This window comes from Candidatus Manganitrophaceae bacterium (assembly GCA_016200325.1).
GTDB lineage: Bacteria > Nitrospirota > Nitrospiria > SBBL01 > Manganitrophaceae > Manganitrophus.
On record JACQEZ010000019.1, the window covers coordinates 1 to 115,343 of the forward strand.

Below are 115,343 nucleotides of genomic sequence, written 5' to 3' on the forward strand. Positions count from 1 at the left end.
CAAATCAGGTCACCTGTCGAAGTACCATCCGCGGTGCTCTTCCGCGCGTGGTACAAGTTGTGACCGTAAGGGGGGAGCGGGGGGGATCTCCCCCCGGCTGCACGGGGAGGCCGGAGGGGGCCGGGCAGTCGGCCCCCACGGCGGGGCGTGGGGTGAAACCCCACAAGCCGATACCAACCCCCGATTTCCCCCTATACAAACCGAACCGATACGAACCGAACCCAACGCAGCCGGCAAGGTTTGACCTTGCCGTTCCATTTTCAACTATGATAATCTTTGATCTCCAATCGGAGCCCGGCAATGCCTCGTCCCAAATCGGTCCTCTACATCTTCCTCCCCTGCAAAAAAGTCTACCCCTTGGGCGTCACCTACCTCGCCCACTTCCTCCACCAGCATCATCCCGAAGCGCCGCAGCGGATTCTTGATCTGTCTCAAATTGCCCGCCCGCACCGCCACGCCGCGCTCCGAGAAACGATCTCCGACTTTAAACCGGACCTGATTGCTTTTTCTTGGAGAGACATCCAATTGTTCGCACCCCACGAAGGGGACGGCTCGCTCAAATATGCTTTCGATTTCTACTACTCGCTGAACCCAATCAAGAAGGCAGCCGCGTCGATCCAGGGGCTGCGGCAGCTCTGGATCTACTACAGCAACCTCCGCGAGCACTTCACCTACTTCGAGCAGGTCCACCGCGAGTTCCCGCGGGTACAGGTCGCCGTCGGCGGCGGCGCTTTCTCGGTCTTCTCCGAGGCGATTATTCGGAGGCTGCCGGAGGGGATCGTCGGGATCATCGGTGAGGGGGAAGATGCGCTGCTGAATCTTTACGAAGACAAGACGATCATGAACGACCGCTGCATCTTCCGGAAGGGGGATCAAGTTTTTACCGGAACCCAGAAAGAGGTCGTCAAGCTCGACAACTCAATCCAAGACCCCGCCTACATCGAATCGATCTTCCCGCAGTACAAAGCCTACGTCGACGAGCCGATCGGAATTCAGACGAAGCGCGGCTGCCCGTACGATTGCCAGTTCTGCCTTTACACTTATATCGAAGGGAAGCGGGTCTATACCCGTCCGGCGGAGAATGTCGTCGCCGAGATGAAAGCGTTCTACGATCGGTGGGGAACGCGGCGGTTCTGGTTCGCCGACGCGCAGTGGATTCCGGGGTCGAAGTATTACCCCCACTGCGCCGAGACGATGGAGCGGATCGTCGCGAGCGGAATGAAGATCGAGTGGGGCGCCTATATCCGGACGAGCCTGATCACAAAAGAGCTGGCGGCGCTGATGGTGAAATCGGGATTGGGCGACACGGAAGTGGCGATCACCTCCGGCTCGCAGAAGGTCTTGGATGAGCTGAAGATGGGATTTCGGTTGGAGAAGCTCTACGAAGGATGCCGCTATCTAAAAGAGGCCGGCTTCGACGGAAAGGTGATCTTAAATTATTCGCTCAACTCCCCCGGCGACACCGAGGAGACGCTGATGGAGAGTGTCGCCTCGTATAAAAAGATCGTCGGAATCATGGGAGAGGGGCAGGTCTATCCGGCGCTCTTCTTCCTCGGGATCCAGCCGCACACCGGGCTCGCCGACCGGCTGGTGGAGGAGGGGTATCTCCCGCGCAACTACAACCCCTTCTCGATGAACCCGCTGATGATCAAAAAACTTCTCTACAATCCGCCGCCGCTCGGGAAGATCATCACCAAAGCGTGTCTCAAAGCGTGGGAGAACCAGAAGCGGATCCCGACCGATCCGTTCGCCAAGCGAAACATCGCCTATGCCGACGACTCCCTCGCCAACATCTTCGAGGGAAACACCGGCCGCGCCGCGCTTTTGAATCTGGAAGCGGAGCTCAAAGCGCGCGGGGTCAAAGCGGCGTCATAAAAAAGGCCGATCCATTGGGACCGGCCCCTTCTGTTTCACCTTCGCTTGAGAATGGAGAGGCGCGCTCGTCCGACTAAACCCCCTCGCCGGAGAGTTTGAGCCCTCCGTCTGCCTCTCGCTCCGAGATTTTCTTCCAGCGGAAGGTCAGACCCCCTCCGAAGCAGTCAAAGTCGACCAGAAAGACCCCGATCCAATGTTCCCGCCGAAACCCGAGCCAGGGAAATTTTTCGGAAGAGCGGCGGGCCCTTTCGGAAAAGGAGAGCTTCAAAGGGAGTGATCGCTGTTGATGAACGCGTTGAAGATTTATTTTGATTCGAGACAAAAGGGCCCTCCTCTTCTCTCATTTATTCTAAAAAAGAGAGAAGGTCTGTTGGTTCTTGTTCTAACGCCGCTCCTTACTCTTTGCCGCCGAGCTTTTTCTTTTTCACATAGGCCCAGAGAACTTTGGTCATCTCCGCCGGGCTGATCGGCTTCTTCCCGAAAATCGTCTCCAACGACTCGGTCGCACCGTTGAAGTTCACTGCATAACCGCCGAACGCCTTTTTCTTCGTCGCTGTCTTTGTTGCCATGCGAGGGGCCTCCTTTGATTGTTAAGAGATCGATCCGTTAGAACTCAGCTCCGCTGGTCGCATCCTCCATTGCAGATCGGTGACTGAGGCTTGCGATGAACCCCCTCAGGTGAACCTTCACCTGAGGGGAAGTTTCAAAAGGTTAATAGCACCGAGAATAGCCGCAGAAGTGGAACTTCTCGCATCCCTCTGCGAACTCGAGCTCGCAGCCGCAATCGGGGCAGGGGAAGGCGACCTTCTTCGATTGCTCGACCTCTTCTAAAACGGCCGCAGCCATCTGGACGGTCGGATCGGGATAACGCTTCTCCGGCACCTTGTGCTCCAGCGCCTGGTTGAAGATCTTCGCCACCGCGTCGGAGCAGGAGAGGACTTTCTCTTTCCCGATGCCGAACGGTTTGTCGCAACGGATGCCGATCAGCTGTTTGACGATATCCCGCGGCGTCACACCGGCCCGGAGACAAAGCGAGATCAGCCGGCCGATCGCTTCATTGAACGACCCCTCGCACCCCCCCGCTTTTCCCATTGTCGCGAACGCCTCGAACGGCAGCGCCTTCTCGTCGGAGTTGACGGTGAGGTAGAGATCGCCGCAAGAGGTCCGCTTGCGGGTGGTGATTCCGGTCATGACCTCGGGACGGGGCCGCGGCGCGACCATTCTCAGCGGCTGATCGGGCTGGAGCATCGCCTCATCGGTCGGGATCGCGGCGGCTTCGGCTTTCGCCTCCCCCTTCTTCGACGAGCCGACATTCATCACCTGATCGGGCCGGGCGCCGTCGCGATAGACGGTGATCCCTTTGCAGCCGAGCTGGTAGGCGAGCAGATAGGCCTCCTTCACCTCTTTGGAGGTGGCGTTGGACGGAAGGTTGATCGTCTTGCTGACGGCCGAGTCGGTATGCTCCTGGAAGGCCGCCTGCATCCGGACATGCCATTCCGGCGAGATCATGTGCGAGGTGGCAAAGACCTGCTGCCAGTGCGGCGGCACCTGGTCGATCCCGTGGACCGACCCTTTGTTCTTGATGATCCGATCGAGCAGATCCTCGCTCCAGAAGCCTTCGCGCTTGGCGACCTCGATGAAGAAGTCGAGAACATAGGGGAGATGGTCTCCCCCCATGACGTTCTTGTACCAGATTAAAGAGAATTCCGGCTCGCATCCCCCGGAGGTATCTGCGATCATCGAGATCGTCCCGGTCGGCGCGACGGTCGTCACGTAGGAGTTGCGGATCCGCTGGCCCCGCTTTTGATGGAGCGAGCCCTCCCAGAATTTGTAGACGCCCCGCTGCTCGGCGAGCCGCGCCGATTCATCATAGCCGATCTCCCGGATGAATCCCATCACCTTGCCGGCCATCTCGATCCCGGCCTCGGAGTTGTAGGGGATCTCGAGCTTGAAGAGCATCCGGGCGAAGCCCATGATGCCGAGGCCGATCTTCCGGTTGGCCCGGGTGATCTCTTCGATCTGCTGAATCGGGTAGCGGTTCTGATCGATGACGTTGTCGAGGAAGTGGATCGAGGTGCGGATGCTCTTCTCGAGATCTTTCCAATCGAGCTGATATTTGTCGCCGACCCTTACCAGATGCCGCTCGACGTTGACGCTTCCGAGGTTGCAGCTCTCATAGGGGAGGAGCGGCTGCTCGCCGCAGGGGTTGGTCGCCTCCATGTCGGCGACCTGCGGGGTCGGGTTGGCGCGGTTGGTGACGTCGATGAAGAAGAGCCCCGGCTCGCCGGTGGCGCACGCCTGCTCGGCGATCTTGTCCATCACCATCCGGGCGCGCAGCTTCTTCACCACCTGGCCGTTGCGGGGGGTGATCAGCTCGTACTCCTCATCCTTCTCGAACGCCTCCATAAACCGGTCGGTGATCGCCACCGAGATGTTGAAATTGATGATCTGGCTGGTGTCGGCCTTGCACTCGATGAATTCGAGAATGTCGGGATGATCGACCCGCAGAATCCCCATGTTGGCGCCGCGGCGCGTTCCCCCCTGCTTCACCGCCTCGGTGGCATGGTTGAAGACTTTCATGAAAGAAACCGGGCCGGAGGCGACGCCGCCGGTGGAGCGGACGACATCGTCTTTGGGGCGAAGACGCGAGAACGAAAAGCCGGTTCCGCCGCCGGTCTTGTGGATGATCGCCGCCTGCTTGACCGTCTCGAAGATCGACTCCATCGAATCCTCGACCGGCAACACGAAGCAGGCCGAGAGCTGCTGCAGGTCGCGGCCGGCGTTCATGAGGGTGGGGGAGTTCGGAAGGAATCGAAGCGATGCCATCAGGTGATAAAATTTGTTTTCGACCGCGTCGATGTCGGCGTTCGGATCGTAGAGGCGGTCTCCCTCTGCGATGTTTCGGGCCACTCGCCGAAAGAGCTGCTCCGGGGTTTCGATCACCTTACCTTCCTGGTTTTTGGCGAGGTATCGCTTTTCCAAAACGCGCAGTGCGTTTGGGGAGATCTCCACATCCGACTGGGAGGCCGCTCCGTTTTGCTTTTCACCTGCCTTTCCGATTTGCTCTGTCATTTCCATCGATCGGTGCCCTCCTACAGCTTAAGGTCTACTGGATATTGAGAATAAATTAGGGAGTTGAATTAGTACGTCTAGATTCTTGAAAAGCGGGCATTGCTATGATAATGAATTACGAATGGAACATCGTTGTGACATGAACCATGGTAGGGAAAACCGGATTTTTTGTCAAGGAGAAAAGTACCACCGGTAGAGGGTATTATTTCATCAACAACAATATATTGTGGATTTACTGAAGATAACCTGTGGATAAGGTGTGGAGGGCGGGGCTATTCCACCTTAAAATAAAGGAGTTGCATCGGGCTGCCCCGCCGGACGACGGCATGGATGATTTTTCGGGTGTTCTGGACCCGCCCCTCGGCCAGGATGGTGAAGTAACTGCTCCGAACGTCGATAAAAGTGTTGGTGTTGGTCTTGAGAAATCGATTCTTCACCTCGGCCGGCAGCGCGTCGATAAATTTCACCGTCGTCGATTCATACGGCCGGCTTTCGATGAGGCGGCGCGCGACACTTTCGTCGATCCCCTCCTCGATATCGAGGCTCTGAAGGACCAACGTGTCGGCGGTGTTGACGTTGATCTTCCCCTCGCCGTAGACGGTGAGATAGGGGGCGATCTTTCGATAGACCTCGTCGGTGATCCCCTTCACCATATGGAGCTCTTCCAGCGTATCGAACCGCGCGTTCTTGCAATGGTAAGAAGGTTCGAGCCGGCTGTAGGTGTCCTCTTCGGCGCCGAAAGGGCGCGGCTCGCTGTCTTTATCAACCCAATCGACGATCGCATCGACCAGATCGGGATTGAGATGAAGGAGCTTGAACAGCCGCTGCAGCTGCTTCTGCCGCGCCTCCACCGCGGTGCCGGTTCCCCTTCCGTTCACATCGACGAGGCTGTTCAGGTTAAATTTCCCCGCCTCGTCGGTAATCACGCCGGAGAGGACCCCGTCCCCCAGCGGATACTCCGGAACCGGAAAGGCCCAGAGCTCGTCGAGGCCGTCATATTTGTTGCTGTGGATTGCATCGTCCTTCAAAATCGCCTGGCCGGCCGACACCGCCGAGCGGGCCAGATAGAACGCTTTCAGGTCGTCGCGGAAATTCCCGGCGGCGCGCAGATCGGCGCGCGCCTGGAAGTCGATCTCCAAGATAATCACGGTCAGGAGAAGAACGACCAAGAGGCTGAGCAGAAGGGCAAATCCCCCCTCGTCTCTTAATTTGTTGTTCCCGGAAATCACTTCTGCTATACTCCGCCCATGCACAAAGGGAAATTATTTTTTTCGTTGCTCATCATACTCTTTCTTGCCGTCGGCTGTGGAAAGGGGAAATCGGGGGTGATCGTCGACGTCACCACCACCACACCCGGCATCACCCCGCTTTCCAAGATTCAAGCCAAAATCCTTCAGGACACCACGGGGGATGGGGGCACCGATGCCTTCCCCGACCGGAACCTGACCCCTCAAAGTTTCACGATTGCTTTTAACAGCTTCAGGCTCTTCCAAGCCCTCGACAACACGCTCGGCACCAACGTCGGCACGGCGCCGAGCTACACCGTCTTCGATGTCGGCACCGGCTCCGGGGTCGCCAACACCCGCCCCCTCGTCGTCTCTTTGACGACCGGACTGACCACACAGCTCACTGAAAATAAAAGCGATCCGGCGCAGGGGACCTACGATCATGTTCAATATGAGATCCGTTATTTCGAGATGACGATTCCGCTCTGCAGTGCGAACGACGTTTGCGAAGATCACCGGCTCCGCTTTTACCTCACCGCCGATCCTGATCCCGACCTCAACAACTTTACCCCGGTTCCCGGCGCGATCTTAATCTCACGAAGCCCGAACGCGACCGACTTCAGCTGGGTCTCCATCACGGCCGGACTTCCCCTTTCGCTCGTCAACTTCCCGATCACCGGCGGAAAGCCGACCGATCCCTACTTAATTCCGATCACCCAGTTTCAGGCGACCAATGGGGCGATCAGCTCCATCTTCAACTTGCCGATCTCTCCGGTGCTGGAGATCAAAAGCAAACCGGAGAAAGAATTCGTTTTCACCCTGGCCTTCGACCTCATCAATCTCTTCTTCTTCGACAACACGGATGAGACGAATAATGTCGATCCCGGACCCGACTTTCACTTCAATGCGCTGATCGACCCGAACTCGACCGTCTCACGGGACGGAAAAATCTTGCAAGGATGCGCCACCACCATCATCGATCCAAGCGTGTCCGCCCTCTGCCAGGCCGACTTCTGGCCGGGGATTCCCCTCCCCACCGTGTCCGTCACCGAGCAAGATCGAAACAACTGAGTCGATTACGAAGCGATCCGCTCGTAGGAAGAAACGAGGAAGGTGATGTCCATCAAAGACGGATCGGAGAAGCGGGTCTTCAACGCGAGCCGCTTGATCCGGACCGGATAGGGGGCATTTTCAACGGCGGAGAGAAAGGGGACGATCCGGGCGAGCGTCACATTCTCCACCTTCACCTCGACCGGAATCTCCCGGTAGGGATCACGGAGCTGCGGCGCCAGCGGACGGATGTAGGCGATGTTCGCGCGGATCTGATTCTTCGTGGCGGTCTCTTCTAAAAAAGAGAGGGGGGAGAACTGATTCGAGTTCGGTAGCCGCCGCTCGATTTCCTGGATCGCTTGCGCGACGCCGAGATATTCCCCTTTGAGATTGTCGAATTCGCGCGCCTCTTTTTCCTTCTGCGGGATCAGCCGGTCGAGCGTCACCATCCGGTCCCAGGCCGGGCCGACGAGGACAAAATAAACGATCAGTACCAAACCGATTCCGATGCCCCCTCCCAAGATCCAACGCTCGCGGGGGGAGAGCCGCATCAAAAATGAATCGACCCCTTTAAGACGACTTCCGATCACCCTTCCCCCTCTCTCCCAGCGTGAGCTGGACCCGAAAACTGACCCGTGCTTGATCGGCCGAGATCTTGGCGTCGCTGACGCTGACCTCCTGATAGCGTCCCGCCTTGAGCAATCCCCCCCGGATCCGGTCGACCGAGTCGTACGAGTCGGTCTGCGCCTCGATCCGAACCTTGTTCCCGTCGATGACGAGCTCGGTCACGTCGATCCGGACCTCCATCGGAATGCCGGCGGTCACCTCCTTCAACACCTCCAGCGGGCTCTGCTCCCCGACCCCGAGAAACTCACCGGTCCGGCGCCGCTCGCCGATCGCAGACCGGATCTGGTCGACCTCGTTTGAGACATTCTTCGATTGGGGAAAGGCCTGCGTGAACGACGCGCGCAGATCCCGCTTCAGCTCCTCAAAACGGGCCTCTTTCTGACGGTAGCGAAAATAGAAATCTCCCCCCATCAGCCCCACCAGGAGGAGGAAGACCAGCCCGATCGAGACCCACCGGTGCCGTCGCTCAATCGACTCCTTCCCGAAGACGAACTCCCCCTGACGAAAGTTGATCGGCGTCCCCTGCGGCGGCAGCGCCAGCCCCAGCGCCGGCGCATAGAGCCGCGGCGCGGTCGCCAGCTGCTCCGCAGCCAGCCCCGCGATCGGCGGCAGCCGCTCGTCGGGCCCCTCCGGCATCATCTGGAGCGCCTGCGCCATCGCGGCCTGGAGCCCCTTCATCTGCCCTCCCCCGCCACAGATATAGAACGGGAGGAGCGCAGGCGCCTCCGTTCCGGCCGGCTGCTCCGCCAAGGCGAAGAGCGACAGCGTTTTTTCAATCTCCATCAGCCAGGCGCCGACCGCTTTTTGAACCGCCTCGGCCAGAGGGGTCTGAGCGGTCAGATCGACCTCCTCTTTCCGCCGCTCGGCCTCTTCCCAGGAGAGATCGAACTCTTTCTGAATCGCCTCGGTGAAAAAATCCGACCCGATCGGGAAGGTGCGGGCCCAGCGGAGGGTCCCCCCCCGGATCGCGCAGAGGACCGTTTTAGAGGCGCCGAGGTCGATCAGAAGATGCTCGCGCAGAAGCGGCTCGCGGAGCGGTTGCTTCCGATGATCGACTGCCGGCGATGCCCCCCAGAAATGCTGATAGAAGGTCTGCAGGGCGACGGCATCGACCCCGACCCAGGCCGGATCGATTCCGACCGACTGGAGGGCGGCGACATACTTTCGGAGCGCGGCCCTCGGGACGGCGGAGACCAAGAGGTGGGATGCAGTCTCGGTTGCGGCGCCACCCCGGAGATCGACCGAGGAGGCTTCCCCTCTTCCTTCCGAGGCCGGCCCTTGGCGAAGAAGCTGATAGTCGATGACGACCTCTTCGAGGTCGAAGGGGAGCTGTCCTTCGATCTCGAAGGGGACCACCTGGCGGAGCCGCTTCGGGTCGGTAAACGGAAGCGAGAGCTCCCGGGTCGAGACGAGGTGGCCCGGCAGCGCCACCGCGGTCATCTCGCCGGCGCGGATCTTCCCCTCGGCGCGGAGCTGCCGGAGGGCGTCGAGCTGCGCCTCGTTCGGAAGCGCTCCGGTCGGTGCTCCCGGCGGGTCGCCGGCCGCAGCCTCGTCGCCGCGGCGCGCCACCTTCTGCTCGAACGCATCGATCAGACGGAGCCCGCGCAGCGTCCGGGCGATCCGAACCCCCTTGATCGCATAGCGGCCGATATCTAAACCGAGAATGATTTGGGCCATAAAAAACCTTCTATAATTTTTATTGCAGCGCCACCGGCTTTCCGTTGAGCGAGATCTGCGGCTGACCGATCGCCCCTTTCAAGCCGACCGTCAACGGCTCCCGCCCCGAATATCCTTGAATGAAAAGAGCGGCCATCTGCTGCAGGCTCCCCTTCGGCGTCGCCTTGACCGTCAGCGAGAGAAGGCTTCCTGTGAGCGGCTGCCGGAGGATGACATTGCCGCCATCGCTCGCCAGATCGACCTCGCTCCCCTGGGCGGTGAGCCGCTCGACGACCAGCATGCCGTTGCGCAGATTGATCTTACCATGAATGGCGGAAAACGACATCTCGCCGATCGGAACGGTCCACTGCCCGACCTGCTTGACCTGCACCCCGCTCGCCGTGAAGGTGAGGTTCCCTTTCCCACGCATCAGGTCGGGACCGATCCAGCTTCCTTCCCCCTCTAAATCGAGCAGGCCGGTCACTCCGACCTGACTCAGGTTGAGCTTGCGTCCTTCCTGTTTGACGGTGAGGGAGAGGCCGTCGGCGGTCCGGAACGCCGTCGCATGCCCCACGATCGACCCGCCGGCGACCCCGATCCGGAAGTCGACCTCCCCCTGTCGTGCGAACAGAAGCGGCAGCGGGGCAACGTCGACGTCGATCGACTGAAAGTTCCACTTCGGAATCGCCTGACCGGGGCAGTCGAGGTGAACATCGCGCCAGACCAGCCGCAACGGGAAATGGATCCCCCGCGTCCCGACCGCCAGCCGGCAGCCGCTCCCCGACTCAATCGCCGCGATCAGCCGCAGTTCCAGAAGGGAGAAGGGGAAGGTCATATAGAAAAATACGAGGAACATCGCCAAGCCGAAGAGTGTATAGCCGAGAAAGACCGCCCATTTTCGCTTCTGATTTTTGATCCAGTTGAACATCGTGATAAAAAGCGCGTCCCCCTTCTCTCACCCGATTCGCCGTCCCTGAGGCAATCATCGGGCAATCATCGGCGATCATTAATGATGTGCCTGTTCAGCGCATACCGGCTTCGCTCTGCACTTCCTACGACAGCTTGCCGCCGAGCGGGATCTCCACCGTCGTTTTGAACCGGCGTCCCTCTCGGGTCGGCCCTTTCAGAATCAATTCAATCTCCACCGCCAGCGGGAGACTCTTCTTCTGATCCGAATCCCACTGGGTGACCCAGGTCCGGTCGGCCGAATCGAGGTAGCGAAAACGGATCCCGAGGACCGCCTCTCCGACCTCATTCCGGACGACCCGCTCGTTCGACAGCGCCTCCTCGTGGATCAGCAGCCCCTCTTCCAGATGGTAGCTGATCACCGCCCAATCCGACTCCGCCGCATCGCGCATCGTCCGCCCGTGCGAGACCGCCGTGAACCGGATCGAATCGTCCGGATAGTCGGTCCCGTCGATCGTCCGGGTCCGATCTTCCCCCTTAAAAAGGGAGGTCGCCGTGATCGTCGCCGGCGGGAGCGGCGCTCCCTGCCCGATCGGCGCGAAGACCGGCTTCGCCTGATAGATCATGCTGAGGTCTTTCGACAGGTAATAAAAACCAAGCCGCGCCAGCCGGTAGGCGTCGGCCTCCTTCTCCAGCTGCTCCGAAGCGCGGTAGGTCGCATTAAACGAGCCGTACACCAGGGTGAAGAGAACCGCCAGGATCGCCAGCGAGATCATAATCTCAAGAAGGGTGAACCCGTGACGATTGCGGATTTCGGAGTGCGGAATTCGGAATAAGCATCGGATCTTCTTTTCTCTTTTAGTCTGCAATCCGCAATTCGCAATCCGCAATGTATTCCGCCCCGTTATCCCTTCGCGTTAAAGAGAAAGGTGGTGAAATGGACCGTCTCGTTGTGTCCCCCTTCTCTCCAGAGGACATCGACGTTCAGCTCGCGCACCACCTCATAGGGGGTCGCTTTGACCTCCTGCTTCCATTTGTATCCGGGATGCTCCTCGCCGAAATCTCCCTCCCGCTCCCCGACGTCCGGAAAGCCGGCGAACGAGATCTCGGAGACCAGCTGGCGCGCCAGCAGTGTCGCCTCCGTGATATGGCCGGTATAAGACGACAGCGCAATGTCGCGGTTCCGAAGCCCCAGGAGCACCGTCAGGGAAATCGCCAAGACCGCCAGGGCGATCATGATCTCGATGAGGGTAAAGCCGCTAGCTTCTCGTGTCGACATCGACATATTCGTCATATACCTTAACCCGGCCGGTCAGTGGATTGACCACCAGCGTCCATTTTCGGTCGCCCTGCTTGAGATGAATCCAGGCCTTTTCCAATCCGACCGGATAGATCTGCATGAACGCCTCCCCCTGATTGACCTTCCCCTGCTGCGGCGTCACAACGTCGACAAACGAGACCTCCCGCGGCAGGATGCGGCGGGAGGTCATCGGATCGGTCGTCTCGACGAACTCCCCATCCCCTTTGAGCGTGCCGACCCAGTAGGCGCCGTTCTCCAGGTTAAAATAGAGGCGATAGGTCTGCTTGGTCGTAGACGATTCCTGAGCCAGATATTGGATCAGCCCGGCGAAATGCCGCGCCGTCCATTTAAGGTCGCCCGCGCCGAACGAGGAGATCCGGGGAAAAACAAAGAGCGCCACCACCGCCATGATCAGAACGACCAACATCAACTCTAGGAGGGTGAAGCCCTTCGATTGCGGAGTGAAGGACAACCTGCTTTTCTTTTCATTCCGCAATCCGCATTCCAAAATCCGCATTGCCACTTCTACTCCATGTTCCAGCTCTCGATGTCGGCGTTTTTCCCCTCCCCGCCCGACTCGCCGTCGGCGCCGCGCGAGACGAGGTCATAGTCGCCATGCGCGCCCGGACTGGAATAAATAAAGGCGTTTCCCCAGGGATCGTTCGGCACCTTCGGCAGATAGCCCCCTTCCCGCCAATTCTTCGGGATCTCGCCGACCGTCGGTTTGTGGACCAACGCGTCGAGCCCCTGCTCCGTGCTCGGATAGTTGCCGCTGTCGAGCTTATACATCTGCAGCGCCTCTTCGACGTTCTTGAGCTGGACCTTTGCCGCCACCCGCCGCGCCTCATCGGTCCGCCCGACCAGCTTGGGGACGACGAGCACCGCGAGGATGGCGAGGATCGTGATGACGACCATGATCTCAATCAGCGTGAATCCGGCTTGGGACGGTCGGAGCCATCGCCCCAATCCGGCCGACCAGGCGGGATGCCTGGGAAAGAGCGGTCTGTTAAAAATAAATCTCTGTAGCGTCATTCGTTGCTTCATATTCCTCCCTGATTCGATTGCGGATTGGCGATTGCGGATTTCGGAGTCAGGTCAGAACCCTCTTTTTCCAACCCGCAATCCGCATTATTTGACGATTTGGCTCACCTCGAAGATCGGCAGGAGAATCGCCAAGACGATAAAGAGAACGACCGCCCCCATGCCGAGAATCATCAACGGCGCAAGGAGCGAGGTCATCCCGGTCACGACCGTTTCAACCTCATTGTCGTATGCCTCCGAGACCTTCTGGAGCATCCCTTCGAGCTCGCCGCTCTTCTCGCCGATCGCGATCATGTGGGTGACGAGCGGCGGGAAGAGGCCGCTCCGCTTGAGCGGATCGGCGATGCTCTGCCCCTCGCGGATGTTTCCCCGCGCCCCTTGGATCGCCTCCTCCAACACCTTGTTGCCGACCACCTGCTGCACGATCTCGAGCGAGATCAGCAGCGGCACCCCGCTGGCCAACAGCGTGGCGAGGGTCCGGGTGAAGCGCGAGATCGCCACCATCCGGGCGACCCTTCCGACGAGTGGAACGCGGAGGATAAACCGGTCGTACTGCTCGCGGCACCCCGCGGTCCGGAGGTGCCGCCGGTACATCATTCCGATGATCACCCCCAGCCCGATCAGCAGCCATCCATAGCTCCGCAGGAAGTTGCTCAGCCCCAAGAGGATCACCGTCGGAAGAGGAAGCGCCTGATTGAGATCGGCAAAGATCGCGGTGACCCGCGGGACGACGAACGAGATCAAGAAGACCAAGATCAGGGCGCTCACCACCAGCATCAGCGCCGGATAGGTCAGGATTGAAAAGAGCTTGTTGCGAAGGCGGACCTGATTCTCTAAATGATCGGCCAGCCGAACCAAGATCCGGTCGAGCGTGCCGCTCGCCTCGCCGGCCCGGACCATCTGCCGGTAGAGGGGAGAGAAAACTTTCGGATGGCGCGCCAGCGCATCGGCGAACGACACCCCCTCCTTCACCCCTTCCCGGACATCGATCCAGATCTTCTTCGCGACCGGCTTCTCCACCTGCTCGGTCAGCGCGCCGAGCGCCTCCATCAACGAGATTCCGGCGCTGAGCAGCGTCGAGAGCTGACGGGTCATCACCGCCGTCTCGGGGAGCGCCACCCGCTCCGAGAAGGTAAAGACCGGTTTCGACAGCCCGGTCGCCGCCTGCTGGGTCTGGGCGATCTCCACCGGGAAGATCCCGCTCTTCCGGAGCTTCGCCCGCGCCATCCGGGGATTGTCGGCATCGACGACGCCGGCCTTGTTCTTCCCCTGCAGATCGAGTCCTTTGTATTCGTAAATCGCCATTCTTATTTAAAACCCTATACTCCTCAGGCTGCTCAAAAAGCTCCAGATGCCCCCTCCGGGACTTCCAGCATTTTATTGCTGGAGGTGGGTCGCGATTTCGCGGGGAGCGAGGGACCCCGCAGCGCACTGTATTGTGCGTGAGGATTCCCGAGCGACCGAGGACGAAGCAGGTCGATTTTTTCAGCAGCCTGCTAAAAGATTTCCTCCTGCGTCACCCGCAACACCTCTTCCGTCGTCGTCTGTCCGGAGGCGACCCGCCTCGCGCCGTCTTCCCGCAGCGACAGCATCCCTTTGGCGATGGCACGCGCCTTGATCTTCGAGGAGTCGACTTTCGATAGGACGAGGTTCCGGACCTCGTCGTCCAAGACCAGAATTTCGTAGATCCCGGCCCGTCCCCGATAGCCGGTGTTGATGCAGTACGGACAGCCCTTTCCTCGATAGAAGAGAAGGTCGGCGGCGGCCGGTTTTTTAAAGCCGAGCTTCGCCAGCTCTTCCGGCGTCGGCCGGTATGAGATCCGGCATTCCGGGCAGATCTGGCGGACGAGCCGCTGGGCGACGATCGCGACGACCGAGGACGAAACGAGAAACGGCTCGATCCCCATGTCGAGCAGCCGGGTGATCGCACCGGCCGAGTCGTTGGTATGGAGGGTCGAGAAGACGAGATGCCCCGTCAGCGAGGCGTGAATCGCGATCTCCGCCGTCTCCGAATCGCGGATCTCCCCGATCATGATGACGTCGGGATCTTGGCGCAGGATCGACCGGAGGCCGCTGGCGAAGGTTAGTTGGATTTTCGGGTTGATCTGAATCTGGCCGATCCCCTTCAGCTGGTATTCGATCGGGTCTTCGATCGTGATGATGTTTTTGTCGGGCGAGTTGATCTTGCTCAACCCGGCGTAGAGGGTCGTCGTCTTCCCGCTCCCGGTCGGCCCGGTCACCAAGATAATCCCGTGGGGGAGTCGGATCAGCTGGTTCATGATCGACAGCCCCTCGGCCGAAAGCCCGACATCTTCCAGGCTGAGCAGGAGGCTCGTCTTGTCGAGCAGCCGGAGGACCAGCCGCTCGCCGTGCGCCGTCGGGACCGCCGAGACCCGGATGTCGATCTCGCGCCCGCCGATTTTCAATCCGATCCGGCCGTCTTGCGGCAGCCGCTTCTCGGCGATGTTCATCCCCGCCATGATCTTGATCCGGGAGGTCAGGGCCGACTGCAGCCGCTTCGGCGGGGCCAAGATATTATAAAGGACCCCGTCGATCCGGTACCGGATCGCGATCTCTTTTTCGAACGGCTCGAAGTGGATGTCGGAAGCCCGCTGCTGAACCGCCTGAAAGAGGACCGAGTTCACCAGCCGGATCATCGGCGCTTCATCGCTCGCGTCGAGGAGATCCTCCGGCTCGGCGAGCTCCTCCGCCAATGCGGTGAGGCTCTCCCCCTCGGCCAGATCGGAGATCGCCTGCTCGGCGCCGGCGGTCGCCCGCTCATAAATCGCGTTGATGCTGCTGATCACCGCCTTGGAGGGAACGGCGACCACCTCGATCGGCTCGCCGAGGAGGAGCCGAAGGTCGTCGAGCGCCGAGAGAAGCAATGGGTTGGAGGCGGCGACCTGAATCGCCTTGCCGTTTCGTCTGAAGGGGAGAAGCTCATACCGCTTGGCAAAGGAGATCGGAACCCGCTCCGTCAGCGTCGGGTCAATCTCTTTGGGATTGAGGGAAGGGGAATAGGGGAGCTGCCATTGCTGAGAGAGCGACTCCAAGACCGCCTCTTCGGTGACATACTTCAACCGGACGAGGATCTCTCCGATTTTCCCCCCCTGCTCTTTCTGGAGGCGAAGCCCCTCTTCGAGCCGCGCGGGGGTCAACGCATGTTTTTCGATGAGAATTTGCCCGATCAGCGGGCGTTTCAACAGGGCCAAAATAAAACCTCATTCCATGATCCGTCATCATTCGGCGTTCGTTGGCCGGCTCGCCGGAAGATTGATCATTTCATTTAAAAAGTCCTCGCGGATCTCCCGCCCTTCCATCCGATTCTCGCTCATGAACGCCTTCGTCCGCTCGATCTTTCGTTCCCGGATCGGGTCGAAGTCTTTCGAGTCCCGAACAAGATGGGGGGTGAGGAAGATCAAGAGGTTTGTCTTCTCCATCCGCCGCGATTTAAATTTGAAAAACCAGCCGAGCAGCGGGATATCCCCCAGCAGCGGAATCTTCCGCTCCGTGATCTGGATGTTGTCCCGGATCAGACCGCCGATGACGACCGTCTGCGCATCGTGAACGATGACGGTGGTGTTCGCCGACCGCTTATTGGTCGTCGGACCGAGGACGACCGTTCCGACCGTCTGGGTCGTGTCGACGACGGAGGAGATCTCCTGATAGACATCGAGCTTCACCAGATCGTTCTCCAGCACCTGCGGGGTGAGGCGCAGGATGATCCCGACATCTTTCCGCTCGATCGTCGTCTGGACGTTCCCGCCGACCGTCTGGCTCTGTGCCCCCGGAAAGGGAACATTCTGGGCGACGACAATCTCCGCCTTTTGGTTGTCGCTCGTCAAGAGCTGCGGCGTCGAGAGGATATTCACGTCGGTCGACGACTGCAACGCGTTGAGCAGCGCCCGGATATTTACCGTCCCGACCTGCACCCCCGGCACCTGCGCGAGCGCGATCAGATCGCTCGGATTTTGATTGAACCCGCCGATCGCCGCCAGATCGCCGTTGCCGGTCGTGTAGCCGAAGACGGCGCCGAGGTCGGTTCCGAGCTGCCGCAGCTTGTCGGCCTCCAGCTCGAGCACCACCGCTTCGACATAGACCTGCCGGCGTTTCATGTCGAGCTTCTGGATCACCTCCTTGATGATCTCAAAATCTTCGTTGGTCGCCGTGATGATCAGGCTGTTGGTGATCTTGTCCGAGAGGATCTGGACCGTCCCGGTCAGCTCCCCCGTCGGCCGCGAGGTCCGCCGGGTCGGCGCCGCCGTCCGCGCGACCAGCCCCAGCAGCACCTTCGCGATCTCTTCCGCCTGGGTATTCTCCAGCGTGTAGACATGGACCGCCCGGTCGGGGGGCACCTCGGTCATCGGAAGGATTTGATAGACCGGCCCGCTCTGGACGACGCCGAATCCCTTCAGCTCCAGCACCGAGAGGAAGAGATCGTAGACCCGGTCGGCCGCCACCTTCGTCGGAGAGAAGATCGTCACCTTCCCCTTCACCCGCTCGTCGATGACGAAGTTCCTCCCGGTCAGCTCACTGACGAATTTGACGAAGACCGGCAGATCGACGTTGTTGAAGTCGAGGGTGATCATCTTTTCTTTCGGGATGGGGTGATCGTCTTTCGAAGCGGGCGAAGCGGGTGAAGCGGGCGGCGCAGGGGCCGCAGGCCGCTCCTCTTTGATGGGAGGAGGGGTCAGCGCTTTTCCCTGCTCTTGGGCGCGAAGGGGGGCAGGTGCCCCGATTCCAGACGCAAACACAACCGAGAGCACGAGACAGGCCGCGAGGCGTCTCTTCATACACTTCCCCTATCGAATATCGTAGCTGAACGTCTCTTTTTGATTGTTTCGAACCAGATCGACGGTGATGGCGCTTTCATCCTTGAGTTGCTCGAAAACCTTGAGGAAGTTCTGCGGGTCTTTCACTTCGATGCCGTTGACGCGATGGAGAATGTCGCCGTTTTGCAGGCCGATCTTCGAATAGAGGGAATCGTCGGCGATGGCGAAGATCCGGAAGCCGTCCGGCTTGCCGTCGGCGAAATTCGGAACGATCCGCGCCTTGGTCAGAAGCGCCGGGAGGTTGTCGACGGCGTTGTCGATCTCGCGCCGGTCCATCACCCAGCGGTTCTTTCCGGATGGACGAATGTTGCTGCCGGGGGTGCCGGCGGGAGCGGCGGAAACCGCCGTCGGGGTCGCGCGCAGCGCGGCTTTGTCTTCCGGATTGAGCGAGACCTCCAAGATCTCTTTGTCGGTGCCGCGGCGAACTTCAACCCGGTTCCGCCCGATCTTGGCGACCGCGCCGTCTTCTCCGATCAGATCGCCGATCCGATAGAGAAGCTGCTCGTGTGTTTTGGCGTCTTCAATGACGGCGTACGACTGCCCGTCGCTTCCGACGACCGTTCCGATCAAATTTTGATTGAGGGGAACGCGCGGCGCCGCCGGGATATCCGCAACCGACTGCGTCGGCCCGCCGGTCGGAGCTTCCGGTTTCTTCCCCCGCATCTTGGAGTTGAAGATGTTCCCTTCGACGATGATGTTGTAATCGCGCCCCGCCCCTTTGGCCGCCACCGGCAGCGCGGCATTCTGCGCCTTCGGGACTTCGATCGACGCTTCAAGGCGCGATCCGATCGCCAGATTCGCCATGTCGGCGATAAAATAGGCGCCGGCGGCAATCATCAATAAGTGGAGGAGCCAAAAATAAGACTTCTTCATCAAACCCTTTATAAGAAATGAGATTTTCGCTCTCTATTATAAAGATTTTGACGCCAATGTCAAATGGGAGGGGAATACGACAGCGGTAAACCTGAGATGATCCAGATCATTTCGGAATGACATCTTCGTTCTCTGATCCGATCTCATGAAAATTTAATATGCACTGTCGTAATTTTTAACAGATGTCCTTACGAGGTTCCGATCTAAGCGCCATTGCGGATACTCATTTATTGTAAGCTCAACAATACGAGGATTTCTCCTTCTCCTTCTTTCAGCGGCTCGAGCGCTTTGCCGATTAAAGTGCCGGGGCGGTGGATCGGCACCCCACCCAAATCAAGCGGCTCCGATTTCATGGCGATTCCTTCTTTGTCGCTGGTGACGAGCAAGTCGCCGACTTGAACTGACTTCTTCGTGGCATCGACTTTAATCTTCACCCTTCCCGTGGTGGCGACCTTGACCTTCCCTTCTCCTCCTTCGCCGAGCAGCAATCCGGGTGTCTCAGAGATGACCCCTGCCACGCGCGTATCATAGGAGCGCACGGAGGGGAGGACTTGATTGGAATGCTCTACATCCAAAATCACGACCGTTCCTGCAGGCATCGATTTGGGAGAGGTCACCCACTCGGCCACGTCTTGGTACTTGGCGGCAATGTTGCCGGTGACCGTCACATCGCCGACCACATGGAGTTTGGTAGAAGGAGAGGATGTCCCGATGCCGACGTTTCCGTTCTGCTTCATTATAAAATCAAATCCTAAACTTGGATTCCCTGAAAAGTAAACGACATTATCAGTAATCGTATTGCCAGCCACGACTCTTAATCCATGGTTTCCAACGCCAATCTGCGGTTGAAGGATATCTAATCTGTACCCTGTAGACGGAGTAGTCCCGATGCCGACATTGCCGGTATTTGTTACTATAAATCGATCTGTGAAGGAAGGCGGAGAAGAGGTTGTAGAAGTATCGGTCAAAACTCTAAAATTGCCATCGGTATCCAACATGGTTTGAACAAGTGGCATTGTATATGTTCTAATCCACGCGTTTGCGTCTCCATTGTAGCGGTGGCCCAAACTCCAATATGAATTTCCTGTAGAGTCAGTGTTGATAAAACCGAAAGTGCCCAAAGAAGCGAGCGTCCCATCAAGCCCTGGCGAAGAAGAACGAAGTAGTAGAAGGCCACTCTGATTGCCATTCCCAACAATATGTAACTTGGCGCCAGGTTCTGTCGTCCCGATACCAACGTTTCCGTTATACTTCATTATAAAATCAAATCCAGCGCTTGGATTCCCTGAAAAGTAAACAACATTATCAGTGATCGTATTGCCAGCCACGACTCTTAATCCGTGTTCTCCTCCTAGACCAACTTGTGGGTGAACGATATCTAATTTGTAGCCTGCGGTCGGACTCGTCGTCCCGATGCCGACGTTCACAGTTGTCGTCAAGCTAAGCCCGCTTTGATCTGTCCACTGGGCCTGGGCATGTGCGATCTTGGGCGTCCAGAAGATCCATATTGAAATGAGAATCGATACGATGAAGAGACCTCTGGATCGATTCTCTTTTGTCTGCTTTCTTTGTATCTTTTGGCTCATGATGATTCGCCCCTTTAGTATGGTTATTCGCTTTTCTCCTGTCTCTCAGATCAATGTCGCCCGCATGAACTTCTTACGAACTGGATCATTCCGTTCATATACCTCGACTTCATAGAACTATTGAATGCTCCCTACTTCACCGCTTGGCGAAGGTCTTGGATATGGGCCTTCTTCACAAAAGTAGAGCCAACGGTTAACGTAGGATCGGTGTAGCTCAGAGCTGTGAGCCCCAGTGCGGTCAAACCCTCGTTAAGCTTATTTCTCAGATCAATGACATGCTGGGCCCGGATAGGGTTCCCTTGCGCGGGCGGTAAGATTGGGTTCCCTTGGCCGTCCGTTGTTGACCAACTAAATGGTGCGAGCCCTGCGGTTTTACGAACGGCATTCACAGCCTTGAATAGTTCAATAAAGTGCACCGCTTTAATTATTGTTGGCGCAGATGGGTTTTCAGAGAAGCTTACGATCGGATCGTTTGTAAAAGGGAGGGTCGTCGCTAAATCGACATTACTGTATCCGGAAGTATTCCCCGCCGAATCGACCGCGCGAACCCGATAGACGTATGTCACACCTCCATTGATATTATTATCTACGTAGGTCGTCGTGGTTGTCGTTGAAAAGGTCGTATATTGAGCATTATTGAACTTCCGCTCTATCTCATAATGGTGTACACCACTCGGACTCGAAATTGTCCAGGTAAGACTGATTTGGGTTAAGCTTGCGGCATTCGCCACCAGGGTAGACGGTGTGGGGAGAGCACTATTTGAACGAGGAACGCCCGATGAAATATTGCTATTTGCACTTTCGTTCTTTCCGTCAAAAAAGCGTACTGCATAATAGTAAGTTGTTCCGTTTACCAATTGAGTATTCGAATAGCTATTTGCAGAATTACCGGTTAGGGTCGCAATCAGAGTATAAGGTCCGCCGAACTGAGTGCTTCGATAGATCCTCTGTTGGGTTATTTTTGGGCTGATATAGGGAATCCATGTCAAATCCAGCACCCCTCCCGCGTCGTCAGGATGGTCAACGACTTTAAGCCCTCCGGGAGCTGGGGGAACCGCATACCGAACCGTGGTAAAGTCGGCGGCCAATCTTCCATCATTCAGAGTAATGGTGACATTTCCATTGCGATCCACTGCCAAACCGGGAGGAGGGATTGAGTCAAACGTTGAAATATTAATACCGCCCAGCTCTGCACTGACGTAACCGCCCAGCACTGCACTGACGTAATTCGCAGCCCAGATCTGTTCTCCAGTAGGACTATACTTCAATGTCGTATATTGGATCTTACATCCCTGGCTGTCACTTCCATAACAAGTCGTCCCTGTGACATAGATATATCCTGCCCCGTCAATTGCAATGGCAGAGGGAATATCGATATAACCGCTATCATATCGGAGCACCCAAAGCTGATTTCCATTCGAATCATACTTAACAGTCAGGTAATCCTCTGTTTGTGCGATCCCACCCGAGAGTCCGATGTTACTTGAACCGGTTACATAAATATTTCCCTCGGTGTCTACTACGATTGCAACGGGTCGATTATACCATCCAATGTCATACCGAGCCCGGTTATTGGGCCATTGTGCAACTCCGTTCGTGTCATATTTCATGGTTGCATAGCCACTTTTCGTTCCGTTCGAACTGACCCCAGTGACATAAACGTTCCCGATGCTATCCACCGCCATGGCAACCGCTTGGTCGGTTCCTCCGTAATCATATCGGGCCGCCTGGGACCAGAGTGCATTTCCGGTTGGGTCATACTTGAGCGTTGCAAAGTCATCGTTCTGGCCATTTGAACTCGTACCGGTGACATAAATATTCCCTGCGCTGTCAGTTTTAATAGCAACCGCCTTGTCGTCTCCCCCATTGTTATATCGAGCTTGATTGGGGGCCCATTGTGGAATTCCATTTGAATCGTATTTCATTGTTGCGTAATCATAATTGTCGGTTTGATTGGAGCTAGTACCCGTCACATAAACATTCCCTAGATCATCTAAGGCAATCCCGGCCGCCAAGTCCTCCAGAAAATCATAACGGGCCCCTGCCGCTCCCCATAGTGGATTTCCATTTGCATCGTACTTTACAGTTGCATAATCATCATTTGTCCCATTAGAGCTAAAACCTGTTACGTGAACATTTCCCGAATTATCCACGGCGATATCCACCGGTTCATCTTGAAATCCATGGTCGTATTGGACACTCCAAAGCTGATTGCCATCTAAATCATATTTGGTCGTCAGATAATTTTGAGCAAAGCTACTCGTGCCAGTGTCATAGAAACTTCCAGATCCGGTTACATAGATATTTCCAGAGGAATCGGTGACCACCTTTGAGTTTTTAGGCACGTCGGGCATGAGGGTGCTCCAAACGCCGGACTGACCTCGCGCCCATGTCTGATCAACGATGGGAAGAACGGTGATGGTCGCTGGAATCATGGAGGATTGGGATGAGGCATTCGTAACGTTATAAATAAAATCATAGGTTCCTGCCGTGGTCGGCAATCCGTTGATTACGCCCGTTACGCTATTGAGGCTCAGCCCCTGAGGCAAACTCCCTGAAAGGATCATCCAAACATAGGGGCCTGTCCCGCCGTTGTTTGGAAGCGCATAATTGAATCCTTGATTGACGATAGAATTTGCCGTAACAATCGACACGGTCACGCCGGAAACGCTCTGTCCATTGCCACGGGCAAGCCAGCGGCTGTCAGGAACATTGGGATTGGTCCCTAAGATCGCTTCCACGCTGTCGGGAATTCCATCTTTATCGGTGTCCGCGAGAACGGTGCTTGGCCAGGTCTTTAGCACCATCGATGTCAGGAATGCACTCCCTTGCCAACTTCCATCCGTGTTCTGCTGCGTAATCAAATAATCGAGTGCTCCCCCCGTGGCGGCATCGTTGGGCCGAAGCGCTGTTAAAACCTGATAGACGATGGCAGTATCGAGCACAGTGCTTGTGCTATTGAATCCGAATCCGCCATCGGCACCATTTCTTTTCGTCAAAAGCCAAGTGATACCATTATCAATGGCTGTTTGAAGATAATAAGTTGAGCCACAGTACCCGCTGGTCCATCCCTTGGCTGTCTTAATTGCATTAATTTCAAGGACATTTAAGGCTGTCGGCAGAATTCCACTTCCGACCGCAGAGGATGGGGGCGAAGCCCCTGCATTGATGTAGGACCAACTTCCGTCGGATTTCTGCGCGAAAAGAATTCCACAGCTAAGGGCGGTGCTCAAATCCGTATCTTGACCGGGATAGGTATAAGCGGCGGCGCGAATGGCGCTCAGTGCCAGGGGGGTATCTGGGAAACTGGTATCGAAGTGATCGTAAGCACCCCATGTGGCTTGTGTATTCTTCCAATTAACCAGAAGATCAAGATAGCTATTAACGTTTAACCCAGCCTTCTGAAGGGCCAGTACCTTTCGAGAGAGCGAATCGGTGCTGCCGACTTTGGTATTGCTCAACCAAGACACCCCCGCTGTATAAGGAAAGCCCTTCATCCCCGCATTCGCCAGCGCCTGCAGAGTCTCCGCGGTTGTGGCAACCTCCAAACCCGAATTAGTCCTCCAACTCCCATCTCCATTTTGGTGATTAATTAACCACGCAATTGCCTTATTCCGGGCCGCATCGATTTGTGCTTGGGTAGCTGCAAGTGCACTTGAACACAGAACTAAAAGCGCACAGATAGAAAAAACAACCCGAGAAAAGAAAGGCATTAGTCCTCCTGCAAAGAGCATTGGCACTTAAAATATTGTATTGAGTGATTACAAATATGTTTCTTTCTACTGCATTAAGACAGATCATTTAGAAAGAGGATGGCCGCAAAAACCTTCTTCAAAATTCCATATTCCATCCGCCTGTCCTTTTTCCAAAAGGTTGTAAACCTTATATACATCTGCCGCAGGAGGCACATCAATAGCCAATAATCGGCTTGTTGCACCTTCATACGTACATCCTAATCCTTCTATAGGCTCCCAATACTCATTAAATTTGGACTTATTCAGATTACCTGCAAGGAAGATCCGATAAGTTGAATGCCCTCCCCTTGCAGCAACTCCAGAAAAACTTATTATGTCTCCAACATACTCTCCGAAAACCACATCATCCTTGCTCACACCATAAACATAAAATGGGCTATTTAGTATGCAATACTGGCCCTTCGAAACCTCTTTAGCCCACATTGTTTCTGTTGCGGGGCTTTTTTCGACACCCTTTTCTAATGCAAACCAAATCTTAATGAGTTTCTGTTTATCGTTTCCGGAAAGATCATGGCTATGAAGTATTGTCATTTTCTTCTCTTAAGATATTCCTCTGTAGTACTTGTGCGTTTATCGAGATTACAAGTCCTGCATGTATTTTGTGCGTTATCTACCGTATTATTGCCACCACGGGAGGCTGGGTCGGCATGATCGATATTAGATTGATTCGGCCCTGGTTCTCGAGTAGTTTCTACACCACAGAAGACACATCTGTTATCACTTTCTTGCCGTGCCTGGTCTTTGATGGATTCAGGGAATCTTTGACTGGAACCAGGTCCCCCGGAACTTCCAGCTTTTGGACCTCCAGTACCTCCCTCCGTAAAATGAGTGGTCGGAATCATATCCTCGCCATTATTTGGCGTGGACGGGTAAAATATACTTCCGCCAACTATCGCAACACCCACAGTCACTGGGGCGGTAATGAACGCTGCAGCTGCCCCTGCAATAGTTTGAATTCCCTCCAAAGCAACTGCGCCGACCTCTACCATGGTTGGTAGTTCTGGTATAGACAGTGATGGGGCCAAATCTGCCAAGCTCTGGGATGCTGAGGTCATACCCATCACGGCAATAGAACTGACAGAACTCTGATAATAACTGGTCTCACTTACCGCAGTCATGGTTTGTGCAGGACTTTGAGGAGAAAGCCCCCAGGGATCAGTAAAGTTAATGGGATTATTTTTCACATAGGTATAAGGGTTCACACCTCCACTCAACCCAATCGGATCCCTCTGAGTGAACCTCCCAATGCTTGGGTCGTAGTACCTGCCCCGGTAATAAATCAGCCCAGTTTCATCCGGCTCTCTCCCCGTATATCCATATTGCGGAATCGCACCCGTGATGGAAAGAGTGTTCCCCCAGGCGTCATATCGGGCTTGCCCCGTGGTTGCACCGGTCGGATCGCTTACCGCAACGACATTTCCTAACCCGTCTTGATGGTAATACTGAGTCGTAGTAGACGTCGCCCGGATAATCGGATCATCCATGTTGGGGCCATGCGCGTAGGTTGCCTGGGCGGAGGTCCAGGTAGCACCATACTCCGCCACAATATCAGGACCATTGTAAAGGTATTGTGTCACACTGCTACCGACCACCTTCTTGATGCGCCTTCCGTTCGCATCATAGGCATAGTTCTGAGTTGCAATTCCCGTTTTATTCACTTGTGTAAGCCGATCGAACACATCATAGGTGAGGCTGGTCGTCGTCGCCCCCTCGGTTTTCGTAACGAGGCTACCGTTGAGATCATAGACCAGACTTGCCAGGAGAGCACCAGTATCGCTTCCCTGATGAATCTCAGTAAGCTGGTTGGCCGCATTATAAATATAGACCTTCGTGTCGGCCCCATCCGTCTTCGTCCTTCGATTTCCAAGCACGTCGTAGGTATAGCCCTCAATCAGGGCATTCGTGCTGTTATTTCGAGTTTCAGTCAGCCGGCTCAGTTCATCATAGACATACTTGTAAGGAGTCGTGGTTGCGCCGATTGTCTCGTTCTGCGTGAGTCGATTGCCGACGGCATCGTACGTGTAGTCATGCTGGCTAATAATCGTGCTGGACTGACTTCGATTTATGAGCTGTTTGAGAGTGTTGTCTGAATTGTAGGTGTAGCGGGTGTTTACTCCATTCGGGAACCACTTTTCGGTCAGCCGTCCTCCGGGATCATACACATAGCTCACCAAATCACCATTTGGCGCCCAAACGCCGCTGAGGCGGCCGATCGGATTATAGAGATAGTCAGTGTAATTCCCATCGCTATCCTTCATCCGGTTGAGAAGCCCTCCGGGACTATATTCGTATCCCAAAGATTTATTACCCCGTCGGTCAATTACTTGACTAAGGCGATGGGCGGAATTAAAAGAGTACGAAAGGTCTCCGTCAGGATGTTCGATCCGGACGATCTGCCCTAATTGATTTCGAATATATCTGATTGCAGGGTCAGAGTAGGGATCCACCGCAACTTCCGACAGCTGATGTCCATAGTCATAGGCATAACGCGTTGTCTGTTGCTTGGCATCGGTGATTGTCTCTGGATTGCCATACATATCGTAGGTGAAGGTTCGGCTTCTACCGAGCGGATCGGTTTCCTTGAGCTTTCTTCCAAAGTCGTCATAGGTATAGCTCATTTGCAAAGTGACAACATCATTATTCGGACTATTTCCTGTGTTATCTGTTCTACCTGCAGAGATGGTAAGCAGATTGCCGAGATTATCATAGGTGTACCGTGTGACCGGACGGATTTGCCCCAACGTGGGGTCAGTGAAAACCGGGCCGACGATTCGGACAGGGCGGTTCAGTTCACCATATGAGGTTGTCGTGGTCCGATTAAGCGGATCCGTTACGACGGTTACATTTCCGTTGGCGTCATAGTCGAACTGGGTGGTGTGGTTTAATGAATCGATCTGTTTTTTTAAGCGTCCGTCCCGCTCCGGCCCGTAGTATTCGTATTTGATGGTGTTTCCATTTGGATCGGTAATGCTTCTTGGTTTTCCATCCAAATCGAGAGTACGAGTCACCGCATGACCCAGCTCGTTGTATGCCTTGATGACACGGTTGTTCGGGTCGTAATCAAATCCGAGGGTATAGCCATCGGGGTTGGTGATTTTAACCAAATTCCCGGCCATGTCATACTGAAAAGCCGAGACCCCTCCTCCGGCTCCGATGCCGATAATCTTCCTGTCCGAGAAATCAAAAATGGCAGCGGCCTGGTCCACACGGGTCGGAACACCGTTCACGTTTACAGTTAGAATTTCTCCCGTGGGATTGCCATTTGCATCATAGGTATAGTCCCGCAGCTGTCCCACCACATCGCTGCCCTGAATCACTCGACCGACTGCGTCATAATTAAACTGCGTCGGATACCAATCTCCTCTTAAACCAAACTTGACGCGTCCAAAGTAATCATAGTTCAGATTATTGGACTCATCGAATTCCCCTGAGCTGATAATTCCATCACCATTTTTGTCGCCGCGTCGAGTAATTTTCAGGACGAGGAAATTCCCCTCATAGTATTGATACTCCTGAGTCGGACCAACCTGTGTAGCAAAATTTCGCACCTGTTTGACGGTTGACGGGTACCCCCATGTGTTATAGGTCGTGATTGTCCAAGCAACAACGTCCGAAGAAACCGGCGTATAGGTGGTTGGATCGATTGACGCGCCGATGCCATTTTTAAGGGCAATCCGTTGGAGCACATTTCCATTGGAATCGTATTTAAGCAGCGTGTAGTTGCCATTGGCATCTTTGATCTTGCCGGGCCGATTAAAGGCATTGAAGTAGCTATATTGGATCGTGCTGCCGGAGGGATTTGTGATCGTTGTGACGTTTCCCGTCGCATCATAAGCATACTGGGTGGTGTTGCCCATGGGATCGCGGGAAGTGATGCGATTCATCGATGAATCATAAGTGTAGATTCGCTCCGCCCCGTTTTCTTCTATAATTTTGACAGGGTTTCCCTTGTCATCGAAGAAGAATCTCCGGGTGAATCCTCGTTCATTAACAGAAACTGTTTCCCGCCGAAACTCGTTATAGGTAAAAGTGGTCGTCTCCCCAAGTGTATTATAGTGTTTAAAGACCTTGCCATTCATGTAGTACTCAAAGGTCATCCCATTTCCCTTGGGAAGGTTGTACGTTTTCAGAGCATGGTTGAGCTGAGAATCGCTGTAGTAAGTATAAGTCAACGGAGATTGCGTTCCAGCCAAAGCGAGGGGATTTTTATAAGTCGCTAAATTACCGGCACCGTCATACTCATATTGATGTGTCGAGCTCCCATACTTGACTTGATAAATCCGGCTCCCCGTATAAAAAAAGATTAAAGATGCTCCCAAGTCATCCGTAACGGAGGAGAGGAGGCCATTGGTATATCCCAATGTCAAAGTGTTTCCATTTTGATCTTTTATGTTAAGTAATTTGGGCTTCTGCCCAATGACCGAGCCATCCAGATTTTCAAATGTATAAGTAAGACCATTTTTCTCTCGGATGGTATAGGTGCCATTGGCCGCTCGCCGAAAATCCACAAAAACCCCCGACGGGTTAGTAAAGATGCTTAAAGTGGGGATGGTACTTCCGGATACCGGTACCTTGAAGAATTTTTCTCCACCGCTCCCATCCGTCCAACTGACTTTGTAGAAACCTCCGGAGTTCTCAATGAATTTTAAGTAGTGGTTGAAGCTGTGAGTCCAACCAAAGCCAAGCGGACCGTCTACCGGATTTCGGCTATTGTAATTGCGCTCAAACACTAAAGGCAGGCCGCGCCTTTTAATAAAAATATCCCGCTCGTTGTGGTACATGTTTCCAGTGACCATATTCACCGGGTCACCCGAAATCGTTGTGTTGGAATTAATACCGTTGGATGCTGTGGTGGAGTTCGTAAAGGTGGTTGAATTATTGCTAACAGTGCTCGGAGCTGTCGAGTCGGAGTTATAAATAGGCGCGGATCCACCTGTAACCGAGACGGGAGGACCGACGGTGTATCCCCCGTTGTAGCTTCCATCAATAGAAAACCCTGCAGCAGACAATGCCTGGTTTTCCCTAATATATACATAACCCGTCCAATTCTGATATTGGAACAACTGACGAGGGATGGTAACCGTATACCCATTATCAATACGGCCTTTAATACTAGAAATCGCCCCTGTACTGTAATTAAGACCCGTTGGGTTTGTATTCAATGCTGTATTACTGCAACTATTATTGAGTTTACAGCTTTGATCACCGGCCCCCCAATTTGCACTGGTCAATGTTAATACCTCTATATTATTCTCCCTGGCAATCTGTATCCCTTTTACGGCGCTGATTGCATCCAGCCGAGCATTCTCCTGCCAAATATAGTGTTCGTAGGCCGAGGCTGCATAACCGCTAAGTAGGAACGTCTTCCAAACCCCACTACCACTAGTAATGTCAACATTACGAGACTGACCTCCTATAACATCCACCACTAATTCTCCTGGATAGATGGCATAAGGGATGTCAAAGAGGTATTGCACCTTGAGGTCGGAGGAAGTCAATCCAATATGATTGCCGCTTTGCCCCGAACCGCCATCTATTTCGGCTACAATATGTATGGCATCAGCAAAGTGACGCATGTACTTCAAACCAGAAAGATGGAGGAACTCTCCGACAGTCGCGTCTTTATCATCGGGGGTGGTTCGCACAGCGTTAAGCAGTTGTGCTGACCGTTCCTTCAACAATCGATCAGAAGCCTGAAAGGCATACCCTTGTAGCGCATGATATCCTCCCGCTCGGATATTGGTATAAGTCACATAATTGACCTGACTCGTGTTACGAAACTCCTCCAGGGTGATGCTCAGTTTTAATTTTGTAAAATCACCCAACTTGACAGAGGTATGGGCGCCCGTGTCTTGATCCACCCCTTCAACTTTAACGACTGAAACAACATCAATATTGGGCATTGCGCCCAGAAAGTCTTTATCCCATGTGTTATCCCAGGCCGCTTGGTCAGCGGAAGTCGCCGGTTTAAATGAAAGGGTAATCCGCTTTAACACCACATCGGGCATTAACAATGTTACAGTGTCCGAGATAGGAGACTCATAGGCGTTCATTGGAATGATATTGAACTTATAGCGATGGCTGTCAGGGACTTTGGCTGTCTCCGATCCACCCCCCTGTGTCCACGTGCTGAAGCTCTGAACCTTATAGGGCAACGAGGCAGGAAGAATATCGATATTGCTGGGATTCTGCGTTCCGATATAGCCGACATCTTGAATTGTATTGTTGCTGAAGTTGGGACCGATCGTTTTGATTTGGGCTTCTACCTGTTCCTGGTATTTTTCATAAGGTAATGTCTGGGTGCGAGAAGCCATATAACTGCTATAATCGAAGCTTACATTCGTGGCAATGCCGGCCTGGTAAGTCTTGTCTTTAAAACTGGGATCAAGCGGAATCCACCGGCTCCCGGTGATATCCGTCCCTGCGCCTCGATAATTGCTGTAAGGAACACAGGCTTCCACCCAAACATGGATAAAGCGAACCTCCGTAGATGTTGCTGAGCTAATGGGAATTCCTCCCACCGCCAGGATTGAATAAGCAGCATCATAGCTCTTTGCGCCCACCCAGCGTAACCCACGATCATCGTTAAGTACAATTTCCCCTTTTACATAGCGTGCCGGAATATTAGAGACCCTCAAAAGAGCAATAAGCAAGGATGCTTGGTCGGTGGAACTCCCTCCTCCGCTGACCAGGGCTCCCATCGCCCCCTTCAAAGAGCCATAGTAAGGTTCAAATTTGATATTGTTGGAGACATACTGGTAAATCTTAACAGGGGAGTACGCTAATGATTCTGCTAGGGCTTGAATCTCCGGGGTCACCTGAACTTCCGATCCCGCCTGCGAGTTTGTAAGAAGATCCTCATTCGTGTAACTGCAGTTGGTGATAGCGTCAGGAGGGGTAGCCGGAGGGTTAGAAACCAAAAGAGTTTTGCCCCAAAAAGCGTATTGGTCTGCGTATATATTTTCCGGAAAACTCATCGACGAAGCATACTGTGGAGGCGGCGCACCGATAGAGGCGGAGGCGGATGGGAGAGGGAGTACTTTCTCTTGGCGAATTGTAGGTTCTAAATTCTCAGGAGGCACCTGCCGCTCTCTCCCTTTTTCATGGATTTCCCTTATTTCTGACTTCGCCCGAGCTAAAGCATTACCACGTTGTCCCTTGTCTTTGGAAATTCGAACACCTTCTAAGGCTCTGTTCATTCGATCAAAGCGATCTTCGATTTGCTTGAGTAATCCGTCCCAACTTCGGGCCTTGTCGCTTAAACCAAGAGAAATTAACTTAGCACGCCTTTCGCTAAACTGATCCCTAACTTCTTTTCTAATCGCATTAAGCTCTTGGACCTTGCTCTGCAATAACACCCGTTTGGATTCATGGGACACTTCCTGTTTATTAGGATCTCCTCCCTCTTGATCAATTTTCTCAATCTGCTTTAAAAGATCAGATGCTTCATCCAGATGATGACGTAAAACTTCAGGAAGCGGGTTAATTCGATGAGTACGTGGTTCGGTAACAATCTTCTGCACGACCTCATCCGGTATGGGAGCGGGGTCGCTTGGTGCGCCAATTACGAATGCGGGAGAAATAGAGATCCAGATCAATCCCAATACTATGAACTGGATGCTTCTATTTAGAAACCGACTTAATTTCATAAAGACTCCAGAAGTGGATAAACAGATCACGGCCGCGCACACTCGAAGTGACAACACTCGCCAAATGAACCGGCTAACCCTTAAAATCTAATAAGAGGAATGAAAGTACTGAGGAAGAATTAAACTTTTAAACTTGCTCGTTGGGATTACTAAATTTGCCAGCCCATTTCTCTATCAATGCTAGGGCCTAGTTACACTTCAATTCAGTAGAGCAACAAGAAATCAAAAGGTGACGCAATAGCTGCAAAGACCTAAAACCGAGGGGGGGACTTTCTTACTTTGTAAAGTATATTCCTTATTGATGTATAGTATTCTGGTATAAAATCAGAAGGGATAATAACAGGCCATAAAAAATAAGTCAAGTAAAAAATACTAGCGGTGAAACGGCGGGGTAGTTTCAGTGCTGGTTATGACGCGGAAGAGTTTACGGGGGAAGGGAATTTACATTTTCTTGAGAACCAATTCACATTATCTTTCAAATAGTGCATAAAACTTTGTAGATTTATTCGAAATATAAACAAAACTATACCCTCTATGAAATACCAAGTGGCCTCTTCATTAGCCTGATAAGAATCTTCCATCTTAATTTGACCTGAAACAAAGCTCAACGCGTCCGGGAAAATCCAACACTCCCGCATATCCTTCTCGCCGGGCCGCGTTTTCAAAACACGTTTCCCCACATCCCCCTCACCCATCGTGTTGAGCCGTGTATACCGAGCCACGCCTTGTCATACGCCTGTCGGACTTCCGGCTGATAAAGGTGGGCCTGCTAAGGGATCTCCCCGTTGAGAAGAATTTCAAGCCAAAGGAGCCGGCGGCCTCTTGGGTTTGCAAGGGCGGCCTGCAGGGTGGCATCACCCGTGTAGGAAGAAATGATCTGGAGCTTTTCGTCGAACATTTTATCCTTTATGCCAAACTAACATAGAGACACTTCATTTTCAAATCAAATACCGACCAGGACGGATGCGTCCACCTCGATCCAAGCCTAACGATACTCCCTGCTGAGGGTTGCAGGCTCAGGTGCGAAGACATTGTGGAGAAGTAGAAAACATTGGCATTTTCCGGAATAAGGAGCAAGACAGCGTTAATACCACCCCTGCCGCTGTCGCTGCTTCTTCTTAAAAGGATAAATCAACACCATCCCCGCAAGAAAACCGCCGATGTGGGCGAACCAGGCGATGCCGCCCGATTGGCTTCCGAAGATCCCGCTGTAGCCGAAGATGCCGCTGACGAACTGGACGAGAAACCAGATCCCGAGAACGAGCACCGCCGGGATGCGGATCAATTGGATGAAGAAGCCGATCGGGACCAGGGTCAGCACCTTGGCATGCGGAAAGAGGACGAGGTAGGCGCCGAGCACCCCGGAGATCGCGCCGCTCGCGCCGACCATCGGGATGCGGGAGCCGGGGTCGGTCAGCGCGTGGGTGTAGGCGGCGATGACTCCGCAGACGAGATAAAAGAGGATAAAGCGGACATGCCCCATTACATCTTCGATGTTGTTCCCGAAGATCCAGAGGTAGAGCATGTTCCCGGCGAGATGCATGAAGCCGCCGTGGAGAAACATCGAGGTGAGGACGCTGGAGACCGCCACCAGCCCCTGCCGGCCCCCGTCCATTCCATGGACCAGGTTTAACGGAATGGCGCCGTATTGGAAGATAAAATTATCGGCCCCCGCGCCGAGCGAGACCTCATAGAAAAAAACAATAATATTAACGGCCACCAGGGCAACCGTGACGACCGGCGTGGTGTGGGTCAGAAGGTCATCTTTCAACGGGATCATGCGTGCGTCCTCTGCGCGTGAAGGGAGATCGAGATAGAAGATGTAGAAGAATAGACGAGAATCGATTTTATTTCAAGGAGGGAGTATTTTCGCCCGACCGCTTGGCGAGGAGGAGATGGGTCTCCGTTCCGAAGAGGCCGTCTTCTTCCAGCCCCTCTTTCTGCTGAAAGAAGCGGAGGGCGCGCGCGGTCTGCGGTCCCCAGAGCCCGTCGGTCGGTCCGACATAAAGCCCTTCTTTCAGCAACACTTCTTGGATCTTCTGAACGGCCGGATCGGGCCCGCTTCGGCGGAAGGGAAGCGCCAGCCCCGCCAGCCCGCGCCAGAGGACGATCCCGCTCCCCTTCCAGGCGGCGGTCAGCTCCCGGAGGGGAACCCGCTTTCTTCCTTCTAATGGATCGAAGATCAGCGCCTCCTCCCCTTCGAGCTTGATGAGGACCTGATAGTGAAGCCCCGCCTCCTCCCGGAAAGAATAGAGAAGCGGCGAGTTAAAAGCGAGGACCTTTCGGAGGTTGAGCGGAAGGGGGGTCGCCTCGATGTTTTTCTCCCGGAGCCACCCCAGCACCTCCCCCATGTTTTTCTCCCGCCATCCCTCCTGCGGGGAGAGGGGGCTCAAGAGGTTCGCCAGGGTCAGATACGCTCCCTTCTCGGTTTGGGCCACAGTGTCGACCCGGAAAATCCCGTCGGGATCGAAGAGCGGTTTCTCGGGCACGCTTCCGACGGGGGAAGCGGCCTGGGAAGAAAGCGCCGGGGCCCCACCGACTCTCTCTTTCAAATCGATCGTCTCGGTCAATGTTTTGGATGCGGCCACCTCGGAGAGAGTCTTCTCCTGAACGGTTCCGATGCGGGCCGGCCCGCGCGGGAAGAGGCCTCCATTCCACAAGAACACCCACAGCAAAACGGGGACGGCGACCGCGAGCCCCCAGGCGAGCGACGCGATCCGGCGCGCCCGCTGTACCGGGAGGCGGGAGCCGTGCGATGCGTCGGCCTTTTTCAGCTCCTCGACCGCTTGCTGGACGACCGACTCGGAAATAGAGGTCGTGTTAGCGACATAGGCCGCGAGAAGCGCTTGGTCGGCGGCGATGTTGATCAGCCGCGGGAAGCCGTTGCTGAAGGCGAAGATCCGGTCGATCGCCTTCGGCGCGAAGGAGATCTTCTCTTTTCCGCCGGCGACCTCGATGCGGGAGTCGATATAAGCGGCGATCTCCTCCCGATCAAGCGGCTCGACCTCATAGAGAATCGAAATCCGCTGGCGGAGCTGACGCAATTCGTGCTTGGCCAACGTCTCTTTTAACTCCGGCTGGCCGATCAATAAAATCTGGATCAACTTCGATTGGTCGGTCTCTAAATTGGAGAGAAGCCGGATCTCCTCCAGACATTCGGTTGTCAACAGTTGCGCCTCGTCGATGATGAGGAGCGCGTTTCCCCCCTGCGCCAAGAGATCGAGGAGAAAGCGGTTGAGCTCATCGAGGAGCGCTTTTTTGGTCTGGCCCTCCCCTTTGAGCCCGAAGTCTTGGTTGATGCTCTGGAGGAGCTCCAGCTGGGTCAATTGGGGGTTGAAGAGCAGGGCCGTGCGGATGGACGGATCGAGCTTGGAGAGGAGGAGCCGGCAGAGGGTTGTCTTCCCGGTGCCGACCTCGCCGGTGATGACGATGAAGCCCTTCCGCTCCTTCAGCCCATAGAGGATGTGGGAGAAAGCCTCCTGGTGTTTTTTGCTGGAGAAAAAAAATCGCGGGTCGGGCGCAAGCTTGAACGGCGGTTCTTTAAACCCAAAAAAGGAGAGATACATCGGCGGCCTTCACATCCTGTTAGGGATACCGGTTTCCATGAAGATCTTGGTATTGCGTCTCGGTCTGCTTTTGAACCACCGTTCCGGCCGAAAGCCCTTTTCGGATCCGGACGCTGACGGCGAAGGTCCGCTTCTGCTGCGGCCCGAGCTCGTTCATCTTCCAGACCCATCGCTTGCCGTCTTTTTCGGTCGGCTCGGGGTCGGCATGAACAAACTCCAGCTCCGGCGGGACGACCTCCGAGATGACGACATTGCGGGCCAGCCCCGATCCGGTGTTGGTCACCGTCGCCTGGTATGAAATCACCCCGCCCGGGATAGAGTCGCGCGACTGCATCTGCGTCTGAACCACCACCATCGGCAGGCTCAACAACAGCGCGCGGGAAGCGGTCACCGTCGCCTTGGCGTCCTGTTTCGACTGCGCCTCCAGCCGGACATCGAGCCGCTCCCCGTCCCGGCCGGCGGGGACCTTCACCCCGACCAAAATCGACACGTTCTCGCGGGTGCCGAGCGGCGGCGTCTCCCCGATCTCCGGCTCGCCCGATTGGTAAAGGCCGTCTTGGTTTTTGTCGAAATAAAGGGTCAACCGATCGGACGGAACCCCGGCCGCCTTCAGCGTAAACTGATCGGGACCGTTCCCCAAATTGGTCAAGGTAAAGGGGAAGAAGATCTGATCCCCCGAGACGACCCGCTGCTCCTCTTTCGCCCCCTCCAGCCGGAGCGAGGCGACCTGCCTCACGGAAGTCGGCGGCGAGAGGAACGGCACCTCTCCGCCGACCGAGGCGATGTAGACGCCGCGGTTGAGAATCTGCTGTCCGGCGGCGGTCTCATCCCCGACCTTGAATGCGACCTCGATCTTCTCGTTTCCTTTCGATTTGATCCCGGAGAGGTTCCAGTAGATCGCCCGGCCGGCCGACTCCACCCGTTCCGGCGCGGGGGAGGCGGAGAGAAACACCAGCGCGGGATGATACGCGTAGCGGACGCGGACGTCGCGCGCCTCGGCGCCGCCGTTATTGAGCAGCGTAATCGTGTAGCGGACCTCCTCGCCCGGCCGCGCATGTTCTTTATCGGTATGATACTCCCCGAGCAGCAGGGGGGCCGAGGCGACGACCGTTTTTCGGATCCATTGGAAACTGTTCCGATCGAACCGGGAAGCGACTTTGATCTCGAACGTCTTGTTCTGATTGTCAGTCATGTTCGGGGGGAGATGCACCTTCAAGCGCGCCCGGAACGATTGATCGGGCTGAAGCGCCGGGGTCGTCTGAATCGGCTCTCGGGTCCCTTCCTCGGCATAAAAGGTCGGGCGATACTCGATCGGAAAGGTCGAGTCGAGGGTGAATGAATCCTCCCCATTTCCCCGGTTGGCGATCACGATCGGAAACTCCACCTCCTCGCCGGGATAACCCCGCTTCTCATCCGCCGCCGGCTCGATTTTCAAATCAGCCACCTGAGGGATCACCAGCATGAACCCCTCCGCTTGTCTCGGCGCGGCCGAGCGGGAGGAAGGGATTCTTTCTTCCGACGGCTCTCCCTTCGCCACAACGGGCGGCTCCTTTTTGGAAGCGATCGCTTTCGAAGCGGCCGCCTTCGCCTCTCTCCTCTCTCTTTCCTTCTCCTTCTCTTTTTCCTTTTTCTCGGCCCGCGCCAGCGCCGCTTCTTTCGAAGCAAGAACCTTCGCGAGCTTCGGCCGGAGCGGACTCTCCGGAAAAGATTTCTCCAACGCGGCCGACATCCCGCGGCCCTTCTCCACCTGACCGGTCTCGGCATAGGCGCGGCCGAGCCAGAAGAGGGTCAAATCGCGCACCTTGCTGTCGGGATATTTTTGAAGGGCCTCCTCGAAGATCGGGATCGCCTTCTGCGGCTGATGCTTTTCCATCCAGTCGTGCCCTTCGAAGAAGCGGGCGCTGTCCTCCGTCTCCGCAGAGAAGACGGCGTGCGGAATCAAAAAGCCGGCGAGCAAAAGGAGAAAAAGGAGGGGGACAATCGACAAAAAGGACCTCGATCTTTTCCAAGGCAATCTGGATAAGAGATGAATGGCCTTCACCCGAGAGGCGCTCCTTATAAAGGATAGTGCAAAAAGGGATACAATGAAGTGACGAAAAACGTATAAAATGTCGCACACATTCCAATTTTTGTCAAATGAACGCGCGGCGCGAAACGCTTACGAAACGCTTAAATGATCGATGATAAATGGATGAAGAACGAACGAGCGCAATCGGTCTGCGCATTGCGGAGGTCGGTCGTCTTTCAGATTGTTGCAGATTGTTGCGTCCTGGAGATGCAACGGCGGCGGCGGAGGGGCCGACCTCCCCACGACCTGAAGCAGGCCACTTCGGGAGACCGGTTCCGAGGTCTTCCCCTCTCCCTTGAACCTTTAAGGCAATCTTGCTAAGATGGGCTGCTTTTCTGTGAGGTCGATGTGACAATCAGAACAGAAACCGATCCGGCCGCCGGTCCGGCGCCTCTGTCGGAGGAGCCGCTCCCTTCCGGTTCCGATCCAGTAAACGTCCCGCCGACGCCGATTGCGGAGGAGCTCTACCTCCGGCGCCGGGCTTTCCGGATTCTCTGGCTCGCCTCCCGAATCTTCTTCAGCTATTTTTTCCACCGGCTCGCCGCCTCATTTGTTCCGCGGACGCAGGCGCTCGCCTGGCAGGAGGATCTCCACCGGAAAAACGCCGTTCGAATCAAAGAGGCGGCCCTCTCGCTGAAGGGGTTGCTGATTAAGGTCGGCCAGTTCATGAGCGCGCGGGTCGACCTTCTCCCCGACGCCTACACCCAGACCCTCTCGCTGCTGCAAGATCAAGTTCCGCCGGCGCCCTATCGGACGATCCGGGAGCGCTTCGTTCAAGAGTTCGGCGCCCCCCCCGAATCGCTCTTCGAGACGTTTAACCCGGTCCCGCTCGCCTCGGCGTCGCTCGGGCAGGTGCATGAGGCGACGCTGCGCGAGGACGGCCGGCGGGTCGCGGTGAAGGTGCAATATCCGGAGATCGAGCAGATCGTCGAGACCGACCTCCGGGCGCTGCAGTGGATCGTCTGGGCGCTGCAGAAAGTGATGACGAACATCCGGTTCGATGTCCTCTACACCGAATTCTCGAAGATCGTCCACAAAGAGCTCGACTACTTCGTCGAGGCCCGGCAGGCGGAGCTCTTTCATAAAAACTTCTCAGCCGACCCGCGGATCATCGTCCCGCCGGTGGTCTGGAAATACACCACCGGACGGATCCTGACGCTGGAGTTTGTCGAGGGGATCAAGATCAGCCGGATCGAAGAGATCCGCCGCGCCGGGATCGACAGCAAAGCGGTCGCGACCCTCCTGGTCGAATCGTACATGAAGCAGATCTTGCAGCACCGCTTCTTTCACGGCGATCCCCATCCGGGAAATCTGTTCGTCCGGCCGGGACCGCAGCTCGTCTTCGTCGATTTCGGACTGATGCAGCAGATCGATGCCGGCGTCCACCGGGGGATGGAGAAGATGATCATCGCGATCATCGACCGGGACATCCCCGGGATCGCGCGGGCGCTGCTCGACCTCGGCTTCATCGCCCGGACCGAGCGGATGGACGACGTCGAAAATGTCGTCCGCTTCTTCATGGACCGCTACCGGGACATCTCCCCGCGCGCCTTTAAGCGCATTACCCTGACACAGGTCGCACGGGACCTCGAGACCCTTTTCCATGTCTATCCGATGCTTCAGGTTCCGAACCACTTTATCCTCGTCGGACGGACCGCCGGCATGCTCAACGGCCTCTGCTCGCAGCTCGATCCCGACCTGAACATCATCGAAATCGCGGAGCCGTATGCGAAGAAGTTCGTCGGCATGCCGAATCTCACCGCCGAGCTCCTCTCGCGGGGGAAGGAGATCCTGATCGCCCTGATCGACCTCCCCGTCGCCCTTCGTGATTTTTTGGAGATGGGGAATACCGGACAGTTCCGGACCCGGATGAATTCGGAAGACCTCACCGGCATTTTGACCAAAATCTACAAGCTTGCTTATCGGACTGTCTTGGCCGGATTTATCGTGACAATGACCCTGCTTTATAGTAACCTGGTCCGCAGTTTTAACACCCCGGCCGGAATCATGTTAAGCACGCTGATCGTCTTCCCGGCGCTCGCCCTGGTCTACTCTTTCCTCCGACGCCGATAGCCGAATGAGAACAGTTTCCTTTCCCGAATTTTCGAAGGAGTTCAATTTAATGAAAAAAAGCACACGGCACCGGCTCGCATGGCTCGCCTCGCTCGCCTGGATCGCATCGACCGTCTGCGGCCTCGCCCTGATTCAGTTCGGCTGCAGCGGCTCGGCCGACCAAGAGATCGCCAAGGCCGAGGCGGCCTATGAGAAGAAAGATTTCAGCCAAGCGGTCGCTTTGAGCGAATCGGTCATTCATAAGCAGCCGACCTCCGTTCCGGCCCATCGTCTCAAAGTGCTCGCCTCGATGGCGCAGGGAGAGGTGGAAGGGGCGTTCAACGATTACGATCAGGTCGAGAAAAAATATCCGAACCTCGCCCCGCCGCTCCTTCGGGAGATCAGCCTCGGAATCATCAAGAGCTCGCTGGCGCACGAGAACTACTTCATCCGGAGCGCCGCGGTCAAAGCGATCGGCGAGATCGGCGACCCGGCCGAAATCCCGATGATCGTGCCGGGGCTGAAAGACGGCGCCCCCTTTGTCCGCTTTTTTACGGTGGAAGCGCTCGGCCAACTCGGCGGGCCGGAGGCGCTCAAGCTCCTCCTGGCGGCCGGAAAAGACCCCGAAGGGATGGTTCGCGTCGCCGCCGTCAAGTCGCTCGACGACATGGCCGAAGGGAAGAAGGTCCCCGCCGGGGTGGACATCAATAACCTTCTGGCCAGCTTCACCTCCGACAGCGAGCCGACCGTGAAGCTCTTCGCGCTCGCCGCCATGGCGAAAAACGGCGATGAGAAAGCCTTCGCGCAGGTGGTGGAGAGTGTCCCCAAGCTCGACGGACCGGCCCGTTCCGCCGGCGCCGCCGCCCTCGGCCGGACCAAGCGAAAAGAGGCGGTCCCGCTTCTGGCCAAGATGCTCGCCGACAAAGATGCCACGTTGCGGATGTATGCGGCCGAGGCGATGGGGGAGATCGTCACCCCCGAAGAATTCGATCCGCTTGCGAAGGCGACCGCGGATGCCGATACCGCCGTCCGCGGCGCCGCCGCCACCTCGCTCGGCAAGCTTGGCGATCCGAGAGCGGCTCCGATGCTGGAAAAGATGTTAAAGGACCCTGATGCGATCGTTCGCGTCTCCGCCGCAGAAGGGCTTCAGCGCCTTGGGAAAAATTCCCTTCCGGTGTATCAAGCCGCCCTCGGCGAGAGCGACTATGCGGTCCGCCATTTTACCGTCGGATCGCTCCGCAAAGTCGGCGGGAAAGAGGCCCTGCCGCTGCTGAAGAAAGCGATGGGAGATGATGCGCAGCGGGTTCGCATCGCGGTCGTCCGGGCGATCGGAGAGATCGGCGGACCGGAGGCCCTTTCGATTCTGAAGGAGGGGTTGAAAGACCCCGATGCGTCGGTTCGAACCTATGCCGCGGGAAGTGTGAACCGCCTTCTCCGGGAAGGGGAAGGAAAATTACCGAAGAAAGCCGGGGTGTAGCCGATGCTCCGAGCGATCTTCACCCTCTTTTTGTTGGCGGTCGCGTTTGGCGCAGGTTATTTTTACGGCACCGCCGGAACCAAAGAGGTCAAGAAGAGCTACTCGACTCTGAGAGAGGAGTTGTTCACAAAGACGCGGGGGCTCGAATCAGAGGTCTATTCGATGCGCGTCCGTCTGAACCTGATTGAGGCGCGCGAATTTTTGATGTCGGCGCGAAACGATCTCAAAGAGAAGAACTTCGGCGAGGCGGTGGCCCAGGCGGGAAAGGCCAAAGAGCGGATCACCAAAGCGATCTCGCTCGCCCCCGAGACGCAGAAGAAAAACCTCGCCCCGCTTCAAACTGAAATCGACTCCCTCCGGGAGTCGATCCAAAAACTCGACCCGAAGGCGGTCGGGCGGATCGACGCGCTGGCGAAAGAGTTGGAAAAGGTCGCGGGGTAGCGATTCACCCGTTCACTCGATTGCCGAACCACTCAAATACCGTTCCTTCGTCTATTTCGGGTTTCCCCTAAAAACCTCCTCCGACCTCCTGAACGCGCTTATCGAAAGATCCGATCTCCTTCCCTCTCATCTCAAAAAGGCGCCCCTTACGGTGTCGCCGCTTTGAAGTCGTTGAAGTAGGTGGTGAAGGGGGCGGCTGCGTAGGAGCGGAATCCGGCATAATGGCCGGCTGCCAATGAACCATCCGTGACGGCGATTGCCGGAGTTGATTGATCGGCAAAGTAAACGTCGAGCGTCGTCCCCCTCACCACCAGACGAAGCCGATAGTAGCTGTTGTACTGCATCGGCTCGTCCGCAACCCCCAATCGACTATAGACGCCATTCACCCTTTTGAAGAGAGCGACATTTCCCAGACCGGGATCCAGCCGCACGTAGTAATAATTGTCGGCGTCCGACCATCGGGCCATCACCCCGCAGCTATTGCCGGCGGCGGTCACCTTGCAATCGGCTGATACGTCCTGGTCGGAACCGAGATCGACATTCCGCAGCGCCGCCTGACTGGCGGTATCCCGGTTTCGAACCTGGCTGCTATTGATCTCAAAGGCGGGGAGATAAACGTTCCACATGCTTCCCAGGCTGCTGCTGTTTTCCCGGTCGAAAGAATCGCTCGAAGAAATCCCGCCGTCTTCCTGATCCGGCTTAGAAACGGGCGACGAGGCGAGGACCTTGGCCAATTCCTCTCTTGCTCTCAGAAGACCGGCCGCAGAGGTGATGCTTCCTGGGTTTTTATTCCAGATGTAGGTGGAGAGCTTCACCTCCCCATCGGCCGGATCGATCGCCGTCAGGTAGGGATTCAGGATGTTCGCCTTGATCCATGCCTTTCCGTCGACCCCCTGCCGGTTCTTCTTCGCCTCGACCTGGGCAAGGTACTCATAGTCTTCAATTCCTTCTCGAAGCATCTTCAGGCGAATGCTGGGGATCGGAATATGGTGGGTGCCGCCGATCTTGTCCGGACGGCCCGGGTAAAAGTAGGTGCCGTCCCCGTTCCCGGTGAAGTAATAGAGGTTCTCCCAGGGATCGTTGCTCGGCCAGGCAAACGCATAAAGAGTCTCGAAATAGAGCTCGGTGGAAGGGCCCTCTGCCGCGGAGCCGATCTGATATTGATAGGTCAGCCATTCATAGACGCGGCTGTAGATCGCCGGCAGATCGACCATCGGAGAGGGATAGCCGGTCTCCGACCCGCCGCAGCCGTGGCTGCCGCAGGCCTGATACCACCAGAGCTCCTTGCCGGGGGTGATGATCGCGTCATAGCTCTTCCGAAGATTCGTGTTGAACGGGAAGGCATTCTTCGGCTTTCCATTCATCCAGGTATTCGGAACGCTCCAGATATCGAGGTATTTTGTATAGTCGGGGACCTTCAGATGATTCGTAAAACAGTCCTCAATCGCCTGCCGGCTGGTGGTAACCATCAGCGGGATGTCGATTTCATGATCTTTAAAAAACTTCGCCTTCTTGTAAATGCCCGGCCAGGCGCTGCTCGCCGCGCCGTTGTACTTTTTATCGCACCGGCGCACCCCGCCGATGGAGGGATAAGGGGGCTCATCCCAGAGGAAATAAAAGAGCTGGGCCTTCCAACCCATATTGTCGATATGCTTGATGTAATCCTGATAATAGGCGGCCGAGTTGACATCGGTCGTGCTCAGCCCCGTTCCATCGCGCAGCCGCGCACGCGCGACCTTCGCATTCGGCAGCTTTCCATTGGGAAGCAGATTGGGGTTTCCTCCGGTCAGAAACTGCGGATAGCGCTGATTGCAGCTGGTTGAGATCGCCGGGAGCGACCAGTTTATTTTACCGAGGCTGCTGTTCCAAGCCGGCGCCGGCCAGATGACGTTGCTGTTTGAGAGACGGTGAAGCAGCATCTCTTTCGTATAGAGGCAGATCAGCTCCCAATATCGGGCGTTGGAGAGATCTCTGGTCCCATAATGGCCCGAAGCGGCCTCTCCCATACCGACCGAATAAGCGGTTTTTAAGGTCGGGACGGAGGGGAGGTCGAAATCGTGAACGGTCAGCCGGATCGGGATCGTCGCGGCGACCTTCCCCCCGACCGTCACCTCCGCGCTCCCGCTGTAGAGACCGGCGGGGGTTCCGGGCGGCACATAGAGATCGACCCACACCCCCTGTTTTCGACCTGCCGCGACCGTGAACGGAAAAGCGGGGGTGCTCTCGCCCGGCATCCGCCGCACCTCGCCGAAATACTCGTCTATTTTCGGAACCAGCCCATCCGGCCAGAGCCCCGGCTTCGCTTCCACCGAGGAGAGCCGTGTCGGAGCGATCGAGAGATAATGTTCGCGATAGGTTACCATATTCTTCGGCCGGCCATTGGCCAGTGCCGCGATATTATTTCCCTTGCCGTCGCTCAGATCGGTCAGGGTGACATCGACCTTGGAGAGCGCCGGACCGGTCGCGGCGATAAAAATTTGAAACGGCTCGAATTCATTCCTCGCCGCGGAGAGGTTCACCCCTCCCCGGCTGCATCCGTCGGCGGTACACCGATCGGCGCCGGCGGGGATCGGATCGCCGGTTGCGCCTCCGTTCTCCTGCCGCAGCTTCACCATCCCGGTATCCCACCAAATCGTCTGGGCGAGGGCCGATCCGCTATAGAGAATGTAGAGAAGTAAAATAACGATTCCGACGAACCATTCCTGCACTCTTTTCATTTCATTTCCTTATAAAGTGAGTTGTCGACGACGCGTCCACATGTTCTGTTGAATTAAGACAAATGAATTAAGAAAAATCCCAAAATTTTAACCTTTTCGGGAGGGCCTAACTGTAAGGCAGCTAACATTAGAAAAGAATATCGAGATCAAATAGCAGAAAACCGGATATTCCGATCTATTATTTTGATAAAATAGAAAACGCGATTTGAATATTATACCCGATCAGGCCGATATGAAGCGCTTCACCGTTATCATGATCCTCGGAATCACGCTCTCTATGAGCCGATCCATTGATCCGGCGTGGGCGATGGATCAGAAAAAGGCCGGTCCGAAGGCCCTCCCCCATCTGTTTGTTATTATGATGGAGAACACCCGCTATGAAACCTTGATCGGCAACCCGAATGCGCCCTGGATTAACGCGGCCGTCTCGTTGTATGGGGTGGCAACCCATTATTATGGTATCTCCCATCCGAGTCAGCCGAACTATATCGCGGCCACCTCGGGATCGACGCACGGTGTGACCGACAACGGGGATGTAACGCTGGATGTCCGGAATCTGGTCGATCAGATGGAAGAGGCGGGGAAGACCTGGCGAGACTATCAACAGTCGCTCTCGTTGTGCGGCGGGAACAAGTTGGCCGGCGCGTGCGGGAACCGGCAGTATGTACGGAAACACAACCCATTCGTCTCCTATCGGGATGTGCAGACGAACCCGGCGCGGATGGCACACATTGTCGACCTCTCTGCCCTCGACGCCGATCTCGCCTCCGGCGACGTAGCCGACTTCTCCTGGATCAGTCCCGATCAATGCAACGACATGCACGGACATCCCGGTCCCAAGAGCGATCGGTGCAGCTATGACAACCGGCCGCAATTAATCTCCTCCGGAGACGCATTTCTGAAGAGCTGGGTCGAGAAGATCATGGCGTCGAAAGCCTGGACGGAGAACTCCGTCATCTTTATTACTTGGGATGAAAGCGAGGCTTCAACCAAAGAATCGACACCCGGATGCTGCAATGGCGACCCGGGGGGCGGACATGTCCTGATGTTGGTCATCTCGCACACCCCCCCTCCCTCACGCAGATCGGACACGGTCTACAACCACTACTCACTGCTGGCAACGATTGAAGAGCGCTGGGGGCTCGGCTGTCTGGCCAATACCTGCGGGCCAGACGTGGCGCGGATGTTTGACCTGATCAACCGATCTCACTGATTCCTGGAGCGCGCAAGGACGGTGTCTGTTTTCATGTCTTAAATCGACCCACTCTCTTATGGAATTTTGGAAAGACATTCTTCCCTCCAAGCCCCCCCCTGAGGACGCTGGAAGGATGCGGGCGGGACAGTCCTAAAATGACAATGGGTCAGACAAATCTTTGGCCTGAGATGGCTCCCCACTTTTTACATCTTCTTGATCTTGGCTTGAGGCATTTGTAACAGCATCCGAGAAAGTATATATCAATTTGATATTAGCAGCATTGTTTGCAAGGATTGAAGCTCAACGCTTTGCAGTAGCGTGTGCTGAAGGTTTCCTTCAAGACATATTTTTAATTGACATCTTTATTCCGGCCGTGTTAATTTCCATGAATGAGTTCCTAAGTGATACCGGGTAGGTTGGCCATGGAGGGCCGTCTACGATGGACACGACGGCAAAGACAATTTCAACTAAGCCTTCTTTTTTCGCCTTCTTAAAAGAGCCCAGGGGATATTTTCAATCCCTGGGCTCTTTCTTTTCTGGAAAGACCTTCGACATCAAACCCGAGAATTCTGCGACGGTCCTCTTCATTACAGGAGAAAAGAAACCGGAGAGTCGACCGTTTGGATGCAAGATCGAACCGTTTTTAAAGTTCTTTAAAGTTCTAATGACCGGCCAAAAACAATAGGAGCTCGACTTCCATGAGACAGACGAAAACCGTGGCGTTCTATCTTGCAATCGCTTTTTTCCTGTTTGCTTGTAGCGGCAGCGGCGGGGTCGGCCAGGGCGGGTCGGCCGCCTCGGGCCAGGGGACGATGAAGGCCCTCTTCGCCCTCGACACCGACACCGGCGTCGCCTCCATTCGCCTCGATGTCTCTCAAGGAACCAATATCATTGCGACGCAGACGATCCATCCGACCGAGATTACCCCGCCCGGCAGTTTGCACACCCAACCGGGCGGGGACGCTTTCTTTGTTCTGGATCCAGGCGCCTATACCATTACCGCCACCCCCTTGGACGATGCAGGTAATCCAACAAAAGCTTGCGCCGTTGCTTCGGCCTCCGCAACGGGGTCGGCCGGAAAGACGACCGAGATCACCCTGGCGCTCCTGTGCAGTGCCGCCAGCGGCGGATTGGATGTCATCGTCACCACGGAGCAACCTCCGGTCATTACAAAACTGACCTTTGATCCATCCAAATTGATCAGGACCTGCGAGTTTCTTACGGTGACCGTCACCGCCGAGGATGCCGACGGCGGACCGCTGACCGAGAGCTGGTCGGTCGCCTCCTCTCCGGCGGGCGCCGACTTCACGTTGACGCCGCACGGCGTCTCCGCCGATTTCTCGGCTCGGACCGCGGGCGACTATACACTGACCGTGACCGTAACCGATTCGGATGGAAACACGGCGAGCTTAACCTTCCCGGTCCATGTCAGCGCCGGAGGACCTTGTAACACGCAGCCCGGGTCAGCCATCGTGAACACCGGTCTCTCTCTCCCGAAGAGCATCAAAGGCGCCCCTTTCCCTCACTTCGACATCCTCTCGGATGAAGGACGGAATGAGCAGTCGGTGCCGCGCATTCCGCGCGGGGAGCTTCGGGGAACGTTGTCGCCGTCGAACAACGGCATCTCCGTCAACCTTCTCTCCACAACGCCTTCACCCGGCGTGGGGAAACCGCTCGGCAAGGTAACCGCCCAAGCGGTGAATGATCCGGTTGTCTTTGCCGTCGATACCCCTTTCGGCAACAAGGTCTCCTTCTCCGGGAGTCCGCCTGACATGAGCGGCGCGAGCGGCCGTGGGAACGTCGTCTTGGCGACCGGCAACACCTTCGCCGCCCTCTCCACCGACGGCGGAGCCACCTTCAAGGCGCTCGACCCGACGACGATTTTCCCGAGCGGGCCGACGACCGACGCCAGCGGCAATCGCATCGACGGCGGGTTGTGTTGCGATCAGGTGATCCAATATGCGCCCCAGATCGACCGGTTTATCTGGTTGATGCAGTTCTGGGGACCGGTCCCAGGCAATCTGAACGGGCCGAACATGCTCCGGATCGCCTCGGCGAGCCCGCAGGACATCATCAACAGCGGCGGGACCGCCTGGACCTATTGGGATCTTCGATCGGCCACGTTCAACATGGGCAATGGATTCATGGACTATCCCGACATGTCGGTCGGTGCCAACAATCTCTATTTGAGCGTCGATCAGGTCGGAACCGGCCTCCTGGTCGTCCGGATTCCGCTCGCCGAGCTGCGCGACGGAGTCACCATCCACTTCGACTATACCAATCCGGCCAACTCCGGGTCGGCCTACGGCGGCCACCTCTCCCAAAATACCGGGGATGAAATCTTCTGGGCCGGCCATCTCAATACGAGCCAAATGCAGATTTTCAATTTACACGAGGGCTCGAATACCTACTTCTGGAGGACGGTCAACATCAATAGCTGGCCGAATAGTGACTACAGCTCGATCACGCCGAGCGGGGTCAACTGGCTCTCGTTCGGCTTCCCAGGCGGCGCCGTCATCGGCGCGGCCCGGCGCGGCACCCTCGCGTTGGATCGCGAGCTCTGGTTCGCCTGGATGGCGGGGCGCGGCGGTGGATTCCCCCATCCTCATATTCAGATCGTGAAGATCAATGGGAACAACTTCTCGGTCATCGAGCAGACGCAGGTCTGGAACCCCGACCACGCCTTTGCCTACCCCTCGCTCGCCACGAACCTCGGTGCCGAGGTCGGCATCGCGCTCGCCTGGGGAGGGGGAAACAAGTTCGAGGCGAGCTCGGCGGTCGGAATTCTCGGCGATTTCGTCGTCTGGGCGCCGCGGATCAGCGATGCCTCGAACAACCGTTGGGGCGACTACCTCACCGTCCGCCAGGCCGGCCCAAACCCGAACCTCTTCTCAGCGCTGGTCTATAACATCGTGAACAACACACCCCCCGCCACCGGAACGCGGTTCGACCCGCGCTACATCCTCTTCGGACGGCAGTCGGTCGTCTTCCCGCCCCCACCGCCGGGGTAAGGGCGAAGCCGACGATCTCCTTTCATCAAAGGGGCGAGTGATGATCCGTTCACTCGCCCCTTCATTCCGTGTTACTCCTCTTTGCCCCGTTTTTATGCGGCCTCTTCATGAAAATTCGCGCCGCCTTAAAGGGAGCGCGCTGAGACCGACCCAGACCCCCTCCTCTGCCGAGGGCCAAAAGGAGACGGAGGAACGCCCCCGCACTGAGGACGAAAAAAAATCGCTGTCTGAAATCTCTTTAAAATGAACGATGCAAAGGTATACAATGGCCTATGTTATTGATCAGCGATAGGATCATTCGCAACACTCGGAGAGGTACGGCCTTATGAAAAACCGGATCACGCGATGGACAATCCTTCTCACCGCCTCGCTCTTCTTTTCCGCCTGCGGAAGCGGGGGCGGCAGTGGCGGTGGTGGCGGGACCTCCGGCCCGGGGACCGTCCTTCCAGGAGGGAATTGGTCGATTCAAAAAGCGACCGTAGTGACCGGCCTCAGAGGGATCGCCTCGTCCGGCGCGATCTTTGTGACGGTCGGAGACAACGGCGCCATCCTGAGCTCTTTGGACGGGGTCTCCTGGACCCCTCGTGCGTCGGGAACACCGCTGAACCTCTATAGCGTTATTTGGGCCGGAAGCCAATTCGTTGCGGTTGGAAATTTGAGCACTATCCTGACCTCTCCGGACGGCATCACCTGGACGAGTCAACTCCCTCACATAGCAGGCCTCTTAAACGATGTCGCCTGGTCCGGCAGCCGGTTTATCGCAGTCGGAACCGACGGCCTCATCGTTGCCTCTCCGGACGGCAAGAAGTGGGATCTTCAAACCTCCGGGACGGCCAACAACCTCAATGGCATCACCTGGTCGGGAGGTCAATTTATTACGGTTGGAGACAAGGGGACCCTCCTGACCTCCCCGGACGGAACGACCTGGACAAACCGAACGTCCGGAATAGATACGTTCCTGGTTGGGGTAACAGGCTCTGGGACCCAGTTCGTGGCGACCGGAAGCGGGGGAACGATTCTCACCTCTTCCGACGGCATCGGCTGGACCCCGCAAGCTTCGGGAACGTCTAATACCCTGGCAAGGGTCATTTGGACCGGAAGCCAATTCATTGCGGTCGGAGATGTCGGCACGGTGCTTACCTCTCCCAACGGCATCACCTGGACGACCCAACCGCCGGTGACCCATGTCCTCCTGATCGCCATCGCCGGGTCGAGCACCCAGTTCATTACAGTCGGGTCCTCGGGCACCATCCTCAGCTCTCCCGATGCTATAACCTGGACAGATCAAACGGCAGGAACCACCTGGAAGCTGACCAATGTCACCTGGTTCGGAAGCGGGTTTGTCGCCGTCGGAGAGGCCGGGACCATCCTCATCTCATCCAACGGCCTCTTTTGGGGACCGGCCGCATCCGGAGACAGCCATTTGCTCAAAGGGGTGACCCGCGCCGGATCGAAGTATGTCGCGGTCGGAGATTCCGGCACCCTCCTCGCCTCCCCCGGCGGGATTACATGGTCCTCCTTCCCATCCAACACCACCCAGGCTCTGAACGCGATTACCTGGACCAACAGCCAGGCGGTGATCGTCGGGGATGGCGGGACCGTTTTGACCTCGCCCGATGCATTTGTCTGGACCGCCCAAGCCTCCGGGACCGCCCGCGCCCTCTATGGGCTCGTCTGGTCCGGCACCCAGTTTGTCGCCGTCGGAGAGGCCGGAACAATTCTCACCTCTCCCGATGGGACGACCTGGACCGCCAGAGCCTCCGGGACCGGTCAGTCGCTCAGAGGTGTGACTTGGTTCGGCGCATTTGTCGCCGTGGGGGATGGAGGCACCCTCCTCACCTCTCCCGACGGGATCGCCTGGAACGCCCAAACTTCCGGAACGACGGTGTCGCTCAAAGCGGTCGCCTCTTCGCAGGCCGGATTTATTGCGGTCGGAGATTCAGGCACCATCCTCGCCTCAGTGGACGGCGCCAACTGGTTCGGGCAGGCGTCCGGGACGACCCGCTCTCTCAATGGCATTGCCTCCTCTGGAGCGCTCTTCGTCGCGGTGGCCGATTCGGGGACGATTCTGGTAACCGGTCAGACAACCGGGCCGCCGGACCTGACCGGATCGGGCGGGACCATTTAAAATCGTGAGGCGTACCGATTCGGGCGGACTTTCCAGGAATAACGCTCGGTGGAAAGTGCTTAAACCTTTGCCTTCAGGCGGGAGAGGCCTTCTTTAACCGCCGGGTGCTCCGGCGCCCGCGTGAACGCCTCTTCGTAGATCTTTACCGCCCGGCGGATCATCCCCTGCCCTTCATAGATCCGGGCGAGCTCGACGGCATCGTCGACCCGGCTCGGATCGATCGTGACCGCCTGCTGAAAAGCCATCTCGGCGCGGCGGAGCCGCTCGGGGAAAAAGAGGAGCGCTTTGCCGAGAGCGCCAAGATAGAGCGGATTGTTCGGCATGATCCGCGCCGCCGCCTCAAAACGCTCCACCGCTTTGAGATAATCTTTCGCCTCGTAGGCCCGCTTCCCGTCGTTGAAGGAGCGCTCCGCCTGCTCGGCGGCGGTCACCGGCCTCGCCGGATTGGGATTCGGCGGATCCAACCGCCGAGCGTTGTAAAGCGCTCGACTTTGATCGCTGATCAACACATCATATGCCTCTTTCAGTTTCTCGAACAACGTCTCGAGCTCCCCCTTTAATTCCCGCATCGATTCTTCGAAGTAGCGGTCGGGATGGTAGACCTTCGCCAGGCGGTAATAAGCGCGCTTCATCTCTTCCCGAGTCGCCTGCTCCCCGACCCCCAAAATTTCATAATAGTTTTGAGATCCGAGCTTTCGGTAGGCATCCCGGATCTGATCGATGCTGGAAGCCGGGTGGCGCTCTTTCTCGTCGATCGTCGCTCGGATCTCTTCGGTAATAATGCGCTGAGTCGTCGAATATCGCTCTTCCCACGAGGAGAACGATTCCGGGGTTGATTCGGTTACCTCCGCGATGCCGACCGAGACGAAGAAGTAGAGAAGCCGCAGCGTTTCAAAAGCGGGGAGCGAAGAGCCGATCAGGAGCTCCCGAATCGTCATCCCGTTTAGACGGCTGAGCAGCGCCGTTTCATCGGGCTCCAGATGGACCATCTGAAAGAGCTCTTTCGGATCTTTCGTCAGCTGCAAGATCCGATCAAACGGGGGAAGGCCGCCGGCCAGCCGGGTCCAGTCGGTGATCCGGCGGATCCCTTGGAGGATTAATGTGGCTGTACTAATGTTGAGGGTGATCAGCTCCCGGGAGGGAAGCAGACATTCCTTGAATTGATAATCGCCGTCGGTCCAGGTAAACAGCCCCAGGATGATCTCTGTCGCCTGCGCCATCACGGCGTCATAGAGTTCTTTCGGGGTGAGGAACCCTTGCTTCAACAGAATGGTCCCCTGACGGAGCCGCGGATTGTCCCGGAGAGAAGCCTCATAAATTTGAACGACCGTTTCATATTGGAGATAGGTCAGCTTTCCACGCTTCAGCAGCAGCAGGCCGAGACGATCGTCGGGATAACGGGAGGTGGCAAAAATAATTTTGCCCTCACTCATATAAACGGTTTTTTCGACGTCGTTCAACCGAACGCGGAGAATACCGGTCGCCTGTTTTTTCTGAAGGCTCGAAAAAATCGACGCCAGGTGACCTTCGCGAAGCGGTCCGGAAAGGGGAACTTCCACAGACATATCGTTCCTCAAGGGAGAGAGCGCTCACCACAGGATTCGATTGAGAGGAGGGTCTCCTCTCCTGCGGCTTCTTAAATTTAGCATGATTGGAGCGACTTTTCGGAAAATCAGGAATTACCTGATGGCAAGGCAGGGGATTTTACTCGACCTCATACATATCTTGCGTCAGCTCTTTGTAGAGGGTGGAGCGGTTTCGGCCGGTTCTCTTGGAGGCATAGAGGGCGCGGTCGGCAGAGGCGATGAGATCTTCGCGCTTGGTGGCGTCTTCCGGGTGGGCGGCAACGCCGATGCTGACGGTGGCGGCGATCTTTTGTCCCTGCCAATCGACCGGGGCCGCCTCGATCGCCTTTCGGATCCGCTCGGCCATCTGGAACGCCTGCTTCGAATCGGACTTGAGCAGGAGCACGACGAATTCCTCACCGCCATATCGCGCCACGACATCGAGCCGCCGGACCAGCTTCATCAGCAGCTTCGCCACCGTTTTTAACACTGCATCGCCGGCCGGATGCCCGAAGGTGTCATTGATCTTTTTGAAATAGTCGATGTCGATCATCAAGACCGAGAACGGATCGGCCGTCCGGCCGCTCCGGATAAACTCTTCTTGCAGCCGCTCCTGGAAACGGCGGTGGTTGAAGATCCCGGTCAACCCGTCGGTGATCGCCAGCTGCTCTACCTTTGCGTGGGCCTGCGCCTCCGCGATGGAGGTCGCCACATGGTTGCAGAGAATCGAGAGGACATGTCGGTCATAGTTGGTAAACGCATTCTCTTTATCCGAGAGAAAAAGAACCAGCCCCATCACCCGATCTTCAATGATCAACGGCAGACCGAGAAAAGATTGACAGGTGACGTCGATCTTGCAGCCGTCGGGGAAAATTTTTTGCTGCTGTTTCGGCTGGGCGGCCAAGTGGGAGAAGAGGAGCACCTGCCGGTTCTTCACGATGAGGCTGATCAACCCGTTCGTCAAGGCGAAGGGGTAACCGACGATCGATGGATCGTATCCCTTGACCGCTTTCACCGTCATCTTCCGCTCCCCCGGCTCGACCAGGAAGATAAAGCAGCGATCGTAGTCGATGATCGTCTTGCACGATTCGGCGGTGATCTCCAAGCGGTGATCGAGGTCGAGCCGGGAGCCGAGGCTTTCGCTGATCTCCAGGAGGGCGGAGTAGACCCGCGTCCGCTGGCTCATCTGCTGCTGTTCTCGAAAGTAACGGAAGACCGTGACGATCTCCTCGACGACCAATCGAATCATCTCTTCGTCCTGAGGAGAGAAGGCATGATCGGCCAGGCTGTCGACGCAGAGGAGCCCTTCGAACAGGTCGTGATCAAGCACCGGCGCCGCCAAGAGGGAATAGGGGGTGACGGAGCCGTCATCATAGTCGAGCGCCCCTTTTTGATTTCTCAGATCGGCGATCGACACGACGCGCCGCTCCCGGGCGACCCAGCCGAGCAGCCCCTCTCCGATCGGAATCATCTTCTGCCGATCCACTCCGAGCGGCGCCTGCTTCCCCTGCGCCGCCCGAATCCAGAGCGACTCCCCTTCGCGGTCATACCAAAGCAGCACCGCGCGATGCGCCTGCGGCCGGCCCGCCAGAAACAGCTGCAGCAGATGCTCCAGATGGGCCTCCATCCGCTGATTCAGCGCCTGCGCCTCATCTTTCTCTTCTTCTTTGGAAAGACGGGCGAGCTCCGCCTTCTGCAGGATCTCCGGAGGGGACGGCTCCGCCTGCCGCCGCTCCCGGTCGATTCTCTTTCGAAAAGCCTCCCGCTCCCGGTAAAAAGAGCGGAGCGCCCCCCGGACAATGATCGGGATGAGGATCAACACCAACGGGAAGAAGGCGGCCTGTCCCGGAAAGCCTTCGATCGGCGGGGCGACCCGGAGGCGGACCCCTTCCAAAAGAAGGATGCCGGAGATCGCCAGCATGCTCTTAAAAAAACTCAAATAAAAAGAAGCAACTAAAATCGGGAGGGGATAGAGGAGATTAAAGTAGGAGGAGAGGTCGCCGGTCTCTTGGGTGACGGCATTGATGAACAGGAGCGAGAGGACCAACGCTTCCCATCGCATCGCCGCGGTTCGCACCGGCGCGCGGACCCATCGGTCGATCAGGGTGGCGGAGAGACAGACGAAGAGGACCAGCCAGGCAATGCGACCGGTCGTAAAAAATCGATCGCCCGGCCAGGCGTTCCAGGCGGAGAAGAAAAAAAGGAGGGAGAGGGCGATGTTCCTCAATCAAAGCCCTCCTCGGAGCGCTTCTTCAGAATGCAGAGGAAGGGATAAGACTCTTCGGGCTGATGGATCACCTGAACCAGTTCCCATCCCTGGGAGCCGAGGAAATTGAGTTGATTGTCTATCTGCACCGCGGCGAGTCGCTCCGTCCGGTACTCCCACTTCGGCATCAATAACGCCCCAAACAGGGTTGAACATCGGCCCCGGTGACGGCGCTCTCTTTTCGGCTTTTATCCCGCACTCCCCGCTCCGCAATCCGCATGGCCCTTCCTCACGCCTTAATCATCAGCAGCTTTTTCATCTTTTTTTTCCAAAGCTGCCTTTTCAGCTCCTCCACCTGCGCCCGCGCCGCCTCTTCTCCCCTTTGGATCACCTCTTCGACCCGCCAGAAATCGGACCAGTGAAGCTTTCCGACATCTGGACGGATCACCAGGTCGGCCTTGGCCAGCTGCGCGGTCGACAATATCTTCCGGGTGATCTCACCGGCGCGGAGGACGATGTCGAGCCCGCTTGCAAGCTCCCGCATCTCGGCGGGGGCCTCGGACGCGTCGACGGCGATCACAAAGTCGGCTCCCCGATGAATCAACGGCTCGACGGGAACCTGATTGACCCACCCTCCATCAATTAATTTGGAATCGCCGATCGTGATCGGCGGAAAAATACCTGGAATGGCGCAGCTGGCGGCGATGGCCCTTCGGATCGGCCCCTCGGAAAGGACCACCTCGTTGCCATAGGCCAAGTCGGCGGCCACCGCAAAAAAAGGAATGACCGTCTCTTCGATTCCCTTTTCTTCGAAGAGACGGCTGATGTGATCGATATAATCTTGCTCGGAGATAAACGAGGAGCGCCGGAGAGAGATCCCCCAGAAGATCCCCTTCTGAAGATAGGACTTGAGGTTCTTAATAAAGCTGGTCCGCTTTTCCTCTTCGTAATGCTTTTTGATGAAGAAAAGCTTGGTTTTCCGGAACGACTCGCTGCGCAGATAGTCGCAAACCCGCCGGCGAACCAGGTCGGCATTCGGATATTGGGCATACATTGCGCCGGCAATCGCACCGAAGCTCGTTCCGGCAATCAGATCAAAGGCGATCCCCTCCGACTCGAGAACCTTCAGCACGCCGAGGTGTGCGATCCCCCGCGCCCCGCCTCCTCCCAGTGCCAAGCCGACTTTAAAGTACTTCGTCATCTTTCAATGTTGCGTGACAGTCAAACGTTAGGACGAAGCCGGCTTATCCCCTTCGGCCCCCTTCACTTTCTTTCGACCCTTCGCCTCGATAAAAGCGGTCCGGACCTGGAGCGTTTTCTTCCGCCGCTGCGCCCGCTTGAGCTTCTTGACCTCCTTGCGGAGCGCAATCCGGTCGCCGCCCGCTTCGCCCTTGGCGGCGGTCCGCTGCTGCGACACTTTCGTCTTCAACTTCTCGATCCGTTTCTCCAACCCTTTTGCTTCCGCCACACGTTCCTCCCGTTAGATAAATTTAGAATCCAGACGTCAGAAACCAGGAGTCAGAATAAAATCCAAAACTGTTCCATTCTGAATTCCGACTTCTCTCTCCTGACTTCTGCTTTTTATACTTCACCACGTTTGATACCTGGTTCCATCCGGCGCCACCTCATTGCTCCGGGTATAGACATCATAGACATCCCGGTCGCACGAGATCGAGGAATCGGGATCGTCTTCATAACATCGAATCCCCCACTCCGCCGAGTGGGTGAAAGGGTCGATCGGAATCCGCCGGAGGTACTTTCGGATTTTCTTCTGATTCGGATCGGCCACCGGCGCCCCCTTCACCAGCACCTCCAGGCGCCGAGGATAACCGGTCTCCTCGTTGGCAATGTCCGAGTCGGAATGCGCAATCCGCTTCGCGTCCCAATCTTCCTTAAATTGATCAACCGCGGTCCGCATCTCCCGGAGCGCCTTTCGCAGCTCCATCTCTTTGGTGCGGCGCTCCCCCATCTTGGCGAGCGGCATGGCGACCGATGCGAGGATAATGATCATCGCCGCCGTCACCATCAACTCCAGGAGGGTCAAACCCGACTGATCACGAATTTTTTCTAAAAACCGCTTCATCGAACATTGACTAGGCCGGGGAAGATATCGACGTTGATCGGACCCCGCGACGGGTTGAGCAATCGGACATTGCGGAAGTCGATCCGGCTGGACGCGCCAGCCCGATCGCCGCTGAAGGTGAGGGTAAAGAGGGTCCCGGAACCGCTGATTCCGGTCTCATCGGCCTCCCGAGTCACCTGAACATCGACCGTCGCTCCCCCCGGCTGCGTGGATGAGACGAGCGAGATGTTCTTTCCATCCCGCTTCAGGAAATCTCCTTCCACCACCCCTTTCAAGCTGACGACCGTCGGGTCAAATGCAATCGACATCGTCGCTCCCGAGAGCGATTTCACATTGTCGACCCGGACCTCCACATTGACCGTGCCGTTTGCGGCGACGGTCGACTCTCTCGGAATGACCGAGAGGATCGGGGCGAGGCGGTTCTCCGGCGCCGGCGCCAAAGGCGCGGGACGGTTCTCCGACGCGGGCGGTACGGGAGCCGCGGGCGCCGTGCTGGCCGCTCCACCGCCGGGCGCCGCCTGCGATTCTCGCCGAACGTCGCCGACGGTCGGAAAGTCGGAGAAGAGCGGCCGGGTCGAATAGGTCTCTTCCGTTCCGGACCAGAACGACTGAAGCGGCTTCTCGGGGGTCTCCAGGTTTCGGAGAATGTGCGGCGTGATCGTCATCACAATGTCGGTTTTCGCCTTGTTCTTCTCTTCGTGGGAGAAGAGACGGCCGATAAACGGAATGTCACCGAGCCCCGGAATCTTATTGATCGTCGTCCGCTCATCATCGCGAATCAGCCCGCTGATCACCACCGTCTCGCTATCTTTGACGCTCAATACAGTCTCGGTGTTCCGGTTGCCGAAGCGGAATTGCTGCTGGCCGTTCCCTAAATTGACCAGGTCGCCGAGGGAGGTCACCTCCAGATTGAGCTTCATCGTCACGTCGTTCGTCAAATGGATGTTCGGCTCGATCGTCAGCTTGATCCCGACATCTTTGAACTCAATCGAGGTGGTGGTCGTCGGTCCGATCGTCGCGCTCGTCGTCGGCGCGGTCGTGGTGGTCGAAAGGAGAATCGGGACCCGGTCGCCGATATTGATCTTGGCGCTTTTGTTGTCGATCACCCGGACCCGGGGATTCGCCAGCGTCTGCGCGTCCGATTCCTGTTTGAAAAAGTCGATCAACAGGGACGGAAGGACGAAGAAAATCGTCGAATCGTTCAGGTTCCTCAAACTTTCAAGGCTGAGCGCGCCGCCGCCGCTGGTGCCGGTGGTGCCGAGGGTGCTGCTCGTGGTATTGTTTCCGAGAAAGGCGGAGACCTGATTTTGGCTGAAGTTCCAGCCGAGCCGCGATCCTTTTGTTTTATCGATCTCCAAGATTTCGACCTCGAACATCACCTCGGCCACTTTCCGGTCATTGGCGTCGATGATCTTCTCCGCCAGCTTGATCTTCTCCGGCGTGTCGCGCAGGACGATCGTATTTAGCTCATCGTTGACGAAGACCCGCCGCGTCTCCAACATCGTCCGAAGGAGGTTGACCATGTCTTTCGCTTTGACATTCGAAAGGTAGAACGTTCGGATGACGAGGTCTTGATATTGATCGACCTTCTGCTTCGTCTTGGGGATGACGAGGATCGTCTCATCGCTGATCTTCTTCATGAAGAGATTGTTCGTGGAGAGAATCAGGTTCAGCGCCTCTTTGAACGACGCATCTTTGACGAAGATGCTCATCGTCTCGTCCCGAACATCTTTGTCGAAGAGGATATTGATGCCGGCCGACTTCGCAAGCAGCTCGAATACTTCTTTAAGCCGCGCGTTCTGGAATTTCAGCGTAATCGGCTGGCTAGACTTGAGGGAGAGCTCATCGACCTCCTCCCCTGCGGTCCGCTGCCGCTTCGTCGCCTGCGCCAGGATCTCCTTTCCCTGCGGAAGGGTCGGATCGCGCTCCAGCGCCCGCTCGAGAAATTCGATCGCTTCGGAGAAACGCTCGGCCTTCAGCAGTTTTTGTCCGAGGAGAAAATCGTCCTGCGCTTCTTTTATCCGGAGCGCCTTCGCAAAGGCATCTTGGTATTCCGTCCGGCTCGGATCGAGGAGCATCGCCCGCTTGTACTCTTCGAGCGCCACCGAAATATTCTTTTGGTCGAGCATCACCTTCGCCCGGTCGGCATGGACCGCCGCCGCCTTCACCTTGGCGTCGTCCATCTTTCGTTTGAGCGGTTGATTTAACGGATCTTTCTTGAGACTCTCCGAATACATCTGATAGGCCTCGTCCCAGCGCTGGTCTTTGGCGAATTCATCGCCGAGCCGGACCTGCTTGGAAGCGAAACAGCCTGAGAGAAGAAAAAGGAGAAGAGTCGCCCCCATACAGAGCGCGGTGTTAAAACGACCCCTCTTTTCTTGCACAATTCCTCCTTTGGAAAAACGCGTGAACCCGACGGCTCACGTATTTCGGATCCATTAAAATTAGATGTTCTTGAAATACTCCACGGTTTTCATCAACCCTTCCGGGAGCGCAACGCGCGGCTCCCATTCGAGCGTCTTGTGGAGCTTTTGGGCATCGAGGCAGCTTCGGATCTGCTCCCCCTTTTTCTCGGGCCCATGAATTTCTTTGGCGTCGGAGCCGGTGACGTCGAGGAGAAACCGAAAGAGCTGATTGACGGAGGTCTCTTTGCCGGTCGCCACATTGAACGCGTCATTGATCTGGCTGTGAAACACCGCCATGTTCGCCTCCACGACATCTTCCACAAAGACATAATCGCGCGTCTGCATGCCGTTTCCGTTGATGACCGGCTGCTCGCCGCGGAGCATCTTCTGCGCAAAAATGGCGACGACCCCCGCCTCCCCGAACGGATCCTGCCGAGGACCGTAGACGTTGCTATATCTCAGTGCGGTATAGTCGAGCCCGCAGACCTTCTGATAATAATAAAGGTAATGCTCGCTCGACAGCTTGCTGACCCCATAGGGGGAGAGCGGACGGGTCGGATGGTTTTCCGGCGCCGGAAAGATCTCCTGCTCGCCGTAAATCGCCCCGCCGGAAGAGGCGAAGATGATCCGCCGCGTTCCGTGCTTCACGGCGCACTCGAGCAGATTGAGCAGGCCGATGATGTTGGTCTGCGCGTCGAAGGAGGGATCGGAGACCGACCGTCGCACATCCATCTGTGCGGCGTGATGACTGACCACCTCGGGCTTTTCTTTTTGAAAGATCCGCTCCAAGCGACTGCTGCAGATATCGGCCTTATAAAAGACCGCCTCTTTGTTGATGTTCTTTTTCTTTCCGGTGGAGAGATTGTCGACGATGACGACCTGATGTCCGTCTTGGATCAACCGATCGACCAGATGAGAGCCGATGAACCCGGCCCCCCCGGTTACCAACACCTTCATCTATTTTCATCCTTTCTGCAAAAAATCTTTTGATGTTGACCCGGCGTTCCGACTTCCGCACGCCGCATTCTATGTTCCGGCACCGGCCCTTTTAAAATGAACGAGGAACTCGGCATTTCCCTTCTGGCCCAAGATCGGTGAAGCGATCGCTTCCGACGCCTCCAATCCCCACGCCGGCGCCTGGGCGCGAATCCGATCGAGCACCCGTTGATGCTTTTCCGCGCTTCGAACGATTCCGCCCCGGCCGACCTCTCCCTTTCCGACCTCGAACTGCGGCTTAACCAACGCGACGATCTCCCCCTCCGATTTAAGAAAGGGAACCGCCGCCGGGATCACCTTCTCCAGCGAGATAAAGGAGACGTCGATCGTCGCCAGGTCGATCGGCTCCGGAATCGCATCGGCCGGGAGGGTCCGGATATTCTGTCGCTCCAGAACCACCACACGCCGATCTTGCCGAAGCCGCCAGGCGAGTTGGCCATAGCCGACATCGACCGCATAGACGCGGGTCGCGCCGCGCTGAAGGAGACAATCGGTAAACCCGCCGGTCGAGGCGCCGATGTCGATCGCGACCTTTCCGGAGGGATCGACCTGGAAGACATCGAGCGCCGCCTCCAGCTTGACGCCCCCCCGGCTGACATAGGGGGAGGGGGAACCAAGGAGGACAATCTCCGCCTCTCTCCCCACCAGTGTCCCCGCCTTTTCAACCTTTTTTCCGTCGACCAGGACGATCCCGCTCAGGATCAAGCCCTTCGCACGCTCGCGGCTCTCGGCCAACCCCCGCTCCTGGAGGAGCAGATCCAGCCGCTCTTTTTTTGAGGCGGGCTGTTTTCCGGCAGGCGCGACAGCGGGGCGCGGCTTGTCCGCGCGCGGCTTGCCGGAGGGCCGCGGCGTCATTTTCCCAACCCGATCGCCCGATCCTCGCTTCCGACCTTCAAAAAATCGAGCACCGTGGCTGCAATCCGCTCGGGATCGAGTCCCAATTTCTCCCGAAGAACTTTCTGCGCCCCATGTTCAATGAATTGATCGGGGAGGCCGATCCGCTTCGTGTCGACCGCCGGAATCCGTCCTGCGCTTCGCTCCTCTTCGAGCAAAGCGAGCACCGATTCGCCGAACCCCCCCGCCAGGGAATGTTCTTCCAGGGTGACGATCCGGCGGCAACGCTGCGCGACGGCAACGAGGAGCTCTCGATCGATCGGTTTGGCGAAGCGCGCATTGACCACGGCGACGCTCACCCCCTCCCGCTCCAGCAGCGTTGCCGCCGACAGAGAGGGATACACCATGCTGCCGAGGGCGATCAGGGCGACATCGATCTCATTATTCGAGTGACCCGAATCCGAATGCCCTGAATTGCTCTGCAGATCGCCCCGCAGGAGCTCTCCCTTACCGATCGGGAGCGGCTGGGCCGGTTCTTCCAGCGGAACCCCGACCGCCTCCCCTCTCGGGTAGCGGATCGCCACCGGTCCGGGATAATTCAGCGCGGTGGTCAACATCTGCTGCAGCTCATTTTCATCTTTCGGCGCCATCAAAATCATGTTCGGAAGGCCCTTCAGGTAAGCGATGTCAAAGACCCCGTTATGCGTCGGGCCATCCTCGCCGACCAACCCGGCCCGATCCAAACAGAAGGTCACCGGCAGGTTTTGGAGGGCGACATCATGGGCGATCTGATCGAACCCCCGTTGCAGGAAGGTCGAATAGATCGCCACCACCGGACGCAACCCGTCGGCCGCCATCCCGGCGGCAAGGGTCACGGCATGCTGCTCTGCAATCCCGACATCGTAGGAGCGCTCCGGGAATTCCTTCGCGAACTTCGCGACCCCCGTTCCCTCCGGCATCGCCGCGGTGATGGCGACGATCCGTCGGTCTTTCTTCGCCAGCGCGATCAGCTGTTTTGCGAAGATGCCGGTGTAGTTCGGGGCCGACGACTTTTTCTTGGCCAGCCCGGTATCGAGGTTAAAGGCCGAGGTGCCATGAAAGCCGGCCGGATCTCCCTCCGCCGGGGCATATCCCTTCCCCTTCTTCGTAATCAAGTGGACCAGGAGCGGTCCCTCGAGCTGCTTAATATTCTCGAAGGTCGTCAGGAGATGGTCGAGGCGATGGCCGTCGATCGGGCCGATATACCGAAATCCCATCTCTTCAAACAGAAGGCCGGGGGTGATCAATCCCTTGACCGACTCCTCCGCCCGCCGGGCCACCTTCAACATCGGCTGGCCGATCTTTGGGATGTTCTTGAGCAACGTTGCCGTCTCGCTGCGAACTTTGGTGTAAAGGGGGCCGGTGATGATCCGGGCGAGATAGGCGGAGATGGCGCCGACGTTCTTTGAAATCGACATCTCATTGTCGTTGAGGATCACGATCATGTCGCGGTGCAGCGCCCCCGCATGATTGAGCGCCTCGTACGCCATGCCGGCGGTAATGGCGCCGTCGCCGGTGATCGCAATGACGTGATACTTTCCGCCGAGCTGCTCCCGCGCTTCGGCCATGCCGAGCGCGGCGGAGATCGCCGTGCCGGCATGCCCGGCGCCGAAGGTGTCATAGGGGCTTTCGGCGCGGGAGAGAAACCCGCTGATCCCTTGATACTGCCGGAGGGTGTGGAACTGATCGCGCCGGCCGGTCAGGAGCTTGTGCGGATAGGCCTGGTGCCCCGTATCCCAAACAAACCGATCCTGCGGGGGATCGAAAACGGTATGGAGCGCAATCGTCAGCTCCACCGCGCCGAGGCTCGCTCCCAGATGTCCCCCTTTGTCGGCGACCACCTCTAGGATCTTCTCGCGGACCTCTTGCGCCAGCTGCGGGAGCGATTCTCTCGGGATCTTTTTTAAATCGGCCGGACTATTGATCTGATCTAACAAACGCATGCTCGCCTCACCCCTCCAAACCACTTCTTACTTCTTCCGTTCAACCATGTAGCGCGCCAACTCCCGGAGCGGATCGGCTTCCGGACCGAATCCGTCTAATTCCGCGAAAGCCTCATCCACCAAGACCTGCGCTTCCTTTTTTGCCCGTTCTACGCCGACCAGCCGGGGATACGTCCACTTCTCTTTCGCCTCATCCTGCCCGACCGATTTCCCAAGCTCTTCCTCTTTTCCTTCTACGTCGAGAATGTCGTCGGCGATTTGAAACGCCAATCCGATCTTCTCGCCGTAGCGGGTCAGATGAGAGAGCTTCTTGGGGCCGGCGCCCCCGACGATTCCCCCGATCCGAACCGACGCCCGGATCAACGCCCCGGTCTTATGGCCGTGAATGTAGTTGAGCTGCGATAGATCAATCGACTTTTTCCCTTCCGATTGAATATCGACCAGCTGGCCGCCGACCATCCCGGTGCTGCCGGAGGCCGATCCCAACTCCAGAATGACCGAAAGAGTTTTCTTGGGAGAGAGGGTCCCGACGAGCCCCTTCTCCGCAATCAACGTAAACGCCGCGGTCAGCAGGGCGTCTCCCGCCAAAATCGCCGTCGCCTCCCCGAACATTTTATGATTGGTTAATTTTCCCCGCCGGTAGGAGTCATTATCCATGGCGGGAAGATCATCGTGGACGAGAGAGTAAGTGTGGATCAATTCGATGGCCGCGGCATAGGGAAGAACCTCCTCCCGTCGACCGCCGACCGACTCCGCCGCCGCAAGACAGAGGATCGGACGAAGCCGCTTGCCCCCGGCGAAGAGGGAGTAGCGAATCGCCTCATGGATCAACGCCGGCTCGCACTTCGCCCCCGGCAGATAAGAATGAAGGAGCCGATCGACCTCCGTTCGGCGCTCGGACAGGTAAACCTTCAAAGCCTCTTTCGTCATGAGAGGGGGGTTCCTCCGGTCTCTGGTGAAGACTCCCCGGAAGAGGGATCTCCCTTCAACTCGAACGGTCGCCTCTCTCTTTTTCCACCTTTTTCCTGGACCAGGATCTCGACCTTCTTTTCAGCTTCCTCTAACATCTTCAGACAGTTCTTTGAAAGACGGATCCCTTCTTCAAAGGCCTTCAGCGATTCCTCTAAGGGAAGATCGCCCTTTTCAAGCGATTTTACCGCCTCTTCCAACCGGGAGAGAGCTTCCTCAAATTTCAAATTGGCCACGCCGGCTCCGAGATGGGGCATCCGGAGGCCACGGGAATTCCCGCAGCCTCACGAACCCATTCCATTATACAAGAGACCGCCGGAAGGTCAAGAAAAAACAACGTCAACCGCCCTCTCCGCGCCGTGGCCGGAGGAGGGGGGAAATCGATGCGGCGGCGACCCGTCGCGCATCTATTCTCCCGCAAGATGAATCAAAATTGTCCGCCGATGCCCGGCGCTTCGATGCTCATAGAGGAAAAGCCCCTGCCAGGTGCCGAGGGCAAGCCGCCCCTGCCGGACCGGGATGGAGAGGGAGACGGCGGTGAGGGCCGACCGGACGTGCGCCGGCATGTCGTCGGGCCCTTCGGTCGTATGCCGGAAAAGGGGATCTCCCTGCGGGACAAGCCGGTTAAAAAAACGTTCCAGATCGCGCAGCACCTCCGGATCGGCATTCTCCTGGATCAACAGCGAGGCGGAGGTGTGTTGAAGATAGAGGGTCAGCAACCCGGTTTCGATCGGGTGCGCTTGCAGCCAGCCGGCCACCGCGTCGGTCACCTCATAGAGCGCTCTGCCGGAGGTCTTGAGGGTGATCTCACCGATCTGCTGGATCATGGTCGACCTTCTTCTCGTCAATCTGATTATCCTGATTATCCATTTTTACGTCGACCTTCTTCTTAACGGAGCAGATCAACCGGCCCCGATGCAGGATCATCTCAATCGTCTCGCCGATCTCCACCGCACCGGCTTCCCGGATCACCTCCCCGGCCGGCGCCCGCCGGGCGATGCCATATCCCCGCTCGAGGATATTCAAAGGGCTAAGGATATTCAACTGCGCCATTTGAGATTGGAGCAGACGGCGCCGCCGGAGGACAAGGTCATTTCCTGTTTGGATCAGGTCGGATGCGGCCGCCGCAAGGCGACGGCGCACCTCACTCAACCGCTCCACCGGATTGAGATGGACCAACCCCTGGCGGAGACGGGAGAGGCGCGCCCGCCGCTCCCAGAGGGTCCGCTCCCACGCCTGCCGGAGCCGGACGGTGAGGTGATCGACCTCAGCACGGTAATGGCCAAGCTGCCGGGCCGGTGCGGCGAGAAGGCGCCGCTCCGATGCGATATGGCGATGCGCTGCTTCGAGCTGATCTTTCATCGCTGCAATTAACGCGGCATTTAAGGAAGCGAAACGCTCCAGCAGCGCCGCGGCGTTTCGGACGACGATCTCCGCCGCGACCGATGGGGTCGGCGCCCGAAGGTCGGAAACAAAATCGGCGATCGTCGTGTCGGTTTCATGTCCGACCGCCGAGATCACCGGGATATCGGACCGGGCGATCGCCCGCGCAACGATCTCCTCGTTAAAAGCCCAGAGGTCTTCGAGCGATCCTCCGCCGCGGGCCACGATCAGCAGGTCGATTCGCTCGGACGGACCCCGCGCGCTCAGCCGGTTGACCGACTCAATTCCCCGGGCGATCTCGTCGGCCGCCCCTTCTCCCTGGACGGCGACCGGATAAATGAGGTATGAGAGCGGAAGCGGTCTCCCGAGCAGCACTTTCAAAAGATCGCGGAGCACCGCACCGGTCGGAGAGGTCAGAAGGGCCACCCGCCCCGGTAGTTTCGGGATCGGCCGCTTCCGGCTCGGATCGAAGAGCCCCTCTGCGCGAAGCTTCTCCTTGAGCGCCTCGAAGGCGGCTTGGAGCGCGCCGGCCCCTTGCGGCTCGATGTAATCGACGATCAGCTGATACTCTCCCTTCGCCTCATAGAGAGAGAGATGCCCCCGGATCAGAACCGACTGACCCTCTTTCGGGGTAAATCGGAGAAAGCGGCCGTGGGAGCGGAAGATGATCGCTTTGATCTGCGAGGCGGCATCTTTCAGGGTGAAGTAGAGATGGCCGGAAGAGGGGATCTTCAGATTGGCCACCTCGCCGGCGACCCAGACATCGGAGAAGGTCCGCTCGACCTCGCCGCGGATGCGCGCGCTCAGCGCTTGAACCGTCCAGATCTTCCGCTCGGGGGGAAAAGCCGGAACGCTCATTTTTCCCCTCCCTCCCCGGCCGGCTTTTTCCGGAGGGCCCGCTGCTGCTCCCGCCAGATGCGCAGCCGCTCAGCGATTTTTTTCTCCTCCCCCTGATCCGACGGATGGTAGAAGACCTTCTCCTCCGGAAGATAGAGCTGCGGGATAAAGTGGCCGGGGGAGTCGTGCGGATAGCGATACCCCTTTCCCCGGCCGAGCCGTTTGGCCCCGGCGTAGTGGGTGTCTTTCAGCAGATCGGGAACCTCCATCAGGCGACCCGACTCGATCTCTTCCAATGCGGCGCCGATCGCGAGGTAAGCGGCATTGCTCTTCGGCGCCGAGGCAAGGTAGGTCGTCGCCTGGGCGAGCGGGATCTTCCCCTCCGGCATTCCGATCGCCTCAAGCGCGTGCAGCGCCGCCACCGCGATGATGAGGGCGCGCGGATCGGCATTCCCGATATCCTCGGAGGCGAGGATGATCAGACGGCGGGCGATGAAGAGCGGCTCTTCCCCCGCATAGATCATCTTCGCCAGCCAGTAGACGGCGGCGTCGGGGTCGGAGCCCCGGACGCTTTTGATAAAGGCCGAGATCGTATCGTAGTGGCTGTCGCCGCTCTCATAAACCAGCCCCTTTTTTTGAACCGATTCTTCGGCAACGGCGAGATCGAAATGGATGACCCCTTCGGCATCAGGGGGCGTCGTCACGACCCCGATCTCCAATGCATTGAGGAGCCGCCGGGCATCTCCCTCGGTCGTCTCGATGAGATGGCGCTCCGCCTCGTCGGTCAGGACCACCTTCCACTTTCCAAAGCCGCGCTCCGGGTCGGAGAGGGCCCGCCGGACGAGCGCGCGCAATCCCTCCACCGGAAGGGGCTTTAACTCCACGATCTGAGAGCGGGAGGCGAGCGCCGGGATAATCGAGAAGAAGGGGTTTTGCGTTGAGGCGCCGACCAGGGTGAGCGTCCCCTTTTCGACATCGGGAAGGAGCGCCGACTGTTGGACTTTGTTGAATCGGTGGATCTCATCGACCAAAAGAAGGGTCTTTTTGCCCGAGCGGGATTTCTCTTCCTGCGCCGCGGCGATCACCTTGCGAATCTCCGCCACCCCGGCGGTCACGGCGTTGATATCGACGAATTGCGATTGGCTGTAGGTGGCGATCAGATGGGCGAGCGCCGTTTTACCGCAGCCGGGGGGACCATACAGGATCAGCGAAGAGACCCGATCGGCCTCGATCGCGCGCCGAAGAAATTTTCCCGGCCCGACGAGGTGAGCCTGTCCAACGAACTCGGAGAAATCTCTCGGACGCATCCGCCAAGCAAGCGGAGGGGATTTTTCAAAAGCGGGATCCATCTGACCTCAGCTGTCTCGTCGGCACGGAATCGAAAATTCGGTGGGAGGGGGAGCGGAAAGAAAAGCCCCCACGTTTGCCGTGACAGGGTTTACTCAAAACCTGGTCAAACCAGGTGGGTACCGAGATGGGGACTTTAGGCTTTTCCGCCGGAGGCGGAACGTGCACACCGTCCTCTTGGACTCAGCTCCCAAAAATGGATTGTTCGGCTTGGAGAGAACCCCGCCACGCGCAACGTAGGGGCCACTTTTAAAACTCTATTTCTAAAATTAGATTATCAAACTCATTTTAAAATTGCAAGGGATCTATTCCAGTTTAAACTCTTCGAACTGCTCCTCGATGCTTTCGATAATGTCGCGCGTCTTGCCGCCGATGATCGCATCTCGCTCCTTCTGACGGCTTCGCGCTTCAAAGAGCTCGTGCGCGATGTTGATCGCCGCGAGAATCGCCAGCTTCGCCGGGGTGATCCCCCGCGTGTGGCCCGCCATCTCGGTCATCTTCTGATCGACGTAGGCGGCAAGCTCCTTGGCGTAGGCCTCATCGGCATCTCCGCGGAGCGTATATCGATGGCCGAAGATTTCGACCTGCAGCTTCGTCTTCAATGCGTCACCTTCCCGGGATCTGTGCATCCTCCTCGATTGCCTCTTGCACCTCGAGGTGATTCAACGTTCCCAAAATCCGCTCGATTCGAAGACGGACCTCCCCGCGCTCTTCCTGGAGCTGCCGGAATTCCCGCTCTTGCTGATTAATCTTCACTTCCAGCCCTTCTTTTTCTCTTTTCAGCTTTTTAATCAGGTCGATCATCGTCTGGACACGCGATTCCAATACCTCAAGTTGTTCTTGCACCATACGCTCCTCAATACGACGGCTCAGATCCGTCTGAACCCAAATTTGATTCAATCTACCTTTTCAGTTTTTATTTGTCAATCAAATTTGGCAGGCAACCGGAGCGGGATATTCGAAGCGGTCCGAAGCGCTTAACGCAGATAGGTGTAGCGATTGGAATAGAGGAAATGGCCGGTGATGGTGAGCTGATCCTGATGCCAGGAGTCGGGCAGCGGGGCAAAGGGGGCGGCTGCTTTGATCGCCCGCACCGCCTCTTCGTCGAGGAGGTCATAGCCGGAGGTGGAGACGACCCGCACATCGGTGACCTGGCCGTCTTTCAGGATGGTAAAGTTCAGCAGGAGGTCTCCTTGGATGCCCCGTTCGGAGGCCTGGGCCGGATATCTCCAGACATATTCGATCTTGCTCTTCAGCTTGAGCGCATATGAAAAATATTTTAGGTCATCGGTATTGAGGGAGATCGTATCTTTCGGGGGTACTTTTTCTTGGTCGGTGAAAACCTTTGCCAGCTGATCGAGGCTCTTCGCATCGGCAAAGGGAAGCCCCGGCAGACCGTTCGGCCGGATCGGGGCCGTTTGTACCCCTGGGTCCGCCGGAAGGGAGGGGAGCGGCGCGGGCCGCCTTGCCTCGCCCGGCTCCAGTGGAGCAGGCGTGCTCGGCGGAACCGATGGAATGGCGTCGGACCGATTCAGCTCCCGCGGCAGGGAGGGGGGCGCGGGCGGACGGAGCGGCGTCGGCGCCGCCGGCCTGGAGGGCGCCACCTTCGGGGCCGGCAGCCCCGGCCGCTCCGATTTCGGAATCGGCGGCAGACGGGTCTCCTTCCCCTTTGGAATTGCTTTTAAATCTTTCTCCTGGTCGGTTCCGAACAACAACTCACGCGGTTTCGGCACCGGCGGGGCGAGCGTCTCCGGACGGATCAGCTGTACTTCCGTTTCCGAGGGCGCAACGGCCGGTCGCTCCCATTTTCCCCATTGCTGGAGGAGAAGGAGGAGGGTGAGATGGGAGAGGAAGGAGACGAGGAAAAAGAGCATCCAGGGAAACCGTGACGCCGGTCCCCCTTCAGGGCTCAATTCCTCCGCAATGTCGTCATAAAGATGCATGGGGGGGATTATAACATAACGCAAAGGGGCATCAAAGACGTGCAAGCGGTAAATTCGGAGTGCGGAGTGAAAGATCGCTTTCAGAAGACAGGGGTGGAAAGGGGCTACGGGTGGTCGGCATCCGGGCCCCTTTCCGCTGCCGATGCGGCTGACTATGCGCTGCCGATGATTGACAGACCGATTTTTTTTTCATAAGATAAAATTCATGCGAAAATCACTCTTTTTCCTCCTTCTCCTCTTTACCCTTCTCCCCTTTGGAAGGGTCTCCTATTCCGAAACAGCCGTTGCCCACCGTACAGTCATCTTTCCGAGCGGAACCAAAATCGACGCCGAGTTGGCCGACAACGATGAGAGCCGAAGTAAAGGGCTGATGTTTCGCGACCGGCTCGCCCCCACCGCCGGAATGCTCTTTATTTTTCAAGAAGCCCACCCCTATCTCTTCTGGATGAAGAACTGCAAATTTCCGATCGATATCATCTGGCTCGACGCGCAGAAAGAGATCGTCTTCATCTCGGAGAAAACACCCCCCTGTACCGCCGATCCCTGCCCCAACTACGGGCCGATCGACAAGAACGCCCTTTATGTCGTCGAAGTCGTCTCCGGATTCGCGGAAAAGGAAAAGTTAAAACCGGGGATGAAGATCCGATTTTAATCGCCGCCGATCTTCCGTTGCCTTGACCGCACGACCTGTACATTCCATTTCGAATTGTCTTTTATCCTATGGGCAGGAGGCGATGCACGCTCAGGAAACGGCGACCGATGCCGATGCCGCCGTCGAACAGAGCAAAGCAGGTCATAAACCAAAGAGGAAATGAAAGCGTTTCGGAGAAGAATCGGTTTTAAAGGAGATGTAGAGGGATGGCGCCGAAGCGGCTCATCTCTTTTTTCTTGCCGTCACGACGAAGTTGAAGCCGAAGCGGGAGAACGGATAGGTTCCGGAGAGGGCGAGGTCGATCCGGCCGAGTGCCAGGGCCAAGCGTCCGACCAGGCTTCGCTTTCCCTTTTCCAGCAGAAAAGGATCGGGGATCAATGAAGAGAGAATATTATGTCCCCGGCAGTAGAGAATCTCCAGCCCATTCTTCTCCAGAATCGACCGCAGCTCCCGCCAGGTAAAGGTCTTAAACCGCATCCCCTCCCACACCCGGGTTGCATGCCCCTTTCCGGGAACGCGGAGGGCGTCGACCAGCTCGGAAGGATGATAAAAGATACCGAAATTCCACTTCGTGTCGCACTCCAGCGTCACGATCGCGCCCGGCTTGGCGACGCGCGCCATCTCGGCGACCGCCTCTTCATAGCCCTCGACAATATGGCTGAGAACGTCTCCGTAAGAGATCAGAAAATCGAAGCTCCTGTCCGGGAAGGGAAGCTGACAGGCATTCGCCACCTGGAACGTCACATTGTCGTGTGTTTTGCACCGCTCTTTGGCGATCTCGATCAGCTCTTTGGAAAGATCGATCCCGACCACCTCCTCCGCGTAGGGGGCGAGACGGACCGCCTGTAGACCGCTCCCGCAGCCGACATCAAGGATTCGGCCATATCGCTTTCCGCGGGTCAACTCCTCCAGGCAAAGATCATAGAGAAGATAACTGTTCATCAAGAAAGGGGTCTCATTGACGAGCTCGTCAAATCCCTTTCCCCAATCGTTATACACTTTTGCGACGGTATCTGTGGTTGTCTTCGACATGGCTTTTTCTTATATCATGATCGAGGAGGGGGCACAAGAAAAATTTGATTGCGTTTTGATTGGGAGCAAGAGCGATGGAATTGTCTAGAGTCGTGGGGTTTCACCCCACCCCCCACCGCGGGGGTTGCTTGCCCAACCCCCTTCGGCTTCCCAAGGGACACCGGGGTGAAACCCCGGACCCCACGGTCACAACTTGCACCACGCGCGGGAGTGCACCGCGGATGGTGCTTCGACAATGGTGACCTGAAGAGGTAGATGGAACGTCTGATTTGGAACGCTTAAGATAGCGGGCACAGCACGCCCTGGACGCGCACTGTCTTACGTTCTTCTTTATAAAGATAGAAAGAGATGGAGCGTGATGAGGCCTGCGGCCTCGAGGCCCCTGCGTACTCTCATCAAACGTTCTACCTACCTCATCAGGTCGAGCCGCAGCAGTCCGCGGTTCTCTCCCGCGGTCGCGTGGCATTCGACCGTGGGGGCGCAGGGGGTGTAAACCCCCGCTGCACGGGGAAGCCGAAGGGGGCTGGGCACGCAGCCCCCGCGGTGGGGGGTGGGGTAAAACCCCACGACTCTAAGCAGCGCGCCGCAAAATTCAATCCCTTATGCTTCCCGCGCCCTCATCTCCCCCGCCTCACTCTTCTTAATTCCATCGAGCAACGCCTCGCGATAGGTCGGAAACCGAAGTGAGAGATTGAACTCTTTTAAAAGTTTTTGGTTTTGATAGCGGATCGGGGGGGCTGGGACGGAGGGCGGGAGCGCCGGCGAAGCCGCGCCGAGGAGGGTCGCCATCTCCTGAAAGTAGGCGGCCGGCGTATGCGGCTCGTGATCGACGACGTTATAAAATTGGCCGGGGCGTCCCCGCTCCATCGCCGCGATCAAGATGTCGAGATAATCTTCGAAATAGATTCGGTGAAAGAGCGGCGGCAGATCGGGAGGAAGCGGATAGGTCCCTTTTCGGACCTGGTCGAAGATTCCGGGAAGGGATTGGTAGAGGGCTCCCGCCCGCAGGATCATCCCCGGAAAGCCGTCTTCCGAAAAGCGGGCAAGAATCTCGCGCTCGGCCTCTGCATGAATCCGTCCAGTTACGCTTTTCGGCCGGCAAAAAACCTTCTCGCTGATCCCTTCTTCGACAGAAGCCTCACTTCCAGGCGCCGCCGTCGCCCCCTCATAGACGGCGAGGCTACTCTCGTAGATGTACCGCTGGACGGCACCGCGGGGAAGGGCGGAGAGGATATTCCGCAGCCCTTTTAAATCGGTCGGCTCGGGCATCGGCTGTCCATGCTGCCGGCGCTGGGCGAGGTGGTAGATCACGTCGGCATTGGCGACCGCCATCTTTGCCAAAAACGGCTCGGAGAGATCAGCGGCGACCGGATTGATCCCGAGCCGCGCGAATCCAGGGGCGAGTCCATCGGAGGAGATCAGCGCCCAGACGCTCCGATCCTCCCGGAGAAGACGGACCCCGAGCTGCTTAATAAAATTTCCCTCTCCGATCAGCAAGATGGTCGTAAATGATTTAGGCAACGGTGACGTCCTTTTCTATTATTTTCTATCCCCCTACTGCCGATCCGGCAGAGGTTCGTAAAAGAGGACTTTATGAGGCGGGGTTCGTTTGGGTCATCGCCTCATATTCGAGCGAGAGCTTCTCCCATTGGGCGGTCTCTTGATCGATTTCGGCTTTCAGCCGATTGTGGCGCTCCATCAACTCGTAAAAACGCTCCTTCTGCTGATAAAGCGCCGGATCGGCGAGCAACGCCACACATTCCTGATAGGCTTTTCCCTTCGTGTCGAGCGACTTCTCGAGCGCCTCGATCTTCTTCTTGAGCGGCTGCGCTTCCCGGTGAAGCCGGTTCCGCGCGTCGGCCTCCCGCCGCTTCTGCTCCTTCTGCTCGTTCCGCGTTAAGACCGGCCGGCCCTTCTCGCTCTCCGTCGGCGCCGGCGCGGCGCCTCCCGATGATTTGGAGAGCTCTTTCTTGTAGAGATAATAGTCATAATCGCCCGGGTAAACCGTCACCTTCCCCTGGTCGACCTCAATAATATGATTTGCGATCGCCCGAATCAAGTGCCGATCGTGCGTGATGAAGCAGAGGGTCCCGCCATATCCTTTCAGCGCCTCCTCAAGGACATCGCGAGAGGGGATATCAAGGTGGTTCGTCGGCTCGTCGAGCAGAATAAAATTGGCCGGCTTGATCAACATCCGCGCCAGCGCCAGCCGGCTCTTCTCCCCCCCGCTCAGCACCGAGACCTGTTTGAAAACGTCATCCCCGGCAAAGAGGAACGCGCCGAGAATACCGCGCAGGAAAGATTGCGCCCCCTGCGGATCGGCCTCTTCCATCTCCTGCAGCAAGGTGTGATGGGGATGGAGCGTCTCCAATTGATGCTGGCTGAAGTAGCTGAGCGCAACCTTCTGACCCAACGCGCGCCGCCCCCCCTCGATCGGAAGCACCCCCGCCAAGATTTTGATTAGCGTCGATTTCCCCGCCCCGTTCGGCCCGACCAGCGCCACTTTCTGGCCGCGCGTAAGGGTGAGATTGAGCCCTTGATAAACCTTGACCGGACCGTACGATTTTTCGACGCCATCGAGCGTGATCACCTCCTGGCCGCCCCGCTCCGGCTGCGGGAAGGTGAATCGGACTTTCTTCCGCTCCTGCGCCACCTCCATCTTATCCATCTTTTCGAGCTGCTTGATCCGGCTTTGCACCTGCCGGGCCTTGGTCGCTTTATACCGGAAGCGCTCGATGAACCGTTCTGTCTCCTCGATCTTCTTTTGTTGGTTCTCGTAAGTCGCCTGGCGAATCTCCGCCCCTTCTTCCTTCGCGATGACATAGCGGTCGTAATTTCCGGTGTAGTTGATCAGCTTCCCTTGATCGATTTCGACGATCCGCTGGGCGATGGCGTTGATGAAGGGCCGGTCGTGCGAGATGAAGAGGATCGCCCCGGCGTAATTTTTCAGAAAATTCTCCAGCCAGATAACCGATTCCAGATCGAGGTGGTTGGTCGGCTCGTCGAGCAGCAAGATATCGGGCTGCAATAGGAGGAGCTTCGCAAGGGCGATTCGCATCAACCATCCGCCGCTCAGGGTATCGGTCTTCGCGCCGAAACGGGCCTCCTTGAACCCGAGCCCCGACAAGACCTGCTTCGCCTGATGCTCGATGTTGTACCCCCCTTCGCTTTCGTACTGGAGCTGCAGCTCGGCGTAATGGAGGCCGAGGCGCTCTTTTTCGGCTGGATCGTCGGCCTCCTCCATCTCATGCTCGAGCCGCTTGAGGGTCGATTCAATCTGATTGATCGCATCGCAGCCGGAGAGGGCTTCTTCCAGGATCGATTTGCCCCGCAATTGGAGGATCTCTTGGGGAAGATAGCCGACGACGGAGCTCTTTGAGATGATCACCTGCCCCTCGTCCGGATCGGCCTTCCCGCCGATCATCTCCAGCAGGGTCGTCTTGCCGGCGCCGTTGGGACCGATGAGCGCAATCCGATCGCCGTAGGCGACTTGCAACGTCGCATCGGAGAACAGGGTCCGGGCCCCGAATCGTTTTGTAATATTCAAAAGGGAGATCATTTTTTCGTGCGAAAGACCGGCCGCTCTAGATCGTGCTGCGGCGGGAGATTTTCCTTGAATTGGGTTGAGGGATGAATAAAGGAATGCCGACGGGCCTGACGGTGAATCGTCTGGAGCTGCTCGACGGAGAGGAATTTCGAGAGCTTTTCATTTTCCCGGTTCTGATCGGTATTCGAGACGGTGGTGTTGTCGGTGCAGATCGCCACCGGGACGCCGTATTCCATGAAGGTCAAGATCGGATGCGATGCCCCCATCGGAACGGCGCCGGTCTGATAATTCGAAGTATAGCAACACTCGACCAAAATCTGATCCTTGGCCAACCGGCGCAGGAGCGCTTTGTCTTTGACGGCGGAGCAGCCATGTCCGATCCGGCGGGCGCCGAGGATATCAATCGCCTCCCAGATCGCCTCCGGTCCTTCGTCTTCTCCGGCATGAATCGTTAAACCGAGGTTCGCCAACCGGGCGATCTCGAACGCCTCTTTAAAGAGACGCGCCGGGTTTCCCCGCTCCGCCCCCGCCACATCGAAGCCGATCACGCCGGTCCGTTCATGAAATTGCTGCGCCTCGGCAATCGCCTGGCGCGCCAAGATCTTCGCGATATGCGGCCCTTGATGGCGCATGGCGATGACGATCAACCCGGTCTCGATCGGATATTTCTTCTCGGCGCGGGAGAGCCCCGTTAGAACGGAGCTGATTGTCTGGCGCAGCGTCAGCCCGGCGAAGGTATGAATGATCGGCGCATAACGCAGCTCCAGGAGCCGGACCCCGTTCTGATAGGCCTTCTGAACAATCGCTTCGACGACGTAAGAGATGTTGCCGTAAAACTGGGTGATCCAAGCGGGATAGTGAAATTTATCGAGGTAGCGAAGCAGCGCCCCCTCTTCCCCCTCTTGAAGGACGAGCAGCCGCTCCATCTCCTTTTTCGTCGCAACCGGGTTGAGGCGATGCTCTTTCATCAACTTCCAGGTGAGGTCGACCGGGATCGATCCGTCGACATGCTGGTGAAGCTCGACCTTCTCGATTTTTGCGACCTCTTGTCGAATCGGCATTTTCCGAGACTCTTTCCTAGAATCTTTCCCAGAATCTTTCATTGACCCGACGCTTCTTTCCAATAAGTGTATGCCAGAAAGGGGTCCCACATCGCACCGGTCGCCGTCATCACGGCGTCGACCCCCTCGTTGAGAAATTCCCGAATGTGCGCCGCCGTCATCACCCCGCCGACGCCGACCACCTCGAAGTCATATTTTTCTCTTTGCTTCAGCGCAACGATCCGCGATGCCTGTAAGACGGCGTACGGCCGAATCGCCGCACCGCAGACCCCCGACCGCAACCGGCCTTTCCCCGGGAGCGCTTGAGTCCCGTCGGGCTTGATCACCTCAAACGAGAGGGTATTCAATCCCGAAATGGCGTCGACATGCGGTGCATTCGCCGCGACGACCTTTTCGAGCCGCGAGGTATCGGAGATGTAGCCGATTTTAATGATCAGCGGAACCGCTCCGATCGCCCGCTTCACCCGCTTCGAGATCTCGGCCGAGAAAACCGGATCGGTATAGACGCTCCCCTCGCCGGTCACGACGTTGGGACAGGAGAGGTTGATCTCCACCGCCGGCGCCCCCGCTTCGACCGCCATCCGCGCAGCCGACGCATAATCCTCGGCCAGATCTTTTTCTCCCGGCGTGCCGACGACGCTGACGATCAACAACTGCCCGTCGCCGAGGCCCGCTTTGGCTTTTTGGATATCCTCCTGCCAGAGCTTCGGGTCGCGCGACGGCATGCCGAACGAATTGGTGATGCTGATCTCCTCCACGCGGGACGGCGCCTCCATCGTGGCAACCAGCGGCTTCCCGAAATCGGCTTCCTGCAGCGGTCCCTTCAGATGGAGGAACATGCAGTTCGGCTCCGGATGGCTCGGGGTCGCGCGGGTCCGGACCGTTTTATAGACGAGGAGGTCAAACCCGAGCGCGCCGTAAGCGAGAATCCAGCGGGAGTTGAGCAGCGGCCCGGCCGGAATACCGAGGCGCGAGTTGACGTCGAATCCGAGGAACCGGACCTTCTTTTCAATCCGGCGGGCCGGCGGCCGTTGATCGATAAAGGGACCTTCCTGGTAGTTCGCTTCGTATGAGCGGGTGATGTCGTATGTCGGGGCTGGTTTCATTGCTGCGGGGTCCCTTTGCGTACCCGTATGCTAACATGGCGCGGGATTCTGGTCAACCGTTGCGAGCCGGAAGCGCTCGCGTCCGGACAGCAGACAGCCCAGGCGAATGGGCCTGGGCTGTGCATGGTCTTAGAATCTTTAGCGCTTAGACTTTCTCGATGACAATCTTATGATGACCGTCCGGCAGCTTCTCGTTCTTCACGACCTTATGTCCTTCCGCCTGAACGCTCCGGGGGACATTGCGGATCGGCTCCCCGTCATCAAGGATCACCTCCAGCGTCTGGCCGGCATCCATCTCTTCGAGCTGAAGCTTTGTCTTGACGAAATTCATCGGGCAAGCGACCCCCGATAAATCGAGCCGGGCATCGACCTCTTTTTGTAAACTCATATCGACCTCACTTTGAATCACCGATGAAACAGTTTCTTTCTTACGTAATTTTAAATTGGCGTCGAGGCGATCGTACGCCTCTTTGCACTCGCGGACGAAGGCATCGGCCAGCGTCAGCATCTCCTGGAGCGGTTCGGGCTGAAGCGCGAAGGAGGTCCACTTTCCAAGGTCCTCGGTAAAGTTCTCGAACCGCTCGGTGACGATTCCCTGCTCCACCAGCTTGTGCTGGAACTCTTTGAGGACCTCCTCTTCATGGGGCGAGTCGATGCCGAAGGGAATCAGCAGCGCCCGGCAGTTGACCAGGATCGCATGCTTGATGTGGCCGACCGTTTCTTCATATTGATGGTGCATCAACGCCACTGAGGCCTTCTCGATTGATTGGACGCCGGTATGCAAGTAGTGCTCGATCATATCGATCACGGTGCCGGCGCATTCGCCGGGGCCGAGGTCGTCGAGCGAGAAGTCTTTCTCCTCATTGTAGTCGATGTAATATTCGGGGGCCTCTTGCGGCGTCGGAATCTTCGTAAACCGCTCCAGCCGGACGGCGAGGGCCTCTCGGCCGAAACGCTCGATGAAGGGATTGAAGCCTTCCTCTTCCCGGCGGTTCTCCCGATAGATCTGCACCAACTCCATGACCGCCGCCGGAATGTTCTTCGCCGGGATCTTCACCTTGGAGCTCCCGATCACCGACCGCTCCGCGCTCACCCCGCCTCCCAGATGAAGCTGGTAGTGGGGGGCGAGCTTGCCGTGGACTTTTTTCCCGACCCCATGTAAACCGATGCCGGCGATGTGATGATGGCCGCAGGAGTTCGGGCATCCCGAGATTCGAATGCGTAACCCATTGAGGTCTTCAAACTCGGAGAGGTTTTTGCCGAACTCATTGACAATCGCCGCACCCAACCCCATCGACGAGGTCAGCGCCAATTGGCAGCTGTCGGCGCCGGGGCACGAGATGACATCGACCGCCCGCTCCGCACCCGCGCCGCCCAGACCGATTCGATCGAGCGCGGCATGAAGCTCGGAGAGCGATTCCTGATGCACCCCCCGGATCAGCAGGTTCTGCTGGTGGGTCGCCCGAATCTCGCCGGTGGTCGAAAACCGCTCGACGATCTCGGCCATCGCCCGCAATTGATCGGCGGTGATGTCGCCGAGGATTAATTTGATCTGAACCGCGCAGATGCCGGGAGTCGATTGCGGAATCACGTTGGTCCGGAACCAAGAGGCATGCCCGTTTTGACTTTCAATCATCGGCAGATTCAACGGCGCCGCCGGCTGCTTCGGCTCCGGCATCGGCAAGGAGACATAGCTCTTTCCCGACGCCTTCAAGAACGCCCGCTCTCCCGCCACTTTCTCCTTAAACCAGTCGAGGCCCCATTTTTCGAGGATAAATTTCATCCGCGCCTTGCTCTTGGTCTTTCGATCTCCATGCGCATCGAAGACCTTTAAAATCGCCTCGCAGGTCGGAAGAATTTCATCGATCGGAAGAAAATCGGTATAAAGCTTGGCGAGCTTCGGGTGCGACCCCAGCCCCCCGCCGACGAAGAGCTTAAATCCGAACTCTGGCTGCCCGGCGACCTCCCGGCGGGTGGCGATGAAGCCGATGTCGTGAATCGACGCCAAGCCGCACTCGCTGTCACACCCTGAGAAAGAGATTTTAAATTTACGGGGAAGGTCTTGGTTGATCGGATTGCGCAGAAGCGCATACGCGACCGCCTGAGAAATCGGGGTCACGTCGAACAGCTCGGTCGGGCAGACCCCCGCCAAATGGCAGGAGGTGACATTGCGCACCGTATTGCCGCACGCTTCCCGGGTGGTCAGTCCCGATTCGGCCAGCCGCGTCATCACGGCGGTGATATCGTCCAATTTCACAAAATGGAATTGCATATCCTGCCGGGTGGTGATATGTCCCTTGCCGGTGGAATGATGCTCGGCGATGTCGGCGAGACAACGGAGCTTGGGGGCGGTGAGAAGGCCGGAGGGAATCTTGACGCGGACCATCTGGAATCCCTTTTGCCGCTGTCCATAAATCCCATGCTGAAGCCGGAAGCGCTTGAACTTTTCCTCCGGGATTTCTTTTTTCTTTAAACGCTCGACTTGAAGGCCGAACGCCTCGATTTCTTTTAAAATTTCTTCTGAAAGGGTGGTCTCGGTATGGCTCATCTGTTCCCTCATTCAACCGAAAAAAGATTTTAACAAAGGATACACCACTTTCCCTGCACAATCAATATAAAACGCTTTCGAAAGAAGTCGAAAATCTCTTTAATAATGAGGGGGTCAATAAAAAAAGGAGCCCGTCAGGGCTCCTTTTTTGAAGCGCCGATTTGCGATTTAGCTCGGCGGGGTTGATCGATTCATCCCTTGATCCGATCCGCTGGGGGTGGTTCCCCGGCGTCCCCCCATCCCAAACTCCCTTGAATAGAGATTGCGAGCCTGCTCCAACTCTTTATCCGCCTGGGTGGTCTTACCTTGTTGATAAAGAGTCAAGGCCAAGTTCAGGTGCGCTTCCGGAATGCTCGGATCGATCCGGGTCACATTTTCAAAGTGTTGCTGCGCATTCACATACTGCTCACTTTTATAAGCCTTCAATCCCTCACTGAATTCATTTTTAACCGTCTCAGGAAGCTGTTTGGGTGCGGCCGCTTCCGGGGAAGAACTGCCGCCGAGCATTTTTTGGGTTGATGAGCATCCTGCAACAAGCAGGGAGATCATTGATACGACAACCACTATATTCTTCATTTCCTACCTCCTCCACTAATTTACTCTCCGCAGCTTTAATTCTAATAATCGAAGCGGTCCTGCTTCAATTACCTCTAGGAGCTAATACTCAAAGGATAGGAGATGGACTTGGCGGCGGAGCCCTCCTCATGCAATCGGATTAAAAAGAATTGACAGGGGGAGGAAATTGCGTAGAATACGCGGAATGACACCCCGCTGCCTCCTCATCGCGATTACGCTGCTCGTCGTTGGACCGGGATGTATTAAAACAGAGCCCCCCGCCAACCCGTTTCGCCAACCGATCAGCTACCATGTCGGGAACAGCCCCTCATTTGTCGGGACCGCCGATCTGAATCAAGACGGCTACTTGGACCTCGTCGTCGCCAATACGGAAGATCAATCGCTCTTTATTTTCATCAACAACAAAGACGGCAGCTTTCAAGCCCCGCTGAAGTTAACGACGGGAAGGCAGCCCCGGTCGATTCTCTTTGGCGACTTCAACGAAGACGGGAAGATCGACCTGGCCGTTCCGAATTACGACGAGGACAACCTCTACGTTTACATCAATCAAAACGGACCGGGCGGAATGTTTTTCTCTAGACCGCGGGTCTACGAAGTCGGCCGAGCCCCCTTCACCGGGGCGGTCGGCGATTTCAACGGAGACCATCACCTCGATATGGCGGTGGTCTCACGCTATGACCGCCTGATCATCCTCCTCGGAAAGGGCGATGGATCGTTTGAGGAGGGGATGGTGACCGACGCCGGCACGATCCCGACCGACATCATCGCCGGTCAGTTCAATGGCGACTCTTTTCTTGATCTTGCCATCGCCAACAATGGTCCGGGGAGCAATGAGTTCAGCCTCTTTTGGGGGCGCGGAGATGGGACCTTTGAAAAAGGGGAGAAGCTGACGGCAGGAATGAAGCCGCTCTCGCTGATTTCGGACGATTTCAACCGCGACAAACGGCCCGATATTTTGGTGGTCAACGGACTCGGCGACTCCCTCTCCCTTTTTCTTCAGGGGAGCAACGGCCGCTATGGGAAGGCGATTCCCTTCGGCGCCGAAGGGGGACCGGTCGCCGCCGTCTCGGCCGATTTCAATGGGGATGGTCTTCTCGATCTGGTGGTGGTCAACAGCCGGAGCGACAACATCTCCTTTTTGGCCGGGAAGGGAGACGGCACTTTTCAACATCCGCCGTTGAATATCCATACCGGCATCGCCCCCTTCTCTATCACGAAGGGGGATTTCAATAAAGATGGAACTCCCGATATTGCGGTGGTCAATAATGAAGACCAGACGCTGTCGATCCTCCTCGGAAGACCGAAGAAAAACGGGGGTTGACAGCAAAATACGAATGCGTTATTAATAATCGTTCTTATTATTAAGAATGGTATTCGTTTATGCACGCTTCGCATTCTGCAACGCCTTCTTTCAGAAAGAGCCGCCAGCGGCGGATGATCCTCGAAACCCTCTCCGAAATGAAAACCCACCCGACCGCGCAGGAGATCTTCTCAAAGGTACGCGAGAGCGAGCCGGGAATCGGACAAGCGACCGTTTACCGGAACCTCCGGATCCTCAAAGCGCAGGGGGAGATCATTGAGCTGAGCTTCGGCCCCGGCGCCAAGCGGTACGACCGGAATATCGACCGACATGAGCACTTTACCTGTCGCCGATGCGGAAAGATCGACGACATTTATCCGAACTACCGCTCTCTCACCGGCAGCCTTCTGGAAAAGGGCTATCAGGTGGATGAGTGGAAAATAGAAGCCTTCGGCCGCTGCCGAGGGTGCATTTAAAAAAGCAGCCCGAAGAAACCGCACGAATCGGCGGTCTAAACTGAAACAGACGAAAAAGGGGGAAACAGCAATGGCAAAACCGCTCAATGGAACCAAAACGCATGAGAACCTAAAACACGCATTCGCCGGAGAATCCCAGGCGAATCGCCGTTACCTCTATTTTGCCCGGAAGGCCGACATCGAAGGACAGCCCGACATCGCCGGTGTTTTCCGTGACACGGCGGAGGGAGAGACCGGACATGCCTTCGGTCACATGGATTTCCTAAAAGAGGTCGGCGATCCGGCCACCGGCTCGGCCGTCGGCGACACCGCGGTCAACCTTCAGTCGGCGATCGACGGCGAGACCTATGAGTATTCGCAGATGTATCCCGGCTTTGCCAAGGCCGCCCGCGAGGAAGGCTTCGACGAAGTCGCCGCCTGGTTTGAAACACTCGCCCGCGCCGAGAAGTCGCATGCCGGCCGATTCCAGAAGGCGCTCGACAGCATCAAAGGGAAATAAATGGGATCCGGGCTGGGGGGCGGCGGGAGGGGGACTTCAACCCGCCCCCGGCCCCTTGACCTCTCCCTTCTCCGCTCTTTAGAGTAAATAGATGAGTCCCGACCCGTTAAGCCTCATTTCGGAAAACAAAAGATCGCTCCCCCAGGAATTCGCCCGTGTGGCCGATATTTGCAACGGCTGCCGCCGCTGCTTTAATCTCTGCCCCTCCTTCGATCAGATGTTCATTCGAATCGACGATCGGACCGGCGAGGCCGATAGCCTCACCCGGAAAGATCAGGACGAGATCACCGAGCTCTGCTACTACTGCAAGCTCTGCTACAACCACTGCCCCTACACCCCGCCGCATCACTTCAACCTCGACTTCCCGCGGCTGATGCTCTTGGGCAAAGCCGAGATCGCCCAGACCAAACGGCCCGCTTTCCGCGATCGAATCTTGGTCGATACCGATTGGGTCGGCCGCTGGGGCCGCCGGCTGGCGCCGCTCCTCAATTGGGCCAACTCGGTCCGCGCGATCCGGCTGTTGATTCATCGCTGGCTCGGCATTCACAAAGACCGAATTCTCCCCCCGATCGCAACAGAGACCTTCATTGAATGGCAGTCGAAGCGCGCGCCGAAGCCCTCCCCTTCCCCTTCGGCAAAGAAGGTCGCTCTCTTCCACACCTGCTACGTCAATTACAACGCCCCGGAGATCGGGAAGGCAACGGTTCAGGTATTGGAGAAAAATAACGTCGAGACGGTCCACCCCGATCAGCTCTGCTGCGGGATGCCTTTCTTCGACGTCGGCGACATCGAGTCGGCGCGGCAGAAGGCCCGGTTCAATATCCGATCGCTCGAAAAGGTGATCGCGGCCGGATACGATATCGTGGCGCCGATGCCGACTTGCAGCTTGATGCTGAAAAAGGAATATCCGGCGCTGCTCGGGCTGGAGGCGAAGATCGTCTCCGAGCATACCTTCGATCTCTGCGAATACCTGATGCGGCTCAACGGCGAGGGGAAATTGAACAAAGAATTTACCCAGGCGATCGGGAAAGTCTCGTATCAGATTCCCTGCCATTTGCGGGATCAGAATATCGGTTACAAATCGCGCGATCTGATGAAGCTGATTCCCGGAACGACCGTCGACGTAATCGAGAAATGCTCCGCCCACGACGGAACCTGGGGGATCAAAACCGAATTTTTCGACGAATCGATGAAGACGGCCAAGCCGCTTTTCCGGGCCATCGAAGAAGGGGCGCCCGATCAGGTCGCCACCGACTGTCCGTTGGCCGGGATGCAAATTCTTCAGGGAACCGGCCGGGAGCCGCTCCATCCGATTCAGATTCTAAAAAAAGCGTATGGACTCGAGGAGGGCGAGGAGGGATAGGAAGCCCGCTCCTTCCATACGCGCCATGACGCACCTATTTTACCTTTGGGAGCAGGAGAGATGAAAAAAATCGAGGTCGACGACGTCTATCCATTGGCGGAATACGAAAAGGTTCGAGAAGCGTTTCGGAAGGAAATTATCGAGCAAAAAAAGAAGAGACGGGTTCAGGTGGGACCCTACGTCTCGTTAACGTTCGAAAATCGAGAGACCCTCCTCTTCCAAATTCAAGAGATGCTGCGCGCGGAGCGGATCGAAGCCCCCGAGAAGATTCAAGAGGAGGTCGACGTCTACAACGATCTGGTTCCAGGCCCCCGAGAGCTCTCCGCAACCTTGTTCATTGAGATCACCGAGGAGGGAAAGATCAAAGAGGTGCTCGACCGGCTGATCGGGATCGACCGGGGGGAGACCCTCTTCCTCCAGATCGGAAAAAAGAAGAAAATCCCGGCCCGCTTCGAAACAGGGCGGAGCACCGAGGAGCAGATCAGCGCCGTCCACTTCATCCGCTTTAAATTGGATATCACCACCATCGAGACCTTCCGGAGCGAGCGGGAGAATTTCGTCGTCATCGAGCACCCCAACTATAAGGAGCGGGCGGCGATCTCGGAAGAGACAAAAGAACTCTTGCTCGGGGATTTGGACCAGGGAGAGGATTAGTATGATTGCGGAGTGCGGATTTCGGAGTGCAGGGTTAAAGGGGCCTTCGGCTCAATTTCATTACTTTTTCTTCCGCACGTAAACTTTGAAGACTTTTCCTTCTTGGACGAGGTCGACAAACTCGTTTCCGGTGCTCTTGCACCAGGCCGGCATGTCTTTCTTAATTCCTTCGTCATCGGAGAGAATCTCCAACACCTGATCGATCTCCATCTGCTTAATTCGTTTGGAGGTCAGAATCACAGGAATGGGACAGAAGAGTCCCAATGTATCGAGCGTTTGATCGGCCGCGATCATCTTCCTTTTACCTCCCTCATTCCCATCCAATCATTCCCTCTCTTTTCGGGGTGAGACGTCGGAATAAATCGGAGAGACCTGGCGGATCTCGTCGACCGCGGCGGGAAAGGCGGTCAGGACGGCCTCGATGTCGGCCTCGGTCGTTTCCATGCCGAGGCTGAAGACGATCCCCCCCTGCGCGATATTCCCCGGCAGGCCGGTGGCGGTCAACACCGGCGAGATCTTCAGCGCCTCGGCGCTGCAGGAGGACCCGCTCGCCGCCATAATCCCCCGCTTCTCCAGCTTTCGAATAAGCGCCTCCCCGTCGACAAACTCCACCGCAAAGCTGGCGATATGCGGAAGCCGATCGATCGGATCTCCCGTCGGATGAAGCAGCGGCACCCGTTCCCGGAGCCCGACGACCAGCCGGTCTCGCAGGGCCGCCAGACGGGGCGCTTCCACCGAAAGCCGCCGCTTCGCCTCCATCGCCGCGACCCCCATCCCGACGATCGCCGCGACGTTTTCCGTCCCGCTTCGCCTCCCCCCCTCTTGAATTCCCCCTTCGATCAACGGATGGAGCCGGGTTCCGCGCCGAAGATAGAGCGCGCCGGCCCCCTTCGGCCCATAGAACGGCTGCGCCGAAAAAGAGGCAAGATCGATCCCCAGAGAATCAACCTGAAACGGGATGACGCCGACCGTCGCAACGGCGTCGGTATGGAAGAGAACGCCGGCTTCCTGCGTGATCGCGGCGATCGCTTCGATCGGCTGAACGGTTCCGATTTCGTTATTCGCATGGAGGATCGAGACGAGAACCGTCTCTTCTCGCAGCGCCGCCGAAACCTGCGCCGCCTGGACCCGCCCCTGTCGGTCGACCGGAAGCCAGGTCACCTCGAACCCCTCCTGCTCCAGATGTTTGAGGGGATGGGCGACGGAGAAGTGCTCGATTGAGGAGGTAATGATATGCCGGCCCTTCTTCTGACGCGCGGAGAGAACCCCCTTGATGGCGAGATTGTTCGCTTCGCTGCCCGAGCCGGTGAAAACGATCTCGCGCGGATCGGCGCCGATTAACTCGGCGACCCGCTTGCGGGCCTCCTCCAACGCTTTGCGGGGAACCTCACCGGCCGCATGGCGGCTCTGCGGATTTCCAAAGTGCTCCGCAAAGAAGGGGAGCATCGCCTCTCGCGCCGCCGGTAAAAGCGGCGTGGCGGCGATGTGATCGAGGTAGATCTTTTTCATCATTCTGGATAATACGAAGGAGTCGACAGGTTGTCAAGCGGAACACGGACAGCCAAAAAAAGAGGGCCCCGTCGGGGCCCTCTGAACGATCTGAAGATCATACCAACCTGCTACTGCGCGGAGGCCGACCGGGAGGAGAGATCCCTTGCCAGCCCCAGGAGATAGAGGCTGAAGATCAACCACTTGGACGGATCGAAGTTATACCACTTCGGGCCGTTTCGATAATCGCGGGGATAGGTGTGATGGTAGTTATGATAGCCTTCGCCGAAGGTGATCAGCGAGATCCACCAGCTGTCCCGGCTGCTGTTAAGCTGGCTGTTCGGCTGATCTCCCCACATGTGGCAGATCGAGTTGATGCAAAAGGTTGAATTCAATACGAGGAAGGTTCTGCAGACGCCGGCGAGGAGAAAGCCGGAGAGCGCCCCGATCCACCCGCGATGGAGAAACCCGATCACGGCCGGCAAGACAAGCCCGGCCAGAACGATCTGAAGATAATATTGGTGTTGCCAGACGATCCATTTGTCTTTTTTGAAGGCGGCGGCGTATTTGTCGTCGGCATACGGATCTTTCAAGAAGATCCAGAGAAGATGGCTGTACCAAAACCCTTTTTGAGCATTGTAAGGATCGGCGTCTTTATCGACATTGGCATGGTGGCGGACATGGTCGGAGCACCATTTCAGCGCGGAATTCTCCAAAGCCCATCCTCCCGCGATCAAGAACGCAATCTTGACCGGCTCGGGACAGGTGAAGCTCCGATGCGAAATCATCCGATGGTAACCGACGGTGATTCCCATTCCGGTGACCACATAGAGAACGGCGAAAAGGCTCCAATCGACCCAGGTATAATCAAAGAAGTAACCAAAGAGGGGAACCCCGACCACCGTGACGGCGGAAATAAGGGAAAAAATAAAGATAGCAAAAAAATCGACCTTTCGTTTTGTGATACCCGTCGCATCGGCGACCATGGCTTGACCCATTCTCTTGTCTCTCCTTTATAGTTTTATTTTATTCACAATCCTGACGGTTTTTTGAGAGTATACCCGAAAAGATCGAACAAAGGGGTTATTCTACACGAAAGGAGTGATAAATAGCAAATATATTCAAGATGGACGCTAAGAGGTGGAAATATAACGAGGACTAGGATATTGCAGAAGGAAGAAGCGGCGCCGCAGGCCGGTGTTCGGGGAGAGACAGGGTAAAGGTGGTGCCGACGTTCAGGGCGCTGGCGACCTCAATCTGGCCGCCGAGGAAGTGAACCATCCGCCGCACGATCGCGAGGCCGAGGCCGGTCCCGCCGGTGTCTTTCCCCACTCCCCCCCGCCGCTCGTACTCTTCGAAAATCCGCTCCAGATGGGCCGGGTCGATTCCGACGCCGGTATCGGAGATTTCGAACCGAACGGCCCCGCCCTCTTCCCGGCCGGAGAGGACGAGCCGAATTCCCCCCCGATCGGTAAACTTCACCGCATTCGACAACAGGTTGGTCAAAATGCTCCGGACCTGCATCGGATCGGTCATAAAACAGGCGAGATGCTCCCCTTCCATCCGCTTTTCGATCTGCAGCCCTTTCTCCCGCAGCTGCGGCTCGAAGTTGAGGAGCACCTTCTCGGCAAGCTCTTTGAGGTTCACTTCCATTACCTGAAGCGCCATCTTGCCCGATTCGAGCTTCGCCAGATCCAAGATATTGTTGATTAGATGCATCAGGTCCCGTGCGTTGCTATGAATCCGCGCCACCGCGGTCGCCTGGTTGGGGGCGAGGGCCCCATACGTGTTGTTGCGCAGCAGCTGCGTGAATCCAACGATGCTGTTCACAGGGGTCTTGAGCTCATGCGACATGTAGGAGAAGAAGCGGCTGCGGGCCTGGCTCGCCTCCTCGATCCGCAGGTTCTTCTCACGCAGCGCCTCGTTCATCGTTCGGATCGCCTCCTCCGCCCGCTTTCGCTCCGCGATCTCCTCCTTCGCAGCGCGGTAGAGGCGCGCATTGTCGACCGCCAAGGCCGCCCGCAGGGTCAGGTCTTCGGCCAATACCAAATCGGCATCGACGTAGCGGCGTCCGCTGTCGACCGACAAAAATGAAATGACGCCGAGCGTTCTGCCGCGGGCCAAAAGGGGAACCAGCATCGCCGACTTCGGCCAAAAACAGCGGGCGATCTCCGGCGGCCCGGGATCGCCCGCAATCGATTGAAGGAGGGAATCGGAGATCTCAGGGAGGAAGATCGATTTCCCCGACCGTAAAACCTGCTGAAGGGGGTGCGCCCGCCCTGTCTCGGGGGGATAACACTGCATCAGTTCCCATCCCGCCGCCTCTCGATTGCAATGGAGGGCCGCAACCGCAACACGCCGGATCAATCCATCTTCTTTAATCACATCGACGATACAGCCGTCGGCCAGGTAGGGAACCGCCAGGCGCGCCACACGCCCGAGGGTCAATTCATAATCGAGGGAATTGGAGAGGAGGGTGCTTGCCTCGGCAAGGAAGGCCAAGCGAAGCTGCGCCTGCTCGGCGTCGGCCCGCGCCCGCTGCGCTCGCATCAGCAATTGCGCCCGCTCCGCTTCGGCCTGCTTTCGGTCGGTAATGTCGCTGATTACCGTCCGGCAGACCTCTCCCCTCGACGGATCTTCGACGCGGATGCTCTCCAGCTGCGCATCGAACGGAATGCCATCTTTTTTCCGAAGCCGAATCTCGCAAACCTGCCGGGTCTTGTCCTTGAAAACGGAGCGCCGGTGCGCATGAAAGCGTGATTGATCTTTTTTAGGGATAAAAACGGAAAAGGGCTTTCGATCGAGAAGGCCCCGCTTGATTCCCAACAGCTCCAGCCCTTTCAGATTCGCTTCGAGGATCAACCCCTCATGGTCGAGGGTAAAGTAACCGACCGGCGCGAAGTTATAAAGATCGGAGTAGCGGTTACGGGAGGCTTCGAGCGCCGCCTGCACCCGAGAGAGCGCTTCGTTCTGCATCGCCCGTTCCTGCCGTGGGTCGTTCAGCGGACGGGCCATCGACTCAATCTCAACCGCGGAAGCGCTGCGCCTTCTGTTTAACGTCCGCGCTGACGCCGGGGAACACCGGTCGAATGCCTGCTTTCTCTTGGCGGTTTTCTTAACTTCGACAGGACTCTTCATGCATTCTGCTTTCAGCCATTCGAACGGCCTGCAATCCCTCTCCGAAACGAGACGCCTTCACGGCCGCTCTACAATGAGCGAGAGGGTTCATTTCTTAAAGTTGCCGAAAGTGTGATGAAGATTTCTATTAAGAATGACATAACGAGAGATAAGGATCTATATTCTATATTACAGTTGAAACGAAATCAAGGAATCCATTTAATAGATTTCTACTTACGGATCAAGAGGGCGGGAATAAATTGAAGTGATCGGTTGGAGCGCTCCGGTATTTCTCGGCGCGGAGGCCGTGATAGAAAAGGAAACGTCTAGAGCGGGGACGTTCCGGAGAGCGGATCGTCCGGTGTCTGCTCGGGGAGAAAGAGGGTGAAGGTGGTGCCGACATCGGGGGCGCTCGACACCTCGATCTTGCCCTGGAGGAAGTGGACCATCCGCCGAACGATGGCCAATCCCAATCCGGTTCCCTCGATCATCTGAAGTCCCCCGACCTGCGCACCTTCGTGGGGCTCGTAATTCTGATGCTCGTACTCATCGAAGATTCGCTCCAGGTGCGCCGGATCGATCCCCACCCCGGTGTCGGAGACCGCCAAGACCGCGCCCCGTCCCTCCGGCGGACAATATAACCGGAGCCGAATCTCACCCCGTTGGGTAAACTTCACCGCATTCGACAGCAGGTTCGTCAAAATGCTCCGGACCTGCAGCGGATCGGTCCAAAAAAATCTTGGAAAGGCAGGCTCAATCTCTTTTTTCAGCAGCAATTCTTTCTCTTGAAGCTGCGGCCCGAAGTTGAGAATCACCTTTTCGGCAAGATCAATCAAATTGACCTCGGTGACCTGAAGCGTCATCTTTCCCGCTTCAAGCTTTGCCAGATCGAGAATGTTGTTGATTAAATGGACCAGGTCCTGGGCATTGGTATTAATCCGGCCGATCGCCTCCACCTGCTTCGGGGCGAGGAATCCATAGGTCCCGTTGCGGAGCAATTGGGCATACCCGACAATGCTGTTTACGGGGGTTTTGAGTTCGTGCGACATATAAGAGAAGAAGCGATTGCGCGCGCGGCTCGCCTCCTCAATCTGCCTATTTTTTTCCTGCAGCATCTCATTCATCGATCGGATCGCCTCCTCCGCCCGCCGCCGCTCCGTGACATCGGTTGCCACCACCAGCACCGCCGGAGATTCCATAAGGTGGATCGTCCGGGCGACGATCTCTACCTCGATGCATGTCCCATCCTTCTTTTGATGCCGCCAGATTCCCATCTGATGGACCCCGGGGGAGAGATCGGAGATCTCGCTGAGCAACGTCGGGATATCCTCCTTCGGACGAATCTCTTTCAGGCTCATCCGGAGAAACTCCTCCCGGCTGTAACCATAATGTTCAACCGCCGCCTGGTTCACGGCAAGAAACGCGAGGGTCTGCGGATGGTAAAGCCAGGTTGGGTGGGGATTGCTTTCGAAGAGGAGCCGGTATTTTTCCTCCGATTCGCGCAGGACCCATTCGGCGCGCCAGAGGTCGCTGATGTCGCTGACCGCCAGCCGGCAGACGGACCCGAGGACAGGATCTTCCACGATCTGCCGCTCGATCCGGGCATGGAAGGTGGAGCGGTCTTTCCGCTTCAGCAGAAGCTGGTTGACAGCGGCTCCTCCCCCCTCCGACCACCACTCCCGCCAACCGCGCCAAAAGACCGATCGACTGGATTCAGCCACATAGAGAAAAAAAGGCTTATTTTGGAGCCGGCCCCGGACGGTGCCGAGCTGCTCGGCCCCTCTCAAATTGGTCTCTAAGATCAGCCCCTGGGGGTTGAGGGTAAAATAGCCGGTCGGCGCGAAGTGATAGAGATCGGCAAATCGGTCGCGGGTCGCCTCCAACGCCGCCTGCGTCCGACGCAGCTCGTCGTTCTGCATCTCGAGCTCGATTTGATGGGTCTCGAGTTCCTGCAGCAGCATCTCTACCTCCTCTGGAGAACGGGGTGTGGCACGGAGGTTCCGCTCGGGCGGTTTTCTCTTCTTGAGGGGAGTCGGTAAGATCAGGCCTCTTTGGGTTTCTTTTTCATTCGGTTTCTTTTTCATTCGGTTTCTTTTTCATTCGGTTTCTTTTTCATTCGGTTTCTTTTTCCGTTCAGATTAAAACCCTCAGAGAAGATGATATCGCAAAAAAAATCGATCTGGATCAAGTTCGAACGGTCAGTATCAGCAGCGTACCGATGCCATCGATCGGCGGCGTTTTTTTGGCGCTTAACCGAAGCCGCTTCCGGCCGATCTTCTCAAACTCATCCTCAACCTCAAAGTTGTATACACTTTGATGATCGGAGAAAACCGTCTCGATCGCCTGCTTCAGCTTCGGACGGTTCCATTGCCCTCCCGCGAGGGTGAAGAGCGGCTGACCCAACGTTTCTTCTTTGCTTGCTTTACATTCTTGATAATAGGCTTCATTGGCATCGAGGACCTGCAGTGAACGACTCAGGATCAGCGTCGGCTCTGTTAATGCATTCAGCAGTGCCGCACCATATTGCCGGGCCACTTCCGCCGCCTGAAGCGCCTTTTTCAGTCCGGTGATTGGAATGAAAATAATGATCACCCCCTCGATGACATTCTCTCCTGTTCGATAAGGGAGAGCCCGCATCCTGTACCACTCCCCGCTCCGGGTCTGGAGCTCTTTTTCTTTAAAGGCGAGGGTATTGAGCACCTGCTCGGCGTCCCGGTTCAGATCGTCATACATCAGGGTGCCGGTGATATCGCTCAATGGCCGTCCGAGATCAGTGGGGATCAGATTCATGATCTGGGTCGTCGCCGGCGTAAATCGCTTGATCCGAAGATGCCGGTCGAGGAAGAGCGTCCCGACCTCGGTGCTGGCCAGGAGGTTCGTCATGTCGTCGTTGGATTGCGAGAGCTCGTCGAGCTTCATCTGAAGCTCCGAGTTCACCGTCACCAGCTCCTCATTGATCGACTGAAGCTCTTCCTTGGAGGTCTCCAGCTCCTCATTGGTGCTCTGCATCTCTTCATTCGTCGATTGCATCTCTTCATTCGTCGACTTCAACTCTTCGTTCGAGGTCTCCAGCTCCTCGATCGTCGTCTGGAGCGATTCCTTGGTCGAATTGAGTTCATTCTCCAGGCTGACGATTCGCCGATCGACCTTGGAGGGAGCGCCCGGCGGCTCTTTTTCCGCTTCGGCCTTTGTCTTTAGGGGATCGAAGACGACCAGGATCAATCCATCGGCCCCATCCGCGTTCAGCGGCTGGATGACCAGGTTAAATGCATAGGTCTTTCCATTTTCTCTGATCCGAAGGTTGGGATGGACGACCTTGCTCCCCTCTTTCGACGCCCGATGGATCGCCGTTCGCAGCTCGATCCGAAGCTCGTCTCGAACCATCTTGAGGATATTGAAACTTGCCTCTCCGCTCGGAAGCTCCAAATAGGGGCGGGTCTTCCCTTGGATGTGGACGATGTCGTGCCGCTCATTGATCACGACACTCGGGGGAGCATAGCTGTTCAACAAAACTTTTTCGGTCAGTTGCACCACGTTGTTCGGTCGACCCCCTTTGGAATTGATTTTGGGGGACGGCTTCGTCATCGGCCGGATCAGCGGGATATTCGGCAGGTCGACCATCGGCACGATGTTTTTCTTGAAAAAGATCTTCCACTTCTTGTCGAGGAGGGTGAAGAGTTCGGCGAACTCTCCGATGCTTTCGGAGGGACCGAGCATCAAGATCCCGCCCGGATTCAACGTGTAGTGAAAGAGCGGAATGATTCTTTTTTGAAGGGGTGATGCAAAATAGATCAGGAGGTTTCTGCAAATAATAAAATCCAGCCTGGAAAACGGAGGGTCTTTGATCACATCTTGCTTGGCGAAGACGACCATCTCCCGGATCTCTTTTTGAATCCGGAAGCTTCTCCCCTCTCGGACGAAAAATCTCTTCAGCCGGGCGGCAGAGACATCCGCCGCGATCGATTCCGGGTAGAGACCGGCTCGGGCAACGTCCAGCGCCGCATTGTCGATGTCGGTGGCGAAAATCTGAACTTTCAGCTCCTGTCTCCGGCGCTCACTTTCCTCCGCCAGGAGGATGCCGATCGAGTAAATCTCTTCTCCCGTGGAGCAGCCGGCGTCCCAGATCCGGATCGGCTGATCGCCGCGCTTTTGATCAAAGATTCTTGGGATCACCTTGGTCTTGAACGCCTCGAATGAATCGGGATCTCTGAAGAAGCAGGTCACCCCGATCAATAACTCCTTAAAGAGGGTTTGGACCTCCTCTTTTCTCTGCTCGAGAAAGCGGACGTAGCTCTTCAGATCATCGATCTGATGGACCGCCATCCGTCGCTGAATGCGCCGCACAATCGTATTGCGCTTATAGTGAGTAAAGTCATGTCCGGTCTGCGACCGGAGGATGAAGAAGACCCGCTCGAAGTAGTCGGGCGGCGGCGCCGCCTCGAGCGTTTCTTCCGGGACAGGGGTGAGGACGTAGGGATGGCGGATATACTTCAGCAGCTGCTGCGGCATTGTTTCAACCGGAAGGATATAATCGACCGAACCGGTGGCGATGGCGCTTCTCGGCATATTGTCATATCGGGCCGATTTCTCGTCCTGGACCATCGTCATGCCGCCGGCCTCCTTGACCGCTCTGAGACCGAGCGTTCCGTCGCTGCCGGCGCCGGAGAGGACGATGCAAATCGCCTTCTCTTTTTTCTCCTCCGATAAAGATCGGAAAAAATAGTCGATCGGCAGACGAATTCCCAACGGCGTATCTTTATCGACCAGTTGAAAGGTGTGATGAAAGAGGCCGACATACCGGTCCGGCGGGGCGATGTAGAGATGATTCGGCTTGACCTTCATCCCCGATTCGATGCCGGCCACCTTCATCTCCGTATGGCGTTGCAGGATCTCACCCAGAAGCGAGTGCCGATTCGCCTCAAGATGCTGAACCAACACGAACGCCAGCCCCTCGTTGGAAGGCATCTGATCAAAAAAGGCCTGAAGCGCTTCGAGCCCGCCGGCCGACGCGCCGATGCCGACGATGCAGAAATCGTTGGCGGGAGGCCGGGAGGGACCGATCTCCTTTTTCGTGTTCGCTGCGGACCGGCTTCTCCGCTGGGGAGGAGTCGCACCCTTTTTGGGTTTTTTACTGTTCATGGCCTTTAGGTAATAAACGATGTAAAGACGAGCAGAGGCGTTGGCCCCTTTTATTTTCTAACCATCACCCGGCGGGAAGCCGGCTTGGATTGCTTTCTGGGTGGGGACGGTTTCAGCGCCTCCACCAGGTCCTCTCCCTCCCCGTTTAAGAGAATATTCCGGATTCGCTCCCAATGCTGCTTTGCCGCTTCCGCCTTTTCATAAAAACGGGCCGACAGAGAGGCATCCGAACGGGTCGCCATCCGGCGTGCCAAATTCTCGCTTTCTTGCAGTGCGCGTACCGCCCCCCAGAGCGCCGCTTCGGTCGCCTCTCCCTGCTCCATCAGCATGCTCTCCTCGGAGTAGACATGTCCGACATGACAGTTGAATTGGAGCAGCCCATTGACCTCCGTCTCTTTGAGCGCCCCGCTGCATTCCGGGCAGGTCAGGTCGGCCACCGGCGTGCCGTTGGATTCCCCTTGTTCGTTTGGTCTCCTCATTTTCTCTCCTTTCCCCTGTATCGCAGGCTCCCGTGCCAATCGAGCCAACTGGGATGGGATCTTCAAGAGAGGCAAGACATAATCGACTTTTACATGACGAAGGGCGCTCCGCGGCATGTCGGCGCAGAATGCATCATTGGGATCTTGGACCACCGCCAGGCCGCCGCGCGCCTTCACGGAGAGGAGTCCGGCCGTTCCGCAATCGAGCGCGCCGGTCAAGATGACCCCGACGACGCGAGATTCAAAAGCACGCGCGGCGGTTCTAAAAAGCGGATCGACCGCCGGTCGGTGGCCGTTCTCTTTCGGGCCTCGGATCACCCGGACATGGTCGGGCTGAAGCATTAGATGGGCATCGGGCGGCGCCAGGTAAATCCGTCCGGTTCGGATCGTCTCCCCGTGCACTGCAAAGGCGGCCGGGAGCGCTCCATTGCGACTCAAGATCTGCGGCAAGGTACTGTCCTGAAAAGAGGCGAGATGAATCACGACAAAAACAGCCGCCGGCAGATCGGGGGGAAAGCCGCCGACCAATTCGATCAACGCCTCTACCCCTCCGGCCGAAGTACCGATGACGATGATGTCGTGATTTGGACGTCTCCCAATCGATCGAGTACGGGATCGGCCGTTTCCATTTGAATTTTTCTTCATTTTTTTCATTTTTAATTCCTCAATAGGCCGTATTTTAATACTGTCACAATTGAGAATCGATTGCAACTGATTGACAACCCCGGGAAGCCGATGTTAGAGTGCTCCGATGGAAAAAAAGAAGCTCGGGATACTCCTCTCGACGGCACCGGAAAATAAAAATCTGAAAACGGTCTCCGCGCTTGCCCAAGAGGCGGTTCGTCAAGGGATCGATACCTATCTCTACCTGATCGATGACGGCGTCCAAAACCTCGACCGGCCGGAGATCGACGCCCTCTCTCAAAAAGGGGTGAAGCTCTTTCTCTGCGCCTATGGCGCACAGCGGCGCAGCATCCCCACCAGCGACAAAGCGGTCTTCTGCGGACTCGTCGTCCTCTCCGATCTGGTGAAAGGATGCGACCGCTTTGTCACCTTCAACTAATCTGTGCAAGTAATCTGTACAATCATCTGTGATTGACCCATGACCCGCAAAATTGTCGTCCTGATTCGAAGCAATCCGCAAGAGAGCCATCGCGCATCGGAAGGGATTCGCATTGCGCTCGGACTTGCCTCGGGCGAACATGAGGTCGAGGTCATTTTAACCGGCAAGGCCCCACTGCTCTTGACGTCTGAATTGGAAGAGTATGTCGATGGAGAGATGACCGAGAAGTTCCTTGCGACATTAAAAGAGTTTATTCCGATCTTTTATATCGACAAAGAGAGTCTCGACGAGATCGACTTCTCGGCGAGCGATTACAAGCTGATGCCGGTCTCCTCCGAAGAGATCGCCGAGAAGATCGCGGCAGCCGACCGATTTGCGATGTTTTAGGTTGATTCGATGAAGAAGATTTTACACATCCTTAAAGTGAAGGACGACCCCTCCCCGCTGAAGATCATTCAAAAACAAGCGGAGACAAACGCGGTGACGGTCGTGCTGATTCAGGATGCAGGCGAGTTAAAAGTGGATTTAAAAGGGGTGACGGTCTGGAAGCTGGCGGAAGAAGGGGTTGCGCCCTCCGGTCCCACCCTCGGTTATAAAGAACTCCTCGATGAAATCTTCAAGGCCGACATGGTCGTCACCTGGTAAGCGCCGGTCTTTACGCTCCCTGGGCGTCTTTGTACTCTTCCAGCCAAGCCATCTGAACCGCTTCTAAAATCGCCTCGTTCGACTTCTTCGGATCGTCCGAAAAATCGGGAAGGGCCGTGACCATCTGGTGCAGGTCGGTAAAGCGAACCGTCAACGGATCGAGGTTGGGGTATTTCTCCGCCAGCGCAATTCCAATCTCTTCCGGATCCTGCCAACCGAATTTCATCGCCTGTTCGCTCCGTGTTCGTTGCGACCTGAAGCTTCTCTGGAATTCAGTTCCTTCAGAATGAACCGACCGCTCAGTGCTGCTCCGCCTTTCGGAACTCCTGCGTGTTCTTCGGAATTTCGACGACGACATCCCCTTTGATCCGGGCCTGACAACCCAACCGGGAGGTGAGGGTGAGCCCTTCGGCGGTATCGAGCCGGTCCTCTTCGTCTTCATCCATCTCGGTGAGGTGGTTTATCCCCTCCCGGACGATGACATGGCAGGTGGTGCAGGCGCAGTTCCCCCCGCAATTATGCTCGAGGTCGATCTGATGGTCGAGCGCCACATCGAGGATCGATTGGTTTTCCTTCGCCTCGAACGTGACCTCTTTTCCTTCTATTTTAAATGTGACTTTCGGCATTCTAAAGTTCTCTACCTTTTCATTCGTTAGACATCTGCGTTAAACATCGGAGAGCTTCTTTTCTTGAAGGGTCTCCTTCAGCGTTTGATTCATCAAGGCTTCGGCGAGATGCTGCGTCGCCTGATCGAGCTGATGGAGCGCCTCGCGCACCCGGTTGTGATCGGATCCGCTCATCGTCTCTTTCAGCGCGGCGACGCGGGCCTCGATCGTCCGCTTCTCCTCCGCATCGATCAAGGCGCCCCCTTGTGCCAACGCCCGCTCGGTATGCCGCAGAACCGTCTCCGCCTCGTTGCGCGCTTCGATCAACATCCGCTCGCTCAGGTCGGTCCGGGCATGCTCGATCGATTCCGAGATCATCTTCTCCACTTCCGGATCGGTCAGGCCATAGGTCGGCTTCACCTCGATCGACTGCGCCTTGCCGCTCCGGAGCTCTTTCGCGGTGACGTTTAAAATCCCGTTCGCATCGATCATAAAGGTTACCTCGATCCGGGGGATGCCGGCCGGCATCGGGTCGATCTCGGTCAGATTAAACTTCGCCAAACTCCGGCAGTCTTTCACCAGCTCCCGCTCCCCCTGGACGACATGGATCGAGACCGATTTCTGGCCGTCGACGAACGTCGTAAACATCTCCTTCGCGTTCGTCGGGACGGTGGTGTTTCGGGCGATCAGCCGGCTGACGACCCCCCCCATCGTTTCGATCCCGAGCGACAGTGGTGTGACATCGAGGAGGAGCATGTTGGTGATGCCGCCCGACAAGATGTCGGCCTGGATCGCCGCTCCGAGCGCGACCACTTCATCCGGGTTGAGCTCGCTGTGGGGTGTCTTGTGGAAAAGTTCTCCAATCTTTTTCTTCACCAGCGGAATCCGGGTCGACCCGCCGACCAGGATCACCTCATCGACCTGTTCCGGCGTCAGCCCCGCATCGGAGAGCGCCTGGCGGCAGGGGCCGAGCGTCTTTTCGACAAAGTCGGAAATCAGCGTCTCGAATTCAGGTCGCGCGATCGGCCGGCGGTAGTCGATCTTCTTTTCCGGGAAGGAGAGGGCGATCTCCGCCTTCTCTTCAAAAGAGAGCCGAGACTTGACCTCCTCCGACTTCAACCGGATCTCCTGAAGCGCCTCGGGCGAGGTGGAGAGATCGACGCCATGCTTCTGACCGATCTCGCCGACGATCAGCCCCATCAACGTGCGATCAACGTCATCGCCGCCGAGATGGGTGTCGCCGTTGGTCGAGAGGACTTCGAAGATCCCGTTTTTGATTTTCAAAATCGAGACGTCGAACGTCCCGCCGCCGAGGTCGTAGACGACGATCACCCCTTCCTTCTTTTTTTGAAGGCCGTATGCGAGCGAGGCGGCCGTCGGCTCGTTGACGATCCGGAGGACTTCCAGCCCGGCGATCTTTCCGGCGTCTTTCGTCGCCTGCCGCTGGCTGTCGTTGAAGTAGGCCGGTACCGTGATCACCGCTTGCCGGATCGGCTCTTTGAAGAAGGCTTCGGCGCGGCGCTTGAGCTCTCTTAAAATAAAGGCGGAGACTTCCGGCGGGGTATAGAGCTTTCCACCGACGGCGATCCGGATCACCTCTTGCTGGCCGCCGGAGAGCTGATAGGGAACGAAGTTTCGATCGGCGCCGACATCCTCCCCCCCTTTCCCCATGAAGCGCTTGACCGAGAAGATCGTCCGGTCGGGATGGGTGATCAGATGTTTCTTCGCCGCTTCTCCGACCACCACGCCGTCGGGGGTCCCTTCCCATCCGAACGAGACAACCGACGGGACAATCGCCCGCCCCTGTTCATCCGGGATGACCCGCGGGGTTCCCTGGTCCATGTATGCGACGAGGCTGTTGGTGGTTCCCAGATCGATTCCGACGACTCTCGGCATCTACGTCCCTTTCTCTCCCTTCAACTTTTCAATCCCCGCCTCGAGATTATCGATGACCCGTTCCAAATAACCCCGGTGCGACAGAATCCGTTTGATCTCGGCCAAGATCCGCTTCTGCTCTTCGGAAAGATCGGCGTCGCCAGGGTTGTGCCGGGCGTCCTGTAAGCGGTCCCACTCCGAGGAGAATTGATCGAGCGCCTGCCGCCCCTCCTCCTGACGCGCTTCAAACTTCACTTGCGCCTCCCGCAGCGCCCGCAGGAGCCGGTCGCGCTCAGCCGGGTCGGATGGGACCTCTTTTGCTTCTTCCAGCAGTTCCTGGACCTCAAAAATCTCATCAAAGAGATCGGCCGGCGCCTCGGTTGAAATCGCTCCGCCTCCTTCGACGCGCTGGATCAGGTACTCCGCCCGCTGCACCGGATCTCTCAACGTCCGGTAGGCTTTGTTCACGATCGCCGAATTCTCCAGGCTGATCGCCTGCTCCTCCGCCGACTTTTTTTGATAAAAATCAGGATGGAACGCTCGGCTCAGCTCATAAAATTTGGCTTGAAGCTGGGGAAGATCGATCTTGAGCTGTGCGCCGAGATGGAAGAGGGTGAAATAATCGGCCTCTGCCGGAATCGGCTGCAAAGCCGCACACCGATCACAGAGAGAGAGAGATTCGATCTCCGCGCCACACTTCCAGCAGGTTCTTTTTGTCAGGAGTTCCGTCCTTCCCACCCGATTTATCATCCGTCGCAGGCCTATAAAAATAGAACGGCCCCTCACGGGGCCTTTATTACCGTCGCCATCTATTCAGCCGACTCCGCGTAAGCATCTCCACCGATCAGCCGACGCGGAAGAGCCCTCCTGCCTTCGTTGCTGAAGATTAGGCCGAAAAGGATTCGCCGCAGCCACAGCTTCGGGTGGCGTTGGGATTGTTGAATTTGAAGCCTCCCCCCACCAGCTCTTTGCTGAAGTCGAGCGTGGTTCCGGCCAGATAAAGAGCGCTTTTCTGATCGATGATGACGCGGAGCCCATCGACCTCAAAGGAGAGATCGTGCGGGGTGATCTCCGTTTCGAAATTGAGCGTGTAGGAGAGCCCGGAGCATCCCCCTCCCTGGACGCCGACGCGAAGGGCGGCATTCCCGAGATTTTTTCTCTCGATCATCCCTTTGACTTCAGTGACGGCGCTCGGGGTCAGGGCGATCGGCTGTTCTGTTTTTGTGGTGTTTTCCATATTTACCTCCCAGCCTTACGAAAGGCCGTTCTTCTTCTTATAGTCGCTGATGGCCGCCTTGATGGCATCTTCCGCCAAGACCGAACAGTGGATTTTCACGGGGGGCAGATTGAGCTCGCTGACGATATCGGTGTTTTTAATCCCCATCGCCTCATCGAGGGTCTTCCCCTTCATCATTTCAGTGGCCAAGCTGGAGCTGGCGATCGCGCTGCCACAGCCGAATGTCTTGAACTTGGCATCTTCGATCACGCCGTTGGTGACCTTCAGCTGAAGCTTCATCACGTCACCGCACTCCGGCGCGCCGACCACCCCGGTTCCGACATTGGGATCTTGCTTGTCGAGCGACCCGACATTTCGCGGATTGTTATAATGATCAATGACCTTACTGCTGTATGCCATTTCTCTCTCTCCTCACCTATTTAAGACCTTTAAGAACCTACTTTAAGATCTTTAAGATCGTTGCCATTGAACATTCTTGATATCGATCCCCTCTTTGGCCATCTCATAAAGAGGAGACATCTCTCGAAGCCGTTGAACGGTTTCAATCACACGCTGGGTAACGAAATCGACCTCTTCTTCCGTGTTGAACCGGCCCAATCCGAAGCGAAGCGAGGAGTGCGCCAAATCGCTTCCGACCCCCAAGGAGCGAAGGACGTAGGACGGCTCCAAGGTGGCGGTGGTGCAGGCCGACCCGGAGGAGAGGGCGATCTCCTTCAGACCCATCAGCAGCGATTCCCCTTCGACATAAGCAAAGCTCATATTAAGGTTGCCCGGAAGGCGGTCTGTCGGATGTCCGTTGAGGTAGACTTCATCGAGCCCTTTTTGGATTCCTTCTTTCAACTTCTCTCGAAGGCGGTTCAACCGGGCGGTCTCCTCCGGCATCTCCTTCTCGCAGAGCGCACAGGCCTCCCCGAAACCGACGATCCCGGGGACATTCAACGTTCCCGATCGCATTCCCCGTTCGTGCCCGCCGCCGTCGAAAAGTGGGGCGATTCGGACCCGGGGATTCTTCTTTCTCACATAGAGCGCGCCGACCCCTTTCGGACCGTAGATTTTATGGGCCGAGAACGACATCAGATCGATTCCCATCGCCTGAACATCGACCGGGATCTTTCCGACCCCTTGGGTGGCATCACAATGGAAGACGACCCCTTTTTCTTTGGCGATCTTTCCAATCTCCGCCACCGGCTGGATCACGCCGATTTCATTGTTGGCCATCATCACCGAGATCAGGATGGTCTTTGGGGTGATCGCTTGCTTCAGCGCCTCAAGGGAGACCTTTCCCTCTTTGTCTACCGGAAGATAGGTCACCTCATAGCCGACCTTTTCAAGCCGCTTGCAGGTATCTAAAATCGCCTTGTGCTCGGTGACGACCGTGATGATGTGGTTTCCCTTCTCCCGGTACATTTCAGCGACCCCTTTGAGGGCCAAATTGTCCGACTCGGTCGCACCGCTGGTGAAAATAATCTCCTTCGGATCGCAATGGATCAGATGGGCGATCTGCTCACGCGCATGATCGACCCCCTTCTCCGCTTCCCAACCGAACGCATGGTTTCGGCTGGCGGAATTTCCGAATTTCTCCGTAAAATAAGGGAGCATCGCTTCCAGAACGCGAGGGTCCATCGGGGTGGTCGAATGGTTATCCAGAAAAATAGGAAATTTCAACATAAACTCCTCAATTATAGTAGATGACCGACAGACGATCAACGCTCGCCTTGGCAATCAACGGACCGTGATCTCTTCGATCACTTCCTCTGCATACATCTGATCGATCGTGAACTGATCCAAAAGCTCGATAATCCGACCCTCAATCTTTCGAAGGGGGCTGCGGACCGTACAACGTTCCGATTGTAAACAGGCGGTCTCCCCCTCGTGACATCGGACGATTTGGACCGGCCCTTCGATGGCACGGATGATCTCTCCCACGGTCACCTGCGAAGGATGCTTGGCCAATGTATATCCGCCCTTAGGCCCGTTTTGGCTGACAATGATCCCTTTTTTTGCCAGCCTTTGGAGTATTTTTGCCAATAATTCCAAAGGGATGTTATATATCTCCGAGATGGTTCGGGTGTTGGCGACGGAATCGTCCTTTTGGCAAGACATAAAGTTAATCGCCATCAGGGCGTAATCGGTTTTTTTGGTTAGCTTCAGCATAATAAATCCAAAATAAGGGCGACCTTTTCTGTCTCCGACCATTTCAATCGGAGACTTATTTAGTCGGATATAAACATAACATACGCCCTAACCCATGTCAACACTAAAAACAGTGGATAACGCGATGATTTTGAGGGGTTTTATAGAAGGGGTCTATACACGGAGCTTTTCGACTTCGGCCTTGGCGACCTTGTTGTCGGGATCTCGCTTGAGCACCTCTGAAAAGGCGGCAAGCGCCTTTTGGGTCAATCCCGTCTTACTGTAGACCCGTCCTAATTCAAGATAGAACTCCGCACGGGTCGGATCGAGCATGATCCCCTGCTTTAAGACATCTGCCGCATCACGAAGCTTTCCCGGAATTCGAGCCAGCACCTGTCCGTACCGGAGGTAATACACCGCCTTGTCGATCCGCTCGGGCATTTTGTTGATCGCTTCTTGGAAAAAATAAGAGGCATCGCGAAGGTCCCCCTTTTCAAAGGCAGCCTGACCGCGGGCGAAGAGGTCTCTTGGCGAAGGCGCAGCCGGCTCTTGCGACCGCTTCCCACTCGCCAGGTCGGCATCGTAGACCCTCCTCTTTTTCTCCGTCAGCAGGGTGTCATACGCCTGCGTGATTCGGGTAAAGAGACTCTCCAGCTCTTTTTTCACCGACGCCATGTCGGCTTCGAAGTGCCGATCGGGATGGTACTCCTTCGCCAGCCGGAAGTATGCTCTCTTGATCTGCTCCCGGCCCGCCGTGGAAGCAACCTTCAAGACATCGTAATGATTTTGACTCTCCAGCTGCAGATAGGCCTCTCGAATCTTCTGAACCGTGCTGACCTCTTCCTGCGCGAAGAGGGTCTCTTTGACCACCGCCTCTTCTGCCGCCGGGCTGGGCGCCGCGATCTCCTCCGAGCGTTCCATTCCACCGATCGGCGGGTCGGCCTCCGGGAGCGGGTCGGCCGGGGGGACCAGATTCAGGATTCCAACGGTAATAAAAAAATAGAGGAGCCGGGCGCAGTCGATCGACGGCATCGAGGCGTCAGAGAGAACCGCCTTCAGGGTCCGTTGGCCGTCGATCAGCCGGAGGATTTCCCTTTCATCCGGATTGAGGGTCACGGTCTGAAACAGAGACCGCGCATCGGTCGAGAGGTGCGGCACCTGCGTCAGCGGGGGGAGGTCGTGGATCAAGCGGTGCCAGTCTTGAATCCGCTTAATCCCCTCTAGGATCAAATCTCCGGTGCTGATCTGCAGGGTGATCAGCTCTTCAGAGGGAAGCGGACCCTCTGCAAACGCATACTCCCCTGCGATCCAGGTAAAAAGACTTAAGATGATCTCCTTCACCTGAAAAACGACCCCCTGGAAGAGCTCCTTCGGGGCGATGAACCCCTGCTCGACCAAGATCGTTCCCTGTCTCTTTCCTGTTTTCTTCAGGAGATCGACGGAGCATTCATACTGTTTGAAATTGATTTTTCTATTCTTGAGGAGGATCTCCCCGAGGCGGTCGTCGGGATAAAGAGAGGTCGCGAAGATGATGTCGCCGTCCTGCAGATAGATCGATTTGTTCAGGTCGTTTCGCTTGAGGGTCAAGACGCCGGTTTTCCCCTCCTTTCGGAGGAACTGGAGCAACACCGGCACCCGAACATCGGAGATTCGGCCCGAAAGCGAAATGGACGGCTCTGGCATGAAAATCCTGTTTAGGCTCTTTTCAATACCCCCACCCGCTTTCTCCAGAGGAGGAGAAGCGGGCTTGCGACAAACCAAGACGAATACGTTCCGATAATGATCCCCAGGATCATCGCCAGGGCAAAATCATGAATCACCTCTCCGCCGAAGAAATAGATCGCCAACACCGCCAAAAAGACGGTGACCGACGTATTGAACGTTCGGGAGAGGACCTGATTGATTGAATCATTGATCGTCTGATCCAACGACTCTTTCCGCCGGCCTTTGAGGTTCTCTCTGATCCGATCGAACACCACAACCGTATCGGTGAGAGAGTAGCCCGCGATCGTCAAGAGCGCCGTCACAACCAATAGATTGATCTCTTTATTCAAAACGAAGAAGATGCCGAGGACGGCGAAGACATCGTGGAAGGTGGCGATGGTCGCGGCAATTCCGAAACGGAATTCGAAGCGAAGCGCGATGTAAACAACGATGCAAAACATCGAAATCAGAACCGCCACCAGCGCATCGCTCTGAAGCTTCTGTCCCACCGTCGGTCCGATCTCGGTGCTGCTCTCCACGACGAATTGGTTGTCCGGAAAGGCTTTGGAGAAGACCTCTTGGACCCGCTCCCGGACGTTCTGCTCCACCACATCTTGTTTCTTGATTCGAATCAGCAGCTTGTTATCTTCCACCACCTGCTGCAGCTCCGCATGTTTGAGTCCGTTGTCGTCAAGCGCTTTTCTCGCTGCATCAATATGGATCGGCTGACTGAATTTGAGTTGGATCGCAGCGCCACCGGCAAAGTCGATCCCCAAATTCGCCTTGCCGCGAGAGATCTGGACCAGCGAAAAGAGGCCGAGGGCCACTAATAATGTCGAGAGGGCAAAGAAGAAATATCGCTTGCCGACGAAATCGATCTGTGTCTTTCCGAAAACTTCGAACATAGGCCTCCTTATGAACCGTCCCTGTCTATTCTCTCCGTGCGGCGCTTCAGATGCTCAACCGCTCCACCTTGCGTCGGTTGATAACCAGATCATAAACCACCTTTGTACCGACCAAAGAGGTAAAGAGGTTGATGATCACGCCGAGGGAGAGGGTGACGGCAAAACCTTTGATCGGCCCCGTCCCGAAAATAAAGAGAACGAACGCCGTAATGAGTGTGGTCACATGGGAATCGACGATCGTCAGGAAGGCTTTGTCGTAGCCGGCGTTGACCGCCAACCGGACCGGCTTGCCGGCCCGGAGCTCCTCACGGATCCGCTCGAAGATCAACACATTCGAATCGACCGCCATTCCGATCGTTAGAATGATCCCGGCAATTCCGGGAAGGGTCAGTGTGGCATTCAGGGCGGCCAACGCGCCGATCAGCAATATTACGTTGAGAACCAGCGTGAAGTCGGCGACCAGTCCCGAAAACCGATAATAGAACGCCATAAAGACCACTACCAGGGCCGTGCCGATCACCCCCGCCTTGAGCCCCTTTTCGATCGAATCTTGACCGAGCGAAGGACCGACCGTCACATTCTGAATGATCGTGACCGGCGCCGGAAGGGCACCGGCCCGGAGGACAATCGCCAGATCGTTCGCCTGCTGCGTTGTAAAAGAGCCGCTGATCTGGGCCCGTCCGCCGGAGATTTTCTCATTGATCACCGGTGCCGAATAGATCGTGTTGTCGAGGACGATCGCCAGCCGATGCCGCCGGTTCTCCTCGGTGACCTTCTCGAACAACTTGGCCCCGATCGGATCGAAGGTGATCGCAACATACTTTCCGTTAAACTGATCGATCGAAACACGGGCATCGCTCAACAGGTCCCCCGATAACGCCGCCTGACTTTTCACCAGGTACGGACGCTTCGTCACCTTGCCGGTCTCCGAGTCGACGACCCGTTCAAAAAGAATCTGATCAGTCGGCGGGATCTTCCCCTGATACTCTTGTAAAATCTTCGCCTCTTCGTCTCCTTCGACGCGGGGCGGCAGCTGGCGCGCGATCGGGTTCTCATCGTCGAGGAGCTTGAACTCGAGCAAGGCGGTCCGTCCAATCAACGCAATCGCCCGCTGCGGCTCTTTGATTCCTGGGAGCTGGACCAAAATCTGGTTGGCCCCCTGCTTCTGAATCAACGGCTCGCTCACCCCGAACTGGTCGATCCGGTTTCGGATCGTCTCCAACGCCTGCGAGGTGGAGTTGTCGAGAATCCGCTTGACCTCCGTCTCCCGGAGGGCGAGGACCACCTCCCCGGCCCCCGACTGCTTGATGACGAAGTTCGGGTAGTCCTGGTCGACCACCTTGGAGACCGCTTCTTTCGACTCCGGAGCAAAGGAGAGAAGGATCTCCCGTCCCTCTCGTTTAATCGATTGGACCGCGACCTTTTTCGCCTCCAACGATCCCTTCAGCGATCCGACCGTCCGGTCAACCGTGTTGTCGACCGCCTTCTCCCCCTGAACCTCCAGGACCAGATGCATCCCCCCCTGAAGATCAAGCCCCAAGGTAATCCCCTTGTTCGGGAGGTATTTTCCCCACCAGGGGGGAAGCTTGGAATAAAGCGGCGTCGAGGGGAGAAAGAAGAGAAACGAGACGAACACCGTCACCAGTATAAAAATGATCCTTCCACGAATTCCCTTCTTCATTTCGCCCGCTCCTCGGCCCCCTCTGACTCGCTCGTGCGAACCTCTTCGATATAACTTCTCACTACCTTCACGCGAACTCCTTCTGCGATCTGAATGGTGACGACCTCCGGGGAGAGGTTGGTCACTGTCCCGATCAATCCTCCCATCGTCGTCACCCGTTCCCCTTTCTTCAAGGCATCAATCATTGCCTTTTTCTTCTTGGTCCGCTTTTGCTGCGGCAAAACCAAGAGAAAATAAAAGATTACAAAAATTAAAATAAACGGGAGAAAAGAAATCAGCGGATTGCCGGCAGGTCCCGCAGCCCCTCCCGCTTGTGCCCACGCGTTTGACTCAAACCATTCGAACAACGCCACCTCCATCATAAGGGCGGTCGGATTACCGGTCCCTTTCCGGCTCCCGCTTCGCATAGAACTCTTTTCGAAATGCATCAAGGGTGTCGAATTCGATCGCGCTCCGCATTCCGTTCATCAGGGCCAGATAATAGTATAAGTTATGCAAGGTATTCAACCGGATTGCCAAAATTTCTTTCGCCATAAAAAGATGGCGGAGATAAGCGCGCGAAAAATGCAGACAGGTATAACAGCCGCAATCGGAATCGAGCGGCGCATCGTCCTCCGCATACTTGGCGTTTCGAATATGAATCTCGCCGGTCGACGTAAAGAGCGATCCGGTCCGCGCATGTCGGGTCGGCAGAACACAATCAAACAGATCGACCCCTCGGCAGACCCCCTCCACCAGATCTGCCGGCGTCCCCACCCCCATCAGATAACGGGGAGCGGTCGCGGGAATCAACGGAACCACCTTCTCCAGAACACCGAGCATCTCTTCCTGCGGCTCTCCGACCGAGAGACCGCCGACGGCGATGCCGTCGAAGCCAATCTCCAGAAGGCCTTCGATCCCTTTTTTTCTCAGATCGTCGTAAAAGCCTCCCTGAACAATCCCATAAAGAAATTGATCCGGACGGTGATGCGCCTCCTTACAGCGCCGCGCCCAGGCGAGCGTCCGGTCGAGGGAGAGGGCGGTTTTGGCATAATCGGACGGATAGGAAAGGCATTCGTCGAAGACCATGATAACATCGGCCCCCAGACCCGCTTCAATTTCGATCGCCTTCTCCGGCGTGATGAAATGCCGGGAGCCGTCGAGATGGGATTGAAACGACACCCCTTCGTCGGTCACCTTCGTCAGGACGTTTAAGCTGAAGATCTGATAGCCGCCGCTGTCGGTGAGGATTGGACGGTCCCAGCCGATGAACGAATGCAAGCCACCCCGCCGCGCGACGAATTCATGTCCCGGCCGGAGATAAAGATGATAGGCATTGCAAAGGATCATTCGCGCGTCGAGCCGCGCAAGGTCTTCGGGGCTCATCCCCTTAACGCTTCCATGGGTTCCCACCGGCATGAAAGCGGGTGTTTCGATCTCGCCGTGGCAGGTCCGCACCACCCCGCGCCGGGCGGGGCCGCTCGCGCGATGGCGAACCTCAAAATGCCGGTCGGGCCGCACCCGCTTCTCGTCTATCACAGGACGCATCGCGCGCACAGGACGCATCGCGCGCGTTGTTGCACCCGTCGGCCCCCTCTCGCTGATGCCTGTCTGCTCCACTACATCCGCTCCGGCGCCCGAACCCCCAGGAGGTCGAGCGCATTCTTTAAGACAATCTGGACCGCCGCCATCAAAACGAGCCGCGCCCGCGTCCGGGAAAGGTCCTCCGTCACGACCCGATGCTCGAAATAGTATCGATGAAGCATTCCGGCGAGCTCCTGGAGATAGAAGGTCAGGCGGTGCGGCTCCAGCGCCTCCGCCGCGGTGACGAGCAGATCGGGGTAGATCGAGAGCTGCTTGATCAGCGCCTGCTCCTCCGGCAGATCGAGCACCGAGAGGTCGGACGGGGTCGCTTTTCGGATCTCTTCTTCAACGGGCCATCCCCGTTCGGCCGCCACCCGGAGAATGCTGCAGAGCCGGGCATGAGCATACTGGACATAGAAGACCGGGTTTTCATTCGACGCTTTCTTCGCCAGCTCCAGGTCAAAATCGAGCGAGGTATCCGATCGGCGCATCAGAAAAAAGAAGCGGGTCGCATCGACCCCGACCTCGTCCATCACCTCCCGCAGCGTGACGAAATCGCCCGAGCGTTTCGACATCGCCACCGGCTTCCCCTCGCGCAATAGATTCACCAGCTGGTGAATCAGCACATCGAGCCGATCGGGGGCATAGCCCATCGCGGCGACCACCGCTTTGACCCGGGCGATATAGCCATGGTGGTCGGCCCCCCAGATATCGATCAGCCGGTCGTAGCCCCGCTCAAATTTATTTCGGTGATAGGCAACGTCGGAGGCAAAGTAGGTCATCTGCCCATTGCTCCGCATGACCACCCGGTCCTTGTCGTCCCCATAGCGGGTGGTGGCGACCCATTGCGCCCCCCCCTCTTCATAGAGAACGCCGGCCGACTTCAGGAGCGCCAGCGCGGCATCGACCTCCTTTTCTTGATAGAGACTCTCTTCGGAGAACCACCGGTCGAACGGAACGCCGAATCGTTCGAGATCGGCTCGAATCCAGCTGAGGATCTTCTGATAGGCATATCGGGTGAAAAAAGGGAGATGCGCCTCTTCGGCGCCGCGCAGGTAGCGGTCTCCCTCCGACGCTTGAATCTCTTTGGCAATGTCGATGATGTAGTCGGCCCGGTAGCTCTCTTCCGGTAGAGTGACCGGCTCGCCGGAAAGCTCCCGATACCGCAAATAGGTGGAGCGGCCGAGCAGCCCCATCTGGTTTCCGACATCATTAATATAATATTCCCGATCGACCTGATAGCCGACCGCTTGAAGCAGGCGCGCCAGCGCATCCCCGAGCGCAGCGGCCCGTCCATGCGCCACATGGAGCGGACCGGTCGGGTTGGCGCTGACGAACTCGATTTGAACCCGCTTTCCCGCGCCGATCGATCCGCGGCCGTATCCCTCTTTTTTCTCGCAGATTTCCAGAAGGGTCTGGTGCCAATAATCTTTCTTCAGAAAAAAATTGATGTAGCCTGGGCCGGCGATTTCAATCTTCTGAACCAACGGGGAGCGTCCCTGGAGCAACGAGACCAGGTCGGAAGCGATCTGCCTCGGCGGCCGGCCCTCTTCTTTGGAAAGAGAGAGGGCGAGCGTCGTCGCGAAATCCCCCTGCTCCTCCCGCTTGGGAACCTCTAAGATAATCGGGACCTCTTTCCCCTGCTTCAGCTTTCCCTGCTGCCGGGCCTCTGCGATCACCTCCCGGAGCAGCGCGGTCAACGCTTCTTTCATCGATCCGTCCATCATTCCGTTCTCTGGCCGTTCAGGGCACAACGAGGGCCGCCATGGAACGACGGCGGCCCGATCAGACGCGCTTCCGTCGTCCTTATTTTCTATTTAGACATCCCGGCGTGAAGCGCTGGACGCGAGCTCAGCGCGGCGCGACTTGACCGGCCCGGCTGAGCGCCGCTTTGGCACTGCTTGGCACTGCTTGGATAGAAAAGTAAAAACAAGCTTTTGAGTATAACGGATCTATCCGAAAAGTCAACTCTGTCCCAGGGTTCTTTCAGGAAACCGGTCTCTGCGGGCCGAGGAAATTTCGAGCGGCGGCGAGCTGGCCTGGATTCCCAAGAAGGAGAAGCTTATCGCCGGCCCGGAGTTCTTCGCTCGGATCGGGATTCGTCATCCGGTCGCCATTTCGCTCGATGACGATAATGCTGGCGCCCGTCCGGCTCCGGAGCCGAAGCTCGCTGATGAGCTGACCGGTGGCGGCCGATCGATCGTCAATGAACACCGTCTCCAGCACGACCTCTTTTAGATTCGCCGGCAGCGGGAGAGCGCGCCCTTCGGAAAAGGGAAGCGGCGACGGCTGCCACACTTCGTCCAGAGCGATCTGAGCGCGGTCGTGGATTCGGATGAGCACCCGCCAGAGCAACCCGGAAACCGCCGCAATCAAGATCAACGAGACAAACAAAATCGGCCAGGGAGGGAGAAAGGTCAGGCTGATCAGAAAAATCCAAACCGCCATTAGGACCGTTCCGGCGACTAAAATACTGTTGGAGATCACCGTTCGGATCGCCGGCGCCCGGACACCGGCCCCGCTTTGCCGAACACTGATTTCAGAGAGGAGAAAACCGAACGATTGAAGCTTCCGAAACGTGGCAAGAAGCGGCACCAGCGTCACCAGAACGGTCACCCACCAGACCAGCGCTTTCGGTCCGCCGACCGATGCGGGAAGCCATGGCGCATCGATCCCTTTTGCCATATAGGCCGCCACCGTGAAAGCGGCGGTAATCAATACCATATTCAGCCCGATCTGCCATGCCAGCCGCCGGGCCAAGCGGTTCGCCTGACTCTGTCTTCCGCTGCTCTTCAATCGCCTGATCCAATCGGTATAGAGGTTCAGCCAGACAACCAGCGTCCGCGGCGCCCTTTGATCAAACCGCTGCACCAGACGGTCGGCGAGGCCAATCAGAAAGGGGGTCAGCAGCGTGGTCACCGCCGAGACGGTCACCGCAATCGGATAGAGAAACGGAGCGGTGACATCCAGGTTGATCCCAAGCGAGGCGATGATGAAAGAGAACTCTCCGATCTGCGCCAATCCCATCCCGACCCGGAGGGAGGTCCGAAGGTCGTTTCCGGCAATTAAGGTCCCGAGGCTGCAGGTGACGACCTTTCCGATCACCACCACCAGCGTAATCACCACGATCGGTATCGTATATTTCACGAGAAGCGCCGGATCGATCTGCATTCCGATGGCGACAAAAAAGACGGCGCTGAACATGTCCCGCACCGGCGCGACGAGATGCTCGATCTTCCCGATCTCGCGCGCCTCCGCGATGATGGCGCCGATCAAGAAAGCCCCCAGCGCGATGCTGTAGCCGAACCGGGCCGCCAACAGCGAGAACCCGAAGCAGAGCGCCAGCACCGTCACAAGGAGCATCTCGTCGCTCTTGTATCGGCCGACATAGCGAAGCAGCCGCGGCACCGCCAGCAGGCCGAAGACGAGGACGGCGACCAGAAAAATCCCAAGCCGTCCGGCCGTGATCACCGCCTCTTCGAGCTGTAAGGAGCCGGTCATGGCGACGGTCGAGAGGAGCGCGATAATCAAAATGGCCAAAACATCTTCGACGATCAAAATCCCGAAGATCATCTGGGCAAACGGCTCTTTCGTTTTCCCCAGCTCCTCCAGCGCTTTCACGATAATGGTCGTCGAAGAGATCGAGAGGATCGCTCCGAGGAAAAGGCTATCCATGACGCTCCAGCCGAAGAGCTGTCCGGTCTCATAACCGATCCAGACCATGAAGACGATCTCGAGCGTCGCGGCCAGCAGCGCCGCGGCCCCGACCTCTTTCAGCTTGCGGAGGTTGAAATCGAGCCCCAATGCGAACATCAGAAAAATGATCCCCAACTGCGCCAGCGTTTCAATCGAACCCTCATCACTGATGAGCGGAGAAGGAGGGGTATGCGGGCCGATAATCAAGCCGGCAAGGATATAACCGAGGACCACCGGGAGATGAAATCGATGGAAGAAAATGGTCACCCCCCCCGAAACGATCATGACCACGGCGAGGTCTTGGAGAAGAAGGGTATCGTGCATGCGCTCCACATCCGAATTTAAAATGGCCAGCCTATCCTAACAAGGGGCTCTTGCTTTTTCAATCAGAGATGCCGCGGCGGGAGGGGAGCGCTCTCTTTCGAAACCATAACATTCTAAATCAAAGACCTGGGAATGGGCGCTGCTCTTGACCTGACGGCCTAAGGTCGTGGGATTTTACCCCACACTCTAAGTCAGGCAATTCCCCCAACCAACCCCACTTCTCCCCAGGCAGCGCGCTTTCTTTTTCATCTCGGTTCTGATAAAATCCGCTGCTGTTAAACTGTCTCAAATATAAGGAGGAAAATGAAGCAGACATCGATTGGGGTTCTCTTTCTCGCCCTTGTTTTGATCGCGAATGGAGCGCTTTGGGCCGCTCCGCCCGACCCGAAAGCGAAACCGCCGGCCAAAACCGAAAAGGCGCCGGAGAGCAAAGAGCCGGGGACCGCGGTGCCTTCGCTTGGAAACGATCATATCCAATCGATCGAGTCGCCTCATCCTCCCTATAACAGCAAGCCCCCCACGTCGGGTCCGCATGTCCCGTTTGTTGCGCGGTGGGGAATTTACGACCGGCAGATTCCGAATGAGCTCCAGGTCCACAATCTGGAAGATGGCGGGGTCATCATCCAATACGATTGCAAAAACTGTACAGAGATGGTTCAGAAAATTGAGACACTTGCCAAGGAATACCTTCAAAAGGCCCAGACGGAAGGGCAAAAAAGCCGTTACGGGCATCTCCTCGTCGGTCCCTACGCCGGACTCGACACGCCGATCGCACTGACCGCTTGGGGAAAGATCGACAAGCTCAATGAGTTCGACGAAGCTAGAATTCGTCGTTTTATAGAGGCATACATCGGGATTGACCACCATCCGAGTCACGAATAAAGCCGCTATATTCGAGGTGGCCCCATCGGCCGCCCGAGGATGGCGTTTCCCTGTCGTTCCATTGACTCTTGCAGCCCTCTCCGGCTTACTCCTCTGTCTGAGCTTCCCAAGATGGGAGCTCTACCCGCTCGCCTGGTTTGCGTTGGTTCCCCTTTTCTACGCCTTGGAGGGAACCTCTCCGAAACGGGCTTTTTTGATCGGCTGGATGGCAGGGCTCGTTTACTTCGCCGGGACCCTCTCTTGGGTGACGATCAGCATGAGCCAATATGGAAAAATCCCCGGACCGATCAGCTATGCCTTGATGCTCCTGTTGGTATCCTATCTGGCGGTCTATGTCGGCCTCTTCGCGGCGGGAGCACGACTCGCCTTTCGACGACACGCCGCGGCCCTTCTCCTCATTCCTTGTCTTTGGACGGCGCTGGAGCTGGTACGAGGACATCTTCTCACCGGCTTTCCCTGGTCGGCGCTCGCCTACTCGCAGTATCGTTTTCTCCCCGCGATCCAGATTGCAGACCTCGCCGGCATTTATGGGGTCGGCTTCGTTATTATATTGATCAATGTGGCCCTTTATCAAATGATCCGCGACGGCCTCCGGCGGCGCTGGCGGGAGGGACTCGTCACGGCGGGACTCCTGCTTCTGGTCTTCGGCTATGGATGGCTGCGGCTCTCTCAGCCGATGGGAGAGCCCCGGGGGATTCCGGTCTCCGTCGTTCAGGGGAACATCGATCAGGACCAAAAATGGGACGTGCGGGTGCGCAATGAGACGATCGAGAAATATAAACGGCTCTCCCTCTCCCCCATCGTGAAAGGAGAGACCCGGCCGGCCTTGGTCGTCTGGCCCGAATCGGCCGCCCCGTTCTTTTTCCAGACCGAGCCGGTTTATCGAGAGGAGCTCCTTCATCTCGCCGGCGAGGGGCGCTTCTATCTTCTGTTCGGCAGCCCGGCCTTCGAGCCGGCCCCGTCCGGACAGCTGCTCCTCCTCAACAGCGCCTATCTTCTCTCACCGGCCGCCCAGGTGGTCTCCCGTTACGACAAGATGCATCTGGTTCCCTTCGGGGAGTATATTCCCCTCTCCTCGATTCTCTTTTTTGTAAATAAAATGGTCGAGGGGATCGGCGAATTCATCCCCGGCCGCGACGCCACAGTGATGGAGGCCGACGGCGCCCGGATCGGGACGGTGATCTGCTTCGAGGTGATCTTCCCCGAGGTGGTCCGCCGCTTCGCCCAAAACGGCGCGACGGTGATGACCACGATTACGAACGACGCCTGGTTCGGCGACTCGGCGGCCCCTTACCAGCACTTTTCAATGGTCGTATTTCGGGCGATTGAGAACCGGGTTCCGTTCGCCCGCGCCGCCAACACCGGGATCTCCGGTTTTTACGACGCGAAGGGGCACATCCTTCAACAGAGTCCCCTCTTTGCGGAGGCAACCCTGACCGAGACGCTTCATCCCGGTATTCGTCGGACGTTCTACACCGATTACGGCGATCTCTTCGCCTTCGGTTGTGTTATAATCGCCGTCGGATTCACCCTGATTTCTTTCCGCGAAAGGAGAAAAACCGATGCTGATTGACCTGCAACAGACCCTTGAAGCGATCCGGCAAGAGATTAATCAGCTCCGGAGCCATCTTTGACCTCCCACACCTTCAAGATCAAATCGATCAACTCACCGCCGAATCAGTCGATCCGCTCTTTTGGAAAGAGCCTGCAAAAGCCCAAGCCCGTTTAACGCTCAAAACACGCGTTGAAAAGGAGCTGAAGCGCTGGAAGGAGATCGAGGGCCGGTTCGAAGAGACCGCGTTGATGGTTCAGCTGTCGAAGGAGGAGGCCGACCCCTCGCTCGAGAAAGAGATCGAGGCGAACTTACGCCAGCTCCGCTCCGAGATCGACCGGCTGACGATCGAAACCCTCCTCTCGGGCGATAAAGACTTTAACAACGCCATCATGACGATCCATCCGGGCGCCGGGGGGACGGAGTCTCAAGATTGGGCGCAGATGCTGACACGAATGTATATCCGCTGGGCCGAGCGGAAGGGGTATCAGGTCGAAACGCTCGATCTGCAGCCGGGAGAGGAGGCGGGAATCAAGAGTGTCACCTTCTCGGTGAAGGGGCCTTACGCCTACGGATATCTCAAGGCTGAAAGTGGTGTCCATCGGCTGGTTCGAATCTCTCCCTTCGACGCCAACAAGCGGCGCCATACCTCCTTTGCCTCGGTCTTTGTCTCACCCGAGATTGAGGACGATCCCGATGTGGTTATCAACGAGAAAGATCTGCGGATCGATACCTACCGCGCCAGCAGCGCCGGAGGACAGCATGTCAACAAAACCTCTTCGGCCGTCCGGATTACCCATCTTCCGACGGGGACCGTCGTGCAATGCCAGAACGAGCGATCGCAGCTCCAGAATAAGGCGGTGGCCATGACCGTGCTTAAATCGCGTCTGTATGAGATGCAGCAGGCGGAGAAAGTGGAAGCGATGTCAAAAATTACGGGGGAGAAAAAAGAGATCGGATGGGGTCATCAGATCCGGTCTTACGTCTTCCAGCCTTATCAAATGGTCAAGGACCACCGGACCGGCACCGAGAAGGGGAACGTCACAGCGGTGATGGACGGAGAGATCGATCCCTTTATCGAGGAGTATCTGAGACAGCAGAAGCGGCCTCACCGCTCTTGAAAAAGCGATCGAGGAGCGACTTGACCTCTTGAATCGTAAAAGGCTTTTGAAGGTGGAGATTTCCCGCCCCTTTTAAAAAGGAGACGGTGTCGGGGTTGGCCACATCTCCGGTGACGAAAACAATCCGCTTGGCCAACTCCGGAAACTGCTGCTTGATGGTGGAGTAAAACGCCTTCCCATCCATCAGCGGCATCTTCATATCCAGAAAGATGGCGTCATACGTCTGGTCCTTCAACTTGCCGGCCGCCTCTTGGCTGTCCAACGCCTGATCGACCTCATAGCCGATTTTCGAGAGGAGGTGTGTGAGCAGATCAAGAAGCAGTTGCTCATCGTCAATGATCAGGATCTTCTTGGCCATACCCTATTTCCGCATTTCCGCGACAGGGTGATCTCCGCTACAGCTCTTTGTCCAGTTTGACCAATCCCTTTTGAATCGCATATCGGATCAGTTCGGCCAAATTGCGAAGCGCCAATTTATTCATAATATTGGCCCGGTGGGTCTCGACGGTCTTGATGCTAATCCCTAGCGTTTCTGCCACTTCCCTGTTTTTGTAACCATCTGCCACAAGGCGCACGATTTCGGTCTCACGCTTGGTTAAAGATCTCTTCTCAGGCATCTCTTCCTCTTCTACCTATAGCTTATCAGTTCAACATGAGTGAGGCAACA

91 protein-coding genes, 1 other RNA gene and 1 pseudogene are annotated in these 115,343 nt (G+C 56.8%); 20 read left to right on the forward strand and 73 right to left on the reverse strand.

Annotated features, from left to right (window positions below; genetic code table 11):
• The first annotated feature begins 300 nt into the window (after window positions 1-300).
• Window positions 301-1,875: a radical SAM protein gene (locus tag HY282_15020; protein MBI3805060.1), complete on the forward strand. Its 1,575-nt coding sequence runs from the start codon at window positions 301-303 to the stop codon at window positions 1,873-1,875.
• A 73-nt stretch (window positions 1,876-1,948) separates the two neighbouring features.
• On the opposite strand, the gene HY282_15025 is transcribed toward HY282_15020, so the two are convergent.
• The 4 genes and pseudogenes from HY282_15025 to gspK all read right to left on the reverse strand — a co-directional run bounded on the left by HY282_15025 (window position 1,949) and on the right by gspK (window position 6,176).
• A complete protein-coding gene (locus HY282_15025) occupies window positions 1,949-2,197 on the reverse strand; it encodes a hypothetical protein (GenBank protein MBI3805061.1) in 249 nt (82 codons plus the stop codon).
• Between the two features lie 73 nt (window positions 2,198-2,270).
• A pseudogene (locus tag HY282_15030) lies at window positions 2,271-2,507 on the reverse strand (hypothetical protein).
• Between the two features lie 79 nt (window positions 2,508-2,586).
• A complete protein-coding gene (locus tag HY282_15035; protein MBI3805062.1) occupies window positions 2,587-4,953 on the reverse strand; it encodes a vitamin B12-dependent ribonucleotide reductase in 2,367 nt (788 codons plus the stop codon).
• 266 nt (window positions 4,954-5,219) lie between these two features.
• Window positions 5,220-6,176 carry a type II secretion system minor pseudopilin GspK gene (gspK, locus tag HY282_15040; GenBank protein MBI3805063.1) on the reverse strand — a complete coding sequence of 319 codons (957 nt, stop codon included), beginning with the start codon at window positions 6,174-6,176 and terminating at the stop codon, window positions 5,220-5,222.
• 45 nt (window positions 6,177-6,221) lie between these two features.
• Here gspK and HY282_15045 point away from each other — a divergent pair, with 45 nt between their 5' ends.
• Window positions 6,222-7,244, forward strand: a complete 1,023-nt coding sequence (locus tag HY282_15045; protein ID MBI3805064.1) for a hypothetical protein — start codon at window positions 6,222-6,224, stop codon at window positions 7,242-7,244.
• Window positions 7,245-7,249: 5 nt separating this feature from the next.
• Here HY282_15045 and pilO read toward each other — a convergent pair whose 3' ends face one another.
• The 18 genes from pilO to HY282_15135 all read right to left on the reverse strand — a co-directional run bounded on the left by pilO (window position 7,250) and on the right by HY282_15135 (window position 37,001).
• Window positions 7,250-7,813, reverse strand: coding sequence for a type 4a pilus biogenesis protein PilO (pilO, locus tag HY282_15050; GenBank protein MBI3805065.1), 564 nt, complete (start codon window positions 7,811-7,813; stop codon window positions 7,250-7,252).
• Window positions 7,794-9,527 (reverse strand): pilus assembly protein PilM, encoded by a 1,734-nt coding sequence (gene pilM / locus HY282_15055; protein MBI3805066.1) that lies wholly within the window; start codon window positions 9,525-9,527, stop codon window positions 7,794-7,796. Before pilM ends, pilO begins: the two co-directional genes overlap by 20 nt.
• Before the next feature lie 19 nt (window positions 9,528-9,546).
• Window positions 9,547-10,434: a type II secretion system protein GspN gene (gene gspN, locus HY282_15060; GenBank protein ID MBI3805067.1), complete on the reverse strand. Its 888-nt coding sequence runs from the start codon at window positions 10,432-10,434 to the stop codon at window positions 9,547-9,549.
• 124 nt (window positions 10,435-10,558) lie between these two features.
• Window positions 10,559-11,188 (reverse strand): hypothetical protein, encoded by a 630-nt coding sequence (locus tag HY282_15065; GenBank protein ID MBI3805068.1) that lies wholly within the window; start codon window positions 11,186-11,188, stop codon window positions 10,559-10,561.
• Window positions 11,189-11,316: 128 nt separating this feature from the next.
• A complete protein-coding gene (locus HY282_15070) occupies window positions 11,317-11,691 on the reverse strand; it encodes a prepilin-type N-terminal cleavage/methylation domain-containing protein (protein ID MBI3805069.1) in 375 nt (124 codons plus the stop codon).
• Window positions 11,672-12,229, reverse strand: coding sequence for a prepilin-type N-terminal cleavage/methylation domain-containing protein (locus HY282_15075; protein ID MBI3805070.1), 558 nt, complete (start codon window positions 12,227-12,229; stop codon window positions 11,672-11,674). The genes HY282_15070 and HY282_15075 overlap by 20 nt, the downstream gene beginning before the upstream one ends.
• An 8-nt stretch (window positions 12,230-12,237) precedes the next feature.
• Window positions 12,238-12,744, reverse strand: coding sequence for a type II secretion system major pseudopilin GspG (gene gspG, locus HY282_15080; protein ID MBI3805071.1), 507 nt, complete (start codon window positions 12,742-12,744; stop codon window positions 12,238-12,240).
• A 96-nt stretch (window positions 12,745-12,840) separates the two neighbouring features.
• Complete coding sequence (gene gspF / locus HY282_15085) at window positions 12,841-14,058, reverse strand: type II secretion system inner membrane protein GspF (protein ID MBI3805072.1); 1,218 nt, start codon at window positions 14,056-14,058, stop codon at window positions 12,841-12,843.
• A gap of 191 nt (window positions 14,059-14,249) precedes the next feature.
• On the reverse strand, window positions 14,250-15,959 hold the full coding sequence (gene gspE / locus HY282_15090) for a type II secretion system ATPase GspE (protein ID MBI3805073.1): 1,710 nt from the start codon (window positions 15,957-15,959) through the stop codon (window positions 14,250-14,252).
• Between the two features lie 33 nt (window positions 15,960-15,992).
• Window positions 15,993-17,546, reverse strand: a complete 1,554-nt coding sequence (locus HY282_15095; GenBank protein MBI3805074.1) for a hypothetical protein — start codon at window positions 17,544-17,546, stop codon at window positions 15,993-15,995.
• Window positions 17,547-17,555: 9 nt separating this feature from the next.
• Window positions 17,556-18,458: a hypothetical protein gene (locus HY282_15100; protein ID MBI3805075.1), complete on the reverse strand. Its 903-nt coding sequence runs from the start codon at window positions 18,456-18,458 to the stop codon at window positions 17,556-17,558.
• Window positions 18,459-18,685: 227 nt separating this feature from the next.
• Window positions 18,686-19,195: a hypothetical protein gene (locus tag HY282_15105; GenBank protein ID MBI3805076.1), complete on the reverse strand. Its 510-nt coding sequence runs from the start codon at window positions 19,193-19,195 to the stop codon at window positions 18,686-18,688.
• Window positions 19,196-20,175: 980 nt separating this feature from the next.
• Window positions 20,176-23,757, reverse strand: a complete 3,582-nt coding sequence (locus HY282_15110; GenBank protein MBI3805077.1) for an SBBP repeat-containing protein — start codon at window positions 23,755-23,757, stop codon at window positions 20,176-20,178.
• 84 nt (window positions 23,758-23,841) lie between these two features.
• The gene (locus HY282_15115) at window positions 23,842-24,330 is read right to left on the reverse strand and encodes a DUF4265 domain-containing protein (GenBank protein ID MBI3805078.1); all 489 of its coding nucleotides are present in this window, start codon (window positions 24,328-24,330) and stop codon (window positions 23,842-23,844) included.
• Window positions 24,327-31,448, reverse strand: a complete 7,122-nt coding sequence (locus HY282_15120; protein MBI3805079.1) for an HNH endonuclease — start codon at window positions 31,446-31,448, stop codon at window positions 24,327-24,329. The genes HY282_15115 and HY282_15120 overlap by 4 nt, the downstream gene beginning before the upstream one ends.
• Window positions 31,449-32,532: 1,084 nt before the next feature.
• Window positions 32,533-33,228 carry a rhomboid family intramembrane serine protease gene (locus HY282_15125; protein MBI3805080.1) on the reverse strand — a complete coding sequence of 232 codons (696 nt, stop codon included), beginning with the start codon at window positions 33,226-33,228 and terminating at the stop codon, window positions 32,533-32,535.
• A gap of 67 nt (window positions 33,229-33,295) precedes the next feature.
• Window positions 33,296-35,014, reverse strand: a complete 1,719-nt coding sequence (locus tag HY282_15130) for an AAA family ATPase (protein ID MBI3805081.1) — start codon at window positions 35,012-35,014, stop codon at window positions 33,296-33,298.
• A 19-nt stretch (window positions 35,015-35,033) separates the two neighbouring features.
• Window positions 35,034-37,001, reverse strand: coding sequence for a DUF11 domain-containing protein (locus HY282_15135; GenBank protein MBI3805082.1), 1,968 nt, complete (start codon window positions 36,999-37,001; stop codon window positions 35,034-35,036).
• 429 nt (window positions 37,002-37,430) lie between these two features.
• Here HY282_15135 and HY282_15140 point away from each other — a divergent pair, with 429 nt between their 5' ends.
• From HY282_15140 to HY282_15150, 3 genes are read left to right on the forward strand one after another with little or no spacing between them, the layout of a single operon-like run.
• Window positions 37,431-39,155, forward strand: coding sequence for an AarF/ABC1/UbiB kinase family protein (locus HY282_15140; GenBank protein ID MBI3805083.1), 1,725 nt, complete (start codon window positions 37,431-37,433; stop codon window positions 39,153-39,155).
• A gap of 49 nt (window positions 39,156-39,204) precedes the next feature.
• Window positions 39,205-40,611, forward strand: coding sequence for a HEAT repeat domain-containing protein (locus HY282_15145; protein MBI3805084.1), 1,407 nt, complete (start codon window positions 39,205-39,207; stop codon window positions 40,609-40,611).
• Window positions 40,612-40,614: 3 nt separating this feature from the next.
• Window positions 40,615-41,052 carry a hypothetical protein gene (locus HY282_15150; protein ID MBI3805085.1) on the forward strand — a complete coding sequence of 146 codons (438 nt, stop codon included), beginning with the start codon at window positions 40,615-40,617 and terminating at the stop codon, window positions 41,050-41,052.
• A 146-nt stretch (window positions 41,053-41,198) separates the two neighbouring features.
• Here the strand turns inward: HY282_15150 and HY282_15155 are convergent, their stop codons facing one another.
• Window positions 41,199-43,769, reverse strand: a complete 2,571-nt coding sequence (locus HY282_15155) for a DUF4091 domain-containing protein (protein ID MBI3805086.1) — start codon at window positions 43,767-43,769, stop codon at window positions 41,199-41,201.
• Window positions 43,770-44,046: 277 nt separating this feature from the next.
• Here HY282_15155 and HY282_15160 point away from each other — a divergent pair, with 277 nt between their 5' ends.
• From HY282_15160 to HY282_15170, 3 genes are all read left to right on the forward strand, one after another.
• Window positions 44,047-44,982 carry a hypothetical protein gene (locus tag HY282_15160; GenBank protein ID MBI3805087.1) on the forward strand — a complete coding sequence of 312 codons (936 nt, stop codon included), beginning with the start codon at window positions 44,047-44,049 and terminating at the stop codon, window positions 44,980-44,982.
• 680 nt (window positions 44,983-45,662) lie between these two features.
• Complete coding sequence (locus HY282_15165) at window positions 45,663-47,975, forward strand: hypothetical protein (GenBank protein MBI3805088.1); 2,313 nt, start codon at window positions 45,663-45,665, stop codon at window positions 47,973-47,975.
• Between the two features lie 325 nt (window positions 47,976-48,300).
• On the forward strand, window positions 48,301-50,103 hold the full coding sequence (locus HY282_15170) for a hypothetical protein (protein ID MBI3805089.1): 1,803 nt from the start codon (window positions 48,301-48,303) through the stop codon (window positions 50,101-50,103).
• A 59-nt stretch (window positions 50,104-50,162) separates the two neighbouring features.
• On the opposite strand, the gene HY282_15175 is transcribed toward HY282_15170, so the two are convergent.
• The 19 genes from HY282_15175 to HY282_15265 form a co-directional block, all read right to left on the reverse strand.
• On the reverse strand, window positions 50,163-51,668 hold the full coding sequence (locus HY282_15175; GenBank protein MBI3805090.1) for a DnaJ domain-containing protein: 1,506 nt from the start codon (window positions 51,666-51,668) through the stop codon (window positions 50,163-50,165).
• Window positions 51,669-51,807: 139 nt separating this feature from the next.
• Window positions 51,808-53,895 carry a diguanylate cyclase gene (locus HY282_15180; GenBank protein MBI3805091.1) on the reverse strand — a complete coding sequence of 696 codons (2,088 nt, stop codon included), beginning with the start codon at window positions 53,893-53,895 and terminating at the stop codon, window positions 51,808-51,810.
• Entirely contained in the window at window positions 53,892-54,062 is a 171-nt protein-coding gene (locus HY282_15185) for a hypothetical protein (GenBank protein ID MBI3805092.1), read from the reverse strand. The genes HY282_15180 and HY282_15185 overlap by 4 nt, the downstream gene beginning before the upstream one ends.
• 101 nt (window positions 54,063-54,163) lie before the next feature.
• Window positions 54,164-55,075 (reverse strand): patatin-like phospholipase family protein, encoded by a 912-nt coding sequence (locus tag HY282_15190; GenBank protein ID MBI3805093.1) that lies wholly within the window; start codon window positions 55,073-55,075, stop codon window positions 54,164-54,166.
• A 27-nt stretch (window positions 55,076-55,102) separates the two neighbouring features.
• Window positions 55,103-55,342 (reverse strand): hypothetical protein, encoded by a 240-nt coding sequence (locus tag HY282_15195; protein MBI3805094.1) that lies wholly within the window; start codon window positions 55,340-55,342, stop codon window positions 55,103-55,105.
• A gap of 120 nt (window positions 55,343-55,462) precedes the next feature.
• On the reverse strand, window positions 55,463-55,957 hold the full coding sequence (locus HY282_15200; protein MBI3805095.1) for a prepilin-type N-terminal cleavage/methylation domain-containing protein: 495 nt from the start codon (window positions 55,955-55,957) through the stop codon (window positions 55,463-55,465).
• A complete protein-coding gene (locus HY282_15205) occupies window positions 55,954-58,341 on the reverse strand; it encodes a hypothetical protein (GenBank protein ID MBI3805096.1) in 2,388 nt (795 codons plus the stop codon). Before HY282_15205 ends, HY282_15200 begins: the two co-directional genes overlap by 4 nt.
• Window positions 58,342-58,401: 60 nt before the next feature.
• Window positions 58,402-59,319 carry a GDP-mannose 4,6-dehydratase gene (locus tag HY282_15210; protein MBI3805097.1) on the reverse strand — a complete coding sequence of 306 codons (918 nt, stop codon included), beginning with the start codon at window positions 59,317-59,319 and terminating at the stop codon, window positions 58,402-58,404.
• A gap of 69 nt (window positions 59,320-59,388) precedes the next feature.
• The gene (locus tag HY282_15215) at window positions 59,389-60,213 is read right to left on the reverse strand and encodes a TlyA family RNA methyltransferase (GenBank protein MBI3805098.1); all 825 of its coding nucleotides are present in this window, start codon (window positions 60,211-60,213) and stop codon (window positions 59,389-59,391) included.
• Window positions 60,210-62,174 carry a 1-deoxy-D-xylulose-5-phosphate synthase gene (locus HY282_15220; GenBank protein MBI3805099.1) on the reverse strand — a complete coding sequence of 655 codons (1,965 nt, stop codon included), beginning with the start codon at window positions 62,172-62,174 and terminating at the stop codon, window positions 60,210-60,212. The genes HY282_15215 and HY282_15220 overlap by 4 nt, the downstream gene beginning before the upstream one ends.
• 27 nt (window positions 62,175-62,201) lie before the next feature.
• Window positions 62,202-63,104, reverse strand: coding sequence for a polyprenyl synthetase family protein (locus HY282_15225; protein MBI3805100.1), 903 nt, complete (start codon window positions 63,102-63,104; stop codon window positions 62,202-62,204).
• Entirely contained in the window at window positions 63,101-63,379 is a 279-nt protein-coding gene (locus HY282_15230; protein ID MBI3805101.1) for an exodeoxyribonuclease VII small subunit, read from the reverse strand. The genes HY282_15225 and HY282_15230 overlap by 4 nt, the downstream gene beginning before the upstream one ends.
• 171 nt (window positions 63,380-63,550) lie before the next feature.
• Window positions 63,551-63,970, reverse strand: coding sequence for a YjbQ family protein (locus HY282_15235; GenBank protein ID MBI3805102.1), 420 nt, complete (start codon window positions 63,968-63,970; stop codon window positions 63,551-63,553).
• Window positions 63,951-65,384, reverse strand: coding sequence for an exodeoxyribonuclease VII large subunit (locus HY282_15240; GenBank protein MBI3805103.1), 1,434 nt, complete (start codon window positions 65,382-65,384; stop codon window positions 63,951-63,953). The genes HY282_15235 and HY282_15240 overlap by 20 nt, the downstream gene beginning before the upstream one ends.
• Window positions 65,381-66,712, reverse strand: a complete 1,332-nt coding sequence (locus HY282_15245; GenBank protein MBI3805104.1) for a replication-associated recombination protein A — start codon at window positions 66,710-66,712, stop codon at window positions 65,381-65,383. Before HY282_15245 ends, HY282_15240 begins: the two co-directional genes overlap by 4 nt.
• Window positions 66,713-66,773: 61 nt before the next feature.
• Window positions 66,774-66,956, reverse strand: a non-coding RNA gene (gene ssrS / locus HY282_15250) — 6S RNA.
• A gap of 59 nt (window positions 66,957-67,015) precedes the next feature.
• Window positions 67,016-67,339, reverse strand: a complete 324-nt coding sequence (locus HY282_15255) for a cell division protein ZapA (protein ID MBI3805105.1) — start codon at window positions 67,337-67,339, stop codon at window positions 67,016-67,018.
• Window positions 67,317-67,559 carry a cell division protein ZapB gene (zapB, locus tag HY282_15260; GenBank protein MBI3805106.1) on the reverse strand — a complete coding sequence of 81 codons (243 nt, stop codon included), beginning with the start codon at window positions 67,557-67,559 and terminating at the stop codon, window positions 67,317-67,319. The genes HY282_15255 and zapB overlap by 23 nt, the downstream gene beginning before the upstream one ends.
• Before the next feature lie 128 nt (window positions 67,560-67,687).
• Entirely contained in the window at window positions 67,688-68,677 is a 990-nt protein-coding gene (locus HY282_15265; protein ID MBI3805107.1) for an energy transducer TonB, read from the reverse strand.
• Between the two features lie 181 nt (window positions 68,678-68,858).
• On the opposite strand from HY282_15265, the gene HY282_15270 reads away from it, so the two are divergent.
• Complete coding sequence (locus HY282_15270; GenBank protein MBI3805108.1) at window positions 68,859-69,305, forward strand: DUF192 domain-containing protein; 447 nt, start codon at window positions 68,859-68,861, stop codon at window positions 69,303-69,305.
• Window positions 69,306-69,527: 222 nt separating this feature from the next.
• Here the strand turns inward: HY282_15270 and HY282_15275 are convergent, their stop codons facing one another.
• The 7 genes from HY282_15275 to HY282_15305 form a co-directional block, all read right to left on the reverse strand.
• Window positions 69,528-70,337: a methyltransferase domain-containing protein gene (locus HY282_15275; protein ID MBI3805109.1), complete on the reverse strand. Its 810-nt coding sequence runs from the start codon at window positions 70,335-70,337 to the stop codon at window positions 69,528-69,530.
• 600 nt (window positions 70,338-70,937) lie between these two features.
• On the reverse strand, window positions 70,938-71,858 hold the full coding sequence (locus HY282_15280) for an NAD-dependent epimerase/dehydratase family protein (protein MBI3805110.1): 921 nt from the start codon (window positions 71,856-71,858) through the stop codon (window positions 70,938-70,940).
• 70 nt (window positions 71,859-71,928) lie between these two features.
• Complete coding sequence (locus HY282_15285) at window positions 71,929-73,884, reverse strand: ABC-F family ATP-binding cassette domain-containing protein (GenBank protein ID MBI3805111.1); 1,956 nt, start codon at window positions 73,882-73,884, stop codon at window positions 71,929-71,931.
• An 8-nt stretch (window positions 73,885-73,892) separates the two neighbouring features.
• Window positions 73,893-74,945: an adenosine deaminase gene (gene add / locus HY282_15290; protein ID MBI3805112.1), complete on the reverse strand. Its 1,053-nt coding sequence runs from the start codon at window positions 74,943-74,945 to the stop codon at window positions 73,893-73,895.
• A 38-nt stretch (window positions 74,946-74,983) separates the two neighbouring features.
• Entirely contained in the window at window positions 74,984-76,051 is a 1,068-nt protein-coding gene (locus HY282_15295; protein ID MBI3805113.1) for a dihydroorotate dehydrogenase, read from the reverse strand.
• Window positions 76,052-76,196: 145 nt separating this feature from the next.
• Window positions 76,197-78,599: a sulfurtransferase TusA family protein gene (locus tag HY282_15300; protein ID MBI3805114.1), complete on the reverse strand. Its 2,403-nt coding sequence runs from the start codon at window positions 78,597-78,599 to the stop codon at window positions 76,197-76,199.
• A 168-nt stretch (window positions 78,600-78,767) separates the two neighbouring features.
• The gene (locus tag HY282_15305) at window positions 78,768-79,175 is read right to left on the reverse strand and encodes a tetratricopeptide repeat protein (GenBank protein MBI3805115.1); all 408 of its coding nucleotides are present in this window, start codon (window positions 79,173-79,175) and stop codon (window positions 78,768-78,770) included.
• Window positions 79,176-79,341: 166 nt separating this feature from the next.
• Here HY282_15305 and HY282_15310 point away from each other — a divergent pair, with 166 nt between their 5' ends.
• From HY282_15310 to HY282_15330, 5 genes are all read left to right on the forward strand, one after another.
• Window positions 79,342-80,496 (forward strand): VCBS repeat-containing protein, encoded by a 1,155-nt coding sequence (locus HY282_15310; GenBank protein MBI3805116.1) that lies wholly within the window; start codon window positions 79,342-79,344, stop codon window positions 80,494-80,496.
• Window positions 80,497-80,609: 113 nt separating this feature from the next.
• Window positions 80,610-80,951 carry a transcriptional repressor gene (locus HY282_15315; protein MBI3805117.1) on the forward strand — a complete coding sequence of 114 codons (342 nt, stop codon included), beginning with the start codon at window positions 80,610-80,612 and terminating at the stop codon, window positions 80,949-80,951.
• Window positions 80,952-81,021: 70 nt separating this feature from the next.
• Window positions 81,022-81,450 carry a rubrerythrin gene (locus tag HY282_15320; protein MBI3805118.1) on the forward strand — a complete coding sequence of 143 codons (429 nt, stop codon included), beginning with the start codon at window positions 81,022-81,024 and terminating at the stop codon, window positions 81,448-81,450.
• Window positions 81,451-81,541: 91 nt separating this feature from the next.
• The gene (locus HY282_15325; protein MBI3805119.1) at window positions 81,542-82,813 is read left to right on the forward strand and encodes an anaerobic glycerol-3-phosphate dehydrogenase subunit C; all 1,272 of its coding nucleotides are present in this window, start codon (window positions 81,542-81,544) and stop codon (window positions 82,811-82,813) included.
• Between the two features lie 60 nt (window positions 82,814-82,873).
• The gene (locus tag HY282_15330; GenBank protein MBI3805120.1) at window positions 82,874-83,467 is read left to right on the forward strand and encodes a DUF3501 family protein; all 594 of its coding nucleotides are present in this window, start codon (window positions 82,874-82,876) and stop codon (window positions 83,465-83,467) included.
• Between the two features lie 60 nt (window positions 83,468-83,527).
• Here the strand turns inward: HY282_15330 and HY282_15335 are convergent, their stop codons facing one another.
• From HY282_15335 to HY282_15365, 7 genes are all read right to left on the reverse strand, one after another.
• Complete coding sequence (locus HY282_15335) at window positions 83,528-83,761, reverse strand: sulfurtransferase TusA family protein (protein MBI3805121.1); 234 nt, start codon at window positions 83,759-83,761, stop codon at window positions 83,528-83,530.
• A 30-nt stretch (window positions 83,762-83,791) separates the two neighbouring features.
• Window positions 83,792-84,976: a cysteine desulfurase gene (locus HY282_15340; protein MBI3805122.1), complete on the reverse strand. Its 1,185-nt coding sequence runs from the start codon at window positions 84,974-84,976 to the stop codon at window positions 83,792-83,794.
• 110 nt (window positions 84,977-85,086) lie between these two features.
• Window positions 85,087-85,953, reverse strand: a complete 867-nt coding sequence (locus tag HY282_15345; GenBank protein MBI3805123.1) for a fatty acid desaturase — start codon at window positions 85,951-85,953, stop codon at window positions 85,087-85,089.
• Between the two features lie 160 nt (window positions 85,954-86,113).
• Window positions 86,114-87,970, reverse strand: a complete 1,857-nt coding sequence (locus HY282_15350) for a PAS domain S-box protein (GenBank protein MBI3805124.1) — start codon at window positions 87,968-87,970, stop codon at window positions 86,114-86,116.
• A gap of 428 nt (window positions 87,971-88,398) precedes the next feature.
• Entirely contained in the window at window positions 88,399-90,033 is a 1,635-nt protein-coding gene (locus HY282_15355) for a PAS domain-containing sensor histidine kinase (protein MBI3805125.1), read from the reverse strand.
• A 223-nt stretch (window positions 90,034-90,256) separates the two neighbouring features.
• A complete protein-coding gene (locus HY282_15360; protein ID MBI3805126.1) occupies window positions 90,257-93,211 on the reverse strand; it encodes a PAS domain-containing protein in 2,955 nt (984 codons plus the stop codon).
• Between the two features lie 50 nt (window positions 93,212-93,261).
• Window positions 93,262-94,335, reverse strand: a complete 1,074-nt coding sequence (locus tag HY282_15365) for a chemotaxis protein CheB (protein MBI3805127.1) — start codon at window positions 94,333-94,335, stop codon at window positions 93,262-93,264.
• A 106-nt stretch (window positions 94,336-94,441) separates the two neighbouring features.
• On the opposite strand from HY282_15365, the gene HY282_15370 reads away from it, so the two are divergent.
• Genes HY282_15370 through HY282_15380 form a run of 3 tightly spaced genes read left to right on the forward strand, consistent with a single transcriptional unit; the run spans window position 94,442 to window position 95,398 of the window.
• The gene (locus tag HY282_15370) at window positions 94,442-94,753 is read left to right on the forward strand and encodes a DsrE family protein (GenBank protein ID MBI3805128.1); all 312 of its coding nucleotides are present in this window, start codon (window positions 94,442-94,444) and stop codon (window positions 94,751-94,753) included.
• Between the two features lie 39 nt (window positions 94,754-94,792).
• Window positions 94,793-95,140 (forward strand): DsrE family protein, encoded by a 348-nt coding sequence (locus HY282_15375; protein ID MBI3805129.1) that lies wholly within the window; start codon window positions 94,793-94,795, stop codon window positions 95,138-95,140.
• A 9-nt stretch (window positions 95,141-95,149) separates the two neighbouring features.
• On the forward strand, window positions 95,150-95,398 hold the full coding sequence (locus tag HY282_15380; protein ID MBI3805130.1) for a hypothetical protein: 249 nt from the start codon (window positions 95,150-95,152) through the stop codon (window positions 95,396-95,398).
• Between the two features lie 10 nt (window positions 95,399-95,408).
• Here HY282_15380 and iscX read toward each other — a convergent pair whose 3' ends face one another.
• The 15 genes from iscX to HY282_15455 form a co-directional block, all read right to left on the reverse strand.
• Entirely contained in the window at window positions 95,409-95,624 is a 216-nt protein-coding gene (gene iscX, locus HY282_15385; GenBank protein ID MBI3805131.1) for a Fe-S cluster assembly protein IscX, read from the reverse strand.
• 73 nt (window positions 95,625-95,697) lie between these two features.
• Complete coding sequence (locus HY282_15390; GenBank protein ID MBI3805132.1) at window positions 95,698-96,024, reverse strand: 2Fe-2S iron-sulfur cluster binding domain-containing protein; 327 nt, start codon at window positions 96,022-96,024, stop codon at window positions 95,698-95,700.
• A gap of 39 nt (window positions 96,025-96,063) precedes the next feature.
• Window positions 96,064-97,899: a Fe-S protein assembly chaperone HscA gene (hscA, locus tag HY282_15395; protein MBI3805133.1), complete on the reverse strand. Its 1,836-nt coding sequence runs from the start codon at window positions 97,897-97,899 to the stop codon at window positions 96,064-96,066.
• Window positions 97,900-98,616, reverse strand: coding sequence for a Fe-S protein assembly co-chaperone HscB (gene hscB, locus HY282_15400; GenBank protein MBI3805134.1), 717 nt, complete (start codon window positions 98,614-98,616; stop codon window positions 97,900-97,902).
• A gap of 148 nt (window positions 98,617-98,764) precedes the next feature.
• Entirely contained in the window at window positions 98,765-99,115 is a 351-nt protein-coding gene (locus HY282_15405; GenBank protein MBI3805135.1) for an iron-sulfur cluster assembly accessory protein, read from the reverse strand.
• Window positions 99,116-99,130: 15 nt separating this feature from the next.
• Entirely contained in the window at window positions 99,131-99,514 is a 384-nt protein-coding gene (gene iscU / locus HY282_15410; GenBank protein MBI3805136.1) for a Fe-S cluster assembly scaffold IscU, read from the reverse strand.
• 51 nt (window positions 99,515-99,565) lie between these two features.
• Entirely contained in the window at window positions 99,566-100,780 is a 1,215-nt protein-coding gene (locus HY282_15415) for an IscS subfamily cysteine desulfurase (protein MBI3805137.1), read from the reverse strand.
• A 57-nt stretch (window positions 100,781-100,837) separates the two neighbouring features.
• Window positions 100,838-101,269 (reverse strand): Rrf2 family transcriptional regulator, encoded by a 432-nt coding sequence (locus HY282_15420; GenBank protein ID MBI3805138.1) that lies wholly within the window; start codon window positions 101,267-101,269, stop codon window positions 100,838-100,840.
• A gap of 153 nt (window positions 101,270-101,422) precedes the next feature.
• Window positions 101,423-102,931, reverse strand: coding sequence for a DUF4388 domain-containing protein (locus HY282_15425; GenBank protein ID MBI3805139.1), 1,509 nt, complete (start codon window positions 102,929-102,931; stop codon window positions 101,423-101,425).
• A gap of 11 nt (window positions 102,932-102,942) precedes the next feature.
• Window positions 102,943-103,857: a protein translocase subunit SecF gene (gene secF, locus HY282_15430; protein MBI3805140.1), complete on the reverse strand. Its 915-nt coding sequence runs from the start codon at window positions 103,855-103,857 to the stop codon at window positions 102,943-102,945.
• A gap of 46 nt (window positions 103,858-103,903) precedes the next feature.
• The gene (gene secD / locus HY282_15435; GenBank protein MBI3805141.1) at window positions 103,904-105,538 is read right to left on the reverse strand and encodes a protein translocase subunit SecD; all 1,635 of its coding nucleotides are present in this window, start codon (window positions 105,536-105,538) and stop codon (window positions 103,904-103,906) included.
• Window positions 105,535-105,897 carry a preprotein translocase subunit YajC gene (gene yajC / locus HY282_15440; GenBank protein MBI3805142.1) on the reverse strand — a complete coding sequence of 121 codons (363 nt, stop codon included), beginning with the start codon at window positions 105,895-105,897 and terminating at the stop codon, window positions 105,535-105,537. The genes secD and yajC overlap by 4 nt, the downstream gene beginning before the upstream one ends.
• Before the next feature lie 16 nt (window positions 105,898-105,913).
• The gene (gene tgt, locus HY282_15445; protein MBI3805143.1) at window positions 105,914-107,065 is read right to left on the reverse strand and encodes a tRNA guanosine(34) transglycosylase Tgt; all 1,152 of its coding nucleotides are present in this window, start codon (window positions 107,063-107,065) and stop codon (window positions 105,914-105,916) included.
• Window positions 107,066-107,136: 71 nt separating this feature from the next.
• Complete coding sequence (locus HY282_15450; GenBank protein MBI3805144.1) at window positions 107,137-108,813, reverse strand: arginine--tRNA ligase; 1,677 nt, start codon at window positions 108,811-108,813, stop codon at window positions 107,137-107,139.
• A 274-nt stretch (window positions 108,814-109,087) separates the two neighbouring features.
• Window positions 109,088-111,121: a cation:proton antiporter gene (locus HY282_15455; GenBank protein ID MBI3805145.1), complete on the reverse strand. Its 2,034-nt coding sequence runs from the start codon at window positions 111,119-111,121 to the stop codon at window positions 109,088-109,090.
• Between the two features lie 303 nt (window positions 111,122-111,424).
• Between HY282_15455 and HY282_15460 the strand changes: the two genes are divergently transcribed.
• From HY282_15460 to prfB, 3 genes are all read left to right on the forward strand, one after another.
• Window positions 111,425-112,003 carry a DUF3105 domain-containing protein gene (locus HY282_15460; GenBank protein MBI3805146.1) on the forward strand — a complete coding sequence of 193 codons (579 nt, stop codon included), beginning with the start codon at window positions 111,425-111,427 and terminating at the stop codon, window positions 112,001-112,003.
• Window positions 112,004-112,019: 16 nt separating this feature from the next.
• On the forward strand, window positions 112,020-113,576 hold the full coding sequence (gene lnt, locus HY282_15465; GenBank protein ID MBI3805147.1) for an apolipoprotein N-acyltransferase: 1,557 nt from the start codon (window positions 112,020-112,022) through the stop codon (window positions 113,574-113,576).
• A protein-coding gene (prfB, locus tag HY282_15470; protein ID MBI3805148.1) for a peptide chain release factor 2 occupies window positions 113,566-114,676 on the forward strand; the annotation gives its coding sequence in 2 pieces (ribosomal slippage) (window positions 113,566-113,634 and window positions 113,636-114,676; 1,110 coding nt in all). Before lnt ends, prfB begins: the two co-directional genes overlap by 11 nt.
• On the opposite strand, the gene HY282_15475 is transcribed toward prfB, so the two are convergent.
• Both HY282_15475 and HY282_15480 read right to left on the reverse strand, forming a co-directional pair.
• A complete protein-coding gene (locus tag HY282_15475) occupies window positions 114,630-115,034 on the reverse strand; it encodes a response regulator (GenBank protein MBI3805149.1) in 405 nt (134 codons plus the stop codon). The genes prfB and HY282_15475 overlap by 47 nt on opposite strands.
• A 37-nt stretch (window positions 115,035-115,071) precedes the next feature.
• The gene (locus HY282_15480; GenBank protein ID MBI3805150.1) at window positions 115,072-115,293 is read right to left on the reverse strand and encodes a response regulator transcription factor; all 222 of its coding nucleotides are present in this window, start codon (window positions 115,291-115,293) and stop codon (window positions 115,072-115,074) included.
• Window positions 115,294-115,343 lie beyond the last annotated feature (50 nt).

What these genes read in the sequence shown, in the direction of transcription:
- HY282_15405 (MBI3805135.1), bottom strand. Translation starts at nt 99,115, where the DNA reads ATGGAAAACACCACAAAAACAGAACAGCCGATCGCCCTGACCCCGAGC.
- HY282_15335 (MBI3805121.1), bottom strand. Translation starts at nt 83,761, where the DNA reads ATGATCGCGGCCGATCAAACGCTCGATACATTGGGACTCTTCTGTCCC.
- HY282_15420 (MBI3805138.1), bottom strand. Translation starts at nt 101,269, where the DNA reads ATGCTGAAGCTAACCAAAAAAACCGATTACGCCCTGATGGCGATTAAC.
- HY282_15130 (MBI3805081.1), bottom strand. Translation starts at nt 35,014, where the DNA reads ATGTATCTCTCCTTTTTTGGGTTTAAAGAACCGCCGTTCAAGCTTGCG.
- HY282_15225 (MBI3805100.1), bottom strand. Translation starts at nt 63,104, where the DNA reads ATGACGAAAGAGGCTTTGAAGGTTTACCTGTCCGAGCGCCGAACGGAG.
- iscX (MBI3805131.1), bottom strand. Translation starts at nt 95,624, where the DNA reads ATGAAATTCGGTTGGCAGGATCCGGAAGAGATTGGAATTGCGCTGGCG.
- HY282_15105 (MBI3805076.1), bottom strand. Translation starts at nt 19,195, where the DNA reads ATGAAGCAGAACGGAAACGTCGGCATCGGGACATCCTCTCCTTCTACC.
- HY282_15275 (MBI3805109.1), bottom strand. Translation starts at nt 70,337, where the DNA reads ATGTCGAAGACAACCACAGATACCGTCGCAAAAGTGTATAACGATTGG.
- HY282_15235 (MBI3805102.1), bottom strand. Translation starts at nt 63,970, where the DNA reads ATGATCCAGCAGATCGGTGAGATCACCCTCAAGACCTCCGGCAGAGCG.
- HY282_15035 (MBI3805062.1), bottom strand. Translation starts at nt 4,953, where the DNA reads ATGGAAATGACAGAGCAAATCGGAAAGGCAGGTGAAAAGCAAAACGGA.
- HY282_15190 (MBI3805093.1), bottom strand. Translation starts at nt 55,075, where the DNA reads ATGACGAAGTACTTTAAAGTCGGCTTGGCACTGGGAGGAGGCGGGGCG.
- HY282_15200 (MBI3805095.1), bottom strand. Translation starts at nt 55,957, where the DNA reads ATGAAGCGGTTTTTAGAAAAAATTCGTGATCAGTCGGGTTTGACCCTC.
- add (MBI3805112.1), bottom strand. Translation starts at nt 74,945, where the DNA reads ATGCCGATTCGACAAGAGGTCGCAAAAATCGAGAAGGTCGAGCTTCAC.
- HY282_15245 (MBI3805104.1), bottom strand. Translation starts at nt 66,712, where the DNA reads ATGGATCCCGCTTTTGAAAAATCCCCTCCGCTTGCTTGGCGGATGCGT.
- iscU (MBI3805136.1), bottom strand. Translation starts at nt 99,514, where the DNA reads ATGGCATACAGCAGTAAGGTCATTGATCATTATAACAATCCGCGAAAT.
- HY282_15175 (MBI3805090.1), bottom strand. Translation starts at nt 51,668, where the DNA reads ATGTCTGTGGAAGTTCCCCTTTCCGGACCGCTTCGCGAAGGTCACCTG.
- HY282_15315 (MBI3805117.1), top strand. Translation starts at nt 80,610, where the DNA reads ATGATCCTCGAAACCCTCTCCGAAATGAAAACCCACCCGACCGCGCAG.
- HY282_15480 (MBI3805150.1), bottom strand. Translation starts at nt 115,293, where the DNA reads ATGCCTGAGAAGAGATCTTTAACCAAGCGTGAGACCGAAATCGTGCGC.
- HY282_15150 (MBI3805085.1), top strand. Translation starts at nt 40,615, where the DNA reads ATGCTCCGAGCGATCTTCACCCTCTTTTTGTTGGCGGTCGCGTTTGGC.
- HY282_15170 (MBI3805089.1), top strand. Translation starts at nt 48,301, where the DNA reads ATGAAAAACCGGATCACGCGATGGACAATCCTTCTCACCGCCTCGCTC.
- HY282_15210 (MBI3805097.1), bottom strand. Translation starts at nt 59,319, where the DNA reads ATGAAGGTGTTGGTAACCGGGGGGGCCGGGTTCATCGGCTCTCATCTG.
- secF (MBI3805140.1), bottom strand. Translation starts at nt 103,857, where the DNA reads ATGTTCGAAGTTTTCGGAAAGACACAGATCGATTTCGTCGGCAAGCGA.
- HY282_15380 (MBI3805130.1), top strand. Translation starts at nt 95,150, where the DNA reads ATGAAGAAGATTTTACACATCCTTAAAGTGAAGGACGACCCCTCCCCG.
- zapB (MBI3805106.1), bottom strand. Translation starts at nt 67,559, where the DNA reads ATGGTGCAAGAACAACTTGAGGTATTGGAATCGCGTGTCCAGACGATG.
- HY282_15425 (MBI3805139.1), bottom strand. Translation starts at nt 102,931, where the DNA reads ATGCCAGAGCCGTCCATTTCGCTTTCGGGCCGAATCTCCGATGTTCGG.
- gspG (MBI3805071.1), bottom strand. Translation starts at nt 12,744, where the DNA reads ATGACGCTACAGAGATTTATTTTTAACAGACCGCTCTTTCCCAGGCAT.
- HY282_15145 (MBI3805084.1), top strand. Translation starts at nt 39,205, where the DNA reads ATGAAAAAAAGCACACGGCACCGGCTCGCATGGCTCGCCTCGCTCGCC.
- HY282_15160 (MBI3805087.1), top strand. Translation starts at nt 44,047, where the DNA reads ATGAGCCGATCCATTGATCCGGCGTGGGCGATGGATCAGAAAAAGGCC.
- HY282_15365 (MBI3805127.1), bottom strand. Translation starts at nt 94,335, where the DNA reads ATGAAGAAAAATTCAAATGGAAACGGCCGATCCCGTACTCGATCGATT.
- HY282_15240 (MBI3805103.1), bottom strand. Translation starts at nt 65,384, where the DNA reads ATGAGCGTTCCGGCTTTTCCCCCCGAGCGGAAGATCTGGACGGTTCAA.
- HY282_15475 (MBI3805149.1), bottom strand. Translation starts at nt 115,034, where the DNA reads ATGGCCAAGAAGATCCTGATCATTGACGATGAGCAACTGCTTCTTGAT.
- HY282_15120 (MBI3805079.1), bottom strand. Translation starts at nt 31,448, where the DNA reads ATGAAATTAAGTCGGTTTCTAAATAGAAGCATCCAGTTCATAGTATTG.
- HY282_15370 (MBI3805128.1), top strand. Translation starts at nt 94,442, where the DNA reads ATGGAAAAAAAGAAGCTCGGGATACTCCTCTCGACGGCACCGGAAAAT.
- HY282_15390 (MBI3805132.1), bottom strand. Translation starts at nt 96,024, where the DNA reads ATGCCGAAAGTCACATTTAAAATAGAAGGAAAAGAGGTCACGTTCGAG.
- HY282_15295 (MBI3805113.1), bottom strand. Translation starts at nt 76,051, where the DNA reads ATGAAACCAGCCCCGACATACGACATCACCCGCTCATACGAAGCGAAC.
- gspF (MBI3805072.1), bottom strand. Translation starts at nt 14,058, where the DNA reads ATGGCGATTTACGAATACAAAGGACTCGATCTGCAGGGGAAGAACAAG.
- HY282_15220 (MBI3805099.1), bottom strand. Translation starts at nt 62,174, where the DNA reads ATGCGTTTGTTAGATCAGATCAATAGTCCGGCCGATTTAAAAAAGATC.
- HY282_15215 (MBI3805098.1), bottom strand. Translation starts at nt 60,213, where the DNA reads ATGACGCCGCGGCCCTCCGGCAAGCCGCGCGCGGACAAGCCGCGCCCC.
- gspN (MBI3805067.1), bottom strand. Translation starts at nt 10,434, where the DNA reads ATGTTCAACTGGATCAAAAATCAGAAGCGAAAATGGGCGGTCTTTCTC.
- HY282_15375 (MBI3805129.1), top strand. Translation starts at nt 94,793, where the DNA reads ATGACCCGCAAAATTGTCGTCCTGATTCGAAGCAATCCGCAAGAGAGC.
- HY282_15455 (MBI3805145.1), bottom strand. Translation starts at nt 111,121, where the DNA reads ATGCACGATACCCTTCTTCTCCAAGACCTCGCCGTGGTCATGATCGTT.
- hscA (MBI3805133.1), bottom strand. Translation starts at nt 97,899, where the DNA reads ATGCCGAGAGTCGTCGGAATCGATCTGGGAACCACCAACAGCCTCGTC.
- HY282_15345 (MBI3805123.1), bottom strand. Translation starts at nt 85,953, where the DNA reads ATGGGTCAAGCCATGGTCGCCGATGCGACGGGTATCACAAAACGAAAG.
- HY282_15460 (MBI3805146.1), top strand. Translation starts at nt 111,425, where the DNA reads ATGAAGCAGACATCGATTGGGGTTCTCTTTCTCGCCCTTGTTTTGATC.
- yajC (MBI3805142.1), bottom strand. Translation starts at nt 105,897, where the DNA reads ATGGAGGTGGCGTTGTTCGAATGGTTTGAGTCAAACGCGTGGGCACAA.
- HY282_15355 (MBI3805125.1), bottom strand. Translation starts at nt 90,033, where the DNA reads ATGCTGCTGCAGGAACTCGAGACCCATCAAATCGAGCTCGAGATGCAG.
- HY282_15320 (MBI3805118.1), top strand. Translation starts at nt 81,022, where the DNA reads ATGGCAAAACCGCTCAATGGAACCAAAACGCATGAGAACCTAAAACAC.
- HY282_15325 (MBI3805119.1), top strand. Translation starts at nt 81,542, where the DNA reads ATGAGTCCCGACCCGTTAAGCCTCATTTCGGAAAACAAAAGATCGCTC.
- HY282_15110 (MBI3805077.1), bottom strand. Translation starts at nt 23,757, where the DNA reads ATGCCTTTCTTTTCTCGGGTTGTTTTTTCTATCTGTGCGCTTTTAGTT.
- HY282_15360 (MBI3805126.1), bottom strand. Translation starts at nt 93,211, where the DNA reads ATGAACAGTAAAAAACCCAAAAAGGGTGCGACTCCTCCCCAGCGGAGA.
- HY282_15300 (MBI3805114.1), bottom strand. Translation starts at nt 78,599, where the DNA reads ATGAGCCATACCGAGACCACCCTTTCAGAAGAAATTTTAAAAGAAATC.
- HY282_15155 (MBI3805086.1), bottom strand. Translation starts at nt 43,769, where the DNA reads ATGAAAAGAGTGCAGGAATGGTTCGTCGGAATCGTTATTTTACTTCTC.
- tgt (MBI3805143.1), bottom strand. Translation starts at nt 107,065, where the DNA reads ATGCGTCCTGTGATAGACGAGAAGCGGGTGCGGCCCGACCGGCATTTT.
- HY282_15115 (MBI3805078.1), bottom strand. Translation starts at nt 24,330, where the DNA reads ATGACAATACTTCATAGCCATGATCTTTCCGGAAACGATAAACAGAAA.
- secD (MBI3805141.1), bottom strand. Translation starts at nt 105,538, where the DNA reads ATGAAGAAGGGAATTCGTGGAAGGATCATTTTTATACTGGTGACGGTG.
- HY282_15255 (MBI3805105.1), bottom strand. Translation starts at nt 67,339, where the DNA reads ATGCACAGATCCCGGGAAGGTGACGCATTGAAGACGAAGCTGCAGGTC.
- HY282_15305 (MBI3805115.1), bottom strand. Translation starts at nt 79,175, where the DNA reads ATGAAGAATATAGTGGTTGTCGTATCAATGATCTCCCTGCTTGTTGCA.
- HY282_15340 (MBI3805122.1), bottom strand. Translation starts at nt 84,976, where the DNA reads ATGAAAAAGATCTACCTCGATCACATCGCCGCCACGCCGCTTTTACCG.
- HY282_15450 (MBI3805144.1), bottom strand. Translation starts at nt 108,813, where the DNA reads ATGAAAGAAGCGTTGACCGCGCTGCTCCGGGAGGTGATCGCAGAGGCC.
- HY282_15100 (MBI3805075.1), bottom strand. Translation starts at nt 18,458, where the DNA reads ATGAAGAAGTCTTATTTTTGGCTCCTCCACTTATTGATGATTGCCGCC.
- HY282_15065 (MBI3805068.1), bottom strand. Translation starts at nt 11,188, where the DNA reads ATGATCTCGCTGGCGATCCTGGCGGTTCTCTTCACCCTGGTGTACGGC.
- HY282_15125 (MBI3805080.1), bottom strand. Translation starts at nt 33,228, where the DNA reads ATGATCCCGTTGAAAGATGACCTTCTGACCCACACCACGCCGGTCGTC.
- HY282_15350 (MBI3805124.1), bottom strand. Translation starts at nt 87,970, where the DNA reads ATGGCCCGTCCGCTGAACGACCCACGGCAGGAACGGGCGATGCAGAAC.
- HY282_15330 (MBI3805120.1), top strand. Translation starts at nt 82,874, where the DNA reads ATGAAAAAAATCGAGGTCGACGACGTCTATCCATTGGCGGAATACGAA.
- pilM (MBI3805066.1), bottom strand. Translation starts at nt 9,527, where the DNA reads ATGGCCCAAATCATTCTCGGTTTAGATATCGGCCGCTATGCGATCAAG.
- HY282_15070 (MBI3805069.1), bottom strand. Translation starts at nt 11,691, where the DNA reads ATGTCGACACGAGAAGCTAGCGGCTTTACCCTCATCGAGATCATGATC.
- HY282_15075 (MBI3805070.1), bottom strand. Translation starts at nt 12,229, where the DNA reads ATGCGGATTTTGGAATGCGGATTGCGGAATGAAAAGAAAAGCAGGTTG.
- HY282_15270 (MBI3805108.1), top strand. Translation starts at nt 68,859, where the DNA reads ATGCGAAAATCACTCTTTTTCCTCCTTCTCCTCTTTACCCTTCTCCCC.
- HY282_15185 (MBI3805092.1), bottom strand. Translation starts at nt 54,062, where the DNA reads ATGCCGAAGTGGGAGTACCGGACGGAGCGACTCGCCGCGGTGCAGATA.
- HY282_15165 (MBI3805088.1), top strand. Translation starts at nt 45,663, where the DNA reads ATGAGACAGACGAAAACCGTGGCGTTCTATCTTGCAATCGCTTTTTTC.
- HY282_15020 (MBI3805060.1), top strand. Translation starts at nt 301, where the DNA reads ATGCCTCGTCCCAAATCGGTCCTCTACATCTTCCTCCCCTGCAAAAAA.
- HY282_15095 (MBI3805074.1), bottom strand. Translation starts at nt 17,546, where the DNA reads ATGAAGAGACGCCTCGCGGCCTGTCTCGTGCTCTCGGTTGTGTTTGCG.